The organism is Mucilaginibacter limnophilus, assembly GCF_004005815.1.
GTDB classification, from domain to species: domain Bacteria; phylum Bacteroidota; class Bacteroidia; order Sphingobacteriales; family Sphingobacteriaceae; genus Mucilaginibacter; species Mucilaginibacter limnophilus.
On record NZ_SACK01000001.1, the window covers coordinates 57,672 to 173,014 of the forward strand.

89 protein-coding genes and 1 other RNA gene (2 of these 90 cut by a window edge) are annotated in these 115,343 nt (G+C 41.9%); 61 read left to right on the top strand and 29 right to left on the bottom strand.

Annotation, left to right across the window (positions count from 1 at the left end; genetic code table 11):
• The 5 genes from EOD41_RS00260 to EOD41_RS00280 all read left to right on the top strand — a co-directional run.
• Positions 1-2,162: the 3' portion of a family 20 glycosylhydrolase gene (locus EOD41_RS00260; protein ID WP_127702786.1), read on the top strand. 361 nt of this gene lie to the left of the window's left edge; 2,162 of the gene's 2,523 nt are visible here — the last part of the coding sequence; its start codon lies beyond the left edge, outside the window; its stop codon occupies positions 2,160-2,162.
• A 159-nt stretch (positions 2,163-2,321) separates the two neighbouring features.
• Positions 2,322-3,059, top strand: coding sequence for a (Fe-S)-binding protein (locus EOD41_RS00265; protein WP_127702787.1), 738 nt, complete (start codon positions 2,322-2,324; stop codon positions 3,057-3,059).
• Positions 3,056-4,438, top strand: coding sequence for a lactate utilization protein B (locus EOD41_RS00270; protein WP_127702788.1), 1,383 nt, complete (start codon positions 3,056-3,058; stop codon positions 4,436-4,438). Before EOD41_RS00265 ends, EOD41_RS00270 begins: the two co-directional genes overlap by 4 nt.
• The gene (locus EOD41_RS00275) at positions 4,439-5,044 is read left to right on the top strand and encodes a LutC/YkgG family protein (protein ID WP_127702789.1); all 606 of its coding nucleotides are present in this window, start codon (positions 4,439-4,441) and stop codon (positions 5,042-5,044) included. It abuts the gene before it with no gap.
• 86 nt (positions 5,045-5,130) lie between these two features.
• Positions 5,131-6,741, top strand: a complete 1,611-nt coding sequence (locus tag EOD41_RS00280) for an ArnT family glycosyltransferase (RefSeq protein ID WP_127702790.1) — start codon at positions 5,131-5,133, stop codon at positions 6,739-6,741.
• On the opposite strand, the gene EOD41_RS00285 is transcribed toward EOD41_RS00280, so the two are convergent.
• Together EOD41_RS00285 and EOD41_RS00290 are read right to left on the bottom strand one after the other, a co-directional pair.
• On the bottom strand, positions 6,738-7,892 hold the full coding sequence (locus EOD41_RS00285; protein ID WP_127702791.1) for a tetratricopeptide repeat protein: 1,155 nt from the start codon (positions 7,890-7,892) through the stop codon (positions 6,738-6,740). The genes EOD41_RS00280 and EOD41_RS00285 overlap by 4 nt on opposite strands.
• A 538-nt stretch (positions 7,893-8,430) precedes the next feature.
• On the bottom strand, positions 8,431-10,029 hold the full coding sequence (locus EOD41_RS00290) for an alpha-amylase family glycosyl hydrolase (protein WP_127702792.1): 1,599 nt from the start codon (positions 10,027-10,029) through the stop codon (positions 8,431-8,433).
• 181 nt (positions 10,030-10,210) lie between these two features.
• On the opposite strand from EOD41_RS00290, the gene EOD41_RS00295 reads away from it, so the two are divergent.
• Positions 10,211-10,618, top strand: a complete 408-nt coding sequence (locus tag EOD41_RS00295) for a hypothetical protein (RefSeq protein WP_127702793.1) — start codon at positions 10,211-10,213, stop codon at positions 10,616-10,618.
• A gap of 49 nt (positions 10,619-10,667) precedes the next feature.
• Here EOD41_RS00295 and EOD41_RS00300 read toward each other — a convergent pair whose 3' ends face one another.
• The 7 genes from EOD41_RS00300 to EOD41_RS00325 form a co-directional block, all read right to left on the bottom strand.
• Complete coding sequence (locus EOD41_RS00300; protein ID WP_127702794.1) at positions 10,668-11,198, bottom strand: OmpA family protein; 531 nt, start codon at positions 11,196-11,198, stop codon at positions 10,668-10,670.
• Between the two features lie 216 nt (positions 11,199-11,414).
• Positions 11,415-12,020: a DUF2238 domain-containing protein gene (locus EOD41_RS00305; protein ID WP_127702795.1), complete on the bottom strand. Its 606-nt coding sequence runs from the start codon at positions 12,018-12,020 to the stop codon at positions 11,415-11,417.
• Between the two features lie 118 nt (positions 12,021-12,138).
• Entirely contained in the window at positions 12,139-12,459 is a 321-nt protein-coding gene (locus EOD41_RS00310) for a hypothetical protein (protein ID WP_127702796.1), read from the bottom strand.
• A gap of 1 nt (position 12,460) precedes the next feature.
• Entirely contained in the window at positions 12,461-12,595 is a 135-nt protein-coding gene (locus EOD41_RS21130; protein ID WP_262707636.1) for a hypothetical protein, read from the bottom strand.
• A 6-nt stretch (positions 12,596-12,601) separates the two neighbouring features.
• The gene (locus EOD41_RS00315; protein WP_127702797.1) at positions 12,602-12,994 is read right to left on the bottom strand and encodes a hypothetical protein; all 393 of its coding nucleotides are present in this window, start codon (positions 12,992-12,994) and stop codon (positions 12,602-12,604) included.
• Between the two features lie 306 nt (positions 12,995-13,300).
• Positions 13,301-15,715, bottom strand: a complete 2,415-nt coding sequence (locus tag EOD41_RS00320) for a TonB-dependent receptor domain-containing protein (RefSeq protein WP_164849841.1) — start codon at positions 15,713-15,715, stop codon at positions 13,301-13,303.
• A gap of 162 nt (positions 15,716-15,877) precedes the next feature.
• A complete protein-coding gene (locus EOD41_RS00325; protein WP_205780463.1) occupies positions 15,878-16,339 on the bottom strand; it encodes a DUF4268 domain-containing protein in 462 nt (153 codons plus the stop codon).
• A 78-nt stretch (positions 16,340-16,417) separates the two neighbouring features.
• On the opposite strand from EOD41_RS00325, the gene EOD41_RS00330 reads away from it, so the two are divergent.
• Positions 16,418-16,624, top strand: coding sequence for a hypothetical protein (locus tag EOD41_RS00330; RefSeq protein WP_127702799.1), 207 nt, complete (start codon positions 16,418-16,420; stop codon positions 16,622-16,624).
• Between the two features lie 19 nt (positions 16,625-16,643).
• On the opposite strand, the gene EOD41_RS00335 is transcribed toward EOD41_RS00330, so the two are convergent.
• The 3 genes from EOD41_RS00335 to EOD41_RS00345 form a co-directional block, all read right to left on the bottom strand.
• Positions 16,644-18,584, bottom strand: coding sequence for a tetratricopeptide repeat-containing sensor histidine kinase (locus EOD41_RS00335; protein WP_127702800.1), 1,941 nt, complete (start codon positions 18,582-18,584; stop codon positions 16,644-16,646).
• A 71-nt stretch (positions 18,585-18,655) separates the two neighbouring features.
• Positions 18,656-19,483 carry a response regulator transcription factor gene (locus tag EOD41_RS00340; RefSeq protein ID WP_127702801.1) on the bottom strand — a complete coding sequence of 276 codons (828 nt, stop codon included), beginning with the start codon at positions 19,481-19,483 and terminating at the stop codon, positions 18,656-18,658.
• Positions 19,468-22,596: a ligand-binding sensor domain-containing protein gene (locus EOD41_RS00345; RefSeq protein WP_164849842.1), complete on the bottom strand. Its 3,129-nt coding sequence runs from the start codon at positions 22,594-22,596 to the stop codon at positions 19,468-19,470. The genes EOD41_RS00340 and EOD41_RS00345 overlap by 16 nt, the downstream gene beginning before the upstream one ends.
• Before the next feature lie 266 nt (positions 22,597-22,862).
• On the opposite strand from EOD41_RS00345, the gene EOD41_RS00350 reads away from it, so the two are divergent.
• The 18 genes from EOD41_RS00350 (at position 22,863) to EOD41_RS00435 (ending at position 52,662) form a co-directional block, all read left to right on the top strand.
• Positions 22,863-25,925 carry a SusC/RagA family TonB-linked outer membrane protein gene (locus EOD41_RS00350; protein WP_127702803.1) on the top strand — a complete coding sequence of 1,021 codons (3,063 nt, stop codon included), beginning with the start codon at positions 22,863-22,865 and terminating at the stop codon, positions 25,923-25,925.
• Positions 25,926-25,938: 13 nt separating this feature from the next.
• Entirely contained in the window at positions 25,939-27,468 is a 1,530-nt protein-coding gene (locus EOD41_RS00355; protein WP_127702804.1) for a RagB/SusD family nutrient uptake outer membrane protein, read from the top strand.
• A gap of 76 nt (positions 27,469-27,544) precedes the next feature.
• The gene (locus EOD41_RS00360; RefSeq protein WP_127702805.1) at positions 27,545-28,627 is read left to right on the top strand and encodes a family 43 glycosylhydrolase; all 1,083 of its coding nucleotides are present in this window, start codon (positions 27,545-27,547) and stop codon (positions 28,625-28,627) included.
• Between the two features lie 23 nt (positions 28,628-28,650).
• Positions 28,651-29,811 (top strand): glycoside hydrolase 5 family protein, encoded by a 1,161-nt coding sequence (locus EOD41_RS00365; protein ID WP_127702806.1) that lies wholly within the window; start codon positions 28,651-28,653, stop codon positions 29,809-29,811.
• A 28-nt stretch (positions 29,812-29,839) separates the two neighbouring features.
• Complete coding sequence (locus tag EOD41_RS00370) at positions 29,840-30,967, top strand: sialidase family protein (RefSeq protein ID WP_164849843.1); 1,128 nt, start codon at positions 29,840-29,842, stop codon at positions 30,965-30,967.
• Positions 30,968-30,976: 9 nt separating this feature from the next.
• Positions 30,977-31,942, top strand: a complete 966-nt coding sequence (locus tag EOD41_RS00375; RefSeq protein WP_127702808.1) for a glycoside hydrolase family 43 protein — start codon at positions 30,977-30,979, stop codon at positions 31,940-31,942.
• 7 nt (positions 31,943-31,949) lie between these two features.
• Positions 31,950-32,885 carry a glycoside hydrolase family 43 protein gene (locus EOD41_RS00380; protein WP_127702809.1) on the top strand — a complete coding sequence of 312 codons (936 nt, stop codon included), beginning with the start codon at positions 31,950-31,952 and terminating at the stop codon, positions 32,883-32,885.
• 25 nt (positions 32,886-32,910) lie between these two features.
• The gene (locus EOD41_RS00385) at positions 32,911-34,023 is read left to right on the top strand and encodes a glycoside hydrolase family 43 protein (protein ID WP_127702810.1); all 1,113 of its coding nucleotides are present in this window, start codon (positions 32,911-32,913) and stop codon (positions 34,021-34,023) included.
• A 217-nt stretch (positions 34,024-34,240) separates the two neighbouring features.
• Positions 34,241-35,542, top strand: a complete 1,302-nt coding sequence (locus tag EOD41_RS00390) for a glycoside hydrolase family 71/99-like protein (protein ID WP_127702811.1) — start codon at positions 34,241-34,243, stop codon at positions 35,540-35,542.
• A gap of 208 nt (positions 35,543-35,750) precedes the next feature.
• The gene (locus EOD41_RS00395) at positions 35,751-38,666 is read left to right on the top strand and encodes a triple tyrosine motif-containing protein (protein ID WP_127702812.1); all 2,916 of its coding nucleotides are present in this window, start codon (positions 35,751-35,753) and stop codon (positions 38,664-38,666) included.
• Positions 38,667-38,943: 277 nt separating this feature from the next.
• On the top strand, positions 38,944-42,042 hold the full coding sequence (locus EOD41_RS00400; protein ID WP_127702813.1) for a SusC/RagA family TonB-linked outer membrane protein: 3,099 nt from the start codon (positions 38,944-38,946) through the stop codon (positions 42,040-42,042).
• An 11-nt stretch (positions 42,043-42,053) separates the two neighbouring features.
• Entirely contained in the window at positions 42,054-43,595 is a 1,542-nt protein-coding gene (locus EOD41_RS00405; protein WP_127702814.1) for a RagB/SusD family nutrient uptake outer membrane protein, read from the top strand.
• A 12-nt stretch (positions 43,596-43,607) separates the two neighbouring features.
• The gene (locus tag EOD41_RS00410; protein WP_127702815.1) at positions 43,608-44,471 is read left to right on the top strand and encodes a PKD domain-containing protein; all 864 of its coding nucleotides are present in this window, start codon (positions 43,608-43,610) and stop codon (positions 44,469-44,471) included.
• Positions 44,472-44,521: 50 nt separating this feature from the next.
• Positions 44,522-45,385, top strand: coding sequence for a glycoside hydrolase family 16 protein (locus tag EOD41_RS00415; protein WP_240663115.1), 864 nt, complete (start codon positions 44,522-44,524; stop codon positions 45,383-45,385).
• Positions 45,382-46,863, top strand: a complete 1,482-nt coding sequence (locus tag EOD41_RS00420; RefSeq protein WP_127702816.1) for a glycoside hydrolase family 30 protein — start codon at positions 45,382-45,384, stop codon at positions 46,861-46,863. Before EOD41_RS00415 ends, EOD41_RS00420 begins: the two co-directional genes overlap by 4 nt.
• A gap of 10 nt (positions 46,864-46,873) precedes the next feature.
• Entirely contained in the window at positions 46,874-48,325 is a 1,452-nt protein-coding gene (locus EOD41_RS00425; RefSeq protein ID WP_127702817.1) for a glycoside hydrolase family 30 protein, read from the top strand.
• A 15-nt stretch (positions 48,326-48,340) separates the two neighbouring features.
• Positions 48,341-50,107 carry a cellulase family glycosylhydrolase gene (locus EOD41_RS00430; RefSeq protein WP_240663117.1) on the top strand — a complete coding sequence of 589 codons (1,767 nt, stop codon included), beginning with the start codon at positions 48,341-48,343 and terminating at the stop codon, positions 50,105-50,107.
• Between the two features lie 86 nt (positions 50,108-50,193).
• Complete coding sequence (locus EOD41_RS00435; protein ID WP_127702818.1) at positions 50,194-52,662, top strand: DUF4982 domain-containing protein; 2,469 nt, start codon at positions 50,194-50,196, stop codon at positions 52,660-52,662.
• Positions 52,663-52,763: 101 nt separating this feature from the next.
• Here the strand turns inward: EOD41_RS00435 and EOD41_RS00440 are convergent, their stop codons facing one another.
• Positions 52,764-53,615: a hypothetical protein gene (locus tag EOD41_RS00440; RefSeq protein ID WP_127702819.1), complete on the bottom strand. Its 852-nt coding sequence runs from the start codon at positions 53,613-53,615 to the stop codon at positions 52,764-52,766.
• Positions 53,616-54,143: 528 nt separating this feature from the next.
• Here EOD41_RS00440 and EOD41_RS00445 point away from each other — a divergent pair.
• From EOD41_RS00445 to EOD41_RS00470, 6 genes are all read left to right on the top strand, one after another.
• Entirely contained in the window at positions 54,144-56,780 is a 2,637-nt protein-coding gene (locus EOD41_RS00445; RefSeq protein ID WP_127702820.1) for a TonB-dependent receptor, read from the top strand.
• A gap of 179 nt (positions 56,781-56,959) precedes the next feature.
• A complete protein-coding gene (locus EOD41_RS00450; RefSeq protein WP_127702821.1) occupies positions 56,960-60,178 on the top strand; it encodes a glycosyl hydrolase in 3,219 nt (1,072 codons plus the stop codon).
• Between the two features lie 209 nt (positions 60,179-60,387).
• Positions 60,388-62,289: a PAS domain-containing sensor histidine kinase gene (locus tag EOD41_RS00455; protein WP_127702822.1), complete on the top strand. Its 1,902-nt coding sequence runs from the start codon at positions 60,388-60,390 to the stop codon at positions 62,287-62,289.
• Between the two features lie 149 nt (positions 62,290-62,438).
• Positions 62,439-63,089: a response regulator transcription factor gene (locus EOD41_RS00460; protein ID WP_127702823.1), complete on the top strand. Its 651-nt coding sequence runs from the start codon at positions 62,439-62,441 to the stop codon at positions 63,087-63,089.
• Between the two features lie 272 nt (positions 63,090-63,361).
• A complete protein-coding gene (locus tag EOD41_RS00465; protein WP_127702824.1) occupies positions 63,362-63,718 on the top strand; it encodes a single-stranded DNA-binding protein in 357 nt (118 codons plus the stop codon).
• Between the two features lie 226 nt (positions 63,719-63,944).
• Positions 63,945-64,826 carry a manganese catalase family protein gene (locus EOD41_RS00470; protein WP_127702825.1) on the top strand — a complete coding sequence of 294 codons (882 nt, stop codon included), beginning with the start codon at positions 63,945-63,947 and terminating at the stop codon, positions 64,824-64,826.
• Positions 64,827-64,891: 65 nt separating this feature from the next.
• Here the strand turns inward: EOD41_RS00470 and EOD41_RS00475 are convergent, their stop codons facing one another.
• Together EOD41_RS00475 and EOD41_RS00480 are read right to left on the bottom strand one after the other, a co-directional pair.
• Positions 64,892-65,218, bottom strand: coding sequence for a single-stranded DNA-binding protein (locus EOD41_RS00475; RefSeq protein WP_127702826.1), 327 nt, complete (start codon positions 65,216-65,218; stop codon positions 64,892-64,894).
• A 37-nt stretch (positions 65,219-65,255) separates the two neighbouring features.
• Complete coding sequence (locus tag EOD41_RS00480; protein WP_127702827.1) at positions 65,256-66,110, bottom strand: ATP-grasp fold amidoligase family protein; 855 nt, start codon at positions 66,108-66,110, stop codon at positions 65,256-65,258.
• A gap of 238 nt (positions 66,111-66,348) precedes the next feature.
• Between EOD41_RS00480 and EOD41_RS00485 the strand changes: the two genes are divergently transcribed.
• Together EOD41_RS00485 and EOD41_RS00490 are read left to right on the top strand one after the other, a co-directional pair.
• Positions 66,349-67,392 (top strand): hypothetical protein, encoded by a 1,044-nt coding sequence (locus EOD41_RS00485; protein WP_127702828.1) that lies wholly within the window; start codon positions 66,349-66,351, stop codon positions 67,390-67,392.
• A 27-nt stretch (positions 67,393-67,419) separates the two neighbouring features.
• Positions 67,420-68,418 carry an NHL repeat-containing protein gene (locus tag EOD41_RS00490; protein WP_127702829.1) on the top strand — a complete coding sequence of 333 codons (999 nt, stop codon included), beginning with the start codon at positions 67,420-67,422 and terminating at the stop codon, positions 68,416-68,418.
• Between the two features lie 83 nt (positions 68,419-68,501).
• Here the strand turns inward: EOD41_RS00490 and EOD41_RS00495 are convergent, their stop codons facing one another.
• Together EOD41_RS00495 and EOD41_RS00500 are read right to left on the bottom strand one after the other, a co-directional pair.
• Positions 68,502-68,852: a helix-turn-helix transcriptional regulator gene (locus EOD41_RS00495; protein ID WP_127702830.1), complete on the bottom strand. Its 351-nt coding sequence runs from the start codon at positions 68,850-68,852 to the stop codon at positions 68,502-68,504.
• A 156-nt stretch (positions 68,853-69,008) separates the two neighbouring features.
• Positions 69,009-69,398: a response regulator gene (locus EOD41_RS00500; protein ID WP_127702831.1), complete on the bottom strand. Its 390-nt coding sequence runs from the start codon at positions 69,396-69,398 to the stop codon at positions 69,009-69,011.
• A 362-nt stretch (positions 69,399-69,760) separates the two neighbouring features.
• On the opposite strand from EOD41_RS00500, the gene EOD41_RS00505 reads away from it, so the two are divergent.
• Positions 69,761-70,207, top strand: a complete 447-nt coding sequence (locus EOD41_RS00505) for a hypothetical protein (protein ID WP_127702832.1) — start codon at positions 69,761-69,763, stop codon at positions 70,205-70,207.
• 95 nt (positions 70,208-70,302) lie between these two features.
• On the opposite strand, the gene EOD41_RS00510 is transcribed toward EOD41_RS00505, so the two are convergent.
• Positions 70,303-70,656, bottom strand: a complete 354-nt coding sequence (locus EOD41_RS00510) for a helix-turn-helix domain-containing protein (RefSeq protein ID WP_127702833.1) — start codon at positions 70,654-70,656, stop codon at positions 70,303-70,305.
• 92 nt (positions 70,657-70,748) lie between these two features.
• The gene (locus EOD41_RS00515) at positions 70,749-71,273 is read right to left on the bottom strand and encodes a UpxY family transcription antiterminator (protein ID WP_127702834.1); all 525 of its coding nucleotides are present in this window, start codon (positions 71,271-71,273) and stop codon (positions 70,749-70,751) included.
• 388 nt (positions 71,274-71,661) lie between these two features.
• Here EOD41_RS00515 and EOD41_RS00520 point away from each other — a divergent pair, with 388 nt between their 5' ends.
• The 9 genes from EOD41_RS00520 to EOD41_RS00560 all read left to right on the top strand — a co-directional run bounded on the left by EOD41_RS00520 (position 71,662) and on the right by EOD41_RS00560 (position 89,331).
• Positions 71,662-76,122, top strand: coding sequence for an Ig-like domain-containing protein (locus EOD41_RS00520; protein WP_127702835.1), 4,461 nt, complete (start codon positions 71,662-71,664; stop codon positions 76,120-76,122).
• A gap of 40 nt (positions 76,123-76,162) precedes the next feature.
• The gene (locus EOD41_RS00525) at positions 76,163-79,972 is read left to right on the top strand and encodes a malectin domain-containing carbohydrate-binding protein (RefSeq protein ID WP_127702836.1); all 3,810 of its coding nucleotides are present in this window, start codon (positions 76,163-76,165) and stop codon (positions 79,970-79,972) included.
• A 367-nt stretch (positions 79,973-80,339) separates the two neighbouring features.
• Positions 80,340-81,137, top strand: a complete 798-nt coding sequence (locus tag EOD41_RS00530) for a polysaccharide biosynthesis/export family protein (protein ID WP_127702837.1) — start codon at positions 80,340-80,342, stop codon at positions 81,135-81,137.
• Positions 81,138-81,167: 30 nt separating this feature from the next.
• Positions 81,168-83,456 (top strand): GumC family protein, encoded by a 2,289-nt coding sequence (locus EOD41_RS00535; RefSeq protein WP_127702838.1) that lies wholly within the window; start codon positions 81,168-81,170, stop codon positions 83,454-83,456.
• A gap of 9 nt (positions 83,457-83,465) precedes the next feature.
• Positions 83,466-84,803, top strand: coding sequence for a hypothetical protein (locus EOD41_RS00540; protein ID WP_127702839.1), 1,338 nt, complete (start codon positions 83,466-83,468; stop codon positions 84,801-84,803).
• Between the two features lie 10 nt (positions 84,804-84,813).
• A complete protein-coding gene (locus EOD41_RS00545) occupies positions 84,814-85,821 on the top strand; it encodes a glycosyl hydrolase (protein WP_164849844.1) in 1,008 nt (335 codons plus the stop codon).
• 5 nt (positions 85,822-85,826) lie between these two features.
• Positions 85,827-86,921, top strand: coding sequence for a glycosyltransferase family 4 protein (locus EOD41_RS00550; protein ID WP_127702841.1), 1,095 nt, complete (start codon positions 85,827-85,829; stop codon positions 86,919-86,921).
• A gap of 23 nt (positions 86,922-86,944) precedes the next feature.
• Positions 86,945-88,105, top strand: a complete 1,161-nt coding sequence (locus tag EOD41_RS00555; RefSeq protein WP_127702842.1) for a glycosyltransferase — start codon at positions 86,945-86,947, stop codon at positions 88,103-88,105.
• Positions 88,102-89,331, top strand: coding sequence for a glycosyltransferase family 4 protein (locus EOD41_RS00560; protein WP_127702843.1), 1,230 nt, complete (start codon positions 88,102-88,104; stop codon positions 89,329-89,331). Before EOD41_RS00555 ends, EOD41_RS00560 begins: the two co-directional genes overlap by 4 nt.
• Here the strand turns inward: EOD41_RS00560 and EOD41_RS00565 are convergent.
• Positions 89,324-90,406 carry a glycosyl hydrolase gene (locus EOD41_RS00565; protein WP_127702844.1) on the bottom strand — a complete coding sequence of 361 codons (1,083 nt, stop codon included), beginning with the start codon at positions 90,404-90,406 and terminating at the stop codon, positions 89,324-89,326. The genes EOD41_RS00560 and EOD41_RS00565 overlap by 8 nt on opposite strands.
• Before the next feature lie 205 nt (positions 90,407-90,611).
• Between EOD41_RS00565 and EOD41_RS00570 the strand changes: the two genes are divergently transcribed.
• From EOD41_RS00570 to EOD41_RS00615, 10 genes are all read left to right on the top strand, one after another.
• Positions 90,612-92,072, top strand: coding sequence for a lipopolysaccharide biosynthesis protein (locus EOD41_RS00570; protein ID WP_127702845.1), 1,461 nt, complete (start codon positions 90,612-90,614; stop codon positions 92,070-92,072).
• A gap of 21 nt (positions 92,073-92,093) precedes the next feature.
• Positions 92,094-92,993, top strand: coding sequence for a glycosyltransferase family 2 protein (locus EOD41_RS00575; protein ID WP_127702846.1), 900 nt, complete (start codon positions 92,094-92,096; stop codon positions 92,991-92,993).
• A gap of 16 nt (positions 92,994-93,009) precedes the next feature.
• Entirely contained in the window at positions 93,010-93,897 is an 888-nt protein-coding gene (locus tag EOD41_RS00580) for a glycosyltransferase (protein WP_127702847.1), read from the top strand.
• Between the two features lie 292 nt (positions 93,898-94,189).
• Entirely contained in the window at positions 94,190-95,563 is a 1,374-nt protein-coding gene (locus tag EOD41_RS00585) for an undecaprenyl-phosphate glucose phosphotransferase (protein ID WP_127702848.1), read from the top strand.
• A gap of 157 nt (positions 95,564-95,720) precedes the next feature.
• Positions 95,721-96,113 (top strand): response regulator transcription factor, encoded by a 393-nt coding sequence (locus EOD41_RS00590; RefSeq protein ID WP_164849845.1) that lies wholly within the window; start codon positions 95,721-95,723, stop codon positions 96,111-96,113.
• Between the two features lie 190 nt (positions 96,114-96,303).
• Positions 96,304-96,675, top strand: a complete 372-nt coding sequence (locus tag EOD41_RS00595) for a hypothetical protein (RefSeq protein ID WP_127702850.1) — start codon at positions 96,304-96,306, stop codon at positions 96,673-96,675.
• Between the two features lie 21 nt (positions 96,676-96,696).
• Positions 96,697-97,572, top strand: coding sequence for an SDR family oxidoreductase (locus tag EOD41_RS00600; RefSeq protein ID WP_127702851.1), 876 nt, complete (start codon positions 96,697-96,699; stop codon positions 97,570-97,572).
• A gap of 22 nt (positions 97,573-97,594) precedes the next feature.
• Entirely contained in the window at positions 97,595-97,837 is a 243-nt protein-coding gene (locus EOD41_RS00605) for a hypothetical protein (RefSeq protein WP_127702852.1), read from the top strand.
• 9 nt (positions 97,838-97,846) lie between these two features.
• The gene (locus tag EOD41_RS00610; RefSeq protein ID WP_127702853.1) at positions 97,847-98,038 is read left to right on the top strand and encodes a hypothetical protein; all 192 of its coding nucleotides are present in this window, start codon (positions 97,847-97,849) and stop codon (positions 98,036-98,038) included.
• 14 nt (positions 98,039-98,052) lie between these two features.
• Entirely contained in the window at positions 98,053-98,802 is a 750-nt protein-coding gene (locus EOD41_RS00615; RefSeq protein WP_127702854.1) for an OBAP family protein, read from the top strand.
• On the opposite strand, the gene EOD41_RS00620 is transcribed toward EOD41_RS00615, so the two are convergent.
• Positions 98,803-99,258 (bottom strand): BON domain-containing protein, encoded by a 456-nt coding sequence (locus EOD41_RS00620; protein WP_127702855.1) that lies wholly within the window; start codon positions 99,256-99,258, stop codon positions 98,803-98,805.
• A 202-nt stretch (positions 99,259-99,460) separates the two neighbouring features.
• Here EOD41_RS00620 and EOD41_RS00625 point away from each other — a divergent pair, with 202 nt between their 5' ends.
• Together EOD41_RS00625 and EOD41_RS00630 are read left to right on the top strand one after the other, a co-directional pair.
• Positions 99,461-100,027 (top strand): hypothetical protein, encoded by a 567-nt coding sequence (locus EOD41_RS00625; protein WP_127702856.1) that lies wholly within the window; start codon positions 99,461-99,463, stop codon positions 100,025-100,027.
• Between the two features lie 89 nt (positions 100,028-100,116).
• Complete coding sequence (locus EOD41_RS00630; protein WP_127702857.1) at positions 100,117-101,859, top strand: hypothetical protein; 1,743 nt, start codon at positions 100,117-100,119, stop codon at positions 101,857-101,859.
• Positions 101,860-101,909: 50 nt separating this feature from the next.
• On the opposite strand, the gene EOD41_RS00635 is transcribed toward EOD41_RS00630, so the two are convergent.
• From EOD41_RS00635 to EOD41_RS00655, 5 genes are all read right to left on the bottom strand, one after another.
• Positions 101,910-102,932 (bottom strand): LLM class flavin-dependent oxidoreductase, encoded by a 1,023-nt coding sequence (locus tag EOD41_RS00635; RefSeq protein ID WP_127702858.1) that lies wholly within the window; start codon positions 102,930-102,932, stop codon positions 101,910-101,912.
• 497 nt (positions 102,933-103,429) lie between these two features.
• Complete coding sequence (locus EOD41_RS00640) at positions 103,430-103,804, bottom strand: hypothetical protein (protein WP_127702859.1); 375 nt, start codon at positions 103,802-103,804, stop codon at positions 103,430-103,432.
• A 92-nt stretch (positions 103,805-103,896) separates the two neighbouring features.
• Positions 103,897-104,264, bottom strand: a transfer-messenger RNA (tmRNA) gene (ssrA, locus tag EOD41_RS00645).
• A gap of 155 nt (positions 104,265-104,419) precedes the next feature.
• Positions 104,420-105,616 carry a pyridoxal phosphate-dependent aminotransferase gene (locus tag EOD41_RS00650; RefSeq protein WP_127702860.1) on the bottom strand — a complete coding sequence of 399 codons (1,197 nt, stop codon included), beginning with the start codon at positions 105,614-105,616 and terminating at the stop codon, positions 104,420-104,422.
• 123 nt (positions 105,617-105,739) lie between these two features.
• On the bottom strand, positions 105,740-106,132 hold the full coding sequence (locus EOD41_RS00655; RefSeq protein ID WP_127702861.1) for a DUF1573 domain-containing protein: 393 nt from the start codon (positions 106,130-106,132) through the stop codon (positions 105,740-105,742).
• Positions 106,133-106,264: 132 nt separating this feature from the next.
• Here EOD41_RS00655 and EOD41_RS00660 point away from each other — a divergent pair, with 132 nt between their 5' ends.
• From EOD41_RS00660 to EOD41_RS00685, 5 genes are all read left to right on the top strand, one after another.
• A complete protein-coding gene (locus EOD41_RS00660) occupies positions 106,265-108,700 on the top strand; it encodes an alpha-ketoacid dehydrogenase subunit alpha/beta (protein ID WP_127702862.1) in 2,436 nt (811 codons plus the stop codon).
• A 13-nt stretch (positions 108,701-108,713) separates the two neighbouring features.
• Positions 108,714-109,427, top strand: a complete 714-nt coding sequence (locus tag EOD41_RS00665; protein WP_127702863.1) for a hypothetical protein — start codon at positions 108,714-108,716, stop codon at positions 109,425-109,427.
• A gap of 365 nt (positions 109,428-109,792) precedes the next feature.
• Positions 109,793-110,044 carry a hypothetical protein gene (locus tag EOD41_RS00675; protein ID WP_127702865.1) on the top strand — a complete coding sequence of 84 codons (252 nt, stop codon included), beginning with the start codon at positions 109,793-109,795 and terminating at the stop codon, positions 110,042-110,044.
• A gap of 75 nt (positions 110,045-110,119) precedes the next feature.
• Entirely contained in the window at positions 110,120-110,701 is a 582-nt protein-coding gene (locus tag EOD41_RS00680) for a nitroreductase family protein (protein ID WP_127702866.1), read from the top strand.
• Between the two features lie 192 nt (positions 110,702-110,893).
• Entirely contained in the window at positions 110,894-111,700 is an 807-nt protein-coding gene (locus tag EOD41_RS00685) for a murein L,D-transpeptidase catalytic domain family protein (protein ID WP_127702867.1), read from the top strand.
• Between the two features lie 82 nt (positions 111,701-111,782).
• Here EOD41_RS00685 and EOD41_RS00690 read toward each other — a convergent pair whose 3' ends face one another.
• The 3 genes from EOD41_RS00690 to EOD41_RS00700 are packed head-to-tail and all read right to left on the bottom strand — an operon-like array spanning position 111,783 to position 114,898.
• Positions 111,783-113,318, bottom strand: a complete 1,536-nt coding sequence (locus EOD41_RS00690) for a L,D-transpeptidase scaffold domain-containing protein (RefSeq protein WP_127702868.1) — start codon at positions 113,316-113,318, stop codon at positions 111,783-111,785.
• Positions 113,319-113,375: 57 nt separating this feature from the next.
• The gene (locus EOD41_RS00695) at positions 113,376-114,317 is read right to left on the bottom strand and encodes a PQQ-dependent sugar dehydrogenase (RefSeq protein WP_127702869.1); all 942 of its coding nucleotides are present in this window, start codon (positions 114,315-114,317) and stop codon (positions 113,376-113,378) included.
• Positions 114,239-114,898: a PQQ-dependent sugar dehydrogenase gene (locus EOD41_RS00700; RefSeq protein ID WP_127702870.1), complete on the bottom strand. Its 660-nt coding sequence runs from the start codon at positions 114,896-114,898 to the stop codon at positions 114,239-114,241. Before EOD41_RS00700 ends, EOD41_RS00695 begins: the two co-directional genes overlap by 79 nt.
• 66 nt (positions 114,899-114,964) lie before the next feature.
• Between EOD41_RS00700 and EOD41_RS00705 the strand changes: the two genes are divergently transcribed.
• Positions 114,965-115,343 carry the 5' portion of a DinB family protein gene (locus EOD41_RS00705; protein WP_127702871.1) on the top strand. 146 nt of this gene lie beyond the right edge of the window, so the window shows 379 of its 525 coding nt (coding positions 1-379); the start codon lies at positions 114,965-114,967; its stop codon lies beyond the right edge, outside the window.

Here is a 115,343-nt window from a genome sequence, read left to right on the forward strand (position 1 = left end):
AGAACATTACCGATTATCCGAAAGGTTTTTACCTTGTATTTGATAAGGATCCGAACAAAGGCATTCCCTTAAGCGCTACCATAAAGATTTCGCTTAATGAAGATCAAATCAATAAAGATGTTGCTGCTAAAATTTATACGCAGAACAGTATTATAACAGAAGTTAATGAAAAAGAAATCCCGCCGGTATTTCCTACTCCGGTAAACTATAAGCGTACCAGCGGTTCATTCGGGATAAGCGGCTCTGTTAAGATTATTAATAATCCAGCTTTTGTTGCGGAAGCTAATTACCTTTCGGCCGAACTGGGAAAGGTATTGGTGGCCTCGCCAACAATGAGCCTTACCGCTACCGACAATATCATAGTATTACAAAAAAAGCCTGTATCATCTGCCGAGGGATATGAGCTAAGGGTGCAACCCGGCAAGATCATCATCAGCGCGGCTACCAATGCAGGAATATTTTACGGCATACAATCGTTAAAAAGCCTGTTGCCACCAAATGCCTGGGCAGCCAAACAAAACTTTATCGTTTTGCCTTGCATGGAAATCGTCGACGCGCCAAGATTTGAGCACCGCGCATTTATGATGGATGTTGCGCGTAATTTTCAGCAAAAAGCCGAAGTGTTGAAGCTGATCGACCTGCTGTCGCTTTACAAATTTAATGTGCTGCACATGCACCTTACTGATGATGAAGGCTGGCGAATAGAAATACCCGGCCTGCCCGAACTTACCCAAACAGGGGCTAAACGTGTGCATGATCCGACCGAGGTAGCAGGGGTACTTCCATCATATGGCTCCGGAGCCACAGGCACGTCAGCCAGCAACGGCTTTTTTACCACGCAAGATTATATAGAGATACTGAAATACGCCACAGCAAGGCATATAAAAATTATTCCGGAAATAGAAACACCAGGTCACGCCCGTGCGGCCATAAAATCAATGAACGCACGGTACGAACGGCTGATGAAAGAAGGCAAAAAGGCCGAAGCCGAGGAATATTTGCTGCGCGATCTTAATGACAAATCGGAATATCGTTCGGTACAGGGATTTAGTGATAACGTGATCAATCCTGCAGTACCTTCGGTTTATAGGTTCTTTGAAAAGGTTACCGACGAATTGATAGCCATGTACAAAACGGCCGGCGCACCGCTGCAAACCATCCACTTTGGCGGAGACGAAGTACCCGGCGGGGTTTGGGAGAAATCTCCTGCGGTAAAGGAGCTTATCAAACAGGATACATCGGTTAAAAACGTAGATGAAATATGGCATTATTATTTTGCTAACATAAATGCCATGCTAAAATCAAAAGGCTTATACCTTTCAGGCTGGGAAGAGATAGGCTTGAAGAAAGCGGTAGTAAACAACCGCAAAACTATGGTTTTGGATCCGCGCTTTGCCGGTGAAAACTTTCATGCCGATGTATGGAACAACCTTGCAGGCAATGAAGACCTTGCTTATAAACTGGCAAATGCGGGCTACAAGGTAGTGTTGACTAACGTTACTAATATGTACCTTGATTTGGCCTATAATCAAAGCTTTGACGAGATCGGCCAATACTGGGGTGGGTTCGTTGATGTAAATAAACCATTTTCATTCATCCCGTACAACTTCTATAAAAACCAAACCGAGAACGAACAGGGCAAATCTTTGCCTGCAGGGCATTTTAATGGAAAGGTGCAGCTTACCGAAATGGGTCGCAGTAATATCGTCGGCATACAATCGCCTTTGTGGAGCGAAATAATTATCAGCCCTGAAAGGTTTGAATATCTCCTGCTACCCAAAGTGCTGGGCGTTGCCGAGCGTGCCTGGGCGCCCGACCCTGCTTGGACTACCGAAGCTGATACTGCTAAAAGCACAGAATTGTACAACAAAGCATGGTCGGTTTTTGTAACCCGTATTGGCAAGGTTGAACTACCGCGACTGGACAAATATGCCGGTGGCTTTAATTACCGTATACCAACGGCAGGCTTTACAAGCGAGAACGGGCAGGTGAAAGCAAATGTTCAGTTACCCGGTTTCAAACTGCGCTATACTACCGATGGCAGCGAGCCAACCGTTAACAGCAAAGAATTTACCGGCGATATAACCGACAGTGAAAACATTAACTTTAAAGTATTTAACAATGCAGGGCGTGGCGGGCGCACGGTAAAGTTTATTAAATAACATGCCCCATTCCTCATAAAAACAACCCTAAAGATAGCTGATGACGGTAGTTGTTTACCCGGATGTTAATTTTACTTAATAATAAGCAAGGCTTGCTGTTGCTGTTAGCTCATTAACAGTGTAAATTTCCAGCTGCTTATTAAAGTAATTTAATACAAAATGAGAGTCGGGTTATTTATTCCCTGTTATGTTGATCAGTTTTTTCCCAATGCAGCCATAGCGACGCTGGAGTTGCTTGAAAAGCTTGGTGTTGCTGTACAATTCCCCATAAACCAAACCTGCTGCGGACAGCCCATGGCCAACTCAGGTTACGAACATTTAACCGGCGGTTGTAATGAGTTGTTTATGAAGAATTTTGACGGGTTCGATTATATAGTCGCCCCATCAGGCAGTTGCGTGTTGCATGTACGCGAACATCTGCGCAGCGACGAGGCGCCCGTCAAAGCAAGGGACATTGCCCATAAAGTATTTGAACTCACCTCGTTTTTAACTGATATTTTAAAGGTTGAAAGCCTTGATTCACGTTTTCCTTACAGGGTGGGTATGCATCAAAGCTGCCACGGTCAGCGCGGGTTACACCTGTCGCAAATGACTGAGTTGGTAGCGCCTCAGTTTTCAAAACCCGGCAAGCTTTTAGGGATGGTTAAGGATATTGATTTGATACCACTGAGCCGTAAGGATGAATGCTGCGGTTTTGGCGGCACTTTTTGTGTAACTGAAGAAGCCGTATCAGCTAAAATGGGACAAGACCGTGTAGAAGATCATCTTGAACATGGCGCCGAATACATTACCGGAGTAGATATGTCGTGCCTGATGCATATGGAAGGCATACTCAAACGTCGCGACAGCAAAGTAAAAGTGATACACATTGCAGAAATATTAAACGCGCAGTTATGAACGTAACAGGAAAAGACCATGCGCAACTGGCCGGCGCGTTTAATAAAGATACACAAAGGGTAAACTGGCATGATGAAACACTGTGGTGGATACGTGCCAAAAGAGATAAAGCCGTACACGGCCTGCCTGAATGGGAAGCCCTTCGGGAAACAGCTTCAAAAATAAAGCATAATGTATTGGCAAACTTGGATACCTACTTGCAGCAGTTTGAGGTGAACGCCATGGGTAATGGTGTTACCGTACACTGGGCAGCAGACGCGGCTGAGCATAACAGGATAGTTCATCAATTGCTTACTAAAAAAAGGATAACCCGTATGGTAAAAAGTAAATCGATGCTTACCGAAGAATGCGGGTTAAACGAATACCTGGCCGAACACGGCATTGAAGTAATAGATTCCGATTTGGGTGAACGTATTGTACAGCTGGCAAAAGAACCGCCAAGCCATATTGTTTTGCCGTGTATTCATAAAAAGAAAGAAGAGATTGGCGACTTGTTTCATGAGCACTTAGGCACCCCGGCCGGTAATGCCGATCCGCAGTTTTTAACCAATACTGCCCGGCACCACTTACGTGAAGTATTTTTAACCCGGAAAGCAGCGCTTACAGGTGTAAACTTTGCAGTTGCTGAAACAGGTGAAATAGTAGTGTGCACCAATGAAGGTAATGCCGATATGGGCGCGCACCTTGCCGATATACACATTGCCAGTATGGGTATAGAGAAGCTGATACCGCAGCGAAAGCATTTGGGCGTTTTTTTACGGATACTAACCCGCAGTGCTACCGGTCAGCCTATCACCACATACTCAAGTCATTTTAAAAGTCCGCAGCCGGGTAAAGAAATGCATATTATACTGGTTGATAATGGCCGCAGTACACAGTTAGGCCGCGAAGAGTTTCGCAACTCATTAAAATGCATACGGTGCGGAGCATGTATGAATACCTGCCCGGTTTACCGTCGCAGCGGCGGGCATAGTTATCATAACGCCATAGCCGGGCCGATAGGCTCAATACTGGCCCCTAACCTTAACATGGAAAGATATGCCGACCTGCCATTTGCGTCAACCCTTTGCGGATCGTGTTCAAACGTGTGCCCGGTAAAGATTGACATACATGATCAGCTTTATAAATGGCGTCAGGTATTGGTAAAAGCCGGATACACCCCTAAAACCAAAACAGCCGCTATGAAGATCATGAGCACCACGTTGGCTTCGCCCACAGCTTACCGGCTGGCAGGCAAGGCTGGGCGTATGGTGATAAAATATGCGCCCTTCGCGGTAAATAATGCATTAAATCCCTGGTACAAACAACGCGATATGCCCGAAGCGCCAAAGCAATCATTCAGAGAATGGTATAATGATAACCGCAAAAAAAAGAATTAAATGAGTAGCAGGGATCAGATTTTAAGCAGAGTTAAAGCTAATAAACCACCACAAGTTAAGCTACCTGATGTTGCTGTATTTGAACAGGGCGAGGATGGTGCTGCAGAAAAATTTACCGAGATACTGAACGCAATAGGCGGTGGCGTATATTATGTTGATGATTATCAGGAACTACTATCAATACTAAGAGACAATTATCCTGATCATGGGCGCATCTATAGTCCTATACCTGATGTAAAAGCGCTTACAGATTGTGTTGCCATAGAAGGGTCATCAGGCCACCAGTTTGCTGATGTTGAATGGGCTGTAATAAAAGGGCATTTCGGCGTAGCGGAAAACGGCGCGATTTGGATCACCGGCGATTTGATGGAGTACCGCTCGCTGCCTTTTATTTGCCAGCGCCTTGCTATCATTATAAAACAAAACGATATACTGCCCACCATGCACGACGCCTATCGCCGTATAGGCGATAGCACCTACAGCTACGGAGCATTTATTGCAGGCCCCTCAAAAACCGCAGATATTGAACAATCGCTGGTACTTGGTGCGCACGGGCCAAAAGGCATGGCTGTATTTATTATGAAAGATGATAGCGTTTATTCTTAACTTAACTGTGGACTAAACATAATTAATCGTTATAACGAGGGTTAAAAATAATATTTACTTTCGCGAAGCAATAATTGCATCCCGACATGAAAAAGATTACTGAGCAAAACGCTGCGGCAAATACGCTCATTTTAATTGCCATAACTTTTGTTGTACGCCTTTTGTTAGCCGCTTATACAGGTTTAGGTATCGGCGAGTCATATTATTTCAGGGGCGCTCTTACCCTCGAGTGGAGCTATTTTGATCAGCCGCCATTATTTTTTTGGCTTAGCTGGGCGAGTATAAAAGTGTTCGGGCTCACAACTTTTGCGCTGCGTTTTCCGGCGGTATTACTGTTTGCAGGTACCAGCTGGTTTTTGTTTTTGCTAACGCGGAAGTTATTTAATGCCGCAGCAGGCTTTTGGGCGGTTGTGGTAATGAACCTTAGCGCCTTGTTTACCGTCTCTGTAGCATTTTGGTTTCAGCCTGATGCGCCGCTTATGTTTTTTTGGATGGCTGCTGCTTACTACATAGCACAAGTGATGGGTGTAAGTAAAGGTGATAGTACTGTCGCTAAAAATGCGTATGGTAAATGGATACTCATTGGCGTACTCATGGGCTTTGCTACTTTGAGTAAATACCATGTTTTGTTTCTATTTGCGGGTGTGTTTTTGTATGTTATCGCTAATAAAGATCAGCGACATTGGTTGCGCCACCCGGGGCCGTACCTTGCGGTAATTATAACGCTTATACTGGCTTTCCCGGTCATCTGGTGGAATGCTCATAATAATTGGGCATCATTTGTATTCCAAGGCTCAAGAGCCGGCGGTGGCACAAAGTTTAGCCTGCATCCCGACTGGTTTCTGCGCAGTATAGGTGGGCAGGCCTTGTGGATGCTGCCTTGGATATGGGTACCTCTGGTGGTACAATTTGCCAAATCATTTAAGCTACGAAATAGCTCGCTGCCATACAGTTTTGTGTTTTGGACGGCTGTTTTACCCATTGTGTTCTTTACAGTTGTAACCCTTTGGGCCGACCTGCAATATCACTTTCACTGGCAGGCGCCGGGTTACATGATGCTGTTTATGCCGTTAGGGTTTGCTATTGATCAACAGCTTGGCGGCGAGTTTAAAAAGCAACGTTCAATCCGCCGTTGGATACGTTTTTCAACCTGTTTTACGGTGATCACTATAGGTGTGCTTAGTCTGCATATGGTAACGGGTTTCTGGCAAAGTTATGGGCCGAAGTGGATAGTAAGCCAGCATGGTGATGTTGATGACCCTACCATACAAGGCATTGATTATGAAGACATCAATGCCCGCTTTGAAAAAGAGAGCTGGTTAAAAAACAAAAATATCTTTGTAGGAAGCACCCGCTGGTGGCTAACAGGTAAAGCCGACTGGGCACTGAAAGGCCGTAAGGATGTAGTATGCTTTAGTCCAGACCCTCGTAACATGGCTTTCCTTGTTGACCCGAATAAACTTCTAGGCAAGGACGCTATCATGATTGTACAGCGAGACCCAGCCAGTGTTGAACGTGATGTAAAACCATTTTTCGATACGGTTACACCGTTACACGATATAGCCATTATACGTAACGGTGTGGATGAATTGCATCTACAAGTATATTACTGCAAAAACTTTCATCAATCGGTTATAGATCGTATGGATATGCCGCTGTTCAGGCAGCTGAAAGGCCTGCCGCCGTTTGGTAATTAGTAACTGCTATCAGGAAAATCTAAATTTATTGTGTTATCAATTTCGCGTGCTTTGTCAAGCTGTTTTTTTGCTTCCAATGTATCGCCTGTTTTGATATAGTACAATCCAAGTGCTTTGTAAGCGTAAGAATACATTGTGTCCATACTGATAGACTTTTCAATCAGTGCTTTGCCTTCATCTAACTGATTTTGAAGTATTTTGCAGTAGCCAAGTATTGCATAAGCCGACCAAAAATCAGGTTGTATGTCAATTGCGAATTTTAAATATTTTTCTGCCTCTTTATATCTGTTTGTCTCAGTGTATTCAAGTCCTACATTATTTAAACAAATAACATTTGTAGGGTCATACTTTAGGCATAGTTCGTAATTTTCAATGGCAAATTGCTTGTTTTGAAGCATCGAATTAACATACCCCAATGTTGCGTAATCTGTTGGCTTTAATGTGAAATGTGATGCAATTACATTAAGATGATTTTTTGCCTTATTGAATTCTTTATCCCAAAGTAGCACTTGTACAAGTAACCTGTGGTATTCAACATAATCAGGAGCGGATTTTAATACAATTTTTATATTAGCTATAGCATCCTTATAGTTATTGTTTGCTATTAGTTCTGGTATCTCTTTTAAAACCGATAGCTTATTTTTAAGCTTTAAAGCTAAAAGTATATTTTCACCATCATTGTAATACTCACATTCATTATTTGTTGGCGATGATTGAAATAGGCTGGTTATCATAGCTAGAATAGAGTAACCTATTAATACCAGGCTAAATAATTTGGATAATCCATGCAGATCATAATTAAAGACAAACCATGCTATTATACAAGCTAACAGTAAACTACTTATTGAACCTGCAATTAATATAATAATCCACTTAATATAATTTGTTTCCTGTTTGCTACTGCAGCACAATCCTTTATTTGACATTATCGGAAAAGAAAATTTAAAATATATTGTCAACTTTCCAATCCTGATTTTTGGTCCGTTCGAATCACTGTATGATCCTACGTAAATGTCAATAGTATCAGGCTTTGTTAAAATAAAATAAGCTACAGCATGTCCTAATTCATGCGTTAGCACAATAAAAGGGGCTGCGACAAAAAATAATATGCAAAGTATTAAAACGTATAATATAGTGATAAGGATTTCCACGACTAAATATACTCATTTCATTCTGTTCAAAAAAACAACTGTTCGGCTTTCAGCTTCTTCTGTACGTCTTGCTTATAATTACGGCCAATGGGAAGTTCATGCCCGTTGACCTCAAGGCTGTAGGCATAAAAACGCGTCGATTTTTATAAGGATACAATCATCCTGATGCTGGTAGCTGTAAGCCTTGCATGAGGCCTTGCGCAAGATCAGCAAGTAAGTTCAACAAATTCTCCAGCTTCAAAAGGACACTGGGTAGTTGAAAGCAATAAGAAAAGGCCCAAAATAAAGATTTTTAAATTTTATACCGAACAAAACGAACTGCTGTACCAGGAAACCGTGCGCGGAAAAATTGATGTAAGCCATAAAAAAGTACAGAACACACTTAACAAGTATTTGCTGTTATGGTAAACCAAAAAAGCTTTACAGCCGATAAAGAACTTGTAGCCATCTGCCTTGTAACAACTTGCAACAATAAACAAAAAAATTGCCAATGCCTCGTGTAACCGGGGGCTTATTGTTTTATAAAAACTTTTACATCTTACTGCTTTGCCTGAAACACGTGCACACCATAAGCAGGCATATCAAAGCTTACTGAATTATTATTTATTTTAATATCAGCTTTATAAATCAAGCTATTTAATTCTTTGCTATTAATTAGTGTGTTTTGCGTATTAACTATAATGCTTTGTTTCTCAGCTGATAAATTAACAGCTACCAGTACCGCTTCATCTTTATCATACCTTAAAAAGGTAACTACCTGTTTGCTGTTGTTTGGCAAGGTTTGGTACTTGCCGTTTGCAAGTGCGCTATGTGTTCTTCTTAAGCCGATAACAGTTTTATAAAAATTCCACAGCGAGCTCGGGTTGTTCTTTTGCTCTTGGTACGATACGCCGTCATTGGGTTTCATGTTCCTGTCTGTCCACCAGGGGCCGGTATCTTTATACCACAGGGCCATGCCTTTGCCGGTTTCACCTTCGTACCATTCAAACGCTTCGCGCAGAGGAATGCCGTTAGCGTCTGTCGGGCCGTACACTCCGTCGGGCTTATCACCGCTGAACATGCCTATTTCCTGCCCGTAATAAATTGAGGTGATACCGCCAATAAGAATATTAAGCGCGGCGCCGACTTTCTCTTTAGCCACATCCTTCTTCACTATTTGCGCAAAGCGAGGCATATCATGATTTTCAATAAATACTATCTGCTGCCGCTCTGCTGGAGTAAGGCGGTACATCGAGTCGGCCATGGCAGTAATTTCATCACGCTTAAAATTTCGTATCGCAAATGCCAGCCTGAAGTTAAATACACGGTCAACGTTGGCATCGGTCATATAATTTATTCCGAATGATGCCCAGTTAGCTTGTTCGGCAACAAAGGAAAGTTTCGGATTAACTGCTTTAAGGCGGGTTAACAGCGGTTTGCAGAACGATTTGAATAACCCTGGAAGTTGTGGTTTCAGGTCAAGCGTATCCATGGCATGGTCAAGCCTGAAGCCGTCAACGCCGTCGTCAAACTTACCGTCATTATTTGGGTCGGCGAAGTATTTAAACAGCTCATAATTATATTCGAGCACTTTAGGGCTTTTCAAATTAACTGTTGTGATGTTTTGATACACGCCGTCAAAACCTTTCAGGCCGTTCAGCCCAAAAACTATAGTTGATGGCTTGGTTTGCGCCGAATCATCATACAAAATGTAGTCGCTGTATTTTGAACCCGGATGCTTGTATGAGTCTTTATACCATTCGTGCTCTTGGGTTACGTACTGCGTTTCCATGTCTATGTAAAGCTTCATGCCGCGGCTGTGAACATCTTTCACCAGTGCAAGGTAATCTGCAGTAGTACCAAATTCCGGGTCGATCTTTTTAAAATCGCTGGCAAAGTAATTATGATGATAAACTGACTCATATAAAGGCAGCAGCAATATTGAGGTAACGCCCAGGTCCTGCAGGTAATCAAGTTTATCGCGTAAACCTTTGAGGTCGCCGTTCGGGTCGCCATTACTGTCATAAAAGCTGCGCTGGCAAACATGGTAAATTACTTCGCCATTGTGCTGCAACGCTTTCTTTTCTGTACTGCAGGCCTGCAGCAACATTAATATCATGGCAAGTGCAACTGAAGCTGCTAAAAATCGCTTAATCATCAAGGTACAATTGGATACGCTAAATAAGGCAGCAAAAGGTTTAATAAAAATGTGCAAATTGGCTTTTATGCGGCGTATATTATGCTGATGCGTATATCTGTCGCAAATACACCCTGTAAATGGCCATTTCGCACTTTGTACTTACGACTGCTGTTTACAAATTTTACTAAATTTATAAACCATGGAAACCAAACAGTTCGAGTTTAAAGAAGACATTCAAACAGTATGTGTTGAAGCCGATTTTCCAAACGGCATTAAAGACGCTTATTATACATTAGAGGAAAGGGCCGGCCGCATTAAAAAGCGCCATGTGTATGGCGTAAGTGAGATGATAAACGGCAAGTTGCGTTACAAGGCATGTGCCGAAGCTTTAGAACCCGGCGAGGCACAAAAACTTGGACTGAAAGAGTACCTCATCCCTAAAGGAAGTTATATGTACACTGTATTTCAATGGCAGGGTAACGAGCATCAGATAGGGAACATATTTGCCGAACTTTTGCAGCAACCAGGTGTAAAATCGGGCAGTATTGGCATTGAATTTTACCAGGAAAAAATGGAAGATGTATGGCTGATGGTGCAACTGGCATAACAAAAGAGGCCACCCAAACGGCGGCCTCTTTTGTTATGCTAATTTGCAATTACTGCTTTTTGATCTCAACACGACGGTTTTTGGCGCGGCTGGCTTCGTCGGTATTGCTGTTTAGCGGCTTGGTTTCGCCGTAGCCTTGTACGGTTAAATTGTCGCCGTTTATGCCGCTGTTAACCAGGTAAGTTTTTACCGAGTTGGCACGTTCAACAGACAGTTCCATATTGTGCTGCGCGCTGCCTTCGGCTGAGGAGTGACCGCCCAATACAAACTTAACCGACAGGTCTTTCTTCATCTCAGCCACAGCCTTGTCAAGCAGCGGGTACGAGTCGGTTTTCAATATGCCCGAGTTAAACTCAAATTGTATGTTGCTGAAGTTATAATTTGGCGGAGCAGGTGCCGGTGGCGGCGGTGCCGGTTTTTCTTCGGCCGGTTTTGACGGCGGCGGAGGTGGCGGCGTTTGTTTTACTACCGGTTTTGGCGGCGGCGGGGCAGCCACAGCTTTTTTCGCTTTGCACGATGGCAACGCAGCTACAGCGGCGGCTAAGGCCAGCGGAACAAGAAATGCTTTTACAAATTTCATAAACTGTTAAAATTTTTAGGGTTGAAAATAAAAAAACGCACATAACCGCGGTTATATTGCCGTTTCTTGCCGAAAGATAATCATTTTAAGCGAAATAGCAGGGTGTTGACGTCAACAGAGTAAACACCGTCAACACCCGTCAACACGGTCAACACCGTCAACACCAGTCAACACCAGTCAACACTGTCACAGTTATGGCACCATCTTCAAAAAACTTCAAGACGGTGAATGCTTTTTAATTTGCTTATCATGCACGCCGGAAAACAAAACAACCATGCATATAGCGCCGATAGTAGCGTATAACATATCCGATTGTGTATCCCAAACATAACCTTGTGTGCCTAAAAATGAATCGCCAGATGAACCGCTGAGTATTGACACCAGCCACTCGATAAACTCATAAGCTACGCTAATACTCATACATATGCAAACGGTAATAAAAGCCAGCCAGCCCCGCTTTTGCACCACTTGGTTTTGCAGCAGAAGCTCGCGCGCAATAAACGCCGGTACAAAGCCTTGCGCAAAGTGACCAACTTTATCATAATTGTTGCGCGATTGGTGAAACGCTTCCTTTATCCAGTTAAAAGCAGGTACCTCAGCATAAGTATAATGCCCGCCAATAATCAAAATATAGCAATGCACCAATATCATCACGTAAGTAAAATAACTAAACTTAAACCTGTTATAGGTGATTAACAGCACTATAAAACCAACTATAGCGGGCGATACTTCAAGTATCCAGGTGAAATAATCATGAGGATTTATTGCTGATGCAACAAGGCCGGCAATAAAAAGTATGATCAGGATAAGGTGTTTGTTCATACCTGAAGATATAAGTTTAAATAGATATGCGTTATTAAAACATTTTTTTTAAAATAAAGAGCAAAAAAAAGCGGCAAACATCGGTTTACCGCTTTAATAAATAACTTTTAAGGGCTATTTAACGTGTTCTTTTAGGGTTGTAAGCAATAAGATACACAAGTTCGCTGCTTGGTATGTTGCGAGGGTTAAGTTGTTTTTCAATACCGGTTTTGGCCTGTATTAGTTTTTCTTTTACAACACGGCCAAGTTCCGACAGCATCTCGGGTAACGCCTTAACAGACAGTAACGGCATATATTTTTTTTCCATCAATACTTTCTCATCGGCAGTAGTTAAGCTTAATTCCCATAAATCGTCGGTTTTAAATCCGTATTCTTTGGCGCAATTGCCCAAATCATACATGTAAACTTTTGCCTGGTACTCTAATGTTTTATTGTCCATATCATTTCTTTTTAATAAATGTAGTATCACTACCTGAGGTTGTGCCTTTGCCCAACTGGTAGTCTGATTTCTCTTTTTTTACACCATTTGCAGCAGGCGCTTTTTTTGACTCTTTGGTCCCTTTATTTTTACTCATACATATTTATTTAATATTCATTTCTTTTTCAAGCCGGCGTATGCTGGCATCGGTAAGGTTTATATTGAGTTCGTCGTAATGGTCGTTACGGTATTGTTTTAGCTTATTAATCCCGGTTTCAACTTCCTTAATCATCAGGTTAATATAATTTAAAGCGCCGGCTTTAGCTTTTTCCATGGCCTTTATTTTATCTGTGTAACCACAAAACATCTCGGCGTCAACAGGTAGTGTATAAGCGTGCGAAGGAATGCTGGAAAATTCATCAATGGGCCTGTGAGTATACCATCCTCTTTTAAAGCATTGAGGTGTCACAGGCAAAAAATCGTTAACCGAAATTTCTGTTACATGGGTATCATGTTTAAAAACACGATAGTACTTGGTGAAGCTATGCTGTTTCATGGTAATATTGTTAAGTAACTCGGAAGCTTAAATATTACCTTGATGGAAGACGGGCAATGCCTAAGGCGAAAGAAAGGCCACTTTATGGGCGATTTTTTTAAATATAACTATAATAAACTGTAAAGCGGGTATAGTTTCGATTTTAATTACAATTAAGTAACATATTTCTATTTTAGTGTGCAGCATACTTTAAGGGAATACCTTATGGTTATGCTGCACACATATGCTCCTTCAGATATCAGTTACAATAGGCAGATTCGGTTTTAATCCAAACAAACTCTTAATTCACTATGGTTAATAAACAACTTACCGCATACCCCCTTCATCAGGGACTGTGCTTTGGTTCTCCTGCTCGTTGTCGCTGCGTTTCTTTTCCTGCTTTTTTTGCCCTGTTGAGCCGAAACGGTAGGAGAGGGTAAAGCTTACTATGCGGGTTGAAAACCGCCTCGACGAGAATTGGTAATACGGATAAGCGCCTGCGTAATTGTATATCTCTGAGCTGAAACGGCGGGTGTTGAACACGTCGCGGGCGTTGGCGCTTAAGCTGAGTTGCTTGGTTACATCGTATTTTATACCTGCATCAAAGCCGTACATGGCCTTCATTTTACCTTGCGCTATTACCTGCGGTCCCTGGTAATCGTACCTTAACTGTATGCCCAACTTATCGATAGGTTTGTAGTTGCCGGTAATGTTGGCGTTCCAGGCATAGCCCGAAGTTTCTTCAAGTCCGAAAGAGGGGTCACCATCAATCTGGCGGTGATAAATATTCACGTTACCTGTCAGGTCGAAATTATTTGTAAAGTTCATTTTGGCTATCAACTCATAACCGGCGTTGCGGGCGCTTTTCACATTTTCGAAGCGGGTAAGCGTGCGGGTACTGTCAAGCGCTATGCTGATACGTTGGAAATTGTTATTGGTAAGCCTGTAGTACAACGACGAAGTTAGCGTAAGCTTTTTCCAGTAGTTGATATAGCTCAGCTCGAACGAATGCGTGTCTTCCGGCTTCAGGTCAGGTGTTCCCTGCTGGTAGTTAAACGGGTCGCTTCTGTCCAAAAACGGCGATAGCTGCCGCTCACGAGGACGACTTACACGGCGGGTGTAGCTCAATTGTAAGGTTTGTGCATCGCTAATTTTCTGGCTCAGAAAAATGCTTGGGTACACCCTGAAATAGTCCTGCTTGTTTTGCAGGTTGTTGTTTGTGCTGTCAATCAGCGTAGTACGAATGTTGGCATCCTCAAGCCTCAAACCGGCCTGTATGCTGAAATTACCAAACTCGCGCTGATAGTTGGCATACAGGGCATGTACGTACTCGTTGTAAATAAAGCGGTTGGTTTGCGTGAGGTCGCGGGTAAACAATCCCGATGTATTCAGCGTGTCAACAAGGTAATCATTATCGTTCTTGTTCAGGGTGCTGCGGTAACCGGCTTCAAAGCGGCCTTTTTTGTCGGCAAAGGGCAGTACATAATCGGCCTGAAGGTTCCATCCGCGTTCAATATCTTTAGTAGTGTTATTTTGAAAAAACTGTGTCGGCGGCAGTCCGTAGTTATTATAATAAGTGCGCAGGTAATCAAGGTCGTCATCATCACCTGTTGAGTAGCCAATGTTGGCTGTAAGTACTTCCTGCGGATTTTTAAACTTATGCTCGAAATCGAGGTTCAGGTCGAGGTTAGTACCGTCGCTGGAGCTGCGGTTGTCCTGACGGGTTTGCTGAAGTATGGTGTTTGGATCCTCAAACTGATTGGTTGTTCCGGTTTGGAAACGTGTGCGCTGACGGGTGTTGATATTTCCCGACAGGCTAAGCGTTGTTTTTTCGGCAAGATTATAATCGATACCAGCGCGTACGTTGTGCGAGTTAAATACAAAACTTTGATCCGACTGCTGATTTTGGAAAAGCGTATCGGCATTAATAAACGTTTGCCGGTTGTTGTAGCCGTTGCCAATACGGCCGCCCTTGCGGTAGCTGTAATTGGTGTAAATGTTAAATTTTTCGGTTTGATACCCCAGACTGAGGTTGCCGTTGTAATTATCCTGATTACCGGCTGTGGCCGAAGCCGAGCAGCTGAAGCCTAAACGGGCATTCTTTTTCAAGATGATGTTGATAATACCCGACTGCCCTTCAGGATCGTATTTAGATGAAGGATTGGTTATCACCTCAATGTTCTCGATAGAACTGGCGGGGATGGATTGCAAAATGTCGGTAATATTGCTACCTGTTAGCGCCGAAGGTTTGCCGTTGATCAGCACACGCACATTGTTCGAACCGCGCAGACTCACATTACCGTCAACATCCACCTGTACCGATGGCACGTTGGTCAAAAGGTCGGTCGCTGATCCGCCCTGGCTCACCAGACTTTGATCTACACTAAAAACCTTCTTATCAACTCCAAGCTGTATGGTGCTGCGCTGTGCAGTTACTACCACTTCTTTAAGCGCGCTTGTAGCGCTGGCTAAAGATATGGCGCCCAGGTTATATGTACTTTTTGCTGAACTGATTACAATGTTCTCGTTTGTATAGGTTTTGTAGCTAACAAATGTCACGCGCAGCGAGTAGCTTCCTTCGGGGATGTCTGCCAGGGTAAAATTACCGTCTAAATCGCTTTGGGCGGCTTTGGCGGGTTGATTATCAGCCTTTGTAAACAGGGCTATAGTTGCAAATTCAACTGGCTGTTTTGTAGCGGCGTCAATAAGTTTGCCAGTAATTTTGCCGGGTGATTGCGCCATCGCGGCTGTTGAAAATAGTATTATCAAACTGATACACGTTATCCATCTTGTCATAAAAGTCATCGTGCAAAAATCGGGCTTTAAAAGGCGTTGATGACAAGTGCGGGTGTAACTTTGTTGATAGTAAAATAGCATTGTTACAATCAGGAAGCGGTTCTCGGATTATTTGAACAGCTCGAAACTGTACTGCGCGGTGCTCCAGAATTCGTCGAGCAAGGTGATGCGTTCTTTAAAAAAAGTGATAAGTCGAGGCCAGTCGTTGCGGTTAAAAATGCTGGCTTCGCGGAGGGTGAAGCTTACCCGGCAAATGGTTTTGCCGTAGTCGTCGGTATAGTTGGGTTGCCAGTCCCATTCTTCACCCATGTGAGCGGTGAATAATGTTTTAAATGTTTCAAGCTGCTCAAAAAACAGGGCACGGATGCCTTCATCCCACTGGGTATATTCAATGGCTATTGTTGCCGAGCGGTTATCGGTACTCATGCGAAAATACAAGTGCTTTATGCCTGTGCGGTAGTTTATCCAGTTCACTTTTACCCCCTCGGCAGATGGCTGCGGCGCCATATACTGGCCAAAGGTGGTCCAGAAAGATTGCCTGATATGTGATGCTTCGTCTTTTGAGTACAAACCTGATTTTAGTTTTTTAACAAAAGTACACTTTCTATAGCTTGCAGCTATCGCCGGGTTTCGCTATCTTACAGTCCCATGAATTTAAACGAACGTAACCCAAACTGGGGATTGTACAGCCATGACGGTACAGTTATCCCGCTTTCGGCATTAACTGCCGCATCAATAGAATATGTAAACTACTCAATAACCCAGCTGGAAAATATGCTACAGGAAAATATTGTTACCGAGCAGTATGAGAAATGCGCAGGCATACGTGACGAGTTAAGCCGACGCGGTATGTAAGCTGGGCAAGTATATTTCGCTATCCAACCGGCAGGGCTACATAGAAAGTAGTGCCTGTGCCTTCCTGGCTTTCCAGCCAGATGCGGCCGTTATTAGCTTTTATAAAATCTTTTGTCAGCATTAGTCCGAGTCCGCTTCCTTTTTCTTTTGCCGTACCGAAACTTACGTTCAGGTTTCCGGATAGAAACACCTGTTGTTGTGCCTTGCTTATACCAATGCCGCTGTCACTTACCGAAAAAACCACTTCCTTTTTATCAGTAACCAGGTTGGCAGCCAGCTGTATCGAGCCGCCGTTGTAAGTAAACTTTATAGCGTTTGACAGCAGATTGCGTATAATAAATTCAAAATGATCGGCGTCGGCATGTATCAACAGGTATTCGGCTATTTTTTCGTCTATGCTAATGTTTTTTTGTGCCGCTTGTGCCGATAACAAATGTATGGTACGGGCTATCACCGGTTTGGGGTCAAAGTCTGATGGATTAACTTTTATGCCCTGCAACTGCGCCTTGCCCCATTCAAACAGGGCTTTCAGCAATTCCAGCGAAGCAGTGGTTTGCTTGCGCAGTTCGGCAATCATGCCGCGCAGTTCTTCTTCGGTAAATTCCTCGGTTTCCATCAGCTCAAACAACTGTGCTGCGCTACCTGCAGGGCCTTTCAGGTCATGACCGATAACCGAGAATAATGTGTCTTTTATGCGATTAGAGTTACGTAGTTCCTCATTAAGCCTTTTTATTTTACGCAAATACACCACCAGGCCAATCAGCATTATAATAACAATTACTAATATGATCAGTCCCAATATTAGCTCGGTTCTTTCTTTACGGTTGATGTCTTCAAGGTTGCCTATTTTCTCGCGTGAGCTTTCAAGCGCGTAACTGCTGTCGAGGGAGGCTATGTCTTTAGCGGTGTCGGCCTGCAGAAGGCTGTCAAGCAATCGGTGCTGCTCTTCTAATGCCTCCATGGCCTCGCGGTAATTTTTTTCCTGCTGATAAACGCCGGCCATAGCCTTATAAATGTTTGCCTCGAGTTGCGGCTGTTTTAAGCCTTTGGCAATGTTCAAGGCGAGTTTAAGATCGCTAAGGCTGGTTTTGGTATCCTGCTTTTTCAGCAAGGCGGCTATGTTGATAAGCGCCTGTGCCTGCTCTTCGGGTTGTTTATACCGTTTGGCTTCGGCAAAGGCTTCTTTATAGGCAGACAACGCTTTCAGTTGATCATGTGTTTGTTCAAATACTTTACCTTCTTCGTTCAGTAGATGTGGTTCGGTATCGCGCAACGCCTGTTGCTTGCTGTTATCCAAACCTTCTTTAAGATAGTGCATAGCCGCAGCAGTGTTGCCCTTTTTTTGATAGATGTTGCTGATATTCTCGAGCAATACAAAATAAGCCTCAGGTTTTGTTTTATGGTGATGGTAATAATCAAGCGCCCTTAAATAATAACTCAAGGCTTTTTCTGTATCCCCTTTTTGAGCATACACGCGACCAAGACCTTCATAGGTTTCAATAATACCACTGCTGTCACGCTTGTTTTTATAAAGCTTTAATGCCTCGTGCAGGTTTTGTGTAGCAGCCGGCAAATTTTTTTCAGTACCGTCAAGCAAGCCCAGTGCGTCGTATGTACGTGCTACGCCTTCGGCGTCACGCAGTCGCCTGAACATGGTGAGCGATTCGTTATAAAAACGCCGCGCAAGATCGGTATGCCGGTGTGTTGCATTTATGTTCCCTAATCGTAGCAGCAGTTGAGCCTGGCCGTTTTGGTCTTTACGCTTTTCGGCAAAGCGCATCCCTTCATTGGCATAATGCACCGCCGAATCAGGTTGTGATGCTTCAAACGCTTTGCTGATGGTTATATAGGCCTGTACCTTGCGGCTATCGGGCGTGGTTTTAAGGTTTGGCAGTTGAGGCCGCTGCTGGGCGAATGCCACAACAGCAAGAAAGTTTAACAGAACAAAAAAATACCGCATAATGCGTAAAGATATGTAGAAACACCTTTACGTATAAATGCGATAATAAGTTATTTATAGCTTTGATAAAATCAGCCCTCGTTGCGCTGCGGACGATGCATTATATAATCAGACGGTGACATGCCGAACTGCTTCAAAAAGTTTCTTCCGAAATGCGTTTGTGAGCTGTAGCCAACAAGGTCGGATATTTCATATATCTTCAATTCCTCTTCGTTAAGCAGCTCGGCGGCTTTTTTCAACCTTGCCAGATTGATCAGCTCGTTTGGCGTCATATCTGATATCGATTTGATCTTTCGGTACAGCGTAGGGCGACTCATGTTCATCATATCAGCCAGATGCTCAACACTAAGTTCCTTGTTATTCAGATTTACTAATATCAAATCATTCAGTTTCTCCAGGAAAAGTTCATCATGACGTGAATGGGCAATAGTTTTAATATGCACTAGCGGTGAGTTTGCAAAATACTGTTTTATCTTGTCACGGTTCTTTAACAGGCTAGCTACCTGCGCCTGTAAATATTCGGGAGAAAAAGGTTTTTCTATATAAGCATCAGCGCCCTGTTCAAGGCCCTCAATTTTTGATTGCAGCGAATTTTTAGCGGTTAACAGTATCACAGGGACGTGGGCAAGTTCAAAACTTGATTTGATAACCTGGCAAAGTTCAAAACCATCCATGCCATCCATCATTACATCGCTTATCACAAGCTGTACTATTTGTTCGTGTAAAATATCAAGCGCTATGCTGGCGCTAGTCGCGGTTAGTACGATGTATTTATCACTCAGGTCGTCCGACAGGAAATCAAGTATCTCCTCGTTGTCGTCAATCAGCAAAATTACAGGTTTATCCGTTTCGCTGTCGTGTGGTTTATGCACATGTACAGCAGTTAAAGTTTTTTCCATTTGCCGTTAAGGTTAAATTCGAATAATTGGTGTATAGGGAGGGTTATAACAAAGATATTAAATCCGTTTCGAGGTTCGCAAATTTCCAGCCTGCCGTTATGTAATTCGGTAAGCGCCCGGGAAATTGAGAGGCCAATACCCGTTCCGGTTTTCTTCTCGTGATCTTTTACACGGAAAAATGGCTCAAAAATCAGTTCATGAAGTTCTGATGGCAGGGGCTTGCCGTTGTTGCGCACTTCAATTTTGAAGCTTTTATCATGCCGCTTTACGGGCATCAGTTCAATAGACACTTCCGAGCGGCCATACTTTATAGCGTTATCCAGCAGGTTACTCACCACCTTGGTAAGCGCTTCCGGATCGATATAGGCAAAGAAAGGCCTTTCAGGCATCAGCAGTTTGTAGTTAATGCTACGTCGCTCAGCCGCGGGCTGAAAGTTTATCCATATTTCGCGAAGCAGTTCGGTTATATCAGCCTTAACAAAGTTTAGCGAAAACCCTTTTGATTCTGTCCGCCTGAAATCAAGCAATTGGTTGGTAAGGGTTAGCAGCCTGTCGGTATTTTTTTCCATAATCCGCAGGTTCTTTTCAATATCAGGTACTTCAGCGGCACGTTTAACCACCTTTTCCATTGGCGCCTTAATTAAGGTAAGCGGAGTGCGAATCTCATGCGCTACATTGGTAAAAAATTCAATTTTAGCCTGATAAATCTCCTTTTCTTTTTCGTTCTCAAATATTTCGCGCTGATGATCGTGTTCGGCCTGTAGTTTTTGCTTATACCTGCGGATGATGTAAAATATACATCCGGCGGCTGCCAAAGTGTACAGGAGATAAGCTATTTCACTCTTCCAGAACGGCGGCCTTATTTGTATGGTAAGCGTTGTTACACCGGTGTTCCAAACGCCGCTGCTGTTGGCGGCCTTTACTTTAAATGTGTATTTCCCGGGAGGTAATTCAGTAAAGTAAGCTTTCCGGTTAGCTTTAATGTATGTCCACTGCTCGTCGAGCCCTTCCATTTTATATGCATATTCAATGGTATTGGGAGAGGTGTAGCTAAGGGCCGAAAAATCAATGCTAAAAGAAGAACTGCGGTAATCAAGTGTTATATGTTTGGTAGAGATGATCGACTCTTTTAAGGGCGAGTTATTTTTGTCGACCCTCAACTCATTATTATGCACCTGAAAACCCGTTATATAAACCGGTGGTATAAAAGTATTACGCACAAACTTTGAAGGATTAAAGTTTACCAGCCCCTTAACACTGCCAAAATACATGTTGCCGTTCGTGTCTTTATAAGCCGAGTTGTAGTTAAACTGATCATTAAGTAAACCGTTTGATTTGGTATAGGTTACTACTTTTTCGGTTGTCATGTTAAAGCATATCAGGCCTTTTGACGAGCTTATCCATAGCTGTTTGTTGTCGTCCTCAAGTACGCTGTACAGCAGGTCGCCGGGCAGGCCTTCTTTTACAGTAAATTGCTTTAGCTTCTTGTTTACAGGGTCATATTTAAAAAGCCCCGATTCACTGGTTATCCATATATAATGGTCGCTGCCTTCAAGTATGCCTGTAACACGGTTCATGCTGAGGTCGGTTTTTACCGAAGGGTCATGATTGATATAGCCTTTAACGCCTGTTTGCAAATTAAAGTAATATACCCCGTCGCGAAAGGTGCCCGCCCAAATGGTGCCGTTACTGTCTTCAATCAGCATGGTATGAAAAGCATAGCCAGGTGTTTGTTCCATTAAAGTAAAATCATCCGACTTTTCGTTATACATATATAAACCAACCGCGGTGCCCAAAAGAATTTTGCCTTTGCTTGTTTTAAGCGTGCAGTATATAAAATTGCTTTTAAACTGATTAGGGGCCGGGCCGGCATTATAATGACGCACCACCTTTTCGGTACGCAGGTCCATTACATCAAGGCCATGTTCAAAAGTGCCAATCCAAAGGTAATTGCCCGATACCAGTAAGCCATGTATGTTGGTATTAGTAATGCTGCCGCGTCCTTCACAGGGCAGGTAATTGGTGAACTGTCCGCTGCGCAGGTCGAGTTTGTTCAGACCCGCATCTTCAGTGCCTATCCATAGGTTCCCACGTCCATCGCGGCAAATTTCACGCACCGCGTTACCACTGATAGAGTTTTCGCCTACTTTCGGATAGAATTTCTCAAAAAAAGTGTATTGAGTGGGATAGTAATTAACCCCGCCAAAGTATGTACCAGCCCAAATGCCACCCTCGCGGTCTTTACAAAGGGTATAAATGGCGTTGTCTGAAATAGAGTAGGGGTTATTATACTGTTTTTGCAGATTAGTAAACTGCCTGGTTTTTTCGTTATAGATATATATGCCCGATTCGGTGGCTATCCATAACTCATCGGCTGATCGCCTTATAAAATCGCGTGCGAAAATGTCCGTGCCATCCTCTTTATGGGTGATCAGGTCAATATATGTGTTCTTATTTGTATTGAAAATCTTTACACCCTGGTTTGATGTGCCAACCAGTATGCGCCCTGCTCTGTCACTATGCACTTTTTCTATCCAGTTGCTTGTAGCAGGTATTTTGGGGTTAAAAACATTGTAAGGGGTGAAGCTATCGCTACCCGGATTATACCTGTTTAAAAAGCCCTGAGGCGTGCCTGTCCACAGGTTACCATCACTCAGGCAAAGCGTGGTGGCTTCAAATCGCCCGGCGTATGATTTAATTGAGCCATCGGGCAAACATTTGAAAAGTGTAAGCCCGGCTATAAACCACAGGTTTTTTTGCCCGTCTTTTACAATAGCGCGTATCGAATTGGTTGAACTGTTTTTCAGGAATGAAAATTTCTCAGTATCATAGTTATACTTGTATAAGCCCCTTTCAGTGCCTACCCAAAGTATTCCGTCAGGATCGTCATATAGCGAAAAGATGAAGTTATTGCCCAGGCTGCTTTTGTCATCCAGGTCATTTCTGAATACTTTGAAAGTATAGCCGTCAAAACGGTTAAGGCCATCTTTGGTGCCGAACCACATAAACCCCTTTTTATCAATTATACTGCATATTACCGCGTTGTTTGATAAGCCGCTTTCAACCTGGTAGTGTGTAAAGTAATAAGGTTGCGCCTTAAGGTGCGTACTCAAAAGGCAGCAAATAATTAAGGTTATCAAATAGCTGTACTTCACAAGGGGGAGGCTTTGTTGGTTATTTCAAATATAAGTTAAAAAACATCCTTTAATGTTCACTATCGGCGTATTGTGTCAACATTATAGAAAGTTGAGACAATTTGAAGAAATATTGAAACAAAACCGAGACAGCCTCAATGCGGGTATGCTTCATATTTGAAACGCAATAAACCCTGCCTCTTTCAAAGGCCAATTATTATACACTAACCAGTAATTAATCATTTATGAAAAAAAATTTACGTCATGCGGGTGGCGGCAGCCGCTCCAAACAGTCCCCATGCCCATGGGGAGTGTTTTCAAGAGTAAATGTTCGCTTTTTGATTTACTCATTAGCTTTTTTACTCATCTCGCTTCAGGCCTCGGCGCAAAACATCAGCATTAGCGGTATTGTTACCGGCGACGACGGCCTTAGCGTGCCGGGTGTGAACGTAACCGTAAAAGGTACAACAACCGGTATCACTACCGACGCGAACGGTAAGTATGTGCTAAGTGCTCCCGGCGATGCCACGCTGGTGTTCTCGTTTATTGGCTACACCAACCAGGAGGTACAGGTAAACAACCGTACAACCATCAACATTAAAATGTCAAGCAATACCACTACGCTTAACGAGGTGGTTGTTGTAGGTTACGGCACCCAGCAGAAAAAAGACCTTACCGGCGCGGTATCAGTTGTAAAAACAAAAGATATCCAAAAACGACAAGCTACTACCATTGCCGAGGCTATGCAGGGCCTTGCATCGGGTATTAAAGTACGTGGTGGCGGTCAGCCGGGTTCTGAGGCGCAGATACAGGTACGCGGTTTAAAAAACTTTTCAAACACTAATCCACTTTACGTGATCGACGGTATGATCACCACCGCTAATCGCGACTTTAACCCTAATGACGTTGAATCGATACAGATACTGAAAGACGCTTCGGCGGCAGCTATCTACGGTTCGCGTGCGGCAAATGGTGTGGTTATTATTACCACTAAAAAAGGCAGGCAAGGGCCAATGAAAGTTGAGTTTTCCGGTAAATCAAGCTTTCAAACAATACCGAGATATGACCTTGCCGAAACCGACGAGTTTGCAAGGCTCAACTTTATGGCCTATGATAATGCGAATGTACAACACCAGGATCTTGATTTAAATAATAATACCGACTGGCAGGACGTAACCTACCGTACTGGTAACATTCAGGATTATAACATGAACTTTTCAGGCGGAAGTGAAAGTGGTAACTATTTTGTATCAGCCGGGTACTTTGGCAATAAGGGTACTGTAATAAGCACCGATTTTGACCGCCTTAGCCTGCGTGTGAATACTCAGGGTAGAAAAGGAATTTTTACTATAGGTGAAAACCTCGCTATTTCTCGTGCCAAAACAAATGAAATGTCGGGTAACCCTATTATTGATGTAATCAGGCTGCTACCTACAATTCCTGTTTATGATCCGGCCAACCCGGGTGGTTACGGCTATGGTAACGAAGCCAAAGCCCGTACGTTTGCTACAAACCCGGTAGCTATTGCTGATTTGGAAGACCGCATAAATGAAAATACCCGCATACGCGGAAACCTGTTTGCCGAACTGCAATTTCTGCCATGGTTAAAATACAGGCTGAATTTAGGTTTGGATAATAGTAATGATCATTATAAGTATTTTCGTAAAGAAGGTAACTGGACACTTAACCAGGCTTATGACCCCGCCATTGCGAATGAAAACCGTGCCGAATCAATTAACGGGCTGGTTGAAAATACATTAACATTCAATAAAACATTTGGCAAACATGTAATTAATGCTGTAGCGGGCCAATCATATCAGCGCATTAATTATGCGCAAATATGGGGTACTAAGCGCAACATATTATTTAATCCAAGCATAGGGCAGTATTATGATGTGCTTGATCAGGGTAATGAACCGCAAACCGGCGGCTTCAGGTGGCGTGAAGATTTGATATCCTATTTTGGCAGGGTTGAGTACAGTTTTAATGACAAATATCTGTTTAATGCGGTTTTCCGTTCAGACGGCTCTTCAAAATTTGGCCCTAATTATAAATTTGGACATTTCCCATCCTTTTCTGGAGCATGGCGTATCAGTAAAGAAGACTTTTTTAAGGTTGACTGGATTAATGATTTGAAACTACGGGCCAGCTATGGTACTTTAGGTAGTAATAATATTAATCAATATGAGTATCTGGCATTTATCAATACTTTTTCAACAGCTGCGTTTGGTACCGGCCAAACTACTCAAACAGGTGCAACACAAGTACAACTTGCTAATCCTGACCTTCGCTGGGAAACACTTCAGCAGCAAAACTATGGCTTTGATGCCACAATACTTGATAACAAGTTAACCATCAGCGCCGAATATTTTATATCAAAAACCAAAGATGTACTTATTGCATATCCGCTGTTGCTGTCAACCGGTAACGATGGCGGTAACCCAAGGGTAAATGGTGTATCCTTAAACAACAGGGGTTTTGAAATAAGCGCTAATTACCGAAACGATAGTAATCCGCTTAAATATGGTGTTGGATTTAACTTAACTACATTAAACAATAAAGTAACAGACTTGGGTTATAACAAAAACAAAACCTATGTAGGCAATACTGTTACTGAAGAAGGCCAGCCAATTGGTATGTGGTATGTACTGCAAACTGATGGCTTATTCCAGTCTCAGTCTGATGTTGATAACTATAAAAACGCAGAAGGTAAAACAATACAGCCAAACGCTAAACCCGGCGATATCAGGTTTAAGGATAATAACGGCGACGGACAAATAACTAACGACGATAAAGTTGTGGTAGGCAGCCCATGGGCCGATTATGAAATAGGCTTGAACTTTAATGCATCATACAAAGGTTTCGAGTTTTCAATGGACTGGTTTGGGTCATTTGGCGCAAAAGTGTTCAACGGCCCGCGTAGTGTTATCGAAAGATTTGATGATAACTCAAACTACCCTGCAGGCATACAGCCATGGACACCTGAAAACCCAAATACCACAACTCCAAGGGCTTATTATGGTTCAACCCTTAACTCAAGGGGCGATACCGACCGCTGGCTGGAAAACGGAAGCTTTGCCCGCATGAAATATATCGGCCTTACTTACAACCTGCCTACAGAATGGACCAAGAAGATTGGTTTCGAAAGAGCGCAGATCACCATTTCAGGTCAAAACCTTATAACCATTACCAAATACACCGGCCTCGACCCAGAGTTTAGCAACGGGAGCATATTTGAAAAAGGTTATGATTTTGGAGCGTTCCCTAACCTGAAAACATACTCGGTAGGTTTAAATTTTGGATTCTAACAGAAAGACAGTCATGAAAAAGAATATAATACGATTAACTTTTCTGGTGATTTTGACGGTTGCATCATCTTGTAAAAAGTCGTTGCTTGATCAGTCAAATCCCAACACATTCACAACAAATGATTTTTGGATCACAGAAAATGATGCTCAGAAAGGCGTTAACGCCATTTATCACATGTTTTATCAAAACGGTGGCTTTAACCGCTGGATATACTTCCGTCTCGATTTGACGTCAGACGAAGGCTTCAGCAAAAGCCCGTGGATAGAACTGGGTGACTGGACACGTTTTCAATATGTTAACTACAATTTTTGGGAAGGCAATGTGAACAGCTTCCGTGATGTGTATAAAGCCATATTCCGCTGCAACCAAGTGCTGGAAAATGTACCGAAAATTACCTTTGCGGATGAAGCAAAAAAGAACGAATTATTGGCGCAAGCTAAATTTCTAAGGGCATTTTATTACTACTATGCTGCAATTCTATGGGAAAATGTACCACTGGTGACAACGGTACAAACGCCTACCGACCTGCCGCCGCAAGGCACTGTCGACCAGGTTTGGGCAATAGTTGACGGTGACTTAAACGATGCAATAAACGGTTTGCCCGAGCAATATCCGGACGCTGAAAAAGGTAGGGCCACCAAAGGAGCAGCATATGCTTTATTGGCTAAGGCTTTAATGCAACAACATAAATGGGCTGAGACAAAAACCGCTTTAGATTGGCTGGTAACTGGTGCTGGCCGCCAGTATTATGATCTGGTAAACTTTGTTGACAATTTCAGGGCCGATAACGAGAATAATAAAGAGTCGGTATTTGAAATACAGTTTTCTGATGCCAACAAAACAGCTGAAGGTGATGGGCCAAGCTCAAACATGGGCAGCAACCGTCCGCAATTTTTCGCGCCGCGCAGTATTGGATGGTCTGACGGGCAGGCACGTTACTGGCTGGTTGATGAGTTTAAGAAAGAAAAAACCGTTAGCGGCGGTATTGACCCTCGCCTGCGTTACTCACTGTTCTATCCTGCTTTGGAAGCTGATTTTGGCGACAAAATTTATGGACGCAGCTGGGAGTGGGGCGCTGATGAAGCCTGGTTTAAAAAATACTCGCGCGATTACTATCGTACAAACGAGGATTACTTTAGCCAGGTGAATAACCGCGTAATACGTTATGCCGATGTATTGTTAATGTATGCCGAATGTTTGAACGAGCTTGGCCAAACAGCCGATGCTTACCAGTATGTTAATCGTGTGCGCGAGCGCTCAAATATGGCGCCACTTGCTACTGCTTATCCTGCAATCGGCAATAATAAGGATGCTTTTAGAAACAGATTGAAAGAAGAACGCGTGCTTGAGCTTTGCGGTGAAAGCGTTAGATGGGCTGATTTAAAACGCTGGGGCGACCTGGATACACAGGCTGGCGTGAATGCCGTAGCGCAGCGCGATCCTGACTTTAACAACTTTGTGGTTGGTAAAAGCATCCGTTTGCCGCTGCCGCAAACAGAGGTGTTGAACAACCCGAATTTACACCAAAACCCTAATTATTAATATAAAGTGCCGGGCAACCCAACAGGTTTTGCCCCGGCACTGTTTTAAATACCGATACGTGAGCTATAAGATATCTATGAAATACATCCTGTTAGTTTGGTCGTTAACTACTCTTGTTGCTTCATGCTCAAAAGAGAATAAAAAGCAGGAAAATAAACCACCTGAACCACCTCAGGTTGTCGCCGAAGGAAAATATAAAAATCCGGTTTTTGAACCCATATTGGCTGATCCGTCGGTAATTAGGCAAACATCAACCGGTACGTTTTACGCTTACGGAACTGAAGACGACTGGGGCGATGGCAAAGGCAGCCACTTAGTAGCCATTGTTAAATCATCTAACTTAAAAGATTGGACATATGTGAAAGACGCCTTTACCAGCAAACCGAACTGGAAATCAAACGGCGGTATCTGGGCTCCCGACGTAAACTATATCAACGGGAAGTATTACATGTATTATTCGTATTCCATCTGGGCCGATCCAAATCCGGGCATAGGGCTGGCAATAGCCGATTCACCCCAAGGCCCGTTTATTGATAAGGGTAAATTATTCCTGTCGTCAGAAATGGGCGTACCTAATGCTATCGACCCGCTTTATAGGGAAGATGGTGGAAAAAACTACTTGTTATTTGGTAGCTACAGCAACGCGCCTGACAATGGTATTTGGGGTGTTGAACTGTCAGAGGATGGTATGTCGGTTCCTGATAAAACAACGAAATTCCGCATTACATCAGGCGATTTTGAAGGCGCCATGATTCACAAAAAAGGCGATTACTATTATTTCTTCGGCTCAAAAAATAACTGCTGCGATGGCGCGGCAAGTATTTACCAGGTACGTGTGGGCCGGTCACAAAATCTTAAAGGGCCGTATTTGGATAAAGACGGTCAGGCGCTTACAAATTGGGGCAGCGGATCATTACTTATTGAGCGTAACGAACGTTTTGCAGGGCCGGGTCACAATGCGCGTATTATTACCGACGAGGCAGGTAACGACTGGTTTTTGTACCATGCTATTGACAGGGGCAAGCCAACGGTATCAAGCGGAGCTAACCGCCGTGCGCTGATGCTTGACAGGCTGACATGGGAAAACGGCTGGCCGGTAATAAAAAATGGCACACCATCAATAACCGAACAAGATGCGCCGGTTTTTAATAATGATTAAATTATACTACTAACACTCATATTATGAAGGTACATTTTTATGTAGCAATAGCCTGCGCTATATTATTCGGCGCATGCAAACAATCAAAAACCGGCAACACTGAAACAGCAACCGCCGATAGGGCGGCAACCGTATGGACCAAAGAACAGGCTAAAGATTGGTATGATGAACAACCATGGCTGGTAGGCGCAAACTTTTTACCAAGCACGGCCATTAATCAATTGGAGATGTGGCAGGCCGATACTTTTGACACGGTTACCATAAACCGGGAGCTGGGCTGGGCGCAATCATTGGGCATGAACACTATGCGCGTTTTTTTGCATGATCTGGCTTTCGAACAAGATTCAACAGGTTTTTTAAAACGTGTAGATACATTTTTGAATATCGCTAAAAGCCATGACATAAAACCGCTGTTTGTAATATTTGATTCATGCTGGGATCCGTTCCCGAAGGCAGGCAAACAACGCGCGCCAAAACCACATGTACACAACTCTGGCTGGGTGCAAAGCCCCGGGCAAAACGTGCTTAAAGATTCAACCCAATACCCGCGCCTTGAGCATTATGTAAAAGCAGTTGTTGGCCATTTTGCTGATGATGATCGCATACTTGGCTGGGATGTATGGAACGAGCCTGATAACATGACCGGCCCATCGTACGAGAAAGTTGAAACACCAAACAAGGTTGATTTGGTGTTGCCATTACTAAAGAAAACCTTCGACTGGGTACGGTCAGTTCATCCATCGCAACCGGCAACTTCAGGTATCTGGTCGGGTAACTGGTCATCTGATTCGACATTAAAACCAATCGAAAAACTGCAGATTGAAGAGTCGGATATTATCAGCTTCCACAATTATGATACACCGCAGGAATTTGAAAAGCGCGTTAAATTCTTAGAGCGTTATGGCAAACCACTGTTGTGTACCGAATACATGGCCCGTCCGAACGGCAGCACTTTCCAGGGATTTTTACCAATTGCAGAAAAACATCATGTAGGTATGATTAACTGGGGTTTTGTTAATGGCAAATCGCAAACTATTTACCCGTGGGATAGCTGGACAAAAACTTATACCGCTGAGCCGCCGCTATGGTTTCATGACATCTTTAATACTGATGGTACACCATACAAAAAAGAAGAAACCAATTTTATAAAAGCTGCTGTTGCAAAAGTTAACGGCAAAAAATAATCATCAGCCAAACCGAATGATTCTGCCTATGAAAAAACTGTTCATTCTTTTGGTTATTGGGTATAGCGCTTCGGCCTATGCCCAATTTAAGCCTGTTGATTCTATTAAATGGGATAAACAGATATTGGTCAACAATATACCGCCGTTTACTGATGCCGGCAAAGTTCCCGAAGCCGGTGGTACATCCGGGCGCTTTCATGGCCGGTATGGCTCGCAGTATGCAAGGTTGTTGCAGATCAAAAACGGCAGCTGGCTGGCAGGCTATACCGTATCCAGAAACAATGGTTACAAAAACGATCCAAAAGGCGGGCTTGAGCTTGAAATAGCTGTAAGTACAGATAACTGCCGTACATGGAAAGCCATCAGTACCATTACTGATCACGGGCGCGACCTCGACAACGCACAACTTATAGAACTGGCTGACGGTTCGATTTTGCTGGCATGCCGCTCGGTACGCTGGCAGGAATCGTACGTGCTACCGGTTTATAAAAGCACTGATAAGGGAAAAAGCTGGAAACGTATAAGCGTGATCGATGAAACGCATGGCAAGCCCGGTGAGTTGGGTAAGCCTGATAAGGGCATATATGAGCCGCACATGTATTTTCTGAACGATGGGCGCCTTTCAGTAATGTATGCTAATGAGAAGCATGTGGTTGAAACACCATCATACAGCCAGATCATCTCACAGAAAATATCACCCGACCTGGGTAATACATGGGGCAAAGAGATATGGGTAGTATACGAAACCGGTCATAACGCTTCAAGGCCGGGCATGCCCGTTTGGACAAAGATGAACAACGGCAAATACATTGTGGTGTATGAGATTTGCGGCCCAGAATCATGTAATATTTACTATAAAACAAGCGACGATGGCTACAACTGGCCTGTAGGCTTAGGTACCAACATACCTGACCAACTCGGCGGACCGTACATTCTCTCGTTAAAAAGCGGTGCTTTAGTGGTAACCTCAAACAAAAGCCAGGTATCAATAAGTAATGATTATGGTGTAACATGGAAAACTGTTGACCCTGCCTGGCCAAAAACACTGTGGCCTGCTATTTATGAGATAACTGTAAATGAAGTAGGTGTAGTGAATTCGGCGCAACGGCCTGAGGGTGGAAATAATATACAGATCAGATTGGGTAAGGCAGAGTAAACAATTTTTATGAAAAAAATTCTTTTAACATTCTTTTTAGGGTTGATACTGGTATCCGGTTATGCGCAGAAAAAATCTACCGCAAACGATACCATCCGCCTTGCCGACCCGACTATATTTTACGAAAAGGGGACTTATTACCTGTACGGTACCGGTAGCCCTCGCGGATTTTTGGTCTATACCTCAACAGACATGCGGCATTGGAGCGGCCCTGCAGGTAGGCGTGAAGGCCATGCTTTGCTGAAAGGCGATGCTTATGGCAACCATGGCTTTTGGGCACCACAGATATATAAACAAAATGGCAAATACTATATGGCTTATACTGCCGATGAGCACATTGCTATTGCCGAAAGCGATAGCCCGTTAGGTCCGTTCACTCAAAAAGAACAAAAAGCCATTTCCGGTCCCGGTAAACAGATAGACCCCTTCATTTTCAAAGACAAAGACGGCAAGCTGTACCTGTACCATGTGCGTTTGCAAAACGGTAACCGCATTTTTGTATCGCGGCTAAAAAATGATCTGAGCGACATTGACGAAAGCACAACGATTGAATGTATCAGCGCCGTTGAGCCATGGGAAAACACCGCCAATGCGCCATGGCCGGTTTCCGAGGGACCGACAGTGGTCAATCACAACGGGTTGTATTATCTGTTCTATTCGGCAAATGATTTCCGAAACATCGACTATGCTGTTGGGTATGCCACCGCTACATCTCCGTTAGGGCCATGGATGAAGTATACAGCCAACCCTATTATCAGCAGAAAGAATACAGGCTATAACGGCACTGGCCACGGCGACTTGTTTACCGGCAAGGATGGCAAATTGTATTATGTGTTGCATACCCACAATTCAAACACCAACACGGGCAGGCGTAAAACAGCGGTTATAGGGGTTTCATTTTCAAAAGATACACCTTCCGTGTTTACAGCCGATCCAAAGACTTTTCGCTTCCTGCTATCATCACCGTTAAAATAAAGGTTTTATGAAATTTGGGTTAGTATTAACGGCTTTTATTGCTTTCGCTTTCAGCGGATATGCACAGGTTAATAATCCGGTTATTGATGCCGACTTTCCTGACCCGACGGTAATCAGGGCAAACGGCTATTACTATGCCTATGCTACCCAAGGCGAATCCAACATTCAAGGCGCGCGCTCAAAAGGCCTGCAGCACTGGGAAATGTTGCCGGATGTGCTCCCCAAAAGACCTGTTTGGGCCAATGAGCATTATTGGGCTCCGCATGTGCTGTATGATGCCGGTTTGAAAAAATATGTGATGTTCTATTCGGGCGAATCAACCGACGATAAAACAGGCAAGTGCCTGGGCGTTGCTTTTGCTGATAAACCCGAAGGACCGTTTGTTGACAAGGGTACGCCGCTGATATGTGGCAACGGATTTGTAAATATCGACCCGATGGGCATCATCGACCCGAAAACTAAAAAGAAACTGCTGTACTGGGGCTCAGGGTTTGAACCGCTTAAAGTTCAGGAAATGTCGGCTGATTGGCGCACATTTAAACCGGGCACACAGCCAAAGACGGTAGTTCAGCCTAAAGCTGAGAAGGTCTACACCAACCTGATTGAAGGCTCATGGGTAGATATTCAAGACGGAAAATATTACCTGTATTACTCGGGCGATAACTGCTGTGGAGACAGCGCCAACTATGCGGTACTGGTAGCAAGGGCGGATAACCCATTTGGTCCGTTTACAACATTGGCAAAGGCAAGCGGTAAACAAAGCAGCGCCATTTTAGAGAAGGATGAAACATGGCTTGCACCGGGGCACAACTCAATCTTTACTGACAATAGCGGCCAAAAGTGGATAGCCTATCATGCTATCGACAGGAAAGACCCAAAAAAAGGGCGCGTGATGCTGCTGAAAAAGATCAATTATATAAATGGCTGGCCGGTTGTCAAATAAAAGCTAAAACATTAATATTGCGCTGATGGTAAAGACGAAGATAAAACTGCTTTTATTGGTTATGCTGCTTCCGCTGTTAAGCGTTGCACAGGGTAAAGTGTACAAAAATCCGCTTGATGTAAGTTTTGGCGATCCGTTTGTACTTTACGATAATAATAGCAAGCTGTATTATATGTATGGCACCGGCGGCGTGAAAGACGGTTTTGCTACTTATTCATCATCCAATTTGATTAACTGGAAAAACGAAGGGCAGGTGTTTTGGGGTAATACAGCTGATAGCTGGGGTATAGATGCCTTTTGGGCACCCGAGGTATATCATCGTAATGGTAAATACTACATGTTTTACAGCGCGCAGTGGCGCGTAAACCCAACTAATGAGGCCGAAAATTTCAAGATAGGCGTCGCGGTATCTGACTCGCCGAAAGGTCCGTTTAAAGATATCAGCGACAAACCGCTGTTTGATCCGGGCTACCCAATAATTGACGCGAATGTGTTTTTTGATACTGATGGCAAAGCATACCTGTATTATTCACGCTGCTGCTACAAGCATGCTGTAAAAAGCGAGGTAGCCGACTGGGCCGCGAATAAAGGCATGTTTAAGGAAGTTGAAGAAAGTTGGGTATATGGTATTCAAATAAAGCCTGACTTTAGTGGAGTGATAGGCGAACCGGTAATGGTATTACGTCCGCCTGTTAAAATGAGTGATAAACAGGCCGAATGGGAAAGCCGTTCGGTAACAAGCGGCGAGGTTAACCGCCGCTGGACTGAAGGATCAACCACCTTTAAACACAAGGGTACTTACTACATTATGTACTCGGCTAATTTTTACGCCGGTCCAAATTATGCGGTAGGATATGCTACCGCTAAAAGTCCGCTTGGCCCGTTTACAAAAGCAACAAACAACCCGGTACTGCAAAAGAATACACCAGCCGGTGAAGTAACCGGAACCGGGCATAACAGCATTATCACCACACCAAATGGCCAGATGTACTGCGTTTATCATGGTAGAACAAAAGCTTCGGGGCAAGACAGGGTGGTATTCATCGACAAAATGAACATCGGGAAAGATGGTAAATTAAAAGTTGACGGTCCTACCACAACTGAAAGGCCATACCCTATAGCAGCTAAAAAGCAATAGCTTTTTGTAAAAGATATGTGGCAAAGCCGATTTGTCTCATGTTTATCACCGTATTAATATCCAATTAATGCATTGTTAAGCATCCAAACGAGATTAGCACTCGTTGCAGGATGCTTTTTTATGCGATACGCTCTGGGGTGATCGCCTATGCTTTCTGCGATCATATCCGGCACAATTGCCGCATACAGGTAAAGAACCCAATATCTAAATACTTAATATGAAAGCAACTTTGCCCTGTTTAGGGCTTATCGTAATCAGTCAGCTGTTCACAGGCGCGGTAAATCCGCAACACAAAAAACAAGCTGACCCACCAGTTAACACCTACACACCTACCACCAATACGCTTAATAAAAAAGTGATGTTTGGCTATCAGGGCTGGCATGCCACGCCAAATGATGGTTCAAACAACGGTGTATGGCGCCATTGGTTTGGCAAGAACTCCCCCGATTCGGCAACTGCTGGTTTTGATGTATGGCCGGACATGCGCGAGTATCCAAAATCGGCATTGGAAGCTACTAACATGAGCTATCCGGATGGCAGTAAGGCTGCATTGTATTCAGCCTATAAATATGAAGCGGTAGATGTGCATTTTAAATGGCTGCAGCAACATCAGTTAGACGGCGTTTTTGAGCAGCGTTTTATCAGCGACATTAAGCAGCCGGGTGCCAGGCGTCATTTTAATCAGGTAGTACGCAATGTTAAGGCAGCCAGCGAGAAGTACAAGCGCGTGTATTGTATAATGTATGATATTACTGGTGCAGGCGCCAACTGGAAGGATGTGCTGGTAGCCGATTGGAAAAATCTTGTCGATTCGCTAAACGTCACAAAAGGAAGCAGCTACCTGCATCATAAAGGCAAGCCATTGCTTTCAATTTGGGGTTTAGGCTTTAATCATATCCCGTTTGCAACGGCTTCGCAGGTTGATTCTCTGCTCGACTGGTTCCATACCTCGGCGCCCGAAAAATACAGAGCAACGATTATGGGCGGCGTAAACGACGACTGGCGTACGCATACCGCCGAGTGGATGAAAGTATATAACAAACTGGATGTGCTTAGCCCATGGTCAGTTGGCCGCTATGGCAGCACTGAAGCCGCAGACCGTTTTAGTCAGAACAACGTAGTACCCGATAACGAATACTGCAAGCAGCATAAAATCGACTATTTCCCGGTGATTTTCCCTGGCTTTTCGTGGCATAACATGCATAGAGGGCGTTCGCGCTTTAATCAAATACCGCGTGATGGTGGGAAGTTTTACTGGCGGCAGTCGTACAACGTGCTTAAAGCCGGTGTAAATATGGTTTACATCGCCATGTTTGATGAGGTTGACGAAGGAACCGCTATGTATAAGCTGGCACCCACAGAAGCATATAAGCCGAAAGATGGCAAATTTATTACCGCAGATTTGGACGGCCAAAAGCTACCTTCCGACTGGTACCTGCAGTTAGCCGGGGCCACAAGCAATGTGCTTCGTGGTAACATTAAAAACACGCCTGTGATACCCATATTACCAGGAAAATAATATTATCAAATATGAGTAATTAAGCGCCTTATGGCGCTTTTTTGGTTTATAACTAATGCCTGTTGGATAAACAAATGAAATAATACTTAACAAGGGATTGTATTTGTTATTAATATCTGTAAAATTTGTACTTCCAACAATTGTTAGTTTCACCGGAGTTTTAATTATAAACCATTATAGCGTTTAATGGCGCTGTCAGCATATATTAATGAAGTATATTTTACTATTCTTCCTGTCTTTCTTTTTGTTTAATGGTCTGTTTGCACAAACGCAAATTGGTTCGCCGCAAATATTTAATTACACGGCCGAAAAGTACAAGGGCGGCGTACAGAACTGGGACATTGCGCAGGATAAGAATGGCTTGCTTTATTTTGGTAACAAAGAGGGCCTGCTAACCTTTAATGGTAAGTTTTGGAACAGGTACTCATTGCCCAACTATACCGTAATCCGCTCGGTAAAAGTTGACCAGCAGAACAGGATTTTTGTAGGCGGACAGGACGAACTTGGTTATTTTTTTCCTGACAAGCAGGGAGTGCTTAAGTATCATTCACTACTCGGCCTGCTGCCTGCCAACGAGCGTAAAATGGCCGACATATGGAATATTGCTATAAATGATGGTGGCGTATTCTTCCGGTCGTGGACGAGCATTATACACTATAAAGACGGTGCTGTACAGGTATATAAACCCGAAACTTCATGGGATTTTTTAGGCTGTGTGGATGGTAAGATACTGGCGCAGTCGCATAACAAAGGCTTATTGCTTTTTGATAAAGGCATATGGCGGCCGCTGGTAAATGATCCGGTTTTGAAAGATACTTATGTTTCTTTTGTACTGCCGTATAGTCGTGATACCATATTAGTAGGGACATTGAAGAAAGGTCTGTTTCTGCTTGCCGGTAGTAAACTGATCAGGAAATCAACTGACATTGATGGTGAGCTTTTCAGGACACGTACATTTTGCGGATTAAACGTTGAGAATAATGAAATAGCGCTGGGAACCACATCGCAAGGATTATTGATTATAAATAAGGCAGGCCAGTTAATGCAGCGCTACGCTTTGAGTGAAGGCCTTCAAACCGAAGACATACACGGTATTTACAGTGATAAAAATGGTTCGTTATGGCTTGCTGAAGATAATGGCATTGACATGGTAGCGTTAAATAGCGCCATAAAATATATTTACCCGGGTAAAAATAAGCAGATCACCTACTCGATACGGGTGTTCGACAAAAAGCTGTATATGGCTACATCAAACGGTGTATTCTATACTCAGCTTGAAAGCAATCAACCTGACCTTAGCCTGAGTAAGGGATGGTTCGCCCCGTTAAAAAACATTAGCGGTTCAGCATGGAACCTTGATGTATTGAACAATCACCTGGTAGTAGGGCATGAGGACGGCTTGTTTACTATAACCGGTAACGAGGCGAAACAACTATACCCCACACCCGGAACCTGGCTTTTTCAGCCGGTATCAAACATATTTCCATCGGCTTATTTTATAGCGGGTACATATACCGGTTTACAGTTGTTGAATGATAATAATGGCGTTTTAACAAACCCTGGTCGGGTACAGGGTACTAATGAATCGCTGCGGTTTTTGGTTTACGATAGCGCGAATAATGCCATTTGGGCGTCGCATCCTTACCATGGAGTTTATAAGATACAGTTATCAGTCGACCTAAAAAGGGTTATAAGCGAAAAGCTTTTTACAAAGGCCGACGGTCTGCCATCAACCCTGTATAACTACGTTTATCATATTCAGAACAGGGTAGTAGTAGCTACTGAAAAGGGTATTTACGAGTACAACGCCCGTACAAATAAGTTTGAGTTTTCGGCATTCTTTAAGCCGTACTTTAATAACCTGCCGGTTATTTACTTAAAAGATGATTACGATGGCAATGTTTGGTTTGTAACCAATCGTAAAGAAGTTGGCGTAGTCGAAATGAATGAAAGCAAGAAAGGGCAGGTAACCTTCTTCCCGGAAATAAAGGAAAAAATAGTAGGCGGTTTTGAATCAATATACCCTTACGATGCCAGTAATGTGTTTATTGGCGCTACACGTGGTATGTTGCATATCAATTACCGTAAGTTTAAAGAACGTCGTAATAAGCTTAAAGTAGTATTGGGCCAGGTTAGAATTGCAGGGCAGCGCGACAGTATTCTATTCGGTGGGTATTTTGTAAACAATAACGTGGTTGAGCGCAAACAAGCGCAGGCTAATATTCCGCACCTTAAATACAACCAGAACTTTTTACACTTTGAGTTTGCGTCAACCCTATACAACGAACAAAATACCATTGAATACAGCTGTTATTTGGAAGGTGTTGATAAAGATTGGTCAGTTTGGACGGATAAAAGCGAAAAGGATTATACTGCTTTGCCTGCAGGGAAGTATATCTTTAAGGTTAAAGCACGTAATAATTCAGGCGATGAGTCAAAGATTGTAAGCTATCAATTTACAGTGCGGCCGGTTTGGTATAAAAGCATTTGGGCTTACCTTGTTTACATAGCCTTACTGGTTTACCTTGTTTTTAGGTTGTTTAAATGGCAGCAGAAAAAACACATTAAAGAGCAGGAAAAGCTGCATTACCTAAACCAGCTTGAGCTTGATAAGAATGAGAAGGAGATCATCCGCTTGCAAAATGAAAAACTGGAATCGGATATCGACTTTAAAAACCGAGAGCTGGCCAACATGATTATGCACCTGGTACAGCGTGGCAAAATTATTGAAAAGATAAAAGAAGAATTGTCTGTTATATCAAAAGATAACCGGGCAGTAGCTAATTCAACGCACTTTAAACGTTTATTACGCTTAATAGCTGATGTTGAAAAAGGCGAAAAAGATTGGGAACAGTTCACACAGCATTTCAATACAGTACATACTAATTTCTTTAAAAACCTTCAGCACGAGTTTCCGGATATAACCTCGAATGAGCTTAAGTTATGTGCCTTTATTAAGATGAATCTTTCCACAAAAGAGATTGCACAACTGATGAACATCACCATCAAAGGGGTGGAAATTGCACGTTACAGGTTGCGTAAAAAACTGTCTATACAATCAGATACTAACCTTTATACCTTCCTGCTCAGAATCGAATCCGAGTCAGCAGCTATTAAAATCTGACAACAAATCAGACTTAATCTGCTCCAGATGTGCCCCCGATTTGAATTTTATAATGTTGGGCAACCTGCTTAGATTAAATAGTTGATTATCAATTTTATATGAATTTCGTGTAGTGGTTTTGTAGAGGGCTTTGTATGGCTTTTTATGTAATGGTAGTAACTATGTAGGGGGCTTATTTTCTCTAAAAATATTTTTCCGCACTTACTTCGTCCAGCAATTGTGGGAGACGACTCCCTGATAAACCAATTTTACCAATTTACCATTTAACGTTTAATTTATGAAAAGAAGATTTACGTTCTTTTTCTTCTTGACTTGTTTGTTTTTTGTGCCAGTACTTTTGCATGCACAGGATATACAGGTTAAGGGGAAAGTAATTTCAAAAGATGATAACCTGCCTTTACCTGGTGTATCGGTAGTTGTCAAGGGTACCACCCGGGGTACAGTTACCGGGCCTAATGGTGACTTCAGCATTGCAGCCCCTGCTGGTGCTACACTTGAGTTTACTCAGATCGGTATGAACCCCGTTTCTGTTGCCGTGGTAAACACAAATCCGCTAACAATTTCGATGGTTTCCAACACTGCTACCCTGAGTGAGGTAGTAGTAGTGGGTTATGGTGTTCAAAAAAAGAAGGTGGTTACCGGCGCAATTTCAAGCGTGAAAGCTTCACAATTGGAATCGCAGCCTATTACACGCGTTGAACAAGCCCTGCAGGGCCGCGTTTCTGGTGTAACTATTGCTGCTAACAACGGCCAGCCTGGTGAAGCAGCTTCTGTACGTATCCGTGGCCTTAGTAGTTTTACTGCTAATGATCCGCTTTGGGTAGTTGACGGTATAGTGGTTGATAACGGTGGTATCAGCTACCTTAATGCATCGGACATTGAATCTATCGATGTGCTGAAAGATGCGGCTTCGCAGGCTATTTATGGTACACGGGCATCAAACGGTGTTATTTTAGTTACCACCAAAAAGGGTAAAGCCGGAAGCTTGCAGCTAAACTATAACGGTTTTTACGGAACTTCGGCACCGGCAAGAAAACTGAACTTGCTAAACGCTACTCAATATGCGGTATTGCGTAACGAGGCGGCCGCAGCTGATGGCAACGCCTTGCCTTATGCCAATCCGATGTCATACGGTGAAGGTACCGACTGGCAGGAGGCTATCTTTAATAACAGCGCAAAACGTCAAAACCACGAGATCAGCCTTGCCGGTGGCGGTGAAAAATCAACATTTTACAGCTCATTCGGCTATTTAGATCAGGAAGGTATCGTAGCTACAGATATATCCAGATACAAAAGGATCAACTTCCGCTTAAATTCAACACATAAAGTATTTAAAAACTTTACTATAGGCCAAAACTTGGGTTATGCCTATAACAAAACCATGGGACTGGGTAATACAAATAGCGAATTTGGCGGTCCGTTAGCATCAGCAATACATCTTGATCCTATAACCCCGCTTGTTGAAACCGACCCTACAAAAGCCGCTGCCTATGATGCGCGTGCAAGGCGTAATGCAGAAGGTTTCCCTTACGGAATCTCATCGGTTGTTGGGCAGGAAATGACCAATCCGTTAGCCTATATATCTACCAGGTTAGGTAACCATAGCTGGGGACATAACTTTGTTGGCAACGTTTATGCTGAACTGGAAATTATCCCGAATTTAAAAGTACGATCAACGTTTGGTGGCAAAATGGCTTTTTGGGGAGCAGAGAGCTTTACACCCGAGTATTATCTGAATAGCTCGAACATTAATACAATGAATCAGTTGTACCGTGAGAGCAACAGGAGGGTTGACTGGAACATATCAAACACCATCAGCTATAACAGAAGCTTCGATAAACATAATGTTACCTTGCTGTTAGGTCAGGAGTTTTATCAGGATGGTAGCTCACATGGTCAGTATGTAAGATACGACGGTATTCCGGCCACTACTTATGAGCAGGCGTCATTTAACTATAGCGTACCTAATACCCAGCGTGCAAGCGGTGCAAGCGACGGGCAATACCATCGTGTAGCATCATTATTTGCACGTTTAAATTATAACTTTCAGGAAAAATATCTTTTGGAAGGTGTTATACGCCGTGACGGTTCAACCCGCTTTGGCGCTAATAACCAGTATGGTATATTCCCTTCATTCGGTGCGGGCTGGGTACCTACCATGGAAGATTTCTGGCCAAAGAATGATGTAGTTGACTTTCTGAAGATACGCGGATCATACGGTATTGTTGGTAATGATAATATCGGTGATTTTACTTATATCTCAACCATCGGTAGCGGACGTAATGCCGCTATTGGTACCGACTCATATGAAATAGGCTATAGCCCTAACGCCCCGGCCAACCCCGACCTGCGCTGGGAAGAAACCCGTTCGGCCAACATTGGTTTTGAGGCTACTATTCTGCACAACATCAGGTTCAATTTCGATTGGTTTAACAAAAAAACTAATGGTATCCTGCAATATCCGCGCATACCGGCTTATGTTGGTGCAATATCAAACCCTGCAGCAAACGTTGCTGATATGGAAAACCAGGGCTTTGAGTTTGAGTTAGGCTGGAATAAAACCATCAATGATGTTAAACTTGATATCAATGGCAACTTCTCTACCCTGAAAAATAAAGTAACCTTTTTACAGGAAGGCATAAGCTTTATTAACGGTGATGTTGGTTTCCAAAATCTTCAGTATGGTGTTACACGTACTATGGTTGGCGAATCATTTAACTCATACTATGGCTTTAAAGAACTTGGCATATTCCAAACTCAGGAAGAAATAGATCAGTACACCGGTGCTAAAGGTAGAATTCAACCAAACGCAAAACCAGGCGACTTTAAATGGAAAGATGTTGACGGAGATGGTGACATAGATGAGAATGACCGTGAGGTACTTGGAACATCGTTGCCTAAATATACTTATGGTATAAATGTAAACGTTGCCTGGAAAAACTTCGACCTGGCAGCATTTGGACAGGGCGCGGGTGGCAACATGATATTCAGCGGTTTGCGTAGGTTTGGTATCACCGCAGCCAATTACCAAACAGAGGCTTTAGGCCGTTGGACAGGTCCGGGTACATCAAATACATATCCAAGATTGTCTGAGTCTGATCCAAATTACAACTTCCGTAACCCATCAGATTTTTACCTGCAGGATGGCGATTACTTCAGGATAAAAACACTGCAAATAGGATATACATTCCCCAAAGCGCTTATTTCAAAAGCAAAATTATCACGCTTAAGAATTTATGTTATGAGCGAGAACCTGGTAACCTTTACCAAATATACCGGTTATGATCCTGAGATCGGGGGCAACGTGTTTAGTATCGACCGTGGTGTTTATCCGCAGGCACGCTCATTTTTTGTAGGTGTTAACGTTGGACTATAATTATTACAATAATGAAAAGATATATAAAATATTTAGTAGCTGTGGCGGTATCAGGTGTGATGCTCAGCTCATGTAAGAAATTTCTGGAAATACAACCAAAGGGTGTTGACCTGGAATCGAATTATTACCAGAATGAAGACCAAATGTACAAAGGCCTTGTGGCTATATATGATGTTGTGGCCTGGCAGGGTGGTATTTTAACCAATAAAGAAGGTGTAGCTATGGCCGCTTCAGACGACCATTATGGTGGCGGTGAAGGTTCGGGTGATATGAACTTTGTAAACATGGATAAGTTTACCCTAACCCCGGCCACCGGTCCGCAGGAAGACTTATGGTCGCGTGGATTTTCAGGTGTTTTCAGGGCGAATATTCTTATAGAAAAGGCACCTGCCGCGCAAATGGATGAAAACGTAAAAGCGCGTATGGTTGCTGAGGCAAAAGCGCTGAGGGCTTATTTCTATTTCGATTTGGTAAGATGGTTTAAAAACATTCCATTGTACACTACCAATATTACTACAAGCGAAATGTATAATGTTACGCAGGCGCCGCCTGCTGATGTTTATGCGCAGATAGAAGCCGACTTAAAAGACGCGATTGCTGAACCAAACCTGCCTAATACAGTACCTGCTGCTACCGAAGGCGGACGCTTCACAAAAGGTACCGTACATGCTTTGTTGGGTAAAGTTTACCTGTGGGAAGAAAAATGGGCTGAAGCCGCTGCTGAGTTTGCAGAAGTAAACGGTTCAACACCCGGCCAGCAAAACCCAACTTACGGTTACAAATTGCTTGATGATTATGGCGACCTGTTTTCAGGTGATGTGGCAAATAAATTTAATTCGGAGTCGATACTTGAAATTTTTCACACAACACTTTCAGCAGGCAGCTGGGGTGGTGGTGGCGTTGCCGCAACTGAAGGTAATATTATGAACATTATGGCCGGCCCACGTGGATATACTACTAAAACAGCTGGTGCGCCTGACTACTATAGCGGATGGAGCTACTGGCCGGTTACAAAAAGCCTGTTTGACGCTATTCACTTTGACCCACGTTACAAATGGACTATTGCAAACCTTGACAGCCTTAAAGCAAATGGTATTGCCGATTATACTCCGGGTGCGCAAAATACCGGCTATTTTATTGCAAAATGGGTAGCACGTTATTCTAACCTGCCAACCGGCGCCGGCGACCGTGACCTGAACTGGGGTCAAAATTATTACGATATCCGTTTGGCTGATACCTACCTTATGGAAGCTGAAGCCATTGTACGTGGTGGTGGCGACATGACCCGTGCGGCAGCACTTATCAACGCGGTAAGGGCCCGTGTAGGCCTTGGTCCGGTAGCAGCAACCATGGACAATATTAAACGTGAGCGCCGCCTTGAACTGGCAGGCGAGGGCCAGCGCTGGTTTGACCTGGTACGTTGGGGTGATGCTGCCCAGGTGTTAGCATCTGAAGGGTTTGTTGCAGGTAAAAACGAAATATTGCCTATTCCGCTACGCGAAATGGATAACACCAAAATAGAGCAGAGTAAAGAATGGGGTGGTACAAAATAATTAAGGCATATCATGAAATTAAATAAAGGTATAGCTGTTGCTGCAGCAGCAATAGCATTAACATCAGCAATATTGTATGGGTGTAAACCCGAAGAAGTAGGCGCGGGTAATGGTCTTGAAGCTAACAACCTTTCCGCTGATTTTACTATAACACCAGTTGCAGGCAAATCAAATACTTATGCCCTTAAAGCTAATGAAACTGGTGTTTTAGGGGTGAAATGGGATTTGGGTGATGGTGCAGGATCTTCACCGGGTAAAGCTATTGACACAGCGTTTTTCCCCGATGCAGGGACCTATAATATCACACTAACGACAATAGGAGTAGGGGGCGCACAAAAAACAACTTCAAAAGAAGTAGTGGTTGAAACTTCAGACCCGGTGCGTGGTAACCTGATAAAAGGCGGCAAAATGCAGCCCGGCGATCAGGCCGAGTGGACAACACTAAATATTAGCGCTACCCCATTAACGCTTACCTACGAAGATAACAAACTAACTTTTAGTGGCGGCAATGGCAGCCATACCGGTATTTACCAGGCTGTGCAAGTTGAAGCTAACAGGCAGTATAAAGTTGATATGGCCGTATCAGGCAGCGGCGCAACTGATGTTTGGTTTGAAGTATATGTAGGTCAGGCAGCGCCTGTACAAGGCGCCGATTACAATGATGGCGGTACGCGCCTTGGGCTTAACACCTGGGCCGGTTGTGGTAAAACGCCTTTCAGCGGTAAACTTTCGGCCATCTCATGCTCGGGCAACGGTGGCGGTGTGGTATCATTCCCTAACAGCGGTACAGCTTATGTGGTGATACGCACAGGCGGGGCTAATTTCGGTACTACCGGTATCTCAATAACAAATGTTGAATTAAGGCCGGTAAATTAATAATTGTTGCTATCACCCCTGCTGTAACGGCAGGGGTGGTTTTTTATCTGATGAGAACATACGCTATGCTACATAAGTTGCTGCTTTTTTCGTTCACACTTGCCATGCTTTCGTGCTCAAAAAAAGCAGAAGAGAAAAAGACGATTTTTACTCCACCCAAGCTTGTTGATAAAAATTGGGAGTTTGAAACTAACCCTGTTTGGGCCGATGAATTTGATTATACAGGCTTACCCAATGCCACGAAATGGGATTATGATACAGGCGGAAGTGGTTGGGGTAATAACGAGTTGCAAAACTATACCAACCGTTTAGACAATGCCAGCGTTGCAGATGGTAAGCTGACCATCACCGCTAAAATTGAAAACCTGGGTGGCAGACAGTACACCTCAGCACGTGTGGTAAGCCGCGGCAAAGGCGATTTTTTATACGGACGTTTTGAAATAAAGGCTAAGCTTCCGTCAGGAAAAGGTACCTGGCCCGCAATTTGGATGCTGCCTACCGACCGTGCTTACGGCGACTGGCCCAAATCAGGCGAGATAGATATTATGGAACATGTAGGGTACGACCCGAACGTAATCCATTTCAGCACGCACACCGAAGCTTATTATTTTAAGATCAACACACAAAAAACGGCTACTAAAAGGATAGCTACAGCTACTACCGACTTCCATGTGTACCGGGTTGACTGGACGCCTTATGCCATACGCGGGTTTATTGATGGTGTAAAATATTTCGAATTTGTAAACGAAGGCAAAGGCTATACTGTTTGGCCGTTTGACAAACCTTTTCACCTGCTGCTTAACGTAGCCGTAGGCGGCGACTGGGGCGGCGCACAGGGCGTTGATAACAGTACTTTCCCGAATGCTATGGAAGTTGATTATGTGCGTGTATATAAAATGATAGAAAAACCATGATGTTTAAACGAGTAATGATACAAGGAAAGATATTATTGTTTACCGCAGCTGTATTATCGGCGCTTAGCCCGATATCCGGTTGTAGTAAAAAAGATTCAAGCGGCGGAGGACAGGTTAACCCACCACCACCTGATGACAGCGGCCCCTTTAAAACCGATGTAGTGAGCTGGGTTACCAATGGCGATAAAACATCGCTGTTTAAAAAGCAGAATGTGAGCATCATGTTCACATCGCCAAATACACAATTTTCAACAATTGAAGTTAATGACGCTACTACTTATCAAACCATTGATGGTTTTGGTTATACCTTAACCGGTGGTAGCGCTACACATATAAACAAGCTGCAGTCGACCACAAAAGATAACTTGTTAAACGAACTTTTCCGTACCGACAGCACTTATATCGGCGTAAGCTACCTGCGTATCAGCATTGGCGCGTCTGACCTGAGCGCTCAGCCGTTTACTTATGACGAAGTTACTGCAGGGCAAACAGATGTCAACCTTGATCATTTTACTATTGAAAAAGAACAGGTTGATCTGATCCCGGTACTGAAAAAAATCATCGCTATTAACCCGGACATTAAAATACTGGGTTCGCCCTGGACAGCGCCTACCTGGATGAAAGATAATAATGCTTTTAAAGGCGGCAGCTTAAAACCTGAATACTACCAGGCCTATGCCAATTATTTTGTAAAGTATATACAGGCCATGAAAGCAGAAGGTATCGTTATTGATGCCATCACTCCGCAAAACGAACCTTTGCACGGTGGTAATAATCCAAGCATGGTTATGCAGGCCGCCGAACAGGCCAAGTTTATCAAGGAAAACTTAGGTCCGGCGTTTAAAGCGGCTAATATCGAAACAAAAATTATTGTGTATGATCATAATGCCGACCGTCCTGATTATCCTATCGCGATATTGGATGACGCACAGGCTAAAACTTTTGTAGATGGTTCGGCATTTCACCTGTATGGCGGCGACATCAGCGCGCTTACCCAGGTGCACAACGCGCACCCGGACAAGAACGTATATTTCACTGAGCAATGGGTAGGCGGTCCTGGCAACTTTGGCGGCGACCTTTCATGGCATACCGAGAACCTGATCATCGGCGCTACACGTAACTGGAGCCGCAACGTTTTGGAATGGAACCTTGCTGCGGATCCTAACTATCGCCCTTACACCGATGGTGGTTGTAATACCTGCCTTGGCGCGTTAACAGTAAACGGCAATACGGTTAGCCGCAATGTGTCATATTACATCATCGCGCAGGCAGCAAAATTTGTAAGGCCGGGATCGATGCGTATTGCCTCAAATCTTGCTGCTAATTTGCCAAATGTTGCCTTTAAAAATCCGGATGGAAAAAGGGTGCTTATTGTGCTGAATAAAGCAACTACGGCACAGTCATTCAACATAAAGTACAATAATAAAACTGCTACGGCAACGCTTAACGCGGGTTCGGTAGGTACGTATATTTTCTAATTCTATTCTGATGTTAAAAAAACATTCATATAAAGCGCTTGCTTCATCGGTTGTGTTGTCGGTATCGGCAATGTGCGCCATCGCGCAGAACAAAGCCTATAATGAAGTGACGGTTTACACAACTGCCCAAAACACCGATCAGCGTATAGCGCAAACCGGTAAGCTAACCTTTACTGATAAAAAACAGCCGCTTGAAACAGAGATCGCCATTTTTGTTGATCCGCAGCATACCTTTCAAACGGTGATTGGTATTGGTGGCGCATTGACTGATGCTTCTGCTGAAACATATTTCAAGCTGCCTAAGGCTGCACAGCAGGAATTTTTGCAGGCTTATTATGATAAAGATAAAGGCATCGGCTATACCTGGGCGCGTACCAGCATAAACAGCACCGATTTTTCAAGTGATACTTATACCTACGTTAAGGATAACGATGCCGAACTGAAGAGTTTCAATCTTGCTCACGATAAAAAGTACAAAATACCTTTTATAAAAGCGGCTACGCAGGCAGCAGGTGGTACTTTGCCGTTATTTGTGAGTCCGTGGAGCCCGCCGGCATGGATGAAAACTAATAACAGCATGCTTAAAGGCGGCAAGTTAAAGCCTGAATTCGCTGCTAACTGGGCAAATTATTATGTAAAGTTTATAAAAGGCTATGAGGCGCTTGGTATACCCATTTTTGGATTAAGCGTGCAAAACGAGCCTATGGCTACGCAAACCTGGGAGTCGTGCATTTACACTGCAGATGAAGAGCGTGACTTTATAAAAAATCACCTTGGGCCAACACTTGAAAAGAATGGCTTGGGCGATAAAAAGATGATTGCATGGGATCATAACCGCGACCTGGCTTTTCACCGTGCAAGCACCATATTAAACGATGCCGACGCCGCAAAATATGTTTGGGGTATTGGCTACCACTGGTACGAAACCTGGACAGGCGCCGGACAAAATTTTCAGAATATCAGACTGATAAAGGAAACATTTCCGAATATCAACCTTGTTTTTACTGAAGGCTGCGTGGAGAAATTCGATCTGGCAAAAGTGAACGACTGGGCGCTTGGCGAACGTTACGGCACTTCTTTGGTGAACGACTTTAACAACGGCACAGTAGCATGGACCGACTGGAACATCCTGCTGGACGAAAAAGGCGGGCCTAACCATGTGGGTAATTTCTGTTTCGCGCCAATACACGCCGATTTGCGCAGCGGTAAACTTATCTATACCAACAGCTATTATTATCTGGGACATTTCTCGAAATTCGTGCGTCCGGGAGCTAAACGGGTGGTAAGCTCTGCCAGTCGCGATGTGCTGTCAACCACTGCATTTCAAAATACCGACGGAAGCCTGGCAGTAGTTGTATTGAATACATCTGATAAAAGCGTACCATACATGCTGTGGTTAAACGGCAGGGCTGCTGAAACCACCAGTCAGCCACACTCAATTACCACATTAATAGTAAAATAACACCCCGAAACAACAATGAAAATACATACAATGATGGGTCGCCTGGCAGGCGGCATAGCCCTTGCCATGCAAATGTTTTCTGGTGATGCAGCTACTGCACAAGGCTTTTTAAAGGCTGATGGTAAGCGCATTGTTAACGAAAAAGGTGAAAATATACTGCTGCGTGGTATCGGTTTCGGCGGATGGATGCTGCAGGAAGGTTATATGCTTGGCGTGTATGCAGAAGGACAGCAATACCGCATAAGAGAGCGCGTTGAAGAGCTAACAAGTAAACAGCAGGCAGATGAGTTTTATGCGGCATGGCTTAAAAATCATACTACCAAAGCTGATATCGACTCGCTGAAAGCATGGGGTTTTAATTCGGTAAGGTTGCCAATGCATTACAACCTGTACACCTTGCCGGTTGATAAAGAACCTGTTGCAGGTAAAAACACCTGGCTTGATAAAGGCTTCGCCATGACCGACAGTCTGCTGGCATGGTGCAAGGCCAATCAAATGTATTTGATACTCGATTTGCATGCGGCACCGGGCGGACAGGGTAACGACCTGAACATTTCCGACCGCGACCCTTCAAAACCATCGCTATGGGAAAGTGAAGCCAATCAGGCTAAAACCGTCGCCCTATGGCATAAACTGGCTGAGCGTTATGCCAACGAGCCATGGATAGGTGGTTATGATATTATTAACGAACCAAACTGGGGTTTCAGCGACCTGAAAAACGATAAGAATGGTACCGGCGAAAAGGAAAATAAACCATTACGTAAGCTGATGATGGATATCACCACGGCTATCCGCCAGGTGGATAAAAAGCATATCATTATAATTGAAGGTAACGGCTGGGGGAACAACTATAATGGCGTTTTGCCGCAGTGGGATAACAATATGGTGCTAAGCTTCCACAAATACTGGAACTATAATGATGAAGCGTCGATTAAGCATATTATTGATTATCGTGACAAGTACAACATCCCGGCCTGGCTGGGTGAAACCGGTGAAAACTCGAACGTTTGGTTTACGCAAGCCATCAGTTTGCTCGAAAAAAATAACATAGGCTGGGCATGGTGGCCGCTTAAAAAATTGGGTGGCAACAACCCTTTGCAAGTACGCAATAACCCGGCTTACGAGCAGGTGCAGCGCTACTGGCGCGGCGAAGGCCTCAAACCCGATGCAGCAACCGCTTATAAGGGACTGATGCAACTGGCCGCAAATACTAACATCAAAACCAACATTGTGCATCACGATGTTATTGACGCGATGCTACGCCAGCCATCTACCAAAGTTACAAAACCGTTTGCAGCTAATCGGTTAAATAAAAGCCTGACTATTAACGCGGTTGATTATGACCTGGGAACTAACGGATACGCCTACTTTGACACTGATACGGCAGATTACCATGTTTCTACAGGTAAAAGCACGGCCGGTAACAAAGGCGGTGCTTACCGTAATGATGGTGTCGATATTTTAAAAGCCGATGACGGCGGAATATATTTTGTTAGCGATATTGAAGATGGCGAATGGCTGCAATATACGGTGGATGTATTGGAAAAAGGTAACTATAGCATTAAAGTGAAAGTTGCCGGGAATAATGAGGCTGCAGTATCAGCATTAAATGGCACTACTACTATCATAAAGAATGTTTCTTTGCCGGTTAAAGACGGTTCTCAAAAATGGCAGGAAGTCACTTTAGGAAAAGTAACGCTTAACAAAGGTGCCAATCATCTGCGTATCTTGGCTGATAAGGGCGGGTTCAATCTTTCACAAATTATCATTACCAAAAATTAATTGTACAAAATACATTAATACACCTATAAATATTCCCCTATTGAGTATATTGCAGTAACTAATTATAACTGCTGTAAAGGGAAGATATGAACAACGGCAAATCTATTTTAACAACCAAAATAAAAGCAAGCGGCAAATTTTATTTGCTGCTTGCTGCATTTTTAGTCACGGCGTTTTCGGGCTTTGCCCAAACGCGCAGCGAAGCATTGCTTACCGATAACTGGAAATTTTACCGGGGCAAGAACGACGCGGCTTACAATAAAAGTTTCAACGACAAAAATTGGCAAACGGTGTCTGTTCCGCATGATTGGGCGATAGCCGGACCGTTTGACAAAGAGATTGACAAACAGGTTGTAGCTATTGAGCAAAACGGCGAAACAAAACCCACCGAAAAAACTGGCCGTACCGGTGCGCTGCCTTACATTGGCGAGGGCTGGTACCGTAAAACTTTCCGTATATCAAATCTCACCAAAGGCAAAAGGGTGCTGATACAGTTTGACGGCGCGATGAGCGAACCGCGTGTGTACTTCAACGGCAAACAGGTTGGCGAGTGGAATTACGGTTACAACTACTTTTATATTGATGTAACCGACCTGGCTCTGGCTGATGCCGATAACGTTTTAGCTGTACATCTTAACAATCGCCCACAATCATCACGCTGGTACCCCGGCGCAGGGCTGTTCCGCAATGTGCATTTGATTGTTAAGGATGAAATCAGTATTGACAACTGGGGCGTGTCTATAACTACGCCGGTTGTTAACGAGCAGTTATCAAAGGTCAATATCAAAACCAAAATAACCGGTAGCAATGTACGCCTTGTAACGCAAGTGCTTGATGCGCAAGGCAAGGAAGTAGTTTCAGAAACCACAGAAAAAATATTTGGTAACGAGTTTGAGCAAAACATCGCGGTAGCTAATTCTAAACTATGGAGCCCTGAAACGCCATATTTGTACACCGCAGTAACCAGATTGTATCAGGGTGATGTGTTAAAAGACGAAGTGAAAACACGTTTTGGCATACGTACCATCAGCTATCAGCAGGGGACAGGATTTAGCTTGAACGGTGTTAAGCGTAAGTTTAAGGGTGTATGCCTGCATCATGACCTTGGTCCGCTGGGGGCGGCAATCAACGTGGCAGCATTAAAGAGACAATTAACCATATTGAAAGACATGGGCTGCGATGCCATCCGTAGTTCCCATAATATGCCCTCGCCCGAGCAATTGGAACTTTGCGATGAAATGGGCTTTATGTTCCTGGCTGAAAGTTTTGACGAATGGGCAAAGCCGAAGGTAGAAAATGGCTATCACTTGTATTTCGATAAAGATGCCGAAAAAGATGTGGTAAACCTTGTTAGGGCTAACCGTAACCATCCCTGCATTGTGATGTGGAGCGCCGGTAACGAGGTGCCCGATCAATGGGGTGCCGAAGGCGTTAAACGTGCCAAATGGCTGCAGGATCTGTTTCATCGTGAAGACCCGACGCGCCCTGTAACCGTGGGTATGGATCAGGTTAAAAATACCATGCAATCGGGCTTTGGCGCATTGCTGGACGTGCCGGGATTAAATTACCGTACGCACCTTTATGAAGAGGCCTTTGAAAAGTTTCCGCAGGGATTTATTCTTGGATCGGAAACAGCCTCTACTGTTAGCTCACGCGGCGTTTATAAATTCCCGGTTGTGTTTGCCAAAAACAAACAATATAATGATCTGCAATGCTCATCGTACGATATGGAGTGCTGCGATTGGTCGAACCTGCCGGATGACGACTTTGTGCTGCAAGATGACAAGCCGTGGGTGATTGGAGAGTTTGTTTGGACGGGCTTTGACTACCTTGGTGAGCCAACACCATATGATGATTACTGGCCGTCGCGCAGTTCATATTTTGGTATTTGTGACCTGGCGGGTATCCCTAAAGACAGATATTATTTATACCGTAGCCGCTGGAACAAGGAGGAACCAACACTGCATATATTACCGCATTGGAACTGGGAAGGCCGGGAAGGCCAAACTACACCGGTTTTTGTTTACACCAATTATGATAGTGCCGAGCTTTTTGTAAATGGCAAAAGCCAGGGTATCCGCAAAAAGAACAATGAAACACACCAAAGCCGCTACAGGCTGATGTGGATGGATGTAAAGTATGAACCCGGTACTTTAAAGGTTGTAGCTTATGATAGCACAGGTAAAGTAGCCGCCGAAGAAAAAGTGGTTACAGCTGGTAAGCCATATCAAATTGTACTTAATGCTGATAGAAAAATGCTTACTGCTGACGGCAAAGACATTGCGTATGTTACGGTATCAGTTGTTGATAAAAATGGTTGCCCTTGCCCAACTGGAACGCAGCAACTAAAGTTCAATGTAAAAGGGCAGGGAACATTTAAGGCAGTTTGTAATGGCGATGCTACCTCGCTTGAGCCATTCACTAAGCCAACCATGAAGCTTTTCAGTGGGAAATTAGTTGTGCTGGTTGAATCGGCTAAGCAAAAAGGCAATATTGAACTTGCTGTAACAGGGAGTTCACTTAAAGGCGCAAAGATCAACTTAAAAGCCAACTAAAAAAGTAGCTGATATTTATTCTTTTTAATGGTTTGCAAACACCAACGGTTAAAAGTGAACCCCTAACCGTTGGCTGGAAATTGCGCTAAGCTGGCAACCCGTTAAAATGGGAACAGCATCAAAGGCAAACCTGCTATGCTCTTTTTAATCTCCTGAATTTTATCAAAATGATGATTGTTATTCACTATGGCAACTGCGCCGCAATTAAGACCGTGAACAAGCACATCAAGCGCTTCATTTAGTTCAGTTTTATTTATGTTACAAAATTGAGGGCGCTGATCGTTTTTGCAAAGAGCGGTTAATGCAGCAAATTTATCCGCTGCGAAGGTTGCTTCAATATCAGGTAAGCCTGAGGCCGAAAGATGGGCAACAAGTAATTGGGAACCAAAGTAACCGCCAAGCGAATTAAGGAACTTTATAATACGAGGCTGGCAATATCGCAGGTCTGTTAAATATACTATGCGCTCGGGTGGTGTAATACATCCGTTAATATTAGGTAGCAACAGCGCGGGGCAATTTAAACGGTACATTAAACGGCGGGCGATATTGGTAACCGTACCGCTATCATCCGTCTCGGATTGTGATGTAATTATCAGCTCACAATTGGCTTGTTTAACAAACTCGAATAGTTTATCAACCGGCTTTAATTCGGCATCGACATAAACATCAGCGTTTATATGGCTGGTTAGAGGCTCTGATTTAGGTTCTTCAATGTGTTCGTGATAGCTGCCGGTTAAAGCTAAACGCCGGTGAGCGGTAGTTTCAACCCTTCTATTTAAGTAGTTACCAACATGTGCCACTAATAATTTGCATCCTTGTAATGCGGCCAGACGCTCGGCGGCTAAAGCAACTGAGTAGCTTTGTTTACCGGTGTGTATAAATAAGATTGTTCCCATCGAGTTATGCAGCACCAATGCGGTTAGATATATTACAGCGCTTTTTTCCTTATACATTGTTTTTGATTGCGAGGCTGTACAGCCGCAGGTAGCTACTACTTTAAGGAATGAAACCGATAAAGGTTTTTAAAATTTGAAAATAATTGAAAAGTAGGATAATATTATAACTTATAGTTAATATTCAAGTTTTAAATTTTTATATAGTTGTAAATCCTCGCGTGTATAATTAGAATAAAATCTACTATTTCTATAGATTTTATTGATTATTTGAAAAAGTGTTTTACATTTGTGCCACAAATTAATTACAATCTGATACATTTTAGCTGAATGGAACTTTATCCAACTTCTTGTATGAACTTTAAAACAACAACCTTCAAACAAATAATGCGTATCTCATCCGCTTGCTGTTGTTGATATTACCGGCTACTACAGCCAACCACGAATTCTATATAAGTCACTGATTTTTGCAAAGGACTAAGGTGTTTAAAGGCACCGAAGTCATCTTATGTCAAAGCCCAATATTAATTTAAACAACCCTTAACGCGCTCATAACCAAAACAAAGCGCATAAATAAATCCCAATCACATGAAAAAGAGTTTACTCATTTTATTTGCACTTATATTTTCAACGGGCTTAGCCGTTGCTCAAAACAAAGTTACAGGTGTAGTTAAGCGCCTCGACGGCTCACCAGTGCCCCGCGCAACCGTGTCAATAAGAGGTACAAGCACAGTTGTAAGCGCCGACGACGATGGCGCGTTTAGCATTGAAGCCAAACAAGAACCACCTTTTTATATACAGGTTAGTTCGGTAGGGTATAAGCCTCAAGACTTTCAGGTTCTGGCATTTCAAACTACACCATTAGAGCTGGTGCTGGTTGAAAATGCGCTGCTTGATGAGATTGTTGTAACATCAAGAAGACGTTCAGAAGTATTGCAGGATGTGCCTATTCCAATTTCAGTTGTTGGCGGTACGCAAATTGACCAGGCTGGCGCCTTCAACGTAAACCGTGTCAAAGAACTTATTCCATCTGTTCAGTTATATACTTCAAATCCACGTAACACAGGTATTAACATTCGTGGTATTGGTTCACCATTTGGTTTAACAAATGATGGTCTTGATCCGGGTGTTGGTTTTTACGTAGACGGTGTTTACTACGCACGTCCTGCCGCTGCTACGCTTGATTTTATTGATATCGACCGTATTGAGGTGCTACGTGGCCCGCAGGGTACCTTGTTTGGTAAAAACACCAGTGCAGGCGCTATTAACATTACCACACGCAAGCCTACATTTACACCTGAAGCCTCTTTTGAAACCAGCTTTGGAAATTACGGCTACATTCAAGCAAAAGCTTCGATTTCAGGTCCGTTAAGTAAGAAATTTGCAGCACGTGTATCTTTCTCAGGTACTCAGCGTAATGGTCTTGTTGAAAACATAGCTACCGGACGCGCTACTAATGACATCAACAATCTTGGCGGCCGCGCTCAGTTATTGTTCAGGCCTTCAGATAATGTTTCTATCACGCTGGCCGGCGACGTATCTGACCAAAAACCTGATGGTTACGCACAGGTTGTTGCAGGAGTAGTAAAAACAAACCGTCCCGCTTACCGGCAGTTTGACGCTATTACTGCCGATTTAAATTATAAGCTGCCAAGCACCAACCCTTTCGACCGTATAATTGATCATGATACGCCATGGAGATCAGGCAACCAGCTTGGTGGTGTTTCGTTAAACGCTGATATTAAAGTTGGCCCGGGTACGTTAACTTCAACCACTGCATGGCGTTACTGGAACTGGGATCCATCAAATGACAGGGACTTTACAGGCTTACCGGTATTGGCCAAATCACAAAACCCGGCCAAACATAAAAACTGGTCGCAGGAAGTGCGTTATGCAGGCCAACTATCTGAAAAGTTAAGCGGTGTGGTAGGTTTATTTTATATCGACCAGGAAGTAAAGATTACCGGTACTGAAGAGTCGGGCTCGGCTCAGGCACGTTTTTCAAAAAGCTCAACCGGGGCAATTAAAGGCGTAGCCGATACCACTTATGATGATCTTTGGGCTATACCGGGCTTGTTAGACGGTTATGGTATTTATACCGACGCTTCAATAAAATCACAAAGCGCGGCGGCATTTGCCAGTATCGACTGGGAGTTTGCTAAGAACTTTCACATACTGCCGGGTGTGCGTTTCAATTACGATAACAAAGAGGTATACTACAACCGCGTTGCAAAAGGTGGTTTAGATATAGCTTCAACCTCTTACAGCAGCACTATAAAAACGGAACTTCAAAAAATAAAAAGCGGTGTGTACAGCAGCCAGCAATATGATGCCGACGCTGATGAAAAGAACTTCACCTATTCGGCTACCGCAGCCTACAAGCCAAGCAGGCGCCTTAATGCTTTTGCTACTTATTCAACCAGTTTTAAACCTGTGGGTGTAAACGTGGCAGGTTTGCCAACTACTACAGTTGACGGTAAAACAGTGGCCGATCTTAGCTTAGCCGTTATCAAGCCGGAAAAAACAAAACATTATGAAATTGGCGTTAAAACCACACCACTTGATAACCTGATACTGAATTTAACTTTCCATAACTCGGATATTAAAAACTATCAAACCAACGTTAACTCACCTGAGTTAGGTGTAAACCGTGGTTACATAGCCAATGCCGATAAAGTAAACGTAAAAGGCCTTGAGTTTGACGGTAGCTACAGATTAAACCAAAATTTCTCTTTTTATGGAGCTGCATCTTATACCGATGCAAAATATGTAAAATTTACCAATGCACCGCTTCCGCTTGAAGAGACCGGATTAACAACTCAAGTTGATGGCAAGGCAGTACAGGTTGCGTTTAAAGATATATCAGGCGGCAGGCTTCCGGGCGTTTCCAAATGGGCTGGCTCATTAGGTGGTGAGTATGCTACCCCGTTTAAAGCTTATGGTAAAGACACCAAGTTCTTTATAGCAGCCGACGGATTTTTCCGTTCGTCTTTCTCATCAAGCCCGTCACCATCTGCATATTTGAACATTGATGGCTATACGCTTATCAATGCAAGGGTAGGTTTTAAAGCTGTAAAAGGCGTATCTGCTTACATTTGGAGCCGCAATTTGCTTAACACAAACTATTTTGAGCAATTATTGCCTGCAGGAGGTAATGCCGGTCATTATGCGGCAGTGCTGGGCGATCAGCGCACCTTCGGTGTAACATTGCGCTACGTTTTATAATCAGTCATATAATCATCCTAATATATGCCCTTCATACATACGTATGAGGGGCTTTTTGTTTAATTGCACTATCAGGACAGTGCATAACAGTTGTTTGTAAGCTACAGTGTAGATTTGGCTGATCATTATAAATCCGCTTAGCAAGTTTTAAAAAAGCTTGTTGCAAGCACGCTAAAATTATGAGAAAGCTGTTTTACATCATTTTGATTATAGGATCATTTTTGAACGCCCGTAGCCAGGCGCAAGCTCCGGCTGACTTCACAGCCATCCACAAGACTTTCGTTAACATTCCTGATTCTGTTCAAACAAGTATTTACTGGTACTGGATAAACGGCAACATCTCAAAAGAAGGCGTTATAAAAGACCTTGAGGCTATGAAAAAGGTTGGTATAAACCGGGCGTTTATTGGCAACATTGGTTTAGATGAAAATCCGGGCGGCGTAAAGATGTTTTCTAATGAGTGGTGGGATATACTGCATGCGGCATTAAAAACAGCAACCAGGTTAAATATTCAAATAGGTATCTTCAATGCACCAGGCTGGAGCCAATCGGGAGGGCCGTGGATAAAGCCTCAACAATCTATGCGGTATTTAACCTCATCACAAGTAATGGTAAAAGGGCCTTATACTTTCAATAAAACGTTAGCTAAACCGCAGGCTGATTTTCAGGATGTAAAAGTGCTTGCATACCAGGTAACAGATGATTTTGGAACTGATATTAGTATGTTAAAGCCTGCACTTACAACTGAGCCTGCAACAGATTCACCTGCTAAGCTGATGGATCATGATCTATCAACATCAATTCCGTTAAATGCAGGAAAGCAGTTATCGTTAAATATCGACACAAAAAGCCCATATACTATCCGCAGTATAATCATCAACACGACAAATCAGACTGTATACCTCGAAGGAGATATACAGGCAAAAATCAATAACAAATATGTTATAGTTAAGCATTTTGCTATTGATCGCAGTAATTCGGCATTAAATGTCGGTTTTATACCTTTTGGTCCGGCGGCGTTCTCAATTCCGGTAACCACATCAAACAGTTTTAAGGTAGTTTTTACCAAGGTTTCATCAAACTCGGGTATAGCCGAAATAGCGTTATCGTCTACGCCAAAGGTTGAAAACTATATTGAGAAATCTCTGGCTAAGATGTGGCCAACACCGCATCCTTTATGGGATGCTTATCAGTGGGCTCCGCAATCTGCAACAAACTGTAAGTACTCGGTTGACCCTGCAAAGGTTTTAGATATATCCGCATACATGAATGCCGACGGTGTTTTAAACTGGAAAGTACCGGCAGGTAAGTGGGTAATTGAACGTACAGGCATGGTACCCACAAATGTTACCAATACACCTGCACCGGCTGAAGGCCGCGGTTTGGAGGTTGACAAAATGAGCAAAGGACATGTGGCCGCACATTTTGATGCTTTTTTAGGTGAGATATTAAAGCGTATACCTGCAGAAGACCGTAAAACGTTTAAGGTAGCTGTTGAAGACAGCTATGAAACCGGCAGCCAAAACTGGACTGATAACTTGATTGATGATTTTAAACTGACCTATCGTTATGATCCCATTCCTTATTTGCCGGTTTTACAAGGCAGGGTTGTAGGCAGCGAAGACAGATCTGATAGGTTTCTATGGGATCTGCGCAGGCTGATAGCAGATAATGTATCATTTAAATATGTAGGTGGGCTGCGTGAAATAAGCCACAAGCATGGCCTTACCACATGGCTGGAAAATTATGGCCATTGGGGTTTCCCGGGTGAGTTTTTGCAATATGGCGGCCAGTCTGACGAGATAGGAGGTGAGTTTTGGACAGAAGGCGACCTGGGTAATATTGAAAACCGTGCAGCTTCTTCCGCAGCCCATATCTACGGTAAAACTAAGGTTTCGGCTGAGTCATTCACAGCCGGCGGTGCTGCGTTTGTACGGTATCCGGCTATGTTTAAAGCCCGGGGCGACCGATTTTTTACTGAAGGCATTAATAACACCTTATTGCATGTGTACATACACCAGCCTCAAGATACCCTTTTGCCCGGCGCTACTGCTTTTTTCGGCGTTGAATTTAACAGGCTGAACACCTGGTTTTACGATATGGACGTAGTGCTTAAATACTTAAAGCGTTGTAACATGATGCTGCAGCAAGGGCAATACGTTGCTGATGCTGCTTATTTTATTGGTGAAGATGCGCCTAAAATGACCGGTGTAACTGATCCGCCCTTGCCACAGGGATATTCATTCGACTACATAAATGGAGATGTGATTAAACAAAGGCTTACCGTTAGCAAAGGTAAATTAATGCTTCCCAATGGCATCAGTTACAGCATACTGGTTTTGCCTAAACTCCAAACTATACGCCCTGAAGTATTAACAAAAATTAAAGAGCTTGTAAAGCAAGGTGCAGTGATATTAGGCCCTAAACCTAACAGGTCGCCAAGTTTGGCCAATTATCCGGATGCCGATATTCAGGTGAAAAAAATAGCCGATGAATTATGGGGCAATATTGATGGTGTGAATTTTAAAGCTCATCGATATGGTAAAGGAATGGTAATAAGTGGGATGGATATGCAACAGGCATTAGATCTTGTAAAAGTTGCGCCTGATTTCAAGATGAGTAAGGGTGATGAGGCATTATTTATACACAGGCAAGTAGGTAACGCGGACATATATTTTATATCCAATCAAAAGAATAGCACTGTTAAAATTGAGAGCGCGTTTCGTGTGACAGGTAAAAGCCCCGAGTTATGGAATGCAATAGATGGCAGCACAAGGACTCTTCCAAATTACAGCGATAACGGGCAAACTACCAAGGTTCCTCTTGAACTTGCGGCCAATGAAAGTGTATTCGTTGTTTTTAAAGAGGATGGAGGGAAAGCCGATAGCTCAAAGTCCAATTATCCTTCTCCCAAGAATGTAATTACAATTGATAAGCCGTGGACCGTTAAGTTTGATAGCAAAATGCGTGGGTCTATTAATCCGGTTGTGTTTGATTCACTAACTGACTGGTCTAAGAACGCTAATAGCAGTATCAGGTACTATTCGGGAACTGCATGGTATAGTAATTCATTTAAAATAAATGCCTTGTCGGGAAAGTCAAATTATGTGATTGATTTGGGCGCTGCGTATGCCATAGCAAAAGTTGTTGTTAATGGTATTGAAATGGGAGGCGCATGGACGCCGCCTTACCGGGTAGATATTACTAAAGCAGTTAAACGCGGTATCAATAAGCTGGAGATAAAAGTTGTAAATACCTGGGTTAACAGGTTGGTGGGCGACAGCAAACTTCCGCCTGAGCAACGGAAAACTTCGGTAAAGTTTGGCCCTGATCCTAACGGAGGCCTGCAACCATCAGGCTTAATGGGGCCGGTTGTAATAAATGAGATTACTTATTGATGTAAGTAACAATTTTAGTCGCGGGATATAAACACAGGTTAATTCATATTGATAGCAGCGCAGTGGCTCGTGTGCTATTCACTTCCAATATTTTAAATTGGCGCTTTCGCCAAACGTAGTTATATAATTGTTTTGTTTAAATGCACATATAAAATTATATAGCAGAAGGTCAACTTAGTATTTAACTTTACATTATATATGTTTATATAATGGCAAGTCGTCGGCAAGCAAAACTAGTGTTGAAGCAGGAAATAGCAAATGCTGAAAAAGCATTGAGTGAAAGCGAGGAGAAATACCGGTTGATTTGTGAAAGTATGGATGAAGCACTTGCGTTATGCCTGGCTGTGCGCAATGCTGACGGGCAGTTGGTTGATTATTACTGGCTCGAGGTAAATAAAGCCCAGGAACAGTTGACTGGCCTTTCCCGTAACCAGATGATTGGGAAGCTGCGCAGCGAGTCGCCCCTTTATCCGGATGTTAAATCAATGCAACTATTCAACAAAGTACTTGATACAGGCCAGCCTGTACATTTTGAAACTAATTGGCCTGCTAAAAACGGCTGGATAAATGTTAGGGCTTTTCCGCTTAACGGAGACAGATTTGTAGCACTTACTTATGATATTACTGAACGTAAAAATGTAGAATTAGCTTTACGTAAAAGCGAAGCGCGTACACGTGAGATAATAGAAACGGGCGCTGTATCAGTGCTGTTTTTTAACAATGAAGGTGTGCTGATTGATGCCAATGACGTTTTTATTGAAAGTATGGGCTGGACAAAAAACGATATTGCATCAGGTAACATAAGCTGGCGAACCATAACACCGCCCGATTGGCTCCCAACCTGTGAAGTACTTGAGAAGCAACTATCAGATACCGGGCACATCCAGGCATCAGAAAAAGAATATCTTTCAAAAGACGGCAAACGCTCGTGGATGTTGTTTGCAGCCCGTAAACTAGGCGACGGCACAATTGTAGAGTTTGCAATTGATATTAATGCCCGCAAACGTGCCGAAGCCGCCTTACGCAAAGCTGAACTGCAGCATCTTACTCAACTTGAAAACGAAGTACATAAAAGAACAGCAGAACTTAAGGAAAGCCATGATTTACTGCAGGCAACGCTTGATAGCTCATCTGAAATGATCCAGGTGTTTAAGGCTATAAGGGATGAAGATGGTAAAATTACAGATTTTGTATGGGTGCTTAACAATCATGCATCCGAACAAATTTATGGAGATGTGATTGGCAAAAGCTTGTTACAAAACAACCCCGGTGTAGTAGCAACAGGCATTTTTAATAACCTGATAAAGGTTACTGAAACCGGTGTGCCCCAACAATATGAAAAGAAATATGTACACGAACAATTTAACGGATGGTTTTACCAGTCAGTAGTTAAACTGGGCGATGGGGTAATTACTAATACTACTGATATAACTGAGCGAAAACGGGCAGAGCAACGCTTGCGGAGAATCGAAAAGGAACAACAGAAAAAGATATTTCGTATCACACTTGATACACAGGAAGAGGAACGCCGCCGCATAGCTGAAAATTTGCACAACGGCTTGGGGCAGCTGTTATATGGCGTACGCATCAGTCTTGCTCATCTTACACTTGAACAGGCAACTGATAACCCTGATGAATTTAAAAAAGACAAAGCATACACCGATAGGTTATTAAGTGAAGCCATCACCGAAATCCGTAACATCTCGCATGAATTAGTGCCGGCTGTATTTGAAGAGTTTGGCTTAACTGCTGCAATTGATGAGGTATGCAAGCAATTTCAAGATAGTTTTATACTGAATTATAGCATACAATTACCACCAAAAGAATTAGATAAATACCTTCAATTAACCATTTACAGAACTGTACAGGAATTACTTACCAATGTGGTTAAACATGCTAAAGCAACAAAAACTGACTTTTCGATATATACAAATAACAAAAATATCGTTATAGTTATTAAAGATAACGGGTGTGGTATAACCCTTTCAAACAAAACAAACGGTGTTGGCCTTACCTTGATTAAGGCTAAAATTAAGTTGCTTAATGGAAGTTTAACATTAAGCGAAGGAAATGATAACGGAACTATGGTTACTGTTACGATACCGTTTTAAATAATTATATAATAATAAGAGTGTAAACACTCAATTTAATTCTTATTTTAAGGTTTAACTGATTTTTAAGTACATTCCCTCCTTATAGCCGATATAAAGTTTGAGCATTCAGTTTATTGATTGCCTTTTATTGTGCTAAATATTTTTCTATGATAAACATCTTATTGGCTGAAGATCATAATGTAGTACGTAATGGCATTAAAAGCTTACTGGAAAAACAAACAAATTTAAATGTAACCGGTGAGGCTGTAAATGCAACAGAAACAATACAATTGTTAAAATCAGGTACTGAAGTTGATATTTTATTGACTGATATAAATATGCCTGGTTCAAACGGCTTCGAACTTAGTGAACAAGTAAAGCTATTGTATCCGGATATAAAAATTGTTGTGCTAACCATGCTCGATAGCGAAAAGCACGTAATAAAGGCATTTAAATCAGGTGCTTCAGGTTATTTGCTTAAAAATGTTACTGCTGAGGAAATGCTGTTTGCTATACAGCATGTTTATACCAACGCGCGTTATCTATGTATAGAGCTGTCATTACGGTTGTTAGACAGGTTGCTGTACTTACCAAATGTCCCTGAGTTTGATAATAATCACCATGTTGAGTTTTCGGAGCGCGAGCTCGAAGCCCTTGAACTAATAGCACAGGGCTTAACTAATGAAGAAATTGCATCCAAATTGTTTACCAGTAAACGTACTGTCGAGGGATACCGTAAAAACATGCTTCAGAAAACCGGAACGGCTAACACTGCTGCTTTAATCAGATACGCTATACGTAATAAGATTATTAACTAAAGGTTTATTTATTTCGCTTTATTAGGATGTATTGGTTGATGTTTTAAATTAAAACTATAATTTTAGTATTTATAGCGTGTTTAATACAGTATTTATACTTATTGGTCATTTTTTCAACGTCTTACTTTTACAACCATAGTGTTTGCATGCAAGCGTTAGCAATCGGAAGTTATTTTGGCTGCTACGCATTACTAAGCCCTCTATGTAAATAGTTTTAGGCTATTAATACACTTTTATTTTTGCTTGATTTTATTAATTTAATTAATTATCCGATGTTTAGTAATAGTGGTATTAACAGAGTGTTCCTGGCCGGAACTATTGTAAAAGATCCCAGGTTTCATAAAAATACATGTTACCATGATATGGTTTGTTTTCAACTGGTTACACATGAACAGTATCCGGGTAACGGAAAAATGGTCGATCATTTTGAAACACATTATATAAAAGTACCATCATCAATACTATCTTTTGAATTATTTAAAGATCAAACAGTACATGTTGAAGGGAAAATCCATACCGAATCATTTACAGATTTGCAAAATATCCGTCGTTATAAAACAGAAATTATTGCTTCCCGTGTTGTTATGCTGACGTCTTTAGAAGTAACTAAAATGGCGACTGCCTTATAATAAATTTCTTGTTTAATTGTGGTTTAACTGTTGTTAATTATAAAATCTGTAATTAAAAATATTTCTCTAAAGGAAAAACATTAAACTCTGATTGCAGTTCTATAAGTGTATTAATTATACATTATTAGAAGCTCCTCACCTGTGCGTTTAAATATAGCGTGCTTAATTCATGCCGTTAGGTTAATAACTGATTGTGAATTTTTATTTATCATTTAAACCAATAAGTATGTTCTATCACGACAAGAAACTACAGTACGAGGTACGTGTAGAGAAGCCTAATCCGGCGTTTGCAAAGTTGCTTCAACAGGCAATTGGAGGCATTGAGGGTGAAATCAGAGTATGTTTGCAGTATTTATTTCAGGCATGGGGTAATCGTGGGCCAACTAAATATCGCGATATGCTGCTTGATACCGGTACCGAGGAAATATCACACATAGAAATGCTGAGCACTGCTGTGGCCCTAAATCTTGAAGGTGCTACCCACGAACTAAAAGACAAAGTTGCTGGTGAAAATCCTATTGTTAGCAGTATTTTAGGCGGAATGGATCCGCGGCATGTACTTTCATCGGGCTTGGCGGCTATGGCAGTTGATAGTAATGGTGTGCCGTTTAACGGCTCGTGGGTAGTTGGCAGCGGTAATATTGCTGCTGATATGTATGCAAACGTAATGGCCGAATCAACCGGGCGTGTACTTGCAACAAGGCTTTGGGAACTCACTGACGATGCAGGCATGAAAGATATGCTGGCATTTCTTATTGCGCGTGATACCATGCACCAAAATCAATGGCTTGCTGTAATTGAAGATTTGGGTGGTGTTAACGCAAACTTACCTATACCAAATACTTTTCCAATGGAAAACCAGGTGCGTGAATTTGAGTATGCTTTTGTTTCCACTAATATCGAGCAGCCGCCCGCACCGGATGCACGCTGGGCCAGCGGGCCGTCTATTGATGGAAAAGGCGAGTTTAAGTATATCTATGCCCAGCCAATGGGTCAGGAGCCTAATCTCGGCCCGCCTGATGTTAAAGGCTATGCCCAACAACAGCAGATGACAGGAGCTGCAGACGGCGGCATACTTGAAAATATCAAAGACACCATATTGCCATAAAAAGCAATGCCTGCGGAATTCCGCAGGCATTGTACCTTAATTAAAATGCTATGTTTTATTGAAATTTATGGTTTAAAAGGCTCAATATTTATTACCATTACGTCCGTTTTATAACGCTTAACGTTACTTTCATCAACAAACGAATAAGTATGAAGCTTTCCTTGAATATAAACCATATCTCCGCGGCTTGGAAAGTGCCTCTCATGTGACATCTTATCTGCCTCTATTTTTATGTTATGCAACTCTTCATGGTTGTTGATTCCGCTTTGTGATTTTATTACCTCGGCCGTAGCTATGGTAAAACACAAATAGCGGTTGTTTTTGAAGTGGTGCCAACGAGGTTCGCGGGTTACGTACCCAACCAAATAAACCTTATTAAGTCCGGAATTCATTTTCTGGTAAATGCTGATACTTTTAAATAAATTAATGTTATATCATACCGTCGCAGTATTTTTTCCAATAGGATGTAAATAGCTTGCTGGCATAAGAGGTGGAACTGTTACCCCTGCTTGGTGTTGGAGAAAATTCGCCAAACACAGCGCCTTTGCTGGTTGCATAATAATCAACACGTACAAATATTTCATAAGCTTTGCTCAGTTTCTTTACATCTGCTATCATTTCATCCAGGCAAGCCGGCGGCTGCTGATGTATTCCTTCAGGATAGCTGTTTACCAATGATTCGGTTTGTATCCAGTCTTCAGTATAGGCAGTTTGATAACCAGTTTTCGGGCTTGTGCGGTTTATAACCAGTATAGCTGCAATTTTACCATTGAAAGCAAAAATTTTATAATCATCAAGTATTTTGTGCTCGCCCTGTTCGTTTGTCAGAAATTCTTCTACCAAAAATTCAAGTTTCGGATTTTCTTGCAGATATGAGTTTAAGCAATTAATTATTTCAGTATGCGTGTAATATGTTTTATCAAACAAATTATAATCGCCATCCATTAAAAATACAGCGCTGCACGAGTGCCCTATGGTAGGCCTGATAACATATTGTTGTGGTAGTTTATAAAAATTGATGTTAACAACATCTCTGCCTTTCCAATATAAATCGGGTACCTTACAGCCGTACATTTTCGCAAACTCACGCGAGTTGTATTTGTTGCTTAGCTTGCGTTGCCAGTTAGGTACGTTTTTCCATTTTTCAATGGGATCCTCAGCACTCATTACAGTATTCCGGATAATTTCGGCTTCCGGGTCGTTCCAAAATTTTTTATGCCGTGATTTAATGCGTTTAGAAAATTCGCTTTTAGGTTTCAATGCGGTTAGCAATGTTTGCATCATAACAGTTTATATTTGGTTAACTGAGGCGGCAAATGTATATATTCTTTCTTTTCAGGAACATCTTTTAACTTTTGAAGTGTGCTGTTGTGTCTAAAAGTGTATAAAACTGTGCTAAGTTAATTTTTGTAAACAATTGATATGAAGGTGTTTCACTAAACTTCATAATAAACGCACATTCACTTTTAGATGCACAATATTTTGTATAGGGTTGGTAATATTGCTTTATAATTAAAATATTATGAGAAGAGTAATACGCCATGCAGTATTCACATTAGGGGCGCTCAGCCTGCTGTCATCATGTAAAATGGATGAGCCCGAATACCGCGAAAACAAGGCAGCCGCAGCCGTGCAGGTTCCTGCGTACAGTGTTTTTCATATTGCCGGTGGTGCCCAGCCGGCCGGCCAGGACGGTGAAGGGACTGCGGCAAACTTTAACCAACCCAACGGTCTTGAATTAAAGCCCGACGGCATTTTATATGTTGCGGACACGTACAACAATTTATTACGTAAGGTAGTTGTAAAACCGCTAAATGGAAACCCGCAACAATATGTTGGCACCGTAACTACACTTAATACGCCTGCAGGAGCAAACGGGTTAGCGCTTTATCATCCTGCACGGGTTGGCGTGTCTGACAATGGTACGATAAATACCATTTTCCGCTCGCCTAATTCACCATTTTTAATATTTGGCAGAATTTATACACCCGACGGCGACATATTTACCCAACAAACCGATAGAATGGCCGCTACCGGGCTTACTAAAGAAGTGTACGGCGATTATTATTGGTTTACAGGTTATTTATCGGTAGGTAAATTTTGGGCCAGGCATATTCAAATGCCTAACATCAAGCTTCCGCTGGATACTTTTATCACGTACGACGCCAATGGCCAATCGCACGGGGCGCAATATCCACGATCTATTTTTTCGTGTAAAAACGGTGTTAAATACATGGCTTCAACCATGCAGCTCTATAAACTTACAAACAGTATGCAGGTGAGCAAAATAAAACCGATAGTAATTTACCCTGCCAGGCCATTTAATGATATAACTGATATAGTGGCAACAGCCGATGGTAAAACCATTTTTCTTGCTGACGAGGGCGTTATAAAAAAGGTTCAAGATGGTATTGTTACTACAATATTACCTATAGATGATGTTACCGGCAAAAATGGATATGCCTGGGGACTGGCCCTTGACGAGAAGAATAAAATGCTTTATTTCTCTGACCGGGATTATAACCGTATTAACATACTAACCCTACCTGGTTATGTAGCTCACTAACTTTTTTTACAAATAAATTGAGTAACAATGAAACTATTCATAAAACTATCAGCTATTTGTTTGCTTTTTTTACTTGCAATAGCCGGATGTAAGCGTGCCAGGCTGGATGATCTTCAGGGAAAAAGAACAGAAGCAACCGGAGATCAGTATCAAGTAACAACGCTTGCCGGTGTATCTTATCAGGAAGGCACAAATGACGGAACCGGTAGTGAAGCGCGATTTACTAACCCGTATGGTATTGCGCTTGATACTGCCGGCAATATCTACATTGCAGACATTAACGGTAATAACATTCGTAAAATAACAAACGACAGTGTAGTTACCACCGTGCCCATTCCGGGCGTAACTGTATTTGGCCCCGATGAAATAGCCGTTTCTACAAACGGAACAATAAACTTTACACAGGTAGGTGAGTTTAGTCCCACCTTGATTAGCTACAGGCCTGGCTCGGCCGCCGCAGCTATTGTAAGAGCTAATCCGGGCAATGAAGATTATCAATTTTCAGGTATGGCGTATGATGCTTACTATGATAAATTATATTTAACTAATCATGCAGCAGTTACTCTTGATTTTCAGATATATTCGGTTCAGCCACATAAAAAGAATTTTGATCTGTACCTGTTAAGAGTTGATTCTGTTGGATTAGGTTATCAATTTGCAGATATAGCCACATGCAGAACCGGCGACAAGTTTGTAGTATCAAACGGCAATCAGCTATATAAGATCAGCCCTGAAAAAATTGTATCAAGAATTGGCGCTCAATTCAGTTTTTCAAACGTAACCGGATTGGCGCCTACCAGATACGGTAAAATTTTATATATCGCCAGTTTTGAAGGAATTTTCAGGTTTAATCTGGTAAATCAAACCTTAGATAAACTGGCCGGGCCAAATCAAGCTTTCCCTGATGGCCGGGATGGAGTAGGGCTTGATGCCGATGTAAGGCCTTATAAACTGGCACTTTCAAAAGATGAAAAAACGCTTTACTTTACTGATGTAACCACCATTAGAAAACTAGTACTTGAGTAACCATAGGCCACATCGCATTTAAAACAAAAAAACCGTTCGATTTGAACGGTTTTTTTGTCAGTTTGAAATAGAAAGGTTAAGTGTTACATTACATGTAGGAGTGTATCATTATATTTTTCCAATAAATTTAGATACTTGTTTTTCCACCTTTCAGTTTCGTCAAATAAAGGTTCATTAGCCCTTTGGGTAAATGGCTGCCTTACCTGATAGATCTGCTTAAAATCATCATGAGTAAATAACTCAGGAAATTCCTCAGAAAAGTCGTGCCGTAATACACATCCAACACGATAAATGATACTGGCCTTTAGATTTTTTTGAGTAAACCAGTTGTAAACAGATCTTCGGTTTACTTGTGTACATCTTGCCAGGTCGCTTATGCTGTAGCCGTTTTTCCTGATCCTGTACTCAATAATTTTTCCATGATGTTTTTCCATAATGTTTAGTTAAAAATAGGTTTTAGTGTGTAGATATTAATGTTTGTTTTACATGATTTTAAGTGTTACTTCAAAGTTAAATATTTTTATATGTGTATAAATACTATTAGTTTGTCAATTTATACGGTATTATAACTCAATTTAATATACATGAAACTAATGAGGTTCTAATATTTGTTCAAGCCGTTCTGATGTAATAGGTTTCACAATGTATGATTTTACAAAGTCGTACATATCAGTTCTTTTTATTTCAGACGGATTAATTGATGATGAAACAATATGTATTTCAATTAATTTATTAAGCTGCGGATAGAGATCTTTAAATCTATCTAAAAAGGCCCAGCCGTTTAATCCGGGCATGTTAATGTCCATAAAAATTACTTCCGGTAATTCTGAGGTGTCTTTTTTATGAGCTGATAGAAAGCTAAGTACATCATAGCCGCTATAGCTATAAAAAGTTTCGTGGGCCAGCTTATACCGGTTCAACATCCTTCTGAATATGAGGTGTTGAATTGGATCATCATCTAAAACCATCAATTTACACATGTCATCCTTAATTTAAACACCATAATTACTCGGTACGCTGATGTGTTTTGTTGTAAATAATTGTAGCCGCATTGGCTATAATTAGTATTATAATAACTAACAAAATAATGCTCATTCTTTAGTGTTTTATATTTATGTTATCAAAAATATAATATAAAAAGTTAATTATTAACGAATTGTGTTGCTTAATGCCGTCCATTTAATTTCCCGCTTTTTCATATACTTATACACTTTGTGTGAAATAATATATAATTATAGGGTGCTTGTCGACATATTTACTCGATATGCTATACACTTATCAGATAACGGAAGTTTGGCATGGGTAAACGTGTAAATTTGTTGTAAATCAAAAAGTTAGTCCTATGAGAAATTTTATCAAAAACTATGATCGTTCGCTGCAGACGAACACCGGCGCAAATGGGCACCTGCGCATTTTTAAGAAAGGCATGTTGCCTGCTTTATTATTTTTAACAATAATATTTGTGGGCGGCTGTAAAAAAACTAAACTTCCGGTTGAAAAGGAAGAGTCATATTACGGATACGGAAAATTAACTGTTGAATGTGAAAAAAAATGTCATGTGTCATTCGGTGTACCAGGAAAAATGAATGAATATGATGTTGAGTCAAATAAAGCAATTTACTTTTTCCGTTATCAAACCAAGTACAATATTGACATCTATGTTACGCCGCTTGACGCAAAACAGACAATGGAAATAAATGTGTTTAGTAGGGAAGAAAAGCAGATATTTAATAATTCTGTCCGCAGGGATGTTAATGATACCTGGTATAGTAAAATATTGGTACCATAAAACTGGCAACTATCATTTAAGATAAACGATTTAATTGTAAAGGCATCCTGTTTATTCAGGATGCCTTTTTTGCAGGTAGGTGCAGGGTATAAGAATCAAGTTTCGTTTTGCAGTTTTTTACTTAACAGATTGTTATAACGTTCGAGTAACTCAATGTATTTATCTTTCCAGGCAACCATTGGTGGCGTGTCATTAGAAGAGATCTCACTGTCAATATGCTTTTCAGTTTTTTCAAAATCATCTTTGGTAAACAATTCAGGAAACTCAACTGAAAAATCATGATCCAGAATACAACCAATCCGATGAATTATTTCAGGTTTTAGATATTTTTGGTTAAACCAATTATAAACCGATCTGCGGTTTACATAAGTTAAACGGGCAAGTTCACTAATGCTGTAGCCCTTTTTTCTGATTATAAGCTCTACAATCTGGCCATAATGTTTGTCCATAGTTTTTGAGTTTTTAAATCAGTATACTGTAAGTTCTATTAGAATTATTTACAGCCTAATAGCAACCACCTGTTGGCATAGCCAAACGGAATTTAACAGAGTACTGATTCTGGTTTAGGTGATAGTTGTTTATGATTTATTTTAATGGTTAACGCGCAATTCATGTACTTAATAATCATTATTACTTGTTTCCCTTGTATTTTTTGTATCTCGCCGGTGTGATTTGAAAGTGGGCCATCCACTATTTTCACAATATCGCCAATATGAAGGTTGCCTAAAGGTATAGCCTCAATGTTACTATGTTCTTTAATAGCTGATTTTATCAGCTCTATCTCATCGTTAGCTATAGTAGCTGGTTTCCCGCAATAGGTTATATAATTGATCACACCGGGTGTTTGAAGTATCCGGTTATATAACGAAGGCGTAGCTTCTACAAAGATATATGAATTAAAAAGAGGAATTTCAATGATTTTTTTCCTATCGGCCCATTGGCTTACTTTTTTTACAAGTGGACAGTAGGATCTTATATCCTGTTCGCTTAGCATTTGGTGGATTTTTTTTTCCCAGCGCGAGCGTGTATAAAGTACCAGCCATTCATTGTTTTTTAAGTCTTTCATGGTTAATTAGGAGTTACAAATGAAAGTTATTTACACTATTTTACACTTTTTTATAAAAACTTATCGTTTTGTATTATTTACCCTAAAATAAGAGTTAAAAATTGCGAAAGTTTTAATTCTTCCTATGTTGTGTACCATAATGTGCCATTTGTGTAAGATTTTAATATGAAAATACACAGATAATTCACAACAGCATTTTAGCATTTCCCGACATTATACAATCCTATCAACAAGAGTATTGCGCACTCCCCGGAAGTGTCTCGTAATCAGTAAAATTGCGTTGTCTTTAACCTCTGGTTGAAAATTTTTCAATATTATATGTTGGTGACAGGGCGAAGCTATATATGTTGAGATCACATTTAAACAGGCCAGTTTATATAAAAAAGTTATGACCCGGATTTTTACTGCTGTAGTTGTAATGCTTTTAAGCGTGAGCGCATTCGGAATGGAAATTAAAAACTTCAATGTGTACCATGATTTAGCCATTCAGGATACATGCCTGCCAATAAGCACTCTTCCGTGTGCGGCTGTCAAGGTTAATTTGCCATATAACTTAGGGTTTAATGCCGCTGTGCCAAATACCATTGTTGATAAAAACGGCAATGGTACAGGATTTACAACAGTTAACACCTACTCCGGCACCAGGCTGGCTGCAGATGGTACTCCTTCGGTACTTAAAGTGCCCGGTTATGAGCCATCCAAAATAACCGTAACCGGTGGCCGCCTGCAGTTGGTGAGCAATAAGGGGATAGATTTTCAGGCGAATAACAATCAGCTAAATGTTTTAGGGGTAAAACTTAATTCTCCGCAAAAGTTACAAATTGAGGTAAAGGTTGTAAACCCGTACAACGGCACACAATCTCAACAGGCTGGTTTATGGTATGGACTTAGCGATAAAACTTACATTAAACTAAGTGTTACAGGTAATAAAGTTGAGCTGCGCAGAGAGTTTAACGATGTGAGCAGCACAGCGGCAGGCACATCCAACCCTGATCAGCGTGTAACTGCCGTAATATCTAACCTGAATACCAAAACTGTGCGTTTGCGCATGATTGTTGATTTTACCCAGAACAAAGTTGAAGGTTTTTACTCGACAGACGGAACTAACTATATAAGCACGGGTAACAGTTATCCAACTAAAACATTAAGTTTAAGCGGCTTAAATATTACCGATACCCTTACATATGCTGGTATTTTTGCAACTCATCGTAATGCAACAACGGCTGTAACCTATAGCTTTGACGATTTTGCACTTACCAATTTGTCGCCTGCACCACCGCAGCCTTCTTTTAAACTATCTGCGCCAAAGATCGATTTTACAGTAATAAAAGGGGGCACTGTTTTGCCACAGAGTATGAAAGTGCTGGCAGTACCATCACTGCCGCAATATACAATCAGCAAATCACCGGCTGATTGGCTTACGCTGCCTTCACCCACTGCAGATAGTATACACTTTGGGGCACAAAATATTAGTTCAAATTTACCTGCCGGTACATACCAGGCCATGGTTACCTGCGAACCTGTAGGCTTTCCGCCTGTATCATTTATGGTCAACTTAAATGTAATTGAGCCGCTGCAGCAACAAGCTATTAATATAAACTTTCAGGATCAGCAGACTATACCGCCTGTAAATTATATACGTGACTTTGGACAGGCGTATGGCCCTCGGTCAAATGTGCAGCAAGGGGCAGGGCTTGAGTATGGTTGGAAAAGAAGATCGACCGGCGCGGCGCTTAACCTTTCACAAAACGGGCGTAACCGTAATACACCCGAGGATATTTTGCTTGCTACGTTGATGCACATGCAGGCAAATCATATAACCACCACCTTTACCGGAACCAAAATAGAAGGTTATTGGGAAATGAAAGTGCCTAATGGTACATATGATGTATCGGTATCAGCCGGGGATGGGGCGGTAAATGCTGCGCAGGAAATACATTCATTGAACGTTGAAGGCGTGAGTGCTATATCGGGCTTTGTGCCCAGCGGAAAGGCAGGCAGCATAGGACGTTTTAGAATGGCAACTGTGCGGGTACAAGTAAATGATGAATATTTGACCATCAATGCCGATGGCGGCAAAAACACCAAAATAAACTCAGCGAAGATTGTGCCGGTAAGCGCAGGGCCGTATTTATACTGGGGCGCAGCTGCACAAAATATCGTGTATAAAAAAGGTAACCCCAATACCGATTTGTTCAGCCTGGCGTTAGGAAATTCTGACAATGCCGTAGCGACTTATAACGTAACTGCTACCTATAATCAGGCTACAACCGGTTGGCTAACATTTACTCAGGCGCAAATAGGCAAACAGCCAGTAGTGAGCTTTAAGTATAACACCAGTAAAAATTTGCCGGTAGGTACTTACAGTGCTGTTATAAAAGCAACTTCAGGGCAATATTCATCGGCAAGTTTCGCGGTGCAGTTGTCTGTTGTTGATAGCCTTAAGCCATACGTGGTATCGTCATCACCGGTTAATGGGGCTACCAAAGTAAGCTTATCTACAGTAAGTATAGCGGCAAATAGCCTGCATATACCGCTTGTAACCGGTTTTCCGGGTGGGGTTGATAACAATACCATCACCAACGAGACGGTTAAATTATATAAGGTAATTGATAACACTTCTACCGAAGTTACCGGTACGGTTCAGGGGACAGGTGGCGGAGACGCGATCAGCTTTTCACCAAGTAGCAGCCTTGAGCCTCAAACCATATACAAATTTGTGGTGACCAGCGGAGTAAAATCAAACGCGGGCGCATCATTTTCACCGTTCGAATGTCAGTTTACAACTGATGCTGCAAGTATCGATTCATCTGAATTTTTATACGCGCAATTTATTAAAGATCCGGTTCCCGGTACACAAAACAAACAATACACTAGTTTGGCTATCGGCCCCGACGATAAATTTTATGCCCTGCGCATTGATGGTGGTATAGAGCGTTTCAATATTAACCATAACACAGGGGCATTAACACACGAGCGTACCATTAACACTCTTAAAACAAAATACGGTAACCGGTCGGCTATAGGGTTGGCATTCGATCCACATTCAACACCGACGAATATTACCTTGTGGATATCTCATTCATCAGGCGGGCTAACATCTGCGCCGGCATTTGATGGTAATATATCCCGCTTATCGGGCGACAGCCTGCAAACAGAAGAATTGGTTATAACCAAACTTCCGCGATCAACAAAAGACCACCTGGTTAACGGCCTGGCATTCGGCCCTGATAGCGCGTTGTATATATGCCAGGGCAGCAATAGTTCGGCCGGTGTGTATGATAACGACTGGATGCGCGATGAAAGTCTGCTTGCAGGCGCAGTGCTGCGGCTTGATGTGCATAAGCTGGCCGGTATTACCCTGCCGCTTAATGTGCAAACTACGGCTAATTTGACAGTAATAAATAACGCGCCGTCAACGGCGTACTTAATGAGCGACGGTACATATAATCCTTACGGAAGCAGCTCACCGCTAACGATATTTGGTTCGGGTGTGCGTAATGCTTACGATCTGGTTTGGCATAGCAACGGCCAGTTGTATGTACCAGCAAACGGTTCGGGAGGAGGGGGGAACTCACCAGAATCAGTCACCGGGACTCGCCGGCCGGATGGTAGTTTCTACCACGGCCCGGCAATTCCGGCAGCAAACGGCATCAAGGTTCAGCACGATTGGCTGTTCCGCATTAATCCTGCAAAGCCGGTTGGTTATTACGGACACCCCAACCCGTTGCGCGGCGAGTATGTAATAAACCGTGGTTTTGAGGATAATCCGTTGTACTTACCAACCATTGTTGCCGACAGCAATTACCGTAAAGGATATGATTTCGGCCTGAATAATTCACCTAATGGGGTAATTGAATACCGTAGCAACGCCTTTGGTGGCGTACTAAAAGGCAAGCTGATGGTGTGTCGTTTTAGTGGTGGTGGAGATATCATTGTAATGGAACCCGGCTCAATGGTTAAAACCACTTATGAGAATGGTAATGACCATATTTATGATATTATAAAAGTAAACACCGGCTCAAGCAACAGCGGTTTGCAGGGCATGTCAGCCTTTGGTAACCCGCTCGATATTGCACAGGATACCATATCAGGTAATTTGTATGTATCAGAATTTAATTGGAATGATAACCCGAATCTTACTTCGCAGATAACTTTACTGAAGATACATGAAGAGCCAATGGAGCCGCTTGCCAAAATGACCCTGGCGGCAATTGAAAATACCGACATAAATGACGAAGCCGATGAAAAGCATCTGTTCACACTAAGTAACAACGGTGATGGCGAGCTTAAGGTAAAAAGCATGGTGCTTACCGGCCCTGATGCCGCTAAGCTAAAAATTGTCGATGTGCCATTGCCTTCGGCAAGCAACCCGTTAACGTTGCGCAAAAACAGCTCGATATTGTTTAAAGTGCTTAGCTCTTCATCAAAACTAACCGATAAGGAAATAGCAGCCAGCCTGCGTGTAGTAAGTGTTGATGATACCGTAAGGGAGGTGAGCATTAAAAGGAGGCCACGCGGCAGTCGTGCGGAAGTATCCAGGCCACAGGTGGTTACTGTTAGTAACGTGTTTAATGTCGACAGTCACCATTTACAGGTGTATCCTAACCCGGCAACAAACGGGCAGGTAAATATTAAACTGGATAGCTTTGGTAGAAAGGAACCGGTAACTATCTATTTGTATAATATGATGGGGCAAATGCAACGTACCATAAGTGGCGTTACTGATGAGCAGGGCGTACTATTTGCTCAATTGGCGCTTTCCCGTCAAAACCAGGGCAACTTTTATATCGTGCGGGTTACTTACCCTAACGGATCAAGGTATGCAAAAATAATGGTTAATAATTGATCATCCTATTTATAATATAACACCTTTAAATCACATCATTATGTTAAAAGGCTACTTACTTACGGGCAAGTGCATTGCCCTGCTTTTATTACTCACAATCGGTACAGCCTATGGGCAAACGCCGTGCTCACCGGTTAGTCCGCTGTCGTGCGATTCACTGACCGTTGCGCTGCCGTACAATCTTAGTTTTGACGCTGCCGACAGCGGTACAATTGCTGATAAGAACGGATTTGGAACAGGATTTACAACAATCAACACTTACTCTGGCACCCGCCTGGCAGTTGATGGTACGCCGTTTAACCCACAAGTGCCGGGCTACGAGCCATCAAAAATAACACTAACAGGCGGCAGGCTGCAGTTAGTAACAAATAAAGGCATTGATTATCAGGCTAACAACAACCTGTTGAACATGCTTGGAATTAGTGTGAACGCTGTGAGGAAGTTGCAGCTTGATGTAAAAGTGATCAACCCGTTTAACGGCACGCAATCACAACAGGCCGGTTTGTGGTATGGCCTTAATGATAAAACATTTATTAAACTAAGTATAGCCGGTAACAAGGTTGAGTTTCGTAAAGAACTAAATGATGTAACCAGCACCACAGCCGGCACAGGTAACCCCGACCAGCGCATTACAGGCGCCATAAGTGGACTTAACAATCAAACAGTCACACTTCGTATAGTAATTGATTCCATAGCCGGTACAGCCGAAGGCTTTTATTCAACCGATGGGGTAACCTTTATTAGTACCGGAGCAAGCTATGCAACAAAAACGTTGAACATAGCAGGCATGGGCATTACCGACAGTGCTGCATATGCGGGCATTTATGCTACGCATCGTAATGCTACAAGCGCAGTTACGTATAATTTCGATGATTTTTCAGCCATTAGTATATTTGTACCAAACCCGCCCGATCCGCCGGCTTTTTGCGGCCCGATAAGTACGCTGCCGTGTGATTCGATAAAAGTTAGCTTGCCATTTACATTAGATTTTAATTCGGCTATCGCTAATACGCTGGCGGATAAAAGCGGGCAAGGTACAGGATTCCGTACTGTGAACACCTACTCCGGAACCCGCCTCTCTGCTGATGGCACGCCATCAAATCCGCAGGTACCCGGATATGAACCCTCAAAGATCACACTTACCGGCGGCAGGCTTCAACTGGTAACCAATAAAGGTATTGATTACCTTACCAATAACAACATGCTTAATGTGCTGGGCGTAAAAATTAATACTGCCCGTAAGCTGCAAATGGACTTAGAGGTGATTAATCCATACAACGGCACGCAATCGCAGCAGGCGGGTTTATGGTATGGTCTGAATGATAAAACATTTATTAAACTGGGTATAACAGGTAACAAAGTTGAGCTGCGAAAAGAGGAAAATGATGTAGCAAGTACAGCATCGGGCACCAGCAATCCCGATCAGCGTATCACCGCAGCTATAAGTGGGTTAAACAATCAAACGGTTAGGTTGCGCCTGGTTATCGATTCTGTTGCCGGTATCGCCGAAGGGTTTTATTCAACTGACGGGGTAAATTATGTTAGCACGGGTAATGGTTATCCATCGTCGGGCATTAATATTACAGGTATGGGCATTGTTAATACCGAAGCTTTTGCCGGTATATACGGCACTCATCGCAACGGTACATCGGCGGTTACTTACAATTTCGACAACTTTGCGCTTAAAAGCCTGAAGGTAACCATACCTGAGCAGCCTCAGCCAAGCGGAGCTTACATGGTACTCAGAAATATGGATGGCTTCCCGGCTGACGATCAGTTGGTAATGTCGTTTATACAAACGCCATGGCGCCGTACCAGTCCGGACACCACACCGTACAATGCTAATCATGATAAAGCAAGGCTGCGCATAAGCAACAAAGGGACGGCTAAGCTTACCTTAAACGCGCTTACCCTGTCAAACACTTCGGCATGGAAAATTGCAGCTATAAACAGCGATTCAACAGCTACACTGCCTGTCAGCATCAATTCAGGAAGTTATGTTGATGTAACCGTGCAATTTAAAGCAGTAGATGCCGCCACACGGTTAAAGATTTTTAATGATACACTAACTGTTGCCAGTAATGATGGCGCATTTCCGTCAAGAAAAGTGGTTTTACATGGCATATGGCAAAAGGCAGGTGAAAGTACCAACGAACCATATGCACAGCAGATAATCAATGCCTTTGGGTTTACCACTAATACAGGCTACGGGCACGATGATGGCAATATCGACGGCAAATCCCGTGTGCCAAACTCAAGCGAGGTAAACGCCTCATATTTTGTCCGCGCCGATGTAAGTAAGCCAGTAAAGGTTGTCCAGTTAGCGGCTTATCATGGTTGCTGTGCCTCGGTTGAATCGTTCAGGTATTTTACAAAAGGTACTACCTCGAATAAAACAGTTTTCACACACCACCCACTTGACGGGCAGTCGGTAATACCAAGGCTGATCAGTTCAAGCTTGCCGGCCCAGGGTACGTTTACGCCAACCGGGGTATTCGGTATTAGGGTGGGTTCATCATCTACTGACAGAAATCAAAATGCTGACAGCCTTATCGGCATCAGGGTATTGAAAGTGTATGACGGTAACGGTAACTTGGTACCAAACGCCTATTTTCTGAACGGTGATTACCTGGGCACCACTTTCACTAATTACGATTACCAGGACAATATTTATTATGTCGAAAACATTAAACCCGAAACGGGTTCGGCAAACTACTCTGAGCTGGCGGTACAGCCGGTTACCGCTGTCACCTTTGCGCCAACGTTAACGGGTGAAACCGCTACATTTAATCTCACCCTTAAAAATTTGGGTATGACATACCCGGATGGTACGAAAGATCCGTCGATAAAAATAAAAAGCCGGGTCATCAGCGGGCCAAACGCCGGTGAGTTTGAGCTGGGTACACTTTCCGCAACCACAGTGGCCATACAAACAACAGCTACTCTGACGGTGCGCTTTAAACCAAGTTCGGTAGGTATAAAAAACGCCGTATTGATTATAACCCATGATAACCTGCCAACGCCAATGCGAATCCCGTTATATGGTATAGCCAATTCGGCTACATCAACGGTAAGCGCGGTTAAGCGTGTAAAAGGCGCTTCAGACGTTAACAGGACTATCGGTGATATTCCTTATGAAACGGATAAAAATTACCGCAAAGGTTCGATAAAGCTGGATAAGCAAAGTGTGATCGCAGGTATTGCCGGTACTGATGTTGATTCGCTGTATCAAACCTACCTGTCGGCTGCAACCGACCTTGCCGAAACACGTTATGAAATACCGGTTGCCAACGGCGATTACCAGGTTAGGCTTCATTTTGCCGAACTATACTGGACTACGCCCGGCTCAAGGGTATTCGGTATAAATATAGAAAACCAGCTGGTGCTGCAAAACTTCGATATTTTTAAAGAAGTTGGCTTTAACTCGGCCATTGTGAAAGATTTCAATACAACTGTTAACGATGGCGTACTTACTATCAAGTTTAACCCGACAGCGAACCGTACATCCATCGCCGCGGTAGAGCTGTTTAAAGTAAACACTGTAGAGCCATTAATGGCAATGGCACGAACAGCATCCATAACGGCCCCAAGAAGTATATCTGTTTATCCCAACCCGAGCGTGGGCGGAAGCTTTACACTTAATGTGATGAACTTTACCAGGAGTGAAAAGGTGTCTCTGTCGATAACCAATATGGCCGGCAGGGTAGTGCAAACACAAATTTTTTATACCGACGATAACGGCAAAGCTGATGTATATGTACCGATGAGCAGTTCGCTTGGTAAGGGCATGTATATTGTAAATGCCACAACCGCAACGGGAAATATTTACACAAAGCTGCTTGTAAATTAAGCAGTGTGTGCTACATGTGTACATTAAATTCACGGAAATTTACGTTTCGGTAGCAATGCCTCATAATCAATATGTTGCGTTGCTTTTTTTAACAATATTTGTTTGGTTTTGATGCCGGGGACAGTATAAGCTGATAATAGTAGCAAAACTTTACAATAGTTGCTGTTCCTCAATAAAAACAAAGAGCCGCTGTGTAAGCGGAATGGCGAAGCTCTTTAGCCAGCTCAAAGCAGATAAGCAAATAAGGAAACCTTAACACTCTGTATTGCTCACTGCCGGTTTAAAATTTCACACTATAAACCCAAATATTCACAATCCGGCCGCCAAAAGAATTACGGCGGCCGGTTATCCAATCCCCCCAAACACAATGAGAAAAATTAATTGCCGTGTAGCATACTCGTTTATGCTGACCATTGTACTTTTTTGCTCGTGCCGCAGTACTAAAAGCATACGCTATTTCCACGACATCGCGGGCAACAAAGCACCTGTTGAACTGGAGATAGCGCAATATCAGGAACCGAAAATTCAGCCTGATGACATCCTCTCCATTAACGTCAGCACAGCTGATGCCGAGGCTACTCAAAGCATTAACAACCGTAACACTATAAATCAAAGCGCCTCGGCTAATCCTGCTTCAGGTATGGTTAACGTAGGCGCAGGTTACCTGGTTGATAAACAAGGCAGCGTTGAAATTCCCATACTTGGAAAAACTACAGTAGGCGGTCTTACCACCGTGCAGGCCCGTAATGTAATCAGGGACCGTGCTTTAAAAGCATTTAACAACCCTGTTGTTGATGTGCGTTTTTCAAATTTCAAGATAACCTTACTGGGCGAGGTAAACCGTCCGGCAACATATATTATCCCAAACGAGCAGGTCACAATACTCGACGCCATAGGTTACGCCGGTGACCTGACCATTTACGGAAAACGTGAAAATGTGTTGCTGATACGTAAAAATGAGCAGGGTAACAACTTCTCGGTAAGAATGGACCTTACCAAAAAAGGCCTGCTCAGCTCGCCCTACTTTTACCTTAAGCAAAACGATGTTATTTACATTGAGCCATCAAAAGCCAAAGTACTTAACAGCGATAACAACCTTATCAAATACCTCACACTTGCTGCCTCATTGCTTACTGCCGGGGTATTGGCTTACCGGTACCTTTAATCACAAGTTTAATCCCCCAAAAATTGTCATATGAGTGCTTATCATCACGAAAAAGAGAACATCAACGTACACTATTTTTTAGATCAGGTTAAATCATACTGGTATCTGTTTGTAATAAGCCTGATCCTGTTTATCGGGCTGGCGTATGCATATAATACCTTTGCTACCAAGCAGTACCTGGTAAGTAGCACCATGTTGCTACAGCCACGTCCAGTTAACCAGAACGCAACAACGGCTTACGCGAACGACGGTATAACCGACGCGCTTAACACTGCTGAAAATTTAAAGAATGAGGGCGATGTTTTGCGTTCACGTAACCTGATGAAAGAAGTCGTGCAGGCCATGAGCCTGAATGTCCGCTCGTATCAAAACAGCGGCTTGCTGGCTTCAGAAATTTATGAAGATGCGCCGTTCACTGTCCAAGTGTTGAACCATAGGGTTGATTCGGTGAAAAAACGTGCTTATATCATCAACATGAAAGATAATGAAAGTCTGCACATTACCAACGAGGATGAATATTTGGACAAATGGGCGACTTTCGGAAAAAAGATCAGGTTACCTCAGTATGATATTGTTATAACACGCAAGCCCGGGATGACATGGGGTAAAGAATACTCTATAGAAATAACTGATGAGGACGATGCGGTTACAACTCTGTTAAAAGGGTATGATGCCGAATTTATTGACAAAGCCACCACATCAGTTGAATTTACCTTTTATTACCCACATCCAAAAAAAGGTGAAGTTATTTTGCAAACACTGATGAACCGCTATCTGCAGGATAACATCAACAACAAAAAGCGGATAATTGATAGCAGCATTAATTTTATTGATAAGCGCATAGCTGTGGTTGAGAAAGAGCTTGACAATATTGAACGTAATTTTCAGGATTACCGCAGCAACAATAACATTGCCGATATCAACGAACAATCAAAAGTATTGGTAGGCAACGCCAGCGAATATGCTAACAGATCACAGCAGCAAAAAATACAATTATCAATCATTAACGATCTGAAAAACCGGCTGCGCGATCCGGATAATCAGGAGACGATACCCGGTTCGTTGAATATTCAGGATGCATCGTTTACAGCAAGCCTGGTGCAATACAATAACTTACTTACAGAGCGTGCTAAACGAAAGCTTTCGCTCAGTGAAACCAATCCTATAATTGTGAACATCGATCAGCAATTGCAGGTGGTTCGTAAAAACTTGCTGCAAAGCATTAACAGCTATCAAAAGGAAATGCAATTGAGCAGCCAGGGTATAAGTAACCAGGCCGGTGTACTTAACAGCTCACTGCGCGATGTTCCGGGTAAGCAGCGCGCAATTATTGGTTTTTCGCGCCAGCAGGAACTTAAGCAGCAGTTGTATATGTACCTGCTGCAAAAACGTGAAGAAACATCAATGGCTAAAGCTGCTGAAATTCCATATTCAAGGGTGCTGGATAATGCGAAGAGCAGCAAATCACCTGTTAAGCCGGTTAAATCAATTATCTACACAATGTCGTTCTTCTTGGGGCTGATTATACCTTTCGGGTACATCAATACCCGGAAAATGCTAAGCACTAAAATTGTATCGGAAGCAGATATCAAAAAGCAAACCGACCTCGCTATCATAGGTAAGATTGGTCACCACGGACTGCCGGAAAAAAGGGTTGTCGACGTGTTTTCGCGTTCGCCCGTGGCAGAAAGCTTCCGCACATTGCGTACTAAGCTGCGTAATATCCTGCACAATGGATCAAACGTGATCATGATTACATCGAGCGTTAATGGTGAGGGTAAAACATTTTTAACTTGGAATTTAGGCAGCACGCTGGCTCGTGCAGGTAAAACGGTTGTGATACTCGAGCTCGACCTGCGAAAACCTAAACTATCAGGCATGCTGGGTATCGATCATAACGACTATGGCTTTTCAAGTTATGTGCTTGATGGCGCCGACGCGGATGAAATTATTAAGCAGAGCGGGCATAATGATAACTGTTATATCATATCATCAGGCCCCTTAGTTCAAAACGCCAGCGAACTACTGCTTGATGACAAACTGGGACAACTTATCGAAGAACTGCGCCACCGGTTTGATTATGTTTTGATAGATAGTTCGCCGGTTGGACTGGTGTCAGACGCGTTGATTATTCAAAAACACGTTGACGCTACTATTTATGTATGCCGTCACAACTATACCAACAAAGCGCAGATCGAGATCATCAACGAAATAAAAAATAAGGATAAGGTTGATAATATGTACCTGGTAATAAACGATGTAAATTACTCAAAGGCCGGGTACAACGGGTACGGTTACGGTTTAGGATACGATTATTAATATCAAGGTATGATAACTGCAATCGCTCACCAGGCGCCGCAAAATAATGTAAGCCTGTTTGTTGGCCGGTATATCAACATCATGATGTTGTTCTTTCCGATTACAACGTTTTTGCTTGTGCCATCAATACCGGGTACAACAATAATCACCATGCTGGCGGCAATGCTGTTTGTATTTGTACTGTTTTTACCTGCAGGGCAAAACAAAATGCGCTTTTTTAACGAACTGTTATTGTTTACTGCGGTAATATTAATACTTAGCTTTTGTTCGCAATTTATCAACCTGGTAAATGGCCTTAAGCTTGATAGTGATTTAGTGCTTATAAACCGCAAGGACTACACTCGCACATTCTACCGTACATCTCACATTACACAAACGCTGTCGTTGATAGTTGGCTTTGTTATATACGCTTACGTAAAATATTTTTCCAACCCATCGATACTTAAATATGTTTATTGGGGATTAAGGCTGTTATGCTTTTACGCGCTGTACGAACTGGCCTTTTATATGCTGACAGGTAGCAGCGGAGATTTTATGGTTAACCGCACGTTCGGTTACGAAGAGAAGTCGGCGTCATTGTTTCAAACGGTAAACATAGCCGGTATAAATTTAATGCGCATTAAGGGTTATACCGGCGAGCCATCAATGTTCGTGTTTACTGTGTTTCCTTTCTGGGTGCTAAGTTTCTCGCTGAAACGCAGCTTTGATAATATGCTGATGCTAACCTGCCTGGTGCTTACCTTCTCTACAACAGCTTACTTGTGCATCATATTATTTCTTACCTACTGGATAATTTATAACAGGCATTTTATAACACTATACTATTTATGCGTGGCAGTTGTGGGGATGTGCTTTGTACTGCAACTTGACCAGTTTCAGCATTTGCTTGATAGCCTGTATAATTTTGTTTTTGCCGGAAAGCTTGAAGGTGAAAGCGTATCATCCCGCGACCGTGGTAATCATTTTACCGGTCATTTAATATACTGGGCAAATTTGAACTGGCTTAGTCAACTGTTCGGTATAGGTTTTGGATATATCCGTTCAACTGATTTTTTTTCTACGCTGTTGGTTAATAACGGGCTCATCGGTTTCATATTATTCAGCTGGTTTGTGCTGCGCAATTTATTATTGAACATTAACGGCCGCATTATAGAGATCTGTTATAAACTGGGTTTAGTGTTACTGTACTTAATTATGATGGCTACGGTGCCCGAATTTGCTTACCCATCGTTTTGGATATACATCGCGCTGGGATTTGTGCTTAGTCGCGCTGCTCAACAAGCCAAAACGCTAACTGAGGATGCTATTACATCCGATAAAGCCAGGTTGCTTAAGATTCATGAATAGCTTTTTCATTATGTTTAAACTATTTATAATAGCCATGTTAGCTGTGCTGAGTTTTATTGCTGTAACAAGCCAGCCAGAACGCCCGGGTAAAGATTTTGTGTGGGGTATTAACGGGCATCCCTTAACTCAGGCGGACTACAGCGACAACTGGGATAAGCAAATTGAAGCTATAAAAGACCTGAAACTAAACAGCTACCGTTTTGATGTACTACTTAACGTCGATGGTGAAGCAAAAGACGATGACGGATTTACTGGCATATTAAAAAAATTAAAAGAAAATCATATAACCCCGCTTCCTGCCGTAATGCAAAAAGGTTTCAAGGGAGTAGGGTTCGATGATATTTACCCGAAAGCATATGAGCAGGGCAAAGCATTTGCAGCAAAATATGGTGAGTACATCACTGTACTGGAAGTAGGCAATGAAGGTGATAACAAGATCATTAAATCGGCAAATGTTGATGGCATCCGGGCCGAACATTATGATAATGAAAAAGCCAGGCGCTTAGTTACTGCCACAAAAGGCTTTATTGACGGATTAAAAGCCGTTCAGCCACAAATTAAAGTAACCTTATCCTTTAGCTGGATACATTTTTATTACCTGCAAATGCTTGCTGATAATAATGTCAACTATGACATTATCGGCTATCATTGGTACTCTAACATGGGTGATATCACCAACGTACGCAAGCCTTTCGGTAATGTGCTTCAGTTGGTTAGTAAAAGGTACAATAAACCCATATGGATTACCGAATTCAATTACTTTAAAGGAACTACGAAGGTCGATTTTTCGCGTCAGAACGAATTTATTTCAAAAAACCTGCAGCATATTATAGCGCAGGGTATAATCAGCGGCTTTTTCATTTACGAACTGTACGATCAGCCGGCTTTAAAGCGGCGCTACCCAACAGAAGCCAACTATGGCCTTCTACATAAAGACAGCAGCGGCCGGTACGAAAAGAAAACGGCATACCTTGGTTTCAGGCAGCTTGTTGCCCGGTACAGATCAGTATCATTTTAATTTTTATGCAGATATACATCAACGGAAAATTCCTGACGCAGCCAACCGCCGGGGTTCAACGCTATGCTTTTGAACTAACGCTATGCCTTATTCAAAAGCTAGGCAATGTTAAAATATTGGTGCCTAAAACCTTTAATACCAGGCGTAGTAAAATACCTGCACGTAACTTTATTAAAACAGGCAATTACAAAAACCTTAACATTTGGGAACAGGTACATCTGCCGGTATTTCTCTATAATAAGAATGCCCTGCTTGTTAACTTTTGTAATACCGCGCCTGTACTGGTTAAAAATAAGATTGTTTGCCTGCATGATATAGCTTTTTTTCAAAACCCTGAGTGGTATTCAAAAAGCTTTTATCTGTACTATAAGTTTTTGATACCTAAAATTATAAATAGCTCAAGGCACATATTTACTGTAAGCGAGTTTTCAAAAAAGGAGATTGCCGAACGTTTTGGCTTGAATGATGAAAGCATATCAGTTGTGTACAACGCCCCTGCACAGCACTTCATTTGCCCCACTGTCGATCAACTGGAGATTGTGAAGGAAGATTTCTTTTTATTTGTAGGATCATTTGATCCGCGTAAAAATCTTAAAACATTGCTTCAGGCATTTGCCTCGCCTCAGCTAAAAAGTAAAAAGCTTATAGTTGTTGGTAAAAAATGGGACACTTTCAAAAGCGAGGCCATTATGATACCACCAAATGTTACCTGGCTGGACGATTGCAGCGACGACTTACTTAGTTACCTGTACAGGCGTGCAAGCGCGCTTATTAATTGCTCATTATATGAAGGATTTGGTCTGCCATTGATTGAGGCTATGGCAAGCGGATGTCCGCTGCTCCTATCAGACATTCCGGTATTTAGGGAAGTGGCAGGCACCCATGCTTCGTACTTTAATCCTTTAAATGTGAATTCTATCGTCGAAGCTATTTCGGTAATTGATGAAAGGGATGCTGACATTATTAAATACTCGATAGTACACAATTATCATAAAAGTTTCCAGTTCTCGTGGAAAAAATCCTCAGATAAACTTAGCGGAATTATAGCTGAGCTTACAGAGAAGCAAATGAAGCAGTTCAGCTTGACTTCAACACTATAAAACTTTAACCCCATCATCCACCTATGAAAATTGCAATAGTGCACGACGACCTTGTGCGTAAAGGCGGCGCCGAGCAGGTTGCCCTTAGCTTTAAACGCGCATTCCCCGACGCTCCGGTGTACACGCTTACTTACGACGCGCTGAATACTTATCCTGAGTTTTATGAACATGAAATAAAAACAAGCTGGTTTGGTAAGTTTATCAAAAGCGAGAAGAACATGAAGCGGTATTACTTTCCGTTTGGCATACTGGCCATGCAGCAGCTTGACCTGCGGGGATATCATGTAATACTGCAATCAACAACACATTGCGCCAAATATATAAAATGCGACCCGACGGCTTTGGTGATCACTTATTGCCATAATCCTTTCAGGCTCGTTTGGAGTACCGATTCATACGAGAAAGTACGTAATGCGAATTACTTCAAAAAAAAACTTTACCATAAGGTGATATCCTATTTAAAACGTGTTGATGAAAAAGCAGCACGCCGTACCGATTGGTTTATTACCAATTCGCACGAAGTGGTACCGCGTATAAAAATGGCTTATCAGCCCAAACATGAAATAGCCGTAATTAATCCGCCGGTTAAATGCAGTAATTTTTATGTAGCAAACGAAGTAGGCGACTATTACCTTGTTGTTTCACGTTTTGAATCATACAAAAAAGTTGATATGGTTATCGATGTTTTTAATGAGACGCCTGATAAAAAACTGGTAATTGTGGGTAAAGGATCACGCGAAAAAGAGATAAAAGCGAAAGCCGGACCAAACATTACTTTTTTAAGCGGCTTAAACGCAGTTGACCTTGCCGACCTGTATGCTCATTGTAAGGCTTTTATTTTTCCGCAGTTGGAAGACTACGGTATAACCCCGCTTGAGGCTAATGCTTCAGGGCGACCGGTATTGGCATATGGTAAGGGTGGGGTACTTGATACCATGATCCCTTTCAAAGAAAACCCGCGTCGTTCAACCGCGATATTTTTTGATGAGCAAACAAAAGAAGCATTAATGAGTGCGATACGGCTTTTTGAGATTGTTCCGATGGATTCTCAGTTTATACGGCAGCATGCCGAAACCTTTGACGAAAGCCGGTTTATTGAAAAGATTCGTGCCTTTGTTGGGGCCAAGTATTACATGCACACCCGCGATAAAGTAAACGGCGGAACATTACAAAAAGCGGTATGAGGATACTTTTAGTAAATACTTTTTATTACCCAAGGTTTACGGGCGGAGCCGAAGTATCGGTACAGCAGCTTGCCGAAGGACTTGTAAACACCGGGCACGAAGTGTTTGTATTAACCTCAGCAAAAAAGGATAGGGTATATGCTGTTAATAACGTAACCGTTATAGGCTGCAGGCAACGGAATGTGTTTTCAACCTATGATAACACAAGCAACAAGCCAGCATTTTTGAAAGTGTTATGGCACCTGGTTGATTCGGCAAATGTACTTCAGTACTTCAAGTTTAAGCGAATATTAAAGGATATTAAACCGGATATTGTACACACCAATAACATCCAGGGTTTTTCTCCTCTTATCTGGTTTGCTGCTAAAAAACATAAAATAAAATTGCTGCATACCATGCGCGATTATTACTTGCTATGCCATAAGTGCAATTTGTTTAGCAAAAGTACAAATTGCGAAAAGCTATGCGGGGCATGTAAAATAACGCATAATATAAAAAGCAGGTTTGCAGGCTATCCGGATGGATATGTAGGTATCAGCAATCACATACTGCAGGCGCATCAAAAGTTTTTGGCGTTACATAACACACATGTTATATTTAATTCGGCACAGTTAGCGCTTATTCCTGTATCCGGATCGGCCACAGGTGTGATCACATTTGGCTATATCGGCAGAATAACGCCCGATAAAGGCGTGGAGTATCTGGTTGATGAACTGGTTAAAATAAATCCCGCTCAACGGGCTTCTTTTAAAATAATATTTGCAGGTAAAGGTGAACCAGAATTTATAGGTCGGCTTAAAAGCAAACTTGGCAGCATAGATTATGAATTCTCCGGCATTGTTAATTCAGTCGACTTTTATAAAAGTATTGATGTGCTTATTGTACCCGCTTTATGGAACGAGCCCTTTGGCCGTACGGTGATCGAGTCGCTGGCCTATTCAGTACCGGTATGCCAGTCGGACAGAGGCGGGCTTAAAGAAATATTTGACAAGAATAGTTCGTGGATGTTCTCACCCGACGAAGGGGTACTGTCGGTATTGCTATCGCGCATACTGCGTAACCGGAAGGAGATAGATGAGAAAAAAAGAAAATGCGCTAAACATTTAGCGCATTTCTCGCCGAAGACTTATATCAATCGGCATTTAGAATTGTATGGTCAGTTAATAGAAGCCTCTGCATGTAAGGCAGGAGAAGTTCCTGCTTTACATAACGAGGTGGTTACTTAGCAGATAAAGTTTTTGCTACCATTTTCTTTGTATATGAAGTGTATTCTACAGTCCATTTATAAATACCATAGTTTGGTTCGAGTAATCCTTTTTTGAACGGCTCATTAAACAATTCATAAATCATTAAAACCTTAACCTTCGGATTCTTTTTACACTTTTCAATAAAGTTAACAATAAAGGTATTTTGTTTGCTTTCGTGTGTGCTGGCGTCTTTATAACGACTGTTCACTTCAGTAAACCAAATATCTTTTTTAGGAAATAGGCTAGACAGTTTTTGAGTGATGTCGGGTATCTTGTACATGCTGCCTGCAGCCGCGCCTTCCATTTCTGAGTACCAGTGCCATGCAACTACGTCAAACTTAACGCCGTCCCAGTCAAGCATACGCAAAAATCCATAATGAAGCCAGCTTCCGTCAATCATGGTTTTAGCGCCCGGATCTTTAGCTTTGATGCCCTCATCCATCCCGCGAAGGTAGCCACGTATTACATTATACTTAGCCTTGTTATAGTCTGCCTGGCTTTGGCCACTTTTGGTTGGAAGCAGGCATTTCATTTCAAGCTCGTTACCCAGGTTATAATAAGTAAAGTACTGGCCGTATTTAGCAGCAAAATTACTACCTAGTGTTTTGCCCCGTTTGTAAGATTCAGCTTCGCTAACTGTAAGGTCCAGCGTACGGGTGTACAGCATTGGCAAAATGTTTACACCACCTGAGGCAGAAGCCTGCTGTAAAGGATTCCATAAACTAGGCACAGTGATGCTGCCATCTTCTTTAGACATGACATCAACGCGATACCACGTCATTTTCATGTCTTTCAATAATTGAATTTGCTTGGTTGCCGGTGTGTTGATGTACGGCGTTGTGCCAAGGGGATGGCCATTAATGCCTAATTGAAGATTTGAACCGGCTAACGAAATAGCGTTGGTTGCCTTGGTGCTTTCAAGGGCTTCGGTTGAAAGTTCAGCAGCAGGTGCTGGTTCTTCAGGGGTTAGGGCCTCTTTTTTACATGATGCGAGGCACAAGGCCGTGACACACGCCACTAAAGCCGTTTTACGGAAATGAATAAAATTTAACATATAGCAAAAATTAATTAAAAGTTACCCTTGTAACGTGTTTTTAATTGTAAATGTTGTATTACATATCATAAAAATTAAAAATTTACTAAAAGTTAATCTAGGTCAAACAATTTTAAGGTTTCTGCACCAAATAGTTAACTGTTTTATGCTTATGCTAAAAAGTTGTAAAAATTTTCTCGAACAGGATAAATCAAGTGTATAATTTATGGATGTTGTTACCCAGCCGGTTCTCACAAAGGATAGTAAAAAAGTAGCTTCAGGTATTTTCTGGAATGTAATTCAAATGGCCGTAAACCAGCTGTTTGCTTTTGTTTTGAAGCTTATACTTGCAAAGCTGTTATTTCCCGAACAGTTTGGCCTTGTTGGCATGGCCACCGTATTTACCGGCTTTGTGCAGGTATTGAACGATTTAGGCGTAGGAGCTGCGTTGGTTCAGCGCAAAAAAGAACATTTACGTATCGAACATTATCATACCGCTTTTTGGACGGGCGTTATCTGGTCGGTCTCGCTTTTTATCATTATGGGCGTTGGTGTGGGGCCGCTTGCAGCATGGTTTTATCATGAACCCGAACTGATGACTATTATACCTGTATTAAGCCTCGGGATACTCATTAGTCCCGTTAACCTGGTGCATAAAGCACAGTTAACCCGGCAAATGGCTTTTAAAAAGCTGGCATTTATCAATAATGCATCTAACATCGCAGCAGGTTTGCTGGCTATTGGCCTTGGCCTGCTAGGAGCGGGCGTATGGGCGCTGGTATTTAACACAGTGGCGACAATTGCTTTTGCTATGCCGTTGTTTTTCAGGGCAACAGGGTGGAAGCCGGCGTTCATATTTGAAAAAAAGGCCTTTAAAGATGTGTTTGGGTTCGGCATGTACACAACCGGGTCAAACATCATGAACTATTTGTATAACAATATTGATTACCTGCTGATAGGCAAACTGCTTGGTGCTTCGTCGCTTGGTATATACACACTCGCATTTGTACTTACCGATACATTTCGCAGTAAGTTAATGACGGTAATTAACAGTGTTATGTATCCCATGTATGGTAAAAAGCAGCATGATCTTCCTGAAATAAAAAAGTATTACCTGAAAGCCCTTCTTTTTAATTGCTTACTGGTGTTTCCGATAATGGTATTTTTTATAGCCGAAGGCCAGGCCTTTGTGGTAAACATATTTGGCGCCAAATGGCAGCAAACGGTGTACCCGCTGCAAATCCTATCAGCATCAGTTATACTGCATACGATTGTTAGCGGTAATACCACCTTATTGCGCGGACTTGGCCGCCCGGGCCTTGAAATGAAGCAACAGGTGATAAAGGCGCTTATATTTTTACCATCACTTGCCGTGGGTATCTATTATTACGGCATAGCAGGCGCTGCCTGGGCTATCTTACTAAACAAATTAATAGTTGTAATAATTGCCCAGTACACTTTCAATTATCTGCTGCCGGTTAAGCTACCTGTATCAGAACTGCTAACCGAACTAAAGGCCCCGATAATAGCATCGGCGCTGATGTTTGCAGTCGCCTATTTACTCAGCTACGTTGGAGCCAACTATATTATTACCGGCATTTTAACCTTCACCTTTTATGCCGCCATTTTATGGCTGATAATGGGCAGCGAGTTAAAGAAGCTTTTAAACAGTTTCAAAAAACAATAAAATGATTAAAATCTCTACACTATGGTATCGGTAATTATCCCGTGTTATAATTGTGAACACACCCTGGCACGGGCAATCGAAAGTATAATACGACAAACTTATAAGCCGATTGAGATTATCCTGGTAAATAACAATTCAAATGACGCTACACCTGATTCGCTTGCCATGTATCAGGCAAAATATCCTGACACAGTTGCTGTTTACCACGAGCGAAAACGCGGTGCGCCTGCGGCGCGAAATTGCGGCCTGCAACATGCAAGCGGCGAGTGGGTGCAGTTTTTAGATGCTGATGATGAATTGCTTCCGGCTAAAATTGAGCAACAGGTGCAGATTGCCCGTTTTGCCGAGGCGGATGTTGTAGCCGGAGAATGCCTTTTAAAATATACCTCTGCAGACCAAACCATTACTATCCCAAGACCTACCGACCCGGATATATGGAAGGGGCTTATCACATCAAACCTTGGTATAACAAGTGCTAATTTATGGCGACGTACTTCATTGCTTGGTGTTGGTGGTTGGGATGAAGAACTTTCATCGTCACAGGAGTATGACTTATTGCTGCGTTTGTTACAAAACAACGCTAAGATAATTACAGATAAACACATCAACACTATCGTGCATTTTTCTGATAATTCAGTATCAAAAAGCACTGATACCGAACGTAAAAAAGAGGTTTTGAATAACAGGATTAATCTGCGGTTGCGTATTAAGAATGCTTTAATAGAAAAACAAATGCTTACCACCCGGCTGGCCCGTATTATTGATACCTACATATATACCGAAATAATGCATTATTATAAATTCTTTCCTCGTTATGCCGGAAGCCTTCTACGGCAATATAAGCTTAATGTAAGTATCATTCGTAAACTAAGACTTAAAGCAAAACAGTTTTTAAAAGACATTAAATTGTCTTTATCCTAATCCAATAACATCACTTATGAAACAATTTGTATCGGTAATTATACCAGTTTATAAAGATTGGTACAGGCTTGCCTTATGCCTAAATGCATTGTCTATACAAACCTATGGTTCTAAATCATTTGAAATAATTGTAGTTAACAATTGCCCCCATGATGAGGTACCTGACGGATTTTATGTACCGGATAATTGTAATATAATTAATGAAGAAAAACCCGGTTCATATGCGGCGCGCAACACCGGGATACGTGTTGCTGCCGGAGAAATTATTGCCTTTACTGATTCAGATTGTATACCTCATCCCAACTGGATAGAAAATGGCGTACATGCTTTGGTGGCTGATGCAGATTACAGTAGGGTTGCCGGCCGTATCAAGCTTTATTTTAACTCAGACAGGTTAAACACGGCAGAGCTTTATGAGAAAATTTATGCCTTTAACCAGGATATTTATGTTAAGCATGATGGTACCGGTGTTACAGCTAATCTTTTTACATATCAGCATGTGTTTAAGTATACTGGTTTATTTAATGACAATCTTTTATCAGGAGGCGACTATGAGTGGTCGGTTAGAGCACGGGATGACGGTTTTAAAATTAAATATTGCGCAAGCGCAGTTGTAAGCCATCCTGCCCGTAATGACATGGAAGAACTTGTTATTAAAGCCAAAAGAGTAGGAGGAGGACAGGCGGGTTTCAGCCGCGGAAATAAAAGTTTGGTTAATACTGTTGTTCGGTTTGTTTATGATTTACGGCCACCTGTAAAAAGCCTTTCACTAATATTAGCCAAAGGGAAAGACCTTCATATTGGTCAAAAGTTTCTGGTAGCATATACCAGGTATTATCTCACAGTTATTACCGCCTGCGAAAAGTTTAAAGTAAGTTTAGGCAAAGTTGCCCAACGTAGTTAACACGCTGTTTTGAAACTATTTAGAGAATTAGATTCGCACAATATCCCACTTTCACAATTTTATACAATACGCTTCCCGTCGTTCAAAAATTCGCATTTAAGCTATCATAATATTGTATTATTGTTAAGCAAATCAATAGCTTGTTATAATAATTAACAGTTGTTATTTTTCAAAAAACGGTTCAGTTGTAACTGAAATGGCGAAGCCATTTTCTTGTCTGCAATACAAGCCTGCACTCTTCCTTTAATTGCTATCACCGGCAACCTTGCTTTAAAAACAATAATCATATACTATGAAAACACGTTATATCTACTTAATTTATTTTGTAATGTCAGTTGTTGACATTATTATTCTTAACAGTTCGCTGATATTTATCAGTAACTCACTAAGCACCTGGCCAAAAGACGATTTTAGTATAATTATAACTGCTAATTATATTTGGATACTGGCCGCAGTATTTTTGGGGTTGTACCATTGCAAGCAAGAACACCGGGTAGATAACGTATTTCGCCTGACATTAAAAAGCCTCATCCTGTTTTGTATCTTCTTTTCTTTTTATATCATTTTTTCAAAAAACAAATATTTCGGCTCCGATTCGTTATTGTTTTTTTACAGCCTTTTCTTTTTCGGTTTGTTTATGAGCCGCATAGTAGGAGTATTGTTTGAAAAGGCGTTAAAAAAACACTTTCGCATAACCAGGTCTGTAGCGGTTATTGGGCATAATAATACCGGCATGCGGCTGGCTAATTTTTTTAGGGGGTATGATAACCATTTCGCTTTTGAAGGATTTATAAACAGCGAAACTAATTCATATCTCGACGGAAGCGGACAAGTTTCGCCATCAGTAATAGATCAGCTCAAATCTGCAGCGCGCAACGGTATAAAAGAATTATACATTTCTTTAGCGCCCGAGCGTATTATGGAGTACAATTCTCTGCAAAAAGAAGCTGAAAAGGATTGCCTGCGCTTAAAACTTGTACCGGATCTTTCAGCATCGCTGCCTAATCATCTAAAGTTAAGCTATATGGGTGAGTTTCCGGTGCTTACACACCGTCACGAGCCTTTGGAAGAAATCAGTAACAGGTTTAAAAAGAGGTTGTTTGACCTGGTATTCAGTTCATTGGTAATTATCTTTTTACTTAGCTGGCTATATCCACTTATTGGGCTTATTATAAAAATACAAAGCCCCGGACCAATATTATTCAAGCAATTGCGTAGCGGCAAAGATAACCGCTCATTCGGGTGTTATAAGTTCAGAAGCATGAAAGTAAATGCTGATGCCAATAAACAGGCTACAAAAGATGACGACCGTATTACGCCAATAGGTAAGTTTTTACGCCGTACCAGCCTTGATGAGCTTCCGCAGTTTTTTAATGTTTTTTTGGGCGATATGAGTGTTGTTGGACCAAGGCCGCATCCGCTTTTTTTAACTGAACAATATAGCAATATCATAAATCAGTATATGGTGCGCCAGTTCCTTAAATCAGGCATTACTGGTTGGGCCCAGGTTAATGGTTTTAGAGGTGAAACCCGGCAACCAGAGCTAATGGAAAAAAGGGTTGAATACGATATATGGTATCTTGAAAACTGGTCAATGTGGCTGGATGTGAAGATTATTTTTCTCACAATGTTTAATGTACTGAAAGGTGAAGAGAATGCATACTAAATATGATTGCTCTTTGGTTAAAATTGTTGTATTTATTTCACTTTAATTGAGTATTTATATTTACAAAGAAAATGAGGCGCCTTTTTAACTTTGTTTTTATTTGGGTATGTTATTGAAAGCATATGCTTACCGCCCCCTAAATTATTTAATAATTACAATGCGTAAAAAGGTGCTAATGCTGGACAATGATCCGGAGATACTGGAAGTGATGAAATTCGCATTAACCTACGAAGAGTATGAAGTTGTGACGGTAAATAAAACCGAATGTATGTTTTTAGTGCTTAAGGACTTCAACCCAGATATTATATTGATTGATTATTTGCTGGATGGTATAAACGGAGGTGATGTATGCAATTTGCTAAAAAGTTCTGAACAATATTCACATATACCTATAATAATGCTGTCAGCCTACTACCGGGTAATTGAGATGCTTGGAAACTATAACTGTGACATCTTTATTTCCAAGCCTTTTGATTTAAGTAAATTATTACAAACTATTACAGGGTTAATTGATAATCCATTCAATGAATATAATAATATGGCAGGTTAAAATGCCAACAGATAATATTATAAAGCCGCTCATATAGCGGCTTTTTTGTTTTAAACTTAATCAATTAATTGTTTTAATTAACTAAAAAGATATTTTAAAAACTATAGGTATTGTAAAATGTTGTAAAAGTAGTTGTCGCTTTATATTTTCCGTTCCGCTGTAACACCCCACAATAGTAAATAATGGTATCATGAACAGAAATATTGGAACAAATACAAAACAGGATAATGGAAAGTATATCATGCCTGGAAATCATCCTGTCAGGAAGTTTTATCACACCTCAGCCAAGATGCTTACATTGATTTTTAATTATCATGGCAAAATGCATCAAACTAAAGCAATGGTTACATATGCAAACGGACTTAAGTTGTACAAAATTGCGCTTTACAGTAAGCTAAACGAGTGTAATGCAGTGTGCTGGCTCCAAAAAAGTGGAAGCATTTGGCAGGTTGTAATAGGACAAATTGATGCGGATCTTCGAGAAGAACTGATTAAAGCAATAGAATTACGTGAAGAATCATCTGCAATTCATTCAATCGGAACAAATTATCATACACATTAATATACATCTAACTACAAAACAATGAGCAATCAGGATCCTAAGGAAAAGTTTGAACAGCCGCCTTATCCGGGGCAGGAGCAAGAAGTACCGGGTGAAACCACAGCAATGGACCCCTCCCCAGATCATGGCGAAACATCCTATAAAGGCTCAGGCAAATTAAGCGGCCGTAAAGCTATTATTACTGGTGGAGATTCGGGGATCGGCAGGGCTGTAGCAATTGCGTTTGCACGCGAAGGTGCAGATGTTTTAATTTCTTATTTGAACGAAGAACAAGACGCAAAAGATACAGCCAGCTATATAGAGGAAGCAGGTGGAAAGGCGGTACTGGTTAGTGGCGATATACGTGATGAGGCCCATTGCCGTCAACTTATTGATCGTGCCGTTAGTGAGTTGGGTGGAATAGATATTTTAGTGAATAACGCCGCTTTTCAAATGCCAAGAAAATCATTACAGGATGTAAGCAGTGAAGAATGGGATCGTACCTTTCGCACCAATATTTACCCGATGTTTTATTTATGCAAATTTGCAGAAGAGCATATGAAACCCGGAAGTACGGTAATTAATACCACCTCTGTAAATGCTTATCAACCCAAACCTACGTTAATTGCTTACGCGGCAACAAAAGGCGCTATCCAAAATTTTTCAGCTAATCTTGCTCAACTATGGGCCGAAAAAGGAATCAGGGTTAATTGTGTAGCGCCAGGCCCTATATGGACACCGCTTATTCCATCAACTTTCTCTGCAGAAGAGGTTAAAACATTTGGAGAATATGTACCACTGAAACGTGCAGGCCAGCCGGCAGAACTTGCCGCAGCTTATGTACTGCTTGCCAGCGAAGGTTCAAGTTATATGACAGGTTCAACTATACAGGTAACAGGTGGAACACCAACAATTTAACTAAACATAAAAATTAAAAATTATGGATATCAACACAGCAAATACTGTTATGGGTGGCAACCCTATCGGTAACGAGGTAGAAACCAATGAAGACATACAACGTTTATCCGATAATCCTGAAATTGAGAAAGGAAGCGGCTATGGTCCGCCTAATGAAGGATCAGGAGAAACTGTTCCGGCGCAGGATGCCGATTATGACGGGCAAATTGATGGTACGGGAGATGAGGAGCCTGACCTTTCGGGTACCAATCAATCAGGTGAGTAAACAGCTGTTATGAAAAATCAAAAAGTAGGAATCCCTGATAAAGAGAGTTCAAAAGATCAGCTAAGCCGTGAGGACATTGAGCAAAATATCGGACCATTTGCTGAAGACAAGCAACAGCGAATGGCGCTTGAAACGCCATCAGGCAAAAACAATGGAGCCAAGCCTGCCGCTTATAAAAATCAGCGTTCGCACCACCCATAATTACCTTAACAGAAATGAAAAAACCTTGGTTAATACTTGTATTACCGCTGCTGAGTTGCGGCGGCGGTAATACAAACTCTAATGTTAAAGCAGATGGTAGTGAAAAAACCTCACGAGATAAAATTCTTGGAGTTGGTGCTAAAATAATACAGGCGAAGCAGCCACTACAGGCTTTTAACACCTACTTAAATGGCTTTCATTTTTATAACGGAAATATCAATGCTCAAATGGAAGCACATCATTATACAGCGCAGTTAAACGAAGACCTGTATCAAGCAATCATTTTTGATGGGAACGGCGCTGACGCTAAAATAATGGGCGTGGAATATATAATAACTGAAAAGCTTTTTAAACAACTTTCTATGCAAGAAAAGCTTTTATGGCATAGTCATGTTTACGAAGTTAAGTCGGGTGAGTTGATAGCTCCTGGGTTACCGGATGCTGCAGAGCACGAATTGATGAAAAAACTGGCAACAACCTATGGCAAAACAATACATACCTGGCATACCGACCAAAATCTTACCTTACCTGTTGGCAGCCCTATGCTGATGATGGGATTTACAAAAGACGGACAGATTAATAAACGTTTGCTTACAGAACGTGACAAGCGCTTAAAGGTGTCAACCCGGAAAAAACGTGAAAGGCGGAAAGATATTCCATCACAAAAAGCAATGGCTGGCGCAAATGCATGGCAGGAGGGACAAATACGTCAATTTGTAATTTCAAATAAGCCGGATTCAGCAATGCATAAACATACTCAATAACTATTGCAGCGTTATCAGGTTATGCACAGCTTCAGGATGTAATTTTGCAACAGCCGGCATAATTTTTTCAACTTCTTTTCTTGTTGCGTAACCGTACAAAGTTACTTCATGATTTTTAACCGTACCGAGTACTTGCGGGTGTTGTCCTAATACACTATCAACCTGCTGTTTCATTGGCATATCATAAGTAATTAGTACAGGAGCTATCTTAATGCGGTCAATTACACTATTTACTACAGCAATGCCTTTAACTGCCTGTAAAACTTTTTGTTTGGAAATTTCGGAAGGGCATGTGCCTGAAAGCGTTACAGTTTTGTTTTTCACAGTATAATTAACTGCTGCAAAACTAATTTCTGTTTTTGCTTTTGCGGTAATATCTCCTTTAATATCAATATCACTTGTGCATGCAGCACTTACACATACGGTTGCAAATAAAATACCTTTTATAAGTTTCATGGTCAATTTAATCTGAGGTTAAAACAGATTATTTCGCTTTAGGTTTGGAAAATATCATAAAACAATATTTATTTTCTTTAATTGAAATATTGTAAAACAATATTTAATTAAAAGAGTAATTATTAAGCATTGTTTCAGATACTGTCTAATACTTGCCAAGCACACTAACCATAAAGTAGTTTAAATTATATTGGCTAATTGTATGAGAAATTTTGTAATGCTATTATTAATGACGGCTATATTGCTGTATGCTTGCGGAACTACAACAAAGATAAGCGGCTCGTGGCGTAAGCCCAATGCTACAGCCAACGGTTATAACAATTTATTTATAACCGCTATACCTGTAAAGCAACATGTAGAAGACGGTTTACAACCGCATCTGCAGGAAAATGGATTAACAATATCAAAAAGCATTGAAGTATTTCAACTGAATTTTAGTGCGCAAACCAGGCAAAAAAAGGAGTATGTAGCAAGTAAGATACATACAACCGGAGCAGATTGTATACTTACCATAAGTTTGTTGAAACAGCAAACGCAAAGCCGCATTGTGCATGCAGCAGAGTACTGGAACCCTGGTCTGCGTTATGGGTATTATAATAGCTTTTGGAATTGTTATAGCTATTGGTACCCATCATTATATTCTCCAGGAATTATGACGAGCGAAAAATTTATTACTTGGAAACAAATTTGTATGATGTCCGCACTGAAGAACTTATTTGGGCGGCACAATCAGAAACCTACATCTCTTCAGATATCGAAAGCCTTTTGAAGGGTTAAATAAAATATGTTTATGAACAAATGGTGGATTATAATCTAATAACTCCTGACAATACGAACAGTCGGTAACAATTGATTGGTATGAAAAATAAGAAACAAATTGTGTTTTGGATACTGGGCTTTCTGGCTTTTATACTGATAGTATTTCTAGCCGGGAGATATCTTATTAAGCAGGATATGGCAAAGCCGGAAAAGAACTCACTAATAAAACCGCTTATAAAAGATCAGTTTACGAAAATGATAACCACAGCAAGCGACAGTTTGTATCAAGTTAAGTTTAACAGGTTTAACTTTGATTTGAAACAAGGTAAAGCGACTATTACTGCGTTTCAGCTTATACCCGATAAAAACATATTCCAAAAGTTAAAAAGTGAAGGCCGTGCGCCCAATTACCTGCTTTATTGCAAGGCCGATACCATCAGGATAACCGGTTTCGGTTTTAAAAATCGCAACAGTATAACGAGGTTTGATATTGACAGTTTGATTGCAAGCCGTGTATTGTTAACCTGTCGTACAAAGTACTTGGGTAAAACAAGAGATGATGGCAAAGGGGTAAAGGAAAAATTATTAAAAGAGTTAAGCGAAAAGGTTTTAAAGCGAATGTATGTAAGGCGTTTACTTATGCATAATGCAAAAATCGTATGGGTAAACAATAACCGGCCGGTTGAAAGAAGAACAAATATAACAGCGAATATCAATATTTCCGGTTTTGAAACCAGTCCGGGTAACAATGGGTCAGTTATCAAGATTGCAAAATATATACACTCGCCACATGATCTTTATGATATCGTATTCAACAAAATCAGGTTTAGTACGGGTAAAAGCAGTGCGTTTGTTCAGCATGTGTCAGTTTTGCCCCGGGCCGGAAAACTCAGATTTAACCAGCTTGCGAAATTTGATAAAGACAGGTACCATTTTGAGCTTGATGGTTTAAAGATGAATGGTATTAACATTTATCAATTTATAGCAAAGCAGCAGTTAAGTATAAATAGCTTTGTTATAAATAAAACATGGGCTGAGGTTTATAAAGATTATCGCTGGCCTAAAAAAGAAATAGTATCCAGAATAAACACATATCCTAATGAAAAGCTTCAACGTTTAGCAATTGATATCAAAATTGATACCATGCGCATGCACAATGGCACATTCCATCATACTATTTTTCCTGAAAAATCAAAACATACCGCACGTTTTACTCTAACTGATATTGAAAGCGTGTACACCAATATATCTAATATAAGCAGTGACGTGCAACGTAAACCTTACGCTTATGTTTACTCAACATGCCGGCTTATGGGCGCAGCATTATTGACATCGCGGTTTACTTTTAATTTGGCAAAGTCAAATGCTCCGTTTTCTGTGATAACTACACTTTCCAATATGGACAGCCGATCGCTTAACCCGTTGCTGAAACCGTTAGCAATGATGGAAATGAAACAAGGAAATATTAACAAAATGCGGTTTGTTTTAAATGGCGACGAGCACAGTGCAAAAGGGCATGTCGATTTATATTACTCAAATTTGAAAGTAAACGTGCTTAAAAGAGATAAAGATGACGGCACCTTAAAAAATATGTCATTGATATCATTTTTAACAAATACCGCCCTGCCAAATAATAACCCGGGGAAAGATGGTAAGCTGCGGCAGGGGCCGGTTAACCGTATCAGAGAACCGAAGGAAACCTTTTTTGGTTTTTTATGGTACTGCATGCTTGATGGTTCAACATCGGCTGTTATGGGATATGATCAGGATAAGAAAAAGCCTAATAAAAATATTCTTATAAAAATTGGTGAAGTAATTGCGGGTCCAAAAGATAAAGACTGAAGTAAGAAACTCCAATTGAATATTTACAAAGATAAACTCAATTGCAATTTTTATCGCCAACCCAGTCCGGGAGCCACGTGTTGAAGAATTGATGATAATACATGAACATTGTAATCAACACCTAATGTATTGGGTATAGTTAAAAGTAAAGTATCTGCTTCCTGAATTGCTTCATCCCGGGCCAATTCCTCAATAAGTTTATTGGGTTCGGCTGCATAACTTTTTCCGAATATTGCCCGTTTGTCACTCTCAATATAGCCAAAACTATCAGAGGCTTTGGCTTGCTGGCCAAAGTAATATCGATCCTGATCAGTAACGATTGCAAAGATAGAGCGACTCACTGAAACACGTGGTTCGCGTTGATGGCCGGCTTTTTTCCAGGCGTCTTTATACAACCTTATTTGCTCGGCCTGTTGCACATGAAAAGGCTTGCCGCTTTCATCATATTTTAGTGTAGAGCTTTGCAGGTGCATACCGTTCTCCGCTGCCCAAACAGCAGTGGCGTTAGATGCAGCTCCCCACCAAATGCGTTCCCGCAGTCCCTCTGAATGTGGTTCCAAGCGTAATAGACCTGGTGGATTAGGAAACATAGGATATGGGTTAGGCTCTGCAAAGCCAACGCCGTTTAATTTATCCAAGAATTCTAAAGCTTTTTTACGTCCCATATCTGCATCGTTTTCACCTACTGCATGTTCATAGCCAAAATAGCGCCAACCATCAATAACCTGTTCCGGCGAACCTCTGCTGATGCCAAGTTGTAAACGCCCACCGGAAATTAAATCAGCAGCTCCGGCGTCTTCTACCATATACATCGGATTTTCATATCGCATATCAATAACACCAGTGCCAATTTCAATCCTGCTTGTTTTAGCCCCGATAGCAGCTAACAAAGGAAAAGGTGATGCCAGTTGTGCTGCAAAATGATGCACCCGGAAATAAGCGCCATCTAAACCTATATTCTCGGCAGCGACAGCAAGGTCAATTGACTGAAGCAAGGTGTCACTTGCCGTACGCGTTTTATAAGCAGGATGGTTAGCCCAATGCCCAAACGATAAAAATCCAATTTTCTTCATGCGGCTACAAATTTAACGAATATACTCTCTTATAAACATTAAGTTATTTTCCGAATGTCAATTGTTTACTTTCAAAATATAATAGTCAAAAGTTGTTTAACTGTACTTACTTTTAATTTTACGATATACTTTTAAATCCCGGTTGACCAAGGGCAGTTGTGTAGTAAATCTCATTTCGGTGATAATTTTGAGTATCACTGTTAGAATCAAATCTATCAAAGATTAGACCTCGTATTTAATTTAAATAAGGATTCAATCAAAACGCATTATAACTTATCGAGGCGATGAATAATCAGAAAGTAAGGGTAAAAATTATAAAAATTAACATTGTATAGGTGTACGCTTGATTATCACGTCTACTTTGACCCAGCCATTCCCTAAAGTTTGTTTTTCAAATTTATCTCCGTTTCCGTAACTCTTATTCTCACAGCTGCAATCACAATTATTATTAAAAATTAAATAAAGAGTTTCAGAACTGCTGTTAATAAAAAAGCTGTTCAAAGATTTTTTATTGTGTAACTAATACAGCCTTGTTCGTGTATATCGATTTCTTCAATGTCGTTATTATCAAAGAGCGCTTTTATTTTGTTTTTATCGACAGCTGAAAGGAATGGAAATAAATTATTGATTTGATTTGAGCTTGAAATTCTCCCATATTCAAATGGTAAAAATTGGAGTAATCCCTTGGTTGTATTATGCTGTGCCTTATTTTGCGCAAAAACAAGTATTTTGGTTGCTTCTTTAATCCTTTTAAAACTTTCATTGTCGATATTTTTGTTTGCAAGCCGGCTTGGTATACCAATATAACAAATCGCAATAATCAATAACAGAATTAGGAACAACCAACAAATAACTTTAAGGACTCTTTTCAAGGTAGGGGTTTTTAATGACTATGGCAAAAAATAATTTTCTTCTGTACAAAAAAACCGTAAGCCAAACATACGTTCAACCTACGGTAAGTGATCAGTGGAGCCGGAGGGATTCGAACCCTCGTCCAAACATGGTATAAGGTAAGCTTTCTACATGCTTAGCTCTGTTAAATTGTAGGGAAGGGGAAGGTCAGTTGCTCACCTGTACCGTCTTCCTTAGGTGCTTTATCTCACCTGTTTATCACACCCTAAACAAGCCAGTTTCATCTTTCGATGCCCCGGTTGCCGGTCCGATGAAACGGAAAACCGGCGGGACAAAAGCTATTCTAATTCTAAATTAGGCAGCTAAGGCGTAGTTATTTTCGCCATTTGTAAGTTTGAGCGTTCAGATTATAGCGCTAATTCACACAACGCGCTGCATGCTTACCTACTTATCTCCATCCTGTCAATTCCGGTCGACCCCATTTTTTAGTTGGCAGTTTGCAGATTTGTATCCTGCGAATATACACAAATTATGTGCCGCTTGAATATAGTAAGTTGCAGTAGCGGCGGCAGTAGCAGTTCTTATGACAATATTGCATCACCAATAACTGCAACTGTCAGTTCTACTGCAACCTTCTAAGCTCTACCCGGATACACCTTCAACGCTTCTTCAAGAACCTGAATGGCTTTCTTTAAGTCGTCAACATTAAGTACATAAGCAAGCCTTACTTCATTAAGTCCGGCTCCCTGTGTACTGTAAAAGCCTGTTGCAGGCGCCAGCATCACGGTTTGATTTTGATAAGTGAAACTTTCAAGCAACCACTGGCAAAACTTATCAGCATCATCAATTGGAAGTCGCGCTACAATATAAAACGCTCCGCCTGGTGAAGTGCAGTAAACGCCATCCATTTTATTGAGGGCGTTAACCAACGTATCACGGCGAGCGGTATATTCGGCATTAACAGCTTCAAAATAACTGTCAGGTGTATCAACAGCCGCCTCGCCGGCAATCTGTTCAACCATGCCGGGGCTAAGTCTTGCCTGGGCAAATTTTAGGGCAGTTGCCCAAACCGACTTGTTTTTGGTTATCAAACAACCTAATCTCGCCCCGCAGGCGCTGTAACGCTTACTTACCGTATCCAGCACAATCACATTATCATCAATACCTTCAAGGTGCATTGGGGATGTAAATGTGCGGCCATCGTAACAAAATTCACGGTAAGCCTCATCGCTGAACAAATAAAGATCATACTTAAGGCAAATCTCTTTTAAGGCTTCCAGTTCTTCACGGGTGTATAAATAGCCGGTTGGGTTGTTGGGACTGCAAATAAATATTGCCTTCGTTTTTTCTGTAATCAATTTTTCAAACTCGCTGATTGGCGGCAAAGCAAACCCATTTTCAATATATGAAAGTATGGGTTTCACAACAATGCCACCCTGATTAGCAAATCCATTGTAATTGGCATAAAATGGTTCAGGAATAATTATCTCATCACCTTCATCAAGGCAAGTCATCAGGGCGATGGTAATGGCTTCTGATCCTCCTGCGGTAACAATAATATCCTGCGGTGTTATATCATATCCTAACTTATTATAGTATTCGGCAAGCTTTTCACGATATGATAATGTACCTTCTGACGGTGTGTATGCCCAAATGTTAAAGTCGATATTCTTTATGGCATTCAACATACCTTCAGGAGTTTCAATATCCGGCTGACCGATGTTGAGGTGATAAACCTTTTTACCTTCTTGTTTAGCCTTATCGGCAAAAGGTGTTAATTTTCTAATTGGTGATGCGGGCATTCGCTGCCCTTTCTTGGAAATTTCCGGCATCTGCTAAGTACTTGAATGGCCAGGGGCCTTGTTTAACAAATCAATTATAAACAATAAAGGGATACGATAACTCGCATCCCTTTATTCGTCCCATAATGCCGGGACACAGCATTATATAATATTTTACTTAGTTGCCGCTTTGGCCACCACTTCACCTACTATAATGAGGTTTTTTTGTGGTGTTTTGGCATTCGAAGTAACTACAATGGTTTTACTGAAAGGTGAAGCTGCCGCAGCGTTATAAGTGATCTTGATTGTACCTGAGTCGCCTTTTTTAACCGGGGTTTTAGTAAAATCCGCTACCGTACAGCCGCAGGTTGGCCTTACATCAGCAATAATTAAAGGCTCAACACCAACATTGGTAAAAGTAAAAACAGTGGTAACAGGTGTACCCTGAGGGATTTTACCAAAGTCGTGTTTTTCTTCGTTAAATTTAAATTCCGGCTTGGTATCTTGTGCTGAGGCGGTAAATGCGAAGGCTAACACAACTGCACAAATCAGTAATAATTTTTTCATATTCTTGCGTTGAATTGGTATTACAAATATACTTATTAAATGTAAACCAAAAATTTTAAATAGTTGTTTGAATGTAAATAATACCAATTACAAAATAGAATTTTTTACTTTTACCCTTCTAAAGAATTGTGTATGCCTGAAACTGCCCTTAAAAACATTCTTTCGCCTGATAATGCCGAGCTCAGTTTTGATGATTTTAAAAAGATCGTTATAAATGACTATCGCGTTGGGTTTGAGAGCCGTCAGGCCAGTTTGCTGGGCCGGCGCGAGGTGCTTACGGGTAAGGCAAAGTTTGGTATTTTTGGTGATGGGAAGGAAGTAGCACAGCTTGCTATGGCTAAAACCTTCCGTAATGGCGACTGGCGGGCGGGGTACTATCGCGACCAAACCTTTATGTTCGCTACAGGCATGAGCAACCTAAAGGAATTTTTCGCTCAGCTTTATGCACATCCTGATATTGAGAAAGATCCCGCTTCGGGTGGCAGGCAAATGAACTGCCACTATGCTACACGTTATGTAAATACTGATGGCAGCTGGATAAATCAGGCTGAAACAATGAACTGTTCGGCCGATATGTCAACCACCGGTGGGCATATGCCACGTTTACTTGGCCTGGCTTATGCTTCTAAACTTTACCGTGACAACCCTGAATTGCATGACATGAACCAGTTCTCGGTTAACGGCAACGAGGTTGCTTTCGGTACCATTGGTAACGGTGCTACTTCTGAAGGTCTTTTTTTTGAAACGATAAACGCCGCAGGCGTATTGCAGGTGCCAATGGCCATCTCTATTTGGGATGATGCTTACGCAATATCGGTACCGGCACGATTACAAACTACTAAAGAAAATATATCCGAGGTATTGCAAGGTTTCCAACGTGAAAGCGATACCAACGGATACGAAATATTTAAAGTACGTGGCTGGGATTACCCTGCCTTATGTGAAACTTACGAACAGGCTATTCGCGTATGTCGCGAAGAACATGTGCCTGTATTGATTCATGTAATCGAGATGACGCAGCCGCAGGGGCATTCTACATCAGGGTCGCACGAACGATATAAATCTAAAGAGCGTTTAGCCTGGGAGGATGAACACGACTGTTTGAAGCAGATGCGTCAATGGATGGTACAATCAGCTATCGCTACTTCTGAAGAACTTGACGAACTTGAAGCTGCCGCTAAAAAGCATGTACGCGATTGTCAGCGCGAAGCCTGGAATGAACTTGAACAGGAAATAAAGGCCGAGGTTGACGAAGCGGGTAAACTGATAGATCAGCTGGGCGCACATTCAAATGCTCAGGATGATCTGTCTTCAATTACATCCCACTTGCGCGCTTGTATCGATCCTGGTCGTAAAGACGCTGTAGGCGCTGTGCGTAAAGCTCTGCGCTTAACCGTTAATGAGAGCCACCTGGAAGAAAGGCAAACACTTATTACATGGCTTGGTGAAGAGACTGAAAAAAACAAAGAGCGCTTCAATTCAAAACTGTTTACAGAAACACTGCAATCGCCGTTGCATGTACCTGTAGTGGCCGCTCAATACGACGATGATGCAAAGGTGCTTGATGGTCGTGAAGTGCTAAACGCCTGTTTCGACGCTAATTTTGAGCGAGATAAAAGCATTGTCGCCTTTGGCGAGGATGTTGGCGCTATTGGCGACGTAAACCAGGGTTTTGCCGGGCTGCAAAATAAATATGGCGAGATACGAATCAGCGATACCGGCATCCGCGAATCTACAATAATAGGGCAGGGAGTTGGCCTGGCTATGCGTGGCCTGCGACCTATTGCCGAAATACAGTACATGGATTACCTGCTGTATTCAATAAATGTATTAAGCGATGACCTGGCAAGTTTAAGTTACCGTACTGCAGGCGGTCAAAAAGCGCCGCTTATAGTACGTACACGTGGCCACAGGCTTGAAGGTATATGGCATTCAGGTTCGCCGCTTGGTTTGCTTCTTAACTGTATGCGTGGCGTACACATTTGTGTTCCGCGTAATATGACGCAGGCTGCAGGTATGTATAACACGCTTTTCCGTGGCGACGAACCTGCGCTAATGGTGGAATGTTTAAATGGTTATCGTTTAAAAGAAAAATTACCTGCCAATGTGGGCGAATTCACCGTTCCGCTGGGTAAGGCAGAGGTGTTGAATGAAGGTACTGATATCACCGTTGTTTCATACGGGTCTACATTACGTGTAGTGATGGAATCCCTTCCCGAACTGGAAAAACTTGGTGTAAGCGTAGAGGTGATTGATCCGCAAACGCTTTATCCGTTCGATACTGAAAACCTTTGCGGCAAATCGTTACAAAAAACAAATAAACTGCTTGTTGTTGATGAAGACCTGCCCGGCGCGGCATCAGCTTATATACTTCAAAAAGTACTTGAAAATCAAAATGGTTACTACTTTTTAGATAGTCAGCCAAAAACGCTAACAGCCAAAGAACACCGCCCGCCATATGGGTCAGACGGTGATTACTTCAGCAAACCCCAGGTGGACGATGTGGTTGAAGCGGTTTATGCTATGTTGAGCGAAAGCAATCCGGGTAAGTTTCCGCCGGTATTTTAAAAACGTATTTACAATGAAGAACTTATTGTGCCTGCTTTTGCTTTTACTAACAATTGCAGCTAAGGCCCAATATCCGTTTGAAAAATTCCCTGCTATAAAGTATAAAGTTATTCCTTTCAAAATCCTTGTAAGTAATAAGACTCGGTTTTTAGCGAAGTCAGAAAGTTATAAGGGCTATGCTTTTGAATTGGAACAAAGTGATGGAAACGATATTATAAGAATATTGTATAAAGGCAAGTATATCCAACAATTCAATGAAGACATTGGAATATTGCAAATTACCCTTGAGGTTAATCCGGCACTATACGCGGCTGATGTTGATGGCAATGAATTAGTTGATTTCAAACTTAAGACCTGGAATAACGGTAGCGGCCTTGCAGGATCGCGAATGAACAAAGCGTATTTTTTCAATAAAGGAAACAATAAATTCAGTTTTGTGTACTTTATGGATTTTGATGACCAGAATGAAAGAGATTTTAATAACGACGGACATTATGAAATTGTAGGACGCAGTTATCTTTCATTCAACAACCATGGTTATTGGGTTTTTGACCTATATAACTTCGATAATAAAAGAGGATTAATAAATGTTAGCAAGAAATATCACTATCCGATATTAATACAGTTTCTTGAAAAAGATAATTATAGTATTACCAACATGATAAACAGAAAAAAAATGATGCAGTTTACAAAGAAAACTCCTGATTATTATCAGTTTATGCCATAGTGCATGCTTCTGCGCACCCGAATAATATCCGCCAGATTCAAAAGTCAAATACACAAAAAGGAGGCAATCGCCTCCTTTTTTATTATGCCATTCTGCAGTGGCAATTATCGCCGCAGGTGCAATTTTCGCCGCACATACAGGTTACACAGGTGCATTTGGTTACGCGGTTAAATAAACTGATCAACTTTTTCATTATGACTGATTTTGATTGTTAATAAATAAACTAATACTGCAAAGTTATCCTGGCTGCTATCTCTGGCGTTATACAATTTTGGTAATGATTTATATAATTTTTGGATTGTGGCTGTATTAAAATCATCTAAACAAAATATTAAATCGCACATTATTTAATTAAAAGGGAACTTATGGAATTAGGTAATGAGATAATGAAGGTGCTAAATAAGACTTATGAACCTTCTACCATGATTGAAACGCAGTTTAAACGATATGACATCGCCTTTAAAACCGATGAAGAGGGGAGGCCAATTTTATTATTTATGGGTAAAAAAGATAATAAGGGAAATATAAAAGGCGAACGCTTTGCGCGTCGGCTTAAGGTAGGGCCAAACGGTGAAGTGATAAAAGATCATTGGGAGAATAAAGGCAAAGCATCCTGACTAAATACATTTATCTGACGGGCTAAAAGCAAAAATTAACTAATTTGCGCCGCTTAAAATTTAATTGATTTATAAATGGATAGTCAGGAATTTTCTACAATATCAAATATTATTAAAAGTCGCCGTACGGTAAAACCACCGGCTATGAACGGCCAAAAAATACCCAACGGACATATAGCAGCTATGCTTGAACTGGCCGATTGGGCACCAAGCCACGGACTAACCGAGCCATGGCGTTTTATTGTTTATGAAGAGCCGCTTGCATTTTGCCAAAAACATGCTGAACTGTATAAAGAGCATACCGCGGCAGAAAACTTTAAAGAAGGTACTTATAATAACCTTGCCACTATCGGCACCAATGCTTCGCACGTTATTATTGCCGTGATGAAACGTGGTACAAACCCTAATATCCCTGCGTTTGAAGAAATTGAAGCAGCATCTGCAGCGGTACAAAACGTATTGCTTGCTGCAACTGCCTTAAATGTAGCTTCATTTTGGAGCACAGGCGGCATGACGTTAAAGCCTGCAATGAAAAACTTCCTTGAATTAGGTGAAGAAGACGCCGTATTAGGCTTGCTATATTTGGGTTACAGCGAACAGCGCCCAGAAGGAAGACGTATTACTCCTATAGAAGATAAAGTGAAGTGGGTTAAATAAACCTGCCACCTCTTATCAAGAGTATATGCAACATTTAACGAAATATAATTTCCTTAAATGTTGCATTATGTGTTTATTATGACTTTATTAGTTAAATATTGCGTATATTTGTATTGTAATTCACAACGATCTTTTCGATAAACCTAAGTCTTGTAGCTTTTAAAATTAAAGAGAAACTAATTTTAACAGAATATGAGAAAATATTTTTGGTGGGCAATCTGCGGTTTAATGGCGATAGTTTCAGTAACCTTTATGAGCTGGAAGCCTGCAAATACAAAAAGCCTGGTTACATCTTCTGCAAAGAAAACAGAAATTACTAAGGTATCTTCAAAAGAGTTGTTCGGCCAGTATGTAAACAATATTTATAATACTGCACAATTACAACTTACCGGTATGGATATGGCTGTTTTTCAAAAAGCGGTTACGGGTTATTTTAATCTTAAAATTGCACATAAACTGCCTGAAAACAGCAATGTGATCACTGTAGTTGACTTCAATAAGTCGAGCCGTGAAAAACGTATGTGGATTATTGACGTTGTAAATAAAAAGCTTATCCTGAATACCTGGGTATCTCACGGACAAGGCAGTGGTAATGATATGGCTACCGCGTTCTCAAACAATGCCAACTCACATCAAAGCAGCCTTGGTTTTTATGTAACCGACGATATTTACTTTGGTAAACACGGCCGCTCATTAAGGCTTGACGGTATGGATGCCGGCTTTAACAGCGCCGCACGTTCACGTGCAATAGTTGTACACGCTGCTGATTACGTTTGTCAAAACACAATTAACCAGCTTGGTCGCTTAGGCCGTAGCCATGGTTGTCCTGCAGTATCACCTGAGGTGTCTGATCTTGTCATCAACACCATAAAAGGTAAAACAATGCTGTTTATTACAGGTAACAACGCAAGCTACGCTTCTAAATATCTTAACGAAACTACCGCAGCTGAGTTTCTATATCAAGACAGCGTACAGGCCACAACCTTAGCTAAAATATAACTAAGTCCTCCTGATTAACAATATATAAATACAGAACGCCCTGCTGATTATCAGCAGGGCGTTCTGTATTTATATATTGTGTTTATACAGTTGTGAACTTCTGCATGTGAGCGTATAACACAACGTCAAGGCCATACACATCGGGCCTGAACTGTAATCCTCCGTTATCATCAAGCCAGCAGGTAATGTAAGTTATATATACCGGCACTTTAGGTGATAAGGCTATATTGGTAGGATTAGGATCTCCGGCAGCCATGGCCTCAGCTATTGTTTGATATTTTTGTCCTTCACCAAATAGCACACGGGCCAGTTCCTGCGGTTTTTCTAAACGTACGCAGCCATGGCTTACAGCACGCATGTTTTGATTGAACGCTAACTTAGCCGGTGTATCATGCAAATAAACACTGCTGCGGTTTTTAAACAGGAACTTAATCTTACCTAAAGCGTTACCGTCACCTGGCCGCTGCTTAAACTCATATTGATCTTTTGAAGCGCTGCTCCAATCAATGGTTTCAGGGTTTTCAACTTTCTCACCGTTTTGATAAACGTCTATGTTTTCGTTATCCAGATAGTAAGGATCCTGCGCGGCTTCCACCATGATTTCTTTGCTGGCAATGCTTTTTGGTATGTTCCAAACCGGATTAACCTGCACACTGTGAATCATGCTGTTCAGTTGGGGTGTTTCACGTGAAAATGGCCTGTCAACTTTGTCGCTCTCATCATATTCAACAAGGCTCATTTCCTTGTCCATATTACGGCCTTCACCAACGCATACCTTCATATTTAATACCGATTTTCCGTTCTCCATCACATCCAAACGAAAATCGGGAATATTTACAACTACATATTTTTTAGCGTTAGGCTTATTTTTCCAGCGTAGTCGCTCCAAAGTTACAGCTATATAACGCTCGGTTTCTTCAGGTGTCATGCCCTTCGCCTGGATGTTTTCAGACAATGCTTTTTGCAGCGCCTTGTATTGCGGATCTTTTGGCTGTATGCTATCCAGATAATTTTTCAGGTCGCCTGCATTTAAAGCGTTTCGCATAAATACACTATCAGGGCGAAGCGTTTCTGTATAATATCTTGCGTAAATTCTTCGAGGGCTAATTAAGCCATATTGTAAAGCACTTGAGTATCTGATGATCGAGTTGGCTGCTATCAACTCTAAACGTGCCAAGTCACGATAGGCCTCGTTTAGGTTTTTGATAGCATTTTTATTATATATTTTGTCAATCAGTGCCTGTAAGGTATCTGCCTGAAATATTTGTGGTTTAAGGCCATGTTCGGGTGCTTTGCTGTAATACTGCGGCAACAGTTTTATCTGATCATCTTTAAGGTGATTTAGGATCAGTACCGGTTCGTAGCCGTTTTGCTCATAGAATGAACTGATGACAGCGGGATAGGTCAGGTTGTCTTTTTTGTCAGCAATCATTTGTTTAAACACTGCTGCGAAGCCCTCAGGTGTTACCTCTTTAAAAACTTTATTCTTGGTAGCATCGGCAAGTTCTTTGCCCATTTCCGAGCGGCTTTTTTTACAGCTTTCAAAAACTGTGAACACTGCAAAAAGTAAGGTTAGGGTAAAAAGAATATTCTTTTTGAAGGAAATATTAGTTATCATATATGGTATCTGTATTTAATATTGCAACCCATATAACAATACATGTACCATACTTTTTTATTTCTCTTCATCTCTTGTTGAATCAGCGCTATCATTTGCAGAATGGCGTTTTTTTCCTTTATCATTAAACGGCTTGGGTATAAAAGTCAACTCGATTATACAACCTCTGTAGCTTATTTGCTGCGGATTTTCTTTAGAAGGGCCCGATGTAACGCCTGAACTATCAACCGCTAAATAAATTTTGCCGCCATCGGGTGATATAGCCAGGTCACGGAAGCGGTTCTCTCCTTTAAAATAATTTAAAGTATCGCTGATTATTTTGTCACCGTTTTGATTCAGTTTTAGCCTGATGAGTTTACCGCCCTTTAAAGTAGTCACCAATAATGAATTTTTCCAGCCGGGAATTGTTGATGATGTATAAACGTCGATACTCGATGGCGCTTCTGATGGCCAGTCGCTACCTTTTTCACCGCCTTTGATCTTTTGGAAGAGATTACTTAGAAAGGTATGAGAATTAGGATAGAGGCTTATCAAAGGTTGGCGGAAACTATCGCCAATCATTTTAGCATTTTCTGCTTCACTATTTATTAATGGATAAGTTGTATGCCACGTACCGGGTAAAATGGTATCATTGGATACGCCGGCTGCGAGGCCGTCGTAATTGTTGTCAAGTAAACCGATTACTAACGGATGGCCATAATTTTTACCCTTCTCGATGATGTTCAACTCATCGTCAGAGTATGGGCCATGTTCTGATGAATAGATCTTTCCGGTACCGCCTGTAACTGCATAGGCTAATCCCTGCGGATTGCGGTGACCTGTGCTCCAAACAGCGCTTTGTGTGGCTTGGGTGTTAAAAGGGTTATCATTTGGCACCCAGGCGTTAAGGCCTTTGTCATTGTCCGGCGCTATATTAAACCTTAAAGTTTTACCCTCGTAGCTTGTAACTTGTTGTGCGTGGTTAGGCCTTCCGCCATTGTCAAACTGGCCGGCGCCCATATCACCAACACTGTAAAAAAGATAACTTTTGCCCCAACTGGCGCAACAATCAACCTGCCGCCGTTATGATCATTACTGCCCGGTATCGTATCACATATTATTGCAGGATTGCTTAAGGTTTGGGTAGATGCGTTGTAAGTGTACCTTGCAATGGCAGTTACAGCGATGCAGCCACCTTTGTTAACTTTACACCCTGTTGTGTTGCTATCCGGGAAGCCTTTTATGTAAGCCACATACACATATGGCTGACCTTTTAAAAGCTGCGGATGCAGCGCCATACCCATTAACCGGGCCTGTGGCAAACCCTTTGTTTTAGCAGGAGGAAATTTTTCAAAATCATTTATATCAAGCAACAGCTTTTTGCTGCCGCTCGAGGGGTTAACCGACCAAACCCTATACGTTTTGGCTTCCGTTATCCAAAGTTTATTATCAGGGCCATAGGTTATTTCCCATGGATCGCTCAATTTACCAGCAATAATTCGAGCCTTAAAGATTTCGCCGGCAGGTCCTGTAAATGTTTGCGCTTTAACCCCGCAGTATATCGTTGTAAAATAAACTAATAATAAAATTTTTTTCGCCATGATATTTTAACACGCCGATGATATTTATGTTCAGCGATCAGTGAAAAATTTACCTTACTTAGCTTTATGCAAAACAAACGTCCGGAAGTTTGGCAGCGTGGCCCCATTGAGGGCATACCGCCGTTATTGCAACCTGTTGCCCATGCGTTATTACAGGCAGCAGAAGAAATTGATGGCATGATGGATGGTTTTCCTGCTGAGCTGTTGTATGAAAAATCTGCAGGAATGGCCTCGCCGGCATTTCATTTACTGCACTTAACAGGTGTGCTCGACAGGCTTTTTACTTATGCCCGCGGCGAACAGTTAACACCCGAACAGTTAACTTATTTATCTGCCGAAGGGCAATTGCCTGAAAATCCATATACGGTGAATGTTTTAACGTTGACATTTAATACAGGTGTTAAAAAGGCGCTTGAACAACTTAGCGAAACCGACGAACAAGCGT

Bases quoted from the DNA above. Each gene is read 5' to 3' on its own strand.
- EOD41_RS00265 (WP_127702787.1), top strand. From the start codon at position 2,322: ATGAGAGTCGGGTTATTTATTCCCTGTTATGTTGATCAGTTTTTTCCC.
- EOD41_RS00270 (WP_127702788.1), top strand. From the start codon at position 3,056: ATGAACGTAACAGGAAAAGACCATGCGCAACTGGCCGGCGCGTTTAAT.
- EOD41_RS00275 (WP_127702789.1), top strand. From the start codon at position 4,439: ATGAGTAGCAGGGATCAGATTTTAAGCAGAGTTAAAGCTAATAAACCA.
- EOD41_RS00280 (WP_127702790.1), top strand. From the start codon at position 5,131: ATGAAAAAGATTACTGAGCAAAACGCTGCGGCAAATACGCTCATTTTA.
- EOD41_RS00290 (WP_127702792.1), bottom strand. From the start codon at position 10,029: ATGATTAAGCGATTTTTAGCAGCTTCAGTTGCACTTGCCATGATATTA.
- EOD41_RS00295 (WP_127702793.1), top strand. From the start codon at position 10,211: ATGGAAACCAAACAGTTCGAGTTTAAAGAAGACATTCAAACAGTATGT.
- EOD41_RS00300 (WP_127702794.1), bottom strand. From the start codon at position 11,198: ATGAAATTTGTAAAAGCATTTCTTGTTCCGCTGGCCTTAGCCGCCGCT.
- EOD41_RS00305 (WP_127702795.1), bottom strand. From the start codon at position 12,020: ATGAACAAACACCTTATCCTGATCATACTTTTTATTGCCGGCCTTGTT.
- EOD41_RS00310 (WP_127702796.1), bottom strand. From the start codon at position 12,459: ATGGACAATAAAACATTAGAGTACCAGGCAAAAGTTTACATGTATGAT.
- EOD41_RS21130 (WP_262707636.1), bottom strand. From the start codon at position 12,595: ATGAGTAAAAATAAAGGGACCAAAGAGTCAAAAAAAGCGCCTGCTGCA.
- EOD41_RS00315 (WP_127702797.1), bottom strand. From the start codon at position 12,994: ATGAAACAGCATAGCTTCACCAAGTACTATCGTGTTTTTAAACATGAT.
- EOD41_RS00320 (WP_164849841.1), bottom strand. From the start codon at position 15,715: ATGGCGCAATCACCCGGCAAAATTACTGGCAAACTTATTGACGCCGCT.
- EOD41_RS00330 (WP_127702799.1), top strand. From the start codon at position 16,418: ATGAATTTAAACGAACGTAACCCAAACTGGGGATTGTACAGCCATGAC.
- EOD41_RS00335 (WP_127702800.1), bottom strand. From the start codon at position 18,584: ATGCGGTATTTTTTTGTTCTGTTAAACTTTCTTGCTGTTGTGGCATTC.
- EOD41_RS00340 (WP_127702801.1), bottom strand. From the start codon at position 19,483: ATGGAAAAAACTTTAACTGCTGTACATGTGCATAAACCACACGACAGC.
- EOD41_RS00350 (WP_127702803.1), top strand. From the start codon at position 22,863: ATGAAAAAAAATTTACGTCATGCGGGTGGCGGCAGCCGCTCCAAACAG.
- EOD41_RS00355 (WP_127702804.1), top strand. From the start codon at position 25,939: ATGAAAAAGAATATAATACGATTAACTTTTCTGGTGATTTTGACGGTT.
- EOD41_RS00360 (WP_127702805.1), top strand. From the start codon at position 27,545: ATGAAATACATCCTGTTAGTTTGGTCGTTAACTACTCTTGTTGCTTCA.
- EOD41_RS00365 (WP_127702806.1), top strand. From the start codon at position 28,651: ATGAAGGTACATTTTTATGTAGCAATAGCCTGCGCTATATTATTCGGC.
- EOD41_RS00370 (WP_164849843.1), top strand. From the start codon at position 29,840: ATGAAAAAACTGTTCATTCTTTTGGTTATTGGGTATAGCGCTTCGGCC.
- EOD41_RS00375 (WP_127702808.1), top strand. From the start codon at position 30,977: ATGAAAAAAATTCTTTTAACATTCTTTTTAGGGTTGATACTGGTATCC.
- EOD41_RS00380 (WP_127702809.1), top strand. From the start codon at position 31,950: ATGAAATTTGGGTTAGTATTAACGGCTTTTATTGCTTTCGCTTTCAGC.
- EOD41_RS00385 (WP_127702810.1), top strand. From the start codon at position 32,911: ATGGTAAAGACGAAGATAAAACTGCTTTTATTGGTTATGCTGCTTCCG.
- EOD41_RS00390 (WP_127702811.1), top strand. From the start codon at position 34,241: ATGAAAGCAACTTTGCCCTGTTTAGGGCTTATCGTAATCAGTCAGCTG.
- EOD41_RS00395 (WP_127702812.1), top strand. From the start codon at position 35,751: ATGAAGTATATTTTACTATTCTTCCTGTCTTTCTTTTTGTTTAATGGT.
- EOD41_RS00400 (WP_127702813.1), top strand. From the start codon at position 38,944: ATGAAAAGAAGATTTACGTTCTTTTTCTTCTTGACTTGTTTGTTTTTT.
- EOD41_RS00405 (WP_127702814.1), top strand. From the start codon at position 42,054: ATGAAAAGATATATAAAATATTTAGTAGCTGTGGCGGTATCAGGTGTG.
- EOD41_RS00410 (WP_127702815.1), top strand. From the start codon at position 43,608: ATGAAATTAAATAAAGGTATAGCTGTTGCTGCAGCAGCAATAGCATTA.
- EOD41_RS00415 (WP_240663115.1), top strand. From the start codon at position 44,522: ATGAGAACATACGCTATGCTACATAAGTTGCTGCTTTTTTCGTTCACA.
- EOD41_RS00420 (WP_127702816.1), top strand. From the start codon at position 45,382: ATGATGTTTAAACGAGTAATGATACAAGGAAAGATATTATTGTTTACC.
- EOD41_RS00425 (WP_127702817.1), top strand. From the start codon at position 46,874: ATGTTAAAAAAACATTCATATAAAGCGCTTGCTTCATCGGTTGTGTTG.
- EOD41_RS00430 (WP_240663117.1), top strand. From the start codon at position 48,341: ATGAAAATACATACAATGATGGGTCGCCTGGCAGGCGGCATAGCCCTT.
- EOD41_RS00435 (WP_127702818.1), top strand. From the start codon at position 50,194: ATGAACAACGGCAAATCTATTTTAACAACCAAAATAAAAGCAAGCGGC.
- EOD41_RS00440 (WP_127702819.1), bottom strand. From the start codon at position 53,615: ATGTATAAGGAAAAAAGCGCTGTAATATATCTAACCGCATTGGTGCTG.
- EOD41_RS00445 (WP_127702820.1), top strand. From the start codon at position 54,144: ATGAAAAAGAGTTTACTCATTTTATTTGCACTTATATTTTCAACGGGC.
- EOD41_RS00450 (WP_127702821.1), top strand. From the start codon at position 56,960: ATGAGAAAGCTGTTTTACATCATTTTGATTATAGGATCATTTTTGAAC.
- EOD41_RS00455 (WP_127702822.1), top strand. From the start codon at position 60,388: ATGGCAAGTCGTCGGCAAGCAAAACTAGTGTTGAAGCAGGAAATAGCA.
- EOD41_RS00460 (WP_127702823.1), top strand. From the start codon at position 62,439: ATGATAAACATCTTATTGGCTGAAGATCATAATGTAGTACGTAATGGC.
- EOD41_RS00465 (WP_127702824.1), top strand. From the start codon at position 63,362: ATGTTTAGTAATAGTGGTATTAACAGAGTGTTCCTGGCCGGAACTATT.
- EOD41_RS00470 (WP_127702825.1), top strand. From the start codon at position 63,945: ATGTTCTATCACGACAAGAAACTACAGTACGAGGTACGTGTAGAGAAG.
- EOD41_RS00475 (WP_127702826.1), bottom strand. From the start codon at position 65,218: ATGAATTCCGGACTTAATAAGGTTTATTTGGTTGGGTACGTAACCCGC.
- EOD41_RS00480 (WP_127702827.1), bottom strand. From the start codon at position 66,110: ATGATGCAAACATTGCTAACCGCATTGAAACCTAAAAGCGAATTTTCT.
- EOD41_RS00485 (WP_127702828.1), top strand. From the start codon at position 66,349: ATGAGAAGAGTAATACGCCATGCAGTATTCACATTAGGGGCGCTCAGC.
- EOD41_RS00490 (WP_127702829.1), top strand. From the start codon at position 67,420: ATGAAACTATTCATAAAACTATCAGCTATTTGTTTGCTTTTTTTACTT.
- EOD41_RS00495 (WP_127702830.1), bottom strand. From the start codon at position 68,852: ATGGAAAAACATCATGGAAAAATTATTGAGTACAGGATCAGGAAAAAC.
- EOD41_RS00500 (WP_127702831.1), bottom strand. From the start codon at position 69,398: ATGTGTAAATTGATGGTTTTAGATGATGATCCAATTCAACACCTCATA.
- EOD41_RS00505 (WP_127702832.1), top strand. From the start codon at position 69,761: ATGAGAAATTTTATCAAAAACTATGATCGTTCGCTGCAGACGAACACC.
- EOD41_RS00510 (WP_127702833.1), bottom strand. From the start codon at position 70,656: ATGGACAAACATTATGGCCAGATTGTAGAGCTTATAATCAGAAAAAAG.
- EOD41_RS00515 (WP_127702834.1), bottom strand. From the start codon at position 71,273: ATGAAAGACTTAAAAAACAATGAATGGCTGGTACTTTATACACGCTCG.
- EOD41_RS00520 (WP_127702835.1), top strand. From the start codon at position 71,662: ATGACCCGGATTTTTACTGCTGTAGTTGTAATGCTTTTAAGCGTGAGC.
- EOD41_RS00525 (WP_127702836.1), top strand. From the start codon at position 76,163: ATGTTAAAAGGCTACTTACTTACGGGCAAGTGCATTGCCCTGCTTTTA.
- EOD41_RS00530 (WP_127702837.1), top strand. From the start codon at position 80,340: ATGAGAAAAATTAATTGCCGTGTAGCATACTCGTTTATGCTGACCATT.
- EOD41_RS00535 (WP_127702838.1), top strand. From the start codon at position 81,168: ATGAGTGCTTATCATCACGAAAAAGAGAACATCAACGTACACTATTTT.
- EOD41_RS00540 (WP_127702839.1), top strand. From the start codon at position 83,466: ATGATAACTGCAATCGCTCACCAGGCGCCGCAAAATAATGTAAGCCTG.
- EOD41_RS00545 (WP_164849844.1), top strand. From the start codon at position 84,814: ATGTTTAAACTATTTATAATAGCCATGTTAGCTGTGCTGAGTTTTATT.
- EOD41_RS00550 (WP_127702841.1), top strand. From the start codon at position 85,827: ATGCAGATATACATCAACGGAAAATTCCTGACGCAGCCAACCGCCGGG.
- EOD41_RS00555 (WP_127702842.1), top strand. From the start codon at position 86,945: ATGAAAATTGCAATAGTGCACGACGACCTTGTGCGTAAAGGCGGCGCC.
- EOD41_RS00560 (WP_127702843.1), top strand. From the start codon at position 88,102: ATGAGGATACTTTTAGTAAATACTTTTTATTACCCAAGGTTTACGGGC.
- EOD41_RS00565 (WP_127702844.1), bottom strand. From the start codon at position 90,406: ATGTTAAATTTTATTCATTTCCGTAAAACGGCTTTAGTGGCGTGTGTC.
- EOD41_RS00570 (WP_127702845.1), top strand. From the start codon at position 90,612: ATGGATGTTGTTACCCAGCCGGTTCTCACAAAGGATAGTAAAAAAGTA.
- EOD41_RS00575 (WP_127702846.1), top strand. From the start codon at position 92,094: ATGGTATCGGTAATTATCCCGTGTTATAATTGTGAACACACCCTGGCA.
- EOD41_RS00580 (WP_127702847.1), top strand. From the start codon at position 93,010: ATGAAACAATTTGTATCGGTAATTATACCAGTTTATAAAGATTGGTAC.
- EOD41_RS00585 (WP_127702848.1), top strand. From the start codon at position 94,190: ATGAAAACACGTTATATCTACTTAATTTATTTTGTAATGTCAGTTGTT.
- EOD41_RS00590 (WP_164849845.1), top strand. From the start codon at position 95,721: ATGCGTAAAAAGGTGCTAATGCTGGACAATGATCCGGAGATACTGGAA.
- EOD41_RS00595 (WP_127702850.1), top strand. From the start codon at position 96,304: ATGAACAGAAATATTGGAACAAATACAAAACAGGATAATGGAAAGTAT.
- EOD41_RS00600 (WP_127702851.1), top strand. From the start codon at position 96,697: ATGAGCAATCAGGATCCTAAGGAAAAGTTTGAACAGCCGCCTTATCCG.
- EOD41_RS00605 (WP_127702852.1), top strand. From the start codon at position 97,595: ATGGATATCAACACAGCAAATACTGTTATGGGTGGCAACCCTATCGGT.
- EOD41_RS00610 (WP_127702853.1), top strand. From the start codon at position 97,847: ATGAAAAATCAAAAAGTAGGAATCCCTGATAAAGAGAGTTCAAAAGAT.
- EOD41_RS00615 (WP_127702854.1), top strand. From the start codon at position 98,053: ATGAAAAAACCTTGGTTAATACTTGTATTACCGCTGCTGAGTTGCGGC.
- EOD41_RS00620 (WP_127702855.1), bottom strand. From the start codon at position 99,258: ATGAAACTTATAAAAGGTATTTTATTTGCAACCGTATGTGTAAGTGCT.
- EOD41_RS00625 (WP_127702856.1), top strand. From the start codon at position 99,461: ATGAGAAATTTTGTAATGCTATTATTAATGACGGCTATATTGCTGTAT.
- EOD41_RS00630 (WP_127702857.1), top strand. From the start codon at position 100,117: ATGAAAAATAAGAAACAAATTGTGTTTTGGATACTGGGCTTTCTGGCT.
- EOD41_RS00635 (WP_127702858.1), bottom strand. From the start codon at position 102,932: ATGAAGAAAATTGGATTTTTATCGTTTGGGCATTGGGCTAACCATCCT.
- EOD41_RS00650 (WP_127702860.1), bottom strand. From the start codon at position 105,616: ATGCCGGAAATTTCCAAGAAAGGGCAGCGAATGCCCGCATCACCAATT.
- EOD41_RS00655 (WP_127702861.1), bottom strand. From the start codon at position 106,132: ATGAAAAAATTATTACTGATTTGTGCAGTTGTGTTAGCCTTCGCATTT.
- EOD41_RS00660 (WP_127702862.1), top strand. From the start codon at position 106,265: ATGCCTGAAACTGCCCTTAAAAACATTCTTTCGCCTGATAATGCCGAG.
- EOD41_RS00665 (WP_127702863.1), top strand. From the start codon at position 108,714: ATGAAGAACTTATTGTGCCTGCTTTTGCTTTTACTAACAATTGCAGCT.
- EOD41_RS00675 (WP_127702865.1), top strand. From the start codon at position 109,793: ATGGAATTAGGTAATGAGATAATGAAGGTGCTAAATAAGACTTATGAA.
- EOD41_RS00680 (WP_127702866.1), top strand. From the start codon at position 110,120: ATGGATAGTCAGGAATTTTCTACAATATCAAATATTATTAAAAGTCGC.
- EOD41_RS00685 (WP_127702867.1), top strand. From the start codon at position 110,894: ATGAGAAAATATTTTTGGTGGGCAATCTGCGGTTTAATGGCGATAGTT.
- EOD41_RS00690 (WP_127702868.1), bottom strand. From the start codon at position 113,318: ATGATAACTAATATTTCCTTCAAAAAGAATATTCTTTTTACCCTAACC.
- EOD41_RS00695 (WP_127702869.1), bottom strand. From the start codon at position 114,317: ATGGGCGCCGGCCAGTTTGACAATGGCGGAAGGCCTAACCACGCACAA.
- EOD41_RS00700 (WP_127702870.1), bottom strand. From the start codon at position 114,898: ATGGCGAAAAAAATTTTATTATTAGTTTATTTTACAACGATATACTGC.